The sequence below is a fragment of the Alteribacter keqinensis genome, assembly GCF_003710255.1.
In the GTDB taxonomy this organism is placed as follows: Bacteria; Bacillota; Bacilli; order Bacillales; family Salisediminibacteriaceae; genus Alteribacter; species Alteribacter keqinensis.
On record NZ_RHIB01000001.1, the window covers coordinates 403,699 to 519,041 of the forward strand.

Consider the following 115,343-nt stretch of genomic DNA (forward strand, 5'->3'; position numbering starts at 1 on the left):
AAATCATAAACAGGATGACTGCCCTTATCCGTTTAAGGATCTGGCAGGTGTAGGGGTTGCATTTAAAACTTCACAAGCTCTTATCGGCCGGTTTCCTGAAGAGTATCTGGATCTGTTTACCCTGGGAACCATTGCTGACCTTGTTCCCCTTGTTAATGAAAATCGTTTTCTTGTACAAAAAGGACTGAAAGCCGTTGCCAAAACAAATCGTCCGGGGCTGAGGGCATTGATGGAGCTTTCCGGCGTTGATACAAACGCAGTAACAGAAGAGCACGTAGGATTTGCCCTCGGACCGCGTCTGAATGCTGCAGGAAGACTGGATTCAGCAGATCCGGCCGTGTCTTTGCTTATTACTGAAAATCCGGAAGAAGCAGAGGAGATTGCTCACGAAGTTGATGCACTCAATAAAGACAGGCAGAAGATCGTCAATGACATTACGAAAGAAGCCATCGCCCAGGTGGAAAGCAAAGGGGCAGGCTCTGTCATCGTTGTTGGTCAGGAAGGCTGGAATGCAGGGGTTATCGGCATTGTAGCATCCAGACTTGTTGAAAAATATTACCGCCCTACGATCGTTTTGAGTCTGGACTCTGAAAAAGGGCTGGCGAAAGGGTCTGCCAGAAGTATCGAAGGTTTCGACATGTTCAAGAATCTTTCCCAGTGTCATGAGTGGCTTCCCCATTTCGGCGGTCATCCAATGGCAGCCGGGCTTACAATGGAGATTGAAAATATCGACAAGCTGAGAGCGAAGCTGGGCAGACTGGCTGATGAAGTCCTTACAGAAGGAGATTTCATCCCCACAAGGAAAATTGATATTGTTGCAGAACTAGGTGAAATAACGGTAGACGCCATCAGGGACCTCCATAAGCTGTCACCCTTCGGAGTCGGACATCCGTCGCCAAAAGTAATGATAGCCAATACTCAGCTAGACCAATATAAAAAGATTGGCTCAAACAAAGATCACCTCAAAGTGACGTTTGAAAATAACGGAACCAAGCTGGACGGCATTGGATTTAGAATTGGCGACCTGTATGAACATATTACACCGCTCGATAGGGTATCCGTTGTTGGTTACGTATCCATTAATGAGTGGAACGGACACGTAAAGCCCCAGTTGATTATTGAAGATATTAAAGTAGAAGACTGGCAGTTATTTGACCTGAGAGGGAAGCATGTGAACTGGTCTTCCTTTATTGAACAGACTGCCGGGGAACGCCTTGTATATGTAAAGTTCAGAGAAGAAACGACATTACCAAATGAATTGAAAAATCATGGTGTGGCTGTTTATGATCTGTCCAGAGGAGATCAGGAAAAACCGGACCTGTCAGAGGCCTTTGTGATTTTTGGTGACATTCCATGTAGTGAAACAGATATTCCTGCTGTTCTGGAAAGTGGAGTACCCAGCCGGATTTATGCTGTATTTGCCCAGGAGGATGACACGTTTTTCCAGACTATCCCCACAAGGGACCATTTCAAATGGTACTATGCATTTTTGACAAAGCGCGGATCCTTTAACCTCGAAAAGCAGGCTCAGGACCTTGCGAAACATAAAGGGTGGACAAAGGATACGGTCGTTTTCATGAGTAAGGTGTTTTTTGAATTGGATTTTGTTACAATGGACAATGGGTTTGTAACGCTTCAGAGTAAGCCATCAAAAAAATCCCTTGCAGATTCACGGCTTTACCAGCAACAAGTGAAGCAGGGAGAACTGGAAAATCAGCTCGTTTATTCATCCTACCGTGCGTTGAAGCAATGGTTCGAACCGTTTATTCAAAAAAATGTAACAGAAATTAATGTTTAGGTGTTCATGAGATTACAGGAGGACAAAGAGATGGATTTCAAAAAGTATATTACGGTTGTTGAGAATTTCCCGAAAGAAGGAATTCGCTTTAAAGATATCACTACGTTGATGGAAAATGGAGAGGCATACAAAAAAGCCATCGACGAAATGGCTGAGTTTGCTAAAGAAAAAGACATCGACGTTGTTGTCGGACCGGAAGCACGGGGGTTTGTAGTCGGCTGTCCGATTGCTTATTCCATGGGTGCAGGCTTCGCTCCTGTACGAAAAGCCGGTAAACTGCCGCGTGAAGTACTGGAAGTTGATTACGGCCTTGAGTACGGCAAAGACAGCCTGAACATTCATAAAGACGCAATTAAACCTGGACAAAAAGTTCTTATCGCTGACGACCTTCTCGCAACAGGGGGTACCATTGAAGCTACAATCAAGATGGTGGAAGAGCTTGGCGGCGTTGTAGCAGGTATTGTTTTCATGATCGAACTTTCCTACCTTGATGGCCGTGACAAACTGAAAAACTACAATGTGTACTCATTAGTTCAATACTAAAGGGCAAACATAAAGAGGCCGGCTCATAAGATTGTATTCCATCTTATGAGCCGGCCTCTGAAGGAATCAGCACTTAATCTAAGCTACTCTGCAAATGCATAGCGCAGTTGCTCCAACCGTATCCTTGTAAATTCAAGGGGATAAGAAGAGCTGGTTACCCAGGCTGAAGCCCTGTTTAAATCTGGATTCACCCTATGTTCCTAATTATTTTCACATATTTACTAAAAAAAAATTACACTTTCTTATATACTATGTTAAGATAATGGCAATTCATTATTACAGTAAAAAACTTTGAATAGATTACAGGGGAAGACGTCTCGGTTAATAAACCAATTCTTACTTCTGCTGATAACTCGGCATTAGCCGGGTTTTCTTTCATTTTTTTATTCGACAAAATTCTCATATCCTTCTGCTTTGATATGGAAGAAATCTTTAGATGTAAGGTGATTTCATGACAAGTGAACAAGTGCTTCAAATAGCAAGTGAATATTTATCCGAGCAGGATGTGACTTTTTTACGCAATGCCTACCTCATGGCAGAAAGGTCACATAAAGACCAGTTCCGTAAATCCGGTGAGCCCTATATTGCTCATCCTGTTCAGGTTGCCGGAATTCTCGCAGATCTTGGAATGGACCCGAACACGATCGCAGCAGCATTCCTTCACGATGTAGTGGAGGATACGGATGTGCCTCTCGAAGAAATCGCCAGGGAATTCGGCGATGAAGTTGCCATGCTCGTGGATGGTGTAACGAAGCTCGGTAAAATTAAATACAAATCAAAAGAAGAGCAGCAGGCTGAAAATCACCGGAAGATGTTTGTCGCCATGGCAAAAGACATCCGTGTGATTTTAATCAAGCTTGCTGACCGTCTTCACAATATGCGTACTTTGAAGCATTTGCCACCGGAAAAACAGCGCCGGATCGCCAATGAAACACTTGAGATCTTTGCACCACTCGCTCACCGTCTCGGTATCTCTGCTATTAAGTGGGAGCTTGAAGATACAGCTCTGCGATATTTGAATCCGCAGCAGTATTACCGGATTGTCAACCTTATGAAAAAAAAGCGCGCCGAGCGTGAAACGTATATCGACGAGGTGAAAAATAAAATTGTCGAGCGTCTCGGGAACGTAGGTGTGAAAGCAGAGATTAACGGGCGGGCAAAGCATATTTACAGTATTTATCGTAAAATGGCGCTCCAGAACAAGCAGTTTAATGAAATTTATGACTTGCTTGCCGTTCGTATTATTGTAAAAAATATTAAAGACTGCTATGCGGTACTCGGCATTATTCATACACACTGGAAGCCGATGCCGGGGCGGTTTAAAGATTATATTGCCATGCCTAAAGCAAACATGTATCAATCTCTTCACACAACAGTGATCGGACCGAAAGGGGATCCCCTTGAAGTTCAGATCCGTTCGGAAGATATGCATAAAGTAGCTGAATACGGTGTGGCTGCGCACTGGGCATATAAAGAAAAGAAAAACGTGGATGATAACAATGAATCTCTTGAAACGAAACTATCGTGGTTCAGAGAGATTATTGAATGGCAGAATGACACAAACGATGCTCAGGAATTTATGGAGTCCCTTAAGATTGATCTATTTTCTGATATGGTCTTCGTATTTACACCAAAAGGGGATGTCATTGAGCTTCCAAAGGGTTCGGTTCCACTTGATTTCGCCTTCCGGATTCATACAGAGATTGGAAACCGGTGTATAGGTGCGAAAGTGAATGGAAAGATGGTCCCTCTTGATCATGAGTTAAAAACAGGAGACATTGTTGATATTCTCACGTCCAAGCATTCCTATGGTCCGAGTCAGGACTGGCTTAAACTGACGCAGAGTTCCCATGCGAAAAATAAAATCAGACAGTGGTTTAAAAAAGAACGCAGGGAAGAGAACGTGGAAAAGGGCCGGGATCTGATCGAGCGTGAGATCGACCGGAAAGGGTACGAGCAGAAGGAAGTGCTCACCACTGAAAACCTTAGCCGCGTTGCAAATAAGTTTAACTTTACTTCTGACGAGGATATGTATGCGGCAGTTGGGTATAACGGCATTACTGCAGCGCAGATTGTTACGCGTCTGACGGATAATATCCGTAAACAGCAGGAAGAAGAAGCAGAGAATCAGACAATTACAGAGGCGGTTGAAGACCTTAAGTCTTACTCAACGCCGAAAAAAGGAAGCGTTGGTGTCAGAGTGAAAGGCATTGACAACCTTCTGATTCGTTTATCCCGCTGCTGTAACCCTGTACCTGGTGACGATATCATCGGTTATATTACGAAAGGGCGCGGTGTAAGTATCCACCGGAGCGACTGCCCGAATATCGATAACAGCGAAGCAAAAACAAGACTCCTTCCGGTAGAGTGGGAAGGGGATCAGCAGAAAACGAAGAACTACAATGTGGATATTGAAATTTCAGGATTTGACCGCCGGGGCCTTCTTAACGAAGTTCTCCAGGCAGTGGCTGAAACGAAAACCAATATAAATGCAGTTTCAGGGAAGTCAGATAAAAATAAAATGGCAACGATTGACATGACAATCTCAATTCAAAATGTTGCCCACCTTCAAAAGGTAGTGGATCGTATTAAACAAATCCCGGATATCTACGCTGTTCGCCGGGTAATGCATTAAACCGCAGGTGTTCTGACTTTGTTCAGGACACCTGTGCTTACATGAAGGTACTGAAAAAGTACGGTCTTTTACTTTTTCAGTGGCTTCCTACATAAGGAGTGAAAAAATGCGTATCGTAGTCCAGCGCTCTAAAGAGGGCCGTGTCGTCGTGGATGGTGAGGTTACAGGTAAGATTGACAAAGGTCTTATGCTGTTAGTTGGTGTTACTCACGAGGATACGGAGGAAGATGTTATTTTTTGTGCAGACAAAGTAAGTCATCTGCGCATTTTTGAAGATGAAAAAGGCAAAATGAACAACAGTGTCATAGATGCCGGAGGAGAGATTTTGAGTGTTTCCCAATTTACTTTGTATGGGGACTGCCGGAAAGGACGCCGTCCGAACTTTATGGGAGCAGCGAAGCCCGACCAGGCAAACGAACTTTATGAAGCTTTCAACAACCGGTTAAAAAATAACGGCCTTCACGTTGAAACAGGCGTTTTTGGGGCTATGATGGATGTTTCGTTCACGAATGACGGTCCGGTTACATTAATCATCGACAGTAAAGAATAGCTGTTTTTTTTGGGTTTGCTGAAAAAGATAATGAAGCCGAAGTGCCCGAAACTTCTGTGTCGTGGGGGCCAGGCAAAACCACTCAGGACGCAGTCCGAGGAGGCTTGCCCGCACCGCCAAGGAAAGCAAAGGGTACGCAGGCTTCATTTTCAATCTATGCGAAAACAGCGTTACGAAAAGAATAGCCCTCGTCTAAATGTGCTCTCTTTTGGACATGCTAAAAGAAAGCAGAAGACGGACGGAGGCTGACAGATGAGAAACGGACACAGTGAACGGGAGAAACAGCACCAGACAAGACAATACATGAACGTGGATCTGCACAGGTTTGCAGAGCACGGAGAGGAACAGACAAACTTTGAGCTGGCATGTGAGTTTGGCCTTTCCCTTCACGACGTAAAAACATTGAAAAAGAAAATGGGTAGAAATTAAATTAATGAAGATGTTCTTGACAAGACCTTTTTCTCTTCGTATGATAGATTCATCCTAAATTCAATACACAACTACAACCGACGACAGAGCAAAGTAGTTGAGAATCCCTTTGTTTCAGAGAAAAAGTGCCACAGGCTGAAAGCACTTTTCAAAGACCTCAATGAACGAACACTCTGTAGGTGTTTTTTTGAACGGATCATGAGATCCCATTAGAAGAAGCCGCCAAGAATGGCGTTATCAATGAAAGCGGAGTTTGCTTTTGACTTTCCATCAGGACTAAGCAAATCTCAACTAGGGTGGTACCACGGGAATAAACTCTCGTCCCTGTTTCAGACAGGGATGGGAGTTTTTTGTGTTTTTAAAAGTTGCATGGGACCGGTTTTCGGTTTTCCAGGCACCTTTGTATTTCTGGTTAAACGCCTTTCCCCAATCTGGTGAGCTGTCTGATACATAGAAAAAACAAGGAGGAAACAAAGATGAATTTTAAAATCCCTCGCGGAACCCAGGATATTTTACCTGAATCATCAGCATTGTGGCAGTATGTGGAGCAAAAAGCCCACGATTTGTGCCGCCGCTATAACTATAAAGAAATCCGTACCCCGATGTTTGAACAGACTGAACTGTTCCAGCGGGGTGTTGGTGATACAACAGATATCGTACAAAAAGAAATGTACACCTTTGAAGACAGAGGCGGCCGAAGCCTCACCCTGAGACCGGAGGGAACGGCGTCTACCGTTCGTTCATACGTTGAAAACAAAATGTTCGGTTGGGCTGGTCAGCCTGTGAAACTCTACTATATCGGACCGATGTTCCGTTATGAACGACCGCAGTCCGGACGTATGAGACAATTTGTACAGTTCGGCGTAGAGGCCATGGGAAGTGACGATCCGGCAATCGATGCAGAAGTAATCGCACTTGCCATGAGCTTTTACCAGGAACTTGGCCTTAAAGGATTGAAGCTGGTGATCAACAGCCTCGGTGATAAAGAGAGCCGTAACAATCACCGCAATGCGTTGATTGAGCACTTTAAGCCCAGAATAAGTGAATTCTGCGGTGATTGCCAGCAGCGTCTGGAGAAGAATCCTCTCCGAATTCTCGATTGTAAAAAAGATCGTGATCACGAGCTGATGAATTCGGCACCGTCCATACTTGAGTATTTAAACGACGAATCAAAAGCGTACTTCGAAAACGTTCAAACGTACCTTTCATCCATGAACATCCCATTTGAAGTTGACCCTGGTCTGGTTCGAGGATTGGACTATTACAACAACACTGCATTTGAAATTATGATTGACGGTGAAGGGTTCGGAGCAATTACGACTCTTACAGGCGGTGGTCGTTATAACGGTCTTGTCGAAGAAATCGGAGGCCCGGAAACACCGGGTATCGGATTTGCTCTAAGCCTGGAACGTTTATTAATGGCTTTGGAAACACAAGGGATCGCCCTTCCAGTGGAAAGCTCGATCGATGCTTACCTGATTACGATGGGAGACGAAGCGAAGAGGAAAGCCCCGGGTCTTTTACACAAACTGAGAAGTGAAGGCATCGTAGTTGATACGGACTATATGGGCAAAAAAATGAAGGCGCAATTTAAAGCCGCAGACCGGCAAAATGCTTCCTTCACACTTATTTTAGGGGATGAAGAACTCGCACAGCAAACCATCGTACTGAAAGATCTCAACACCGGTGAACAGGAAAATCTGTCTTTAGATAAAGCAATATTGAAGATCACTGAAAGCAAGAGAGGGGAAGAATAACATGGCTAAACGAACACATATATGCTCAGAAATGCTGGAAAATTTAATAGGTGAACGGGTCCGCCTGAAAGGGTGGGTAAAAAGACGTCGTGACCTCGGACAGGTCATCTTCGTTGATTTACGTGACCGTTCAGGATTTGTACAGATCGTATTTAACGGAGAAAAAAATCCCGAAGCTTTCGCAGCAGGAGAAAAAGTCCGTAACGAATATGTAATTGAAGTAGAAGGGGAAGTTATTGGCCGGGATGCTGAAAACGTAAATGAAAAGATCGAAACCGGCGCCGTTGAAGTTATGGTTGACCGCATAGAAGTATTAAACGCAGCAAAAGGTCTTCCCTTTGTCATTGAAGATAAAGTAGACGTATCAGAGGACGTACGTCTTAAATATCGTTACCTCGACCTCCGTCGTCCAAAGATGCAGGAGACGATGTACCTTCGTCACAAAACGACGAAGTTTATCCGTGACTTCCTCGATGAAGAGGCCTTTATGGAAATTGAAACACCAATGCTTACGAAAAGTACGCCTGAAGGTGCCCGTGATTATCTCGTTCCTTCCCGTGTGCATCATGGTGAATTCTACGCTCTTCCCCAATCTCCACAGCTGTTTAAGCAGATGCTGATGGTTTCCGGGTTTGAGCGCTACTACCAAGTGGCACGTTGTTTCCGTGACGAGGACTTAAGAGCGGACCGTCAGCCGGAGTTTACTCAAGTGGATATTGAAGCTTCCTTCATGGAGAAAGAAGACCTGCTTGAGATGATGGAGGACATGATGGTTTCCCTTCTTGAAAAGGTAAAAGGCGTTAAAGTCGACCGTCCTTTCCAAAGACTTACTTATCAAGACGCAATGAACCGATACGGATCAGACAAACCGGACACCCGCTTTGGTATGGAACTTGTTGACGTATCTGAAGTTGGGAAGAACAGCGGATTTAAAGTCTTTGCGTCCACAGTTGAAAAAGGCGGGGCTGTTAAAGGGATTTGCGTAAAAGGTGTGGCTGACCAGTACTCAAGAAAAGACCTGGATGGCCTCGGTTCGTTCGTTGAAATTTACGGGGCAAAGGGACTTGCCTGGCTCAAAGTTGAAGCAGACGGTGAATTAAAAGGACCGATTGCCAAGTTCTTTGAAGCTTCTGAACGTGAAGCGATAATCAGTTCTTTTGAAGCAGAAGAAGGAGACGTTCTGTTCTTTGTTGCAGACAAAGTGAGAGTAACATGGGACAGCTTAGGCGCCCTTCGTCAGAAGTTTGCAAGAGACCATGACCTTATCGATCAGTCAAAATTTAACTTCCTGTGGGTAACCGAATTCCCCCTTCTTTCTTACGATGAGGATGAAGACCGCTATGTGGCTGAGCACCACCCCTTCACACGTCCGGTAAAAGAAGACGAGGAGAAGCTTGTAAGTGAGCCGGAAAATGTCCGTGCTGAAGCCTATGACCTTGTATTAAACGGATATGAACTTGGTGGAGGATCCCAGCGTATTTACGAGCGTCACCTTCAGGAGAAAATGTTCAGTGCACTCGGTTTCTCTGAAGAAGAAGCGAAAAGCCAGTTCGGTTTCCTTCTCGATGCATTTGAATACGGTACGCCTCCACACGGGGGAATCGCCCTTGGCCTTGACCGGCTCGTTATGATTCTTGCAGGCCGTTCAAACCTTAGAGAAACAATTGCTTTCCCTAAGACCGCAAGTGCGAGCTGTCTTTTAACGAAGGCGCCAGCCAGTGTGAGTGATGCACAGCTTGATGAGCTGAACCTCTCTGTTAAGCCAAAGCCGGAAAAAGACAAAGAATAATAACGGAACATTTATAAGCAAGAGGGCGAAACGTAAGGCAGGTACCTTACGCTTCGCCCTTTTTTAAATACTCTCGTTATACTTTCTTTAGCTGTTTTCGTCCAAACCGTTGCTATTCGCACTTCTTCTAGAGTACAGAAATAAAGATGAAGCCTGCGTGCTCTTCGCTTTCCGTGGCGGTACCGGCAAGCCTCCTCAAGCTAAAGCTCTACGGGGTCTTGCCTGGCCCCCGCGGCCACAGGAGTCTCAGGCACTTCGGCTTCAATACTTTTTTAGCTAGAGCAACAATCCTTATGAAAACAGACGTTCATGAACATTAATTCTCACCATGGCGTTTGCAAACTTGTTTGCGGTATTATTCGGCTGTGGTCTCTATATCTTCTGATTCTTACAGCGCATCGTGCGGAGTTGAACGTAATACGCGACACTCCTGCAAAAGTGCGAGAAAGGCGATACCCCGCAGGGGAAAAGCCCCGAGAAGGCTCGGCGCGAGTCGCGGAAAGGGAGCGTATTCCGTTCAACGAAGCTGCCGAAATAAAAGGAGGGGTTTAGCACCCTGCCTAACAGGGGGATCCTAAATTTTTTTAGAACATAAAAACAGATCACACTGCGACTATAGTCCTGAAATAAAAAAAGTCAGAAAAAAGTGTTTATTCATGATCTGAGAGGGTACTACATATAATAAGACAAAGGTTGAATCTCTCACATACGAGGTTTAATCATAAGGGTCCTAGATTGACCGTGGTAACTCAACGTTTTGAGCCAACACAAGAACATAGGGAGCTTTACTCGTTCTTGCGTGGAGTGCAGGCCTTGCAGTACATAGAGGAAGCGTGAAGCGAAAGACAAAGCACCCACCTGCTATTGCAGGTTCAAAACAAGAGTAGAAAAAACGGCTATACCGGGATCCTTATCCACTTGAATTCTCTCCCGTTAATATTAGCGGGATTTTAACTGCAAAAAAACTGCCCTGTTGTAAGGGCAGTTTTTTTATTTTGCAATTTTCTCGAGATTTCCGTTTTTATCCATCTTAAATGCAGGAGCTGCGCGATCTTCGCTTACTTCCTCCTCAAGAAGAGCCATCCGTCTGGCACGGTTCATAATCTGTATAATGGATTGATAATCCTCTTCGACCACTTTATGCTCTTCTTCCAGTTCTTTTAAACGATCCTCCAGCTCGGCTACTTTACGGTTAAGAAAGTCATTTTCCCTTACAAGTCTGTCGTTTTCCACTTTGGCAGTAGCAGACATGTAGTTGTTTTGTGCCATGCGCTCAAGGAACTCGATTACGTCAGTGAGAGTCATTTCCCGTTTACGGTGTGTAACCGGCGGAAGAGTCACTTCAACCAATTCAGCTTCCTCTGCCACCTGATAGGTTTCTTCGGGGCGGTAGGTTTTTTCGATAGCTGAAGGTTCACTAACTGAAGGGGTTGTAACAGGCTTGGCATCGTGAGCCAAACGGCGTTTACGTTCTTTCCGGTGTTTTTTTGCTAGTTTGATTGCGTCGTCGTATTTATTACGCACAACAGCGTTCCAGCGGAAGCCACAGGCAGCTGATGTTCTGTTAAGGGCATCCCCTACTTCATCAAATGCGTTAAGCTGGGTGCTTCCTTCACGGATATGTCTTAATACAGTTTCAGCCAGCAGCAGATCATCTTCTTTTGACCATGCATCTTGTCTTAATTTCATGATTGCACAATCCTTTCTTTGGTTAAGATTCACGATTTACTACTAACATGGTCATATAAAAGAGTAAATATACCAGACTCACTAAAAATTACTAGCTTCTTCCAATATGGTAGCTTTCACCTTCTAGTGAACAGCAAACAGGGCGGCCAACAAGGAAACATCTTCCCTGTGGGCCGCCCTGTTAAGAAACTGGCGATCTTTAAACACTTTTATTTCTTATTCTGTTTACGGTCTTCAAAGTAATCCAGACGTTTTTGTACCGTTTTTTCATACCCGTTGGTAGAAGGTGTGTAAAATATCCTGTTCTTAAGATGGTCGGGGAGGTACTGCTGCGGTACATAATGATTTTCGTAATTGTGAGGGTATTTGTATCCTTCACCGTGTCCGAGCTTTGAAGCTCCTTTGTAATGAGCATCACGAAGATGAACAGGAACATCACCGCGTTTTTCTTTTTCCACAGCCTGAAGAGCACTGTCGATGCCGCTTATGACGGCATTGCTTTTAGGGGCGGTGGCCAGATACAGCGTAGCTTCTGCTAATGGAATCCGTGCTTCAGGCAATCCGACAAACTCGACAGCATGTGCCGCCGCCTGTGCGATCAGAAGGGCGTTCGGGTCCGCAAGTCCCACGTCTTCAGCAGCGTGAACATAAAGACGTCTTGCAATAAACTTCGCATCTTCTCCTGCATAAATCATTTTGGCAAGCCAGTATAATGCGGCATCAGGATCAGAACCTCTGATGCTTTTTATAAAAGCAGATATTGTATCGTAATGATTGTCCCCTTGTTTATCATAGTGAACGACTCTCTTTTGTATAGATGCTTCAGCTGTATTAAGGTCAATCCGGATGATCCCGTCTTCATGGGGATCTGTTGTGAGGACGGCCAGTTCAAGAGCGTTGAGTGCCGTGCGGGCATCTCCGTTGGCTACGTCAATTAAATGATCGCGGGCATTTTGGTCGAGAGTGATTTGATATTCTCCAAATCCCCGCTCCTTGTCACCCAGCGCATGATCGATCACATTCCCGATTTCGGCATCCTCCAGAGAAGATAATCTGAAAAGACGAGACCTGGATATAAGGGCGGGGTTAACTTCAAACATAGGGTTTTCCGTAGTAGCCCCGATTAAAATGACCGTCCCGTCTTCAACAAATGGAAGAAGGGCATCCTGCTGTCCTTTATTAAACCTGTGGATTTCATCAATAAACAGAATGGTTTTCGTTTCTTCATATTTGAGACGCTCTTTTGCCCGTTCAACAATTGCCCTCACATCTTTAATTCCGGCTGAAACGGCGTTCAACTGTTCAAAACGGGCAGATGTGGAATTGGCGATGACCCTTGCCAATGTTGTCTTCCCTGTTCCCGGGGGACCGTGAAAGATCATCGCTGTCAGACGGTCGGCCTGAATGGCACGGCGGAGTAAAGTGCCTTCTCCGATAATGTCTTTTTGGCCGATGACTTCATCAATGGTTCTGGGCCTCATCCGGGAAGCGAGAGGGCCTTTCGGTTTACTGTTTTCAGGGTAGTCGAACAAGTCCATGATTTTTCCCCCTGTATCTAGGATTTAATGATTGCAATTATCTTCAAACACCGTTAAAATGCTAGTGGCTGTAAAGGGTATTCAGGCCTTTTGCAAGTACGTTTATACAACAGTCTGATCATACCACGGATGCCTTTTATTGAACATTTATGTGCTATAATATAGGAAAGATAAATGATAATACAAGTAAACCTGTCTGAAAAGAATGGATAGTGTTTCTTTTTATCAGGCGGGAGGAGCAGAATATGAAGACATCTGTACCGGACCAGAAGTTTTTCAGGTGGTCCGTCTATATTATCGGGTTGATCATTATGAGCCTGGGCATATCGTTAACAATTCTTGCAGATCTGGGAAGTGCACCGTGGGATGTACTTCATATCGGACTGACCAATCAATTTGGCCTTACAATTGGTACTTGGACAATAATTATGGGTTTTATTACGCTTATTACGGCAACCATGTTAACAAAAGAATGGCCGAAAGCAGGAGCCTATTTGAATATGATCCTTGTCGGGGTCTTTGTAGATATTCACCTGTTCATCCTGACTACACCTGGTACCCTTATTGGGCAGGGATTCATGCTTGTTGCAGGAATTCTTATTATGGGATTTGGGATTGGTCTTTATATCAGCCCGCGCTGCGGTGCAGGTCCGCGAGACAGTTTTATGCTTGCTGTGTCTGAGAAAACAGGAATGACGGCCTCGCGTATCAGAGGCTTAATGGAGATCGTTGTATTAGCTTTTGGCTGGTATCTCGGAGGCCCTGTTTTTATCGGAACAATTATATTCAGTTTAACAATCGGACCGGTTACGGGACACTGCCTGGTTTTGTGTCAGACCTGGATGGACCGGAGAATGGAAAGAGGGATTAGCGTTGAAAATATCCACTAAAGGAAGATATGGACTCACTATTATGATGGCTTTGGCAAAAAAATACGGTGAAGGTCCGATTTCACTAAAATCGATTGCAAAGGACCATAAATTATCCGAACACTATCTGGAACAGCTCATAGCACCTCTTCGAAATGCCCAGCTCGTTAAGAGTGTGCGGGGGGCATATGGGGGATACATGCTGGCAAAAGAACCACAGGACATTACAGCCGGTGATATTATCCGGGTTCTGGAAGGGCCGATCAGCCCGGTTGAAGTTGTCGACGATGAAGAACCGGCAAAGCGGGACCTTTGGATAAAGATCCGGGACGCTGTAAAAGATGTTTTGGACAATACGACTCTCCACGACCTTGCCACATATGAAGATCAGGGAGATCAGGAATACTATATGTTTTACATTTAGAGACTTTTCTGCAGTAACTGTCAGAAGGAATAGTGAAATGTACGGCTAAAGTGAGGCCTGTTTTTAGCCCTCACTTTTGTTATGAGTAAAGGGACGATTTATCGGCTCGAGAGGTGATTAAAATTGAAGAGAATTTATTTGGACCATGCAGCAACATCCCCGGTAGCACCTGCAGTTGTTGAAGAAATGATGCCTTATTACAAGGAAGCATTCGGTAACCCGTCAAGTATCCATCATTTCGGCAGAGAGGCACGACGGGGGCTGGACAGTGCAAGGGAAAGTATTTCTTCCGCAATCAATGCCCGGTTCGATGAGATAATATTTACGAGCGGCGGCACAGAATCGGATAACCTTGCTGTTATCGGTTATGCGACAGCCCATAAGGAAAAGGGCCGTCATCTGATTACAACTGAAATCGAACATCACGGGATTCTGCATGCTTTTGAGTACCTGGAAACACAGGGGTTTGAGGTTACTTACCTGGCCGTGGATGAGTCAGGAAGGATTACTGTTGAGCAGGTAAAGCAGGCACTCAGAGAAGACACCATTTTCGTTTCTGTTATGTTTGGAAATAACGAAGTAGGAACAGTCCAGCCAATTTTCGGGATTGGGCGTCTGCTGACAGATCATACGGCTGTTTTCCATACAGATGCGGTCCAGGCTTTTGGAATGGAAGAAATCGATGTAAGGAAGCTGAACGTCGATATGATGAGTGTGTCGGCTCATAAAATTAACGGACCAAAAGGAATCGGTTTTTTGTATTTAAAAGCAGGACTGTCTGTGAGCCCGGCTCTTTACGGCGGGGAACAGGAGCGTAAACGCCGTGCCGGGACGGAAAACGTGGCGGCTGTTGCAGGGATGAAGAAAGCCGTACAGCTGACATTGGACAAACGGATTCAAAAACGTGAAACGTACGAAAAATACCGGGATATAATTTTAAATACTTTTGAAGAGCAAGATCTTACTTTCTATGTTAACGGCAGCAGTGATGACCGTATGCCTCATATTTTAAACGTGAGCTTCCCGGGAGCAAATGTTGAATCAATGCTCACAAATCTTGATATAGCAGGGGTGGCTGTATCAAGCGGCTCTGCCTGTACAGCTGGATCGGTTCAGCCTTCCCATGTACTTTCAGCAATGTTCCCTGATGATCCGGAACGAAGTCAGTCGGCCATCCGTTTCAGCTTTGGTGAAGGATTAACAGAAGAAGATGTTTTGTATGCTGCAAAACAGACAGCAAATACAGTAAAGCGTTTAGTAAAACAACAGGAGGTGGCACACGATGGCACAAGTAAAAAAAGCACCTGAAGATACCAGGGTAATTGTAGGAATGTCCGGCGGAGTAGATTCCTCTGTAGCGGCTTATTTATTGAAAGAGCAGGGCTATGATGTAATCGGCATTTTTATGAAAAACTGGGACGACACTGATGAAAATGGCGTGTGTACCGCAACTGAAGATTACGAAGATGTTATCCGCGTCTGTAATCAGCTTGAAATTCCATATTATGCTGTAAACTTCGAGAAGGAATATTGGGACAAGGTCTTCACATACTTCCTTGAAGAATACAAAGCGGGACGCACCCCAAACCCGGATGTGATGTGCAACAAGGAAATTAAGTTTAAGGCTTTCCTGGATCATGCCTTATCACTGGGAGCTGATTATCTGGCAACAGGACATTATGCCAGAATCGGAAGAGAAGACGGTAAAGTCCAGCTTCTCCGCGGCATAGACGATAACAAAGATCAGACGTACTTTTTGAATGCTTTAAGCCAGGACCAGCTTCAGCATGTAATGTTTCCGGTAGGGGAAATTGAAAAGCCCAGAGTCCGTGAAATTGCAAAAGAAGCGAACCTCGCCACAGCTTCAAAGAAAGACAGCACAGGTATTTGTTTTATTGGCGAGCGCAATTTCAAGGAATTTCTCAGTGAGTTTTTGCCTGCCCAGCCAGGTGAAATGCAGACCATAGACGGGGAAGTAAAAGGGACCCATGATGGTTTAATGTATTATACTCTCGGTCAGCGTCACGGCCTTGGTATCGGCGGAGCCGGAGAACCGTGGTTTGTAGTAGGAAAAGACTTGGAGAGAAACGTCCTCCTGGTAGGACAGGGATATGATCACCCTAACCTGTATTCAGATGGGTTAAAGGCCATTAAAATCAACTGGATTGAGCCTGTAGAAGGGAAGACGTTAAGCTGTACAGCGAAATTCAGATACAGACAAGCGGACCAGGAAGTAACGATCGAACTGACCGGCAGCACAGAAGCAACTGTGACGTTTAAAGAACCACAGCGGGCGATTACACCTGGACAGGCTGTCGTTTTCTATGATGGGGACGTATGCCTGGGCGGTGGAACGATAGACGAAGTCATTACAAAGTAATCATTCAACAAGGGGAGAGGCAACAATGACAGACAAAAATCAGCAGGCTGTAAAGGAAATGCAGGAAGGAGATCTTGAGGCTGCAGCGAAACTATTAAACGAAGCGATAGAGGAGCATCCTGAAGATCCGGTTGCATATACGAACTTCGGAAATCTTCTGGCTGCAGTTAAAGAGGATGAGAAAGCCCTTCGATTTTTTGAAAAAGCGATTTCCATCGATGAAAATGCAGCAGCGGCCCATTACGGCAAAGGGAATATCTTTTTTAACCAGGATAACTTCGAAAAAGCAATTGAGGCTTACCAGAAGACATTGGAGCATGGCCTTTTGGAGTCCGATGTTTATTATATGCTCGGTCTCAGCTATTACCAGATGAACGATTTATCACATGCTCTGCCAAGTCTGCAGCGGGCGATTGAATTAAACCCGAAGGATATTGATGCTAACTTTCATTATGCTCTTACGCTTGCCCAGCTGGAACTTGTGGATCAGGCGGTTGAAGCTTTTAATGATGTCCTTCTTTTGGACCCTGAGCACGCTGACAGCTGCTTCAACCTGGGTGTTGCTTATGCGTATAAAGACGAAGCGGAGAAAGCTCTTAAGATGTTCGAACGGGCTATAGCCATCCAGCCGGATCATGTGCTGAGCCACAATGGTAAAAAGCAAATTGAAGCTCAGCTTAATGGAAATTAAGCTGATTAAGGGTGAAAGATCAAGACCAGAAGCGATAGAAGCTCCGGAAAGCAGGTCTGCTTATGATGAGCGAATCAACTGAAGCAAATTATGCAAAAGGGGAACTTCTTCATTTGATTTATCACAATGAAGAAAGTCTGTATACAGTTGCAAAAATAAAGGTCACAGACTCGAGTCTGGATCTTCCGGACCGTGAACTTACGGTGGTGGGGATTCTCCCTAAACTCGATTATGATGTGACCTATCTTTTTCATGGAGAAATAAAAGACCATCCGCGTTTCGGAAAGCAGTTTAAAGCTGATCAGTTCCGTAAAGAAGTCCCACAGACGAAACAGGGAATTATTCATTACTTATCAAGTGACCGGTTCCCCGGTATAGGCGCCAAAACCGCTGAAAATATCGTTGAAACACTTGGGGATCAGGCCATTACGGCCATTCTTGAGGATAAAACCCGCCTTTACCAGGTGGAGGGACTGAAAAAGGACAAGGCTGATAAGATCTACGGTACTCTCCTTGAGGAGCAAGGCGTAGAGCAGGTCCTGTTAACGTTATATGATTACGGCTTCGGACTGCAGCTCGCCATGAAAGTGTATCAGGCATATAAACTTGATGCCATGCGAATCATTGAAGAGAACCCTTATAAAATGATTGAAGACGTGGAAGGAATCGGATTCGCCAAAGCTGATGCCATCGGCTACAAGCGTGGCCTCAGAGGAAACCATCCAGATCGTATCAAAGCTGCCGTCATTTATGTACTTACAGAACAGACGATGAATGAAGGTCATGTTTACACGCCCGTCAAGGCTGTTCTGACCGGGGCTCAAAGGCTTCTCAGTGAGAGAGAACGTGTGGATGAAGAAGATATTGCCCAGGCGGTTATTGAGATGGGTGAAGAAGGCAAAGTGATGGTAGAAAAAGAACGGATGTACCTTCTTACCCTGTACTTTGCTGAAAAGGGGATTGTCTCCAATCTGCACCGGCTGATCAGCCGTGGAAAATCAGTAGAGGATTTCCCGGAATCCGAGTTTTTAAAAGCTCTAGGCAGAGTAGAAGAAGAACTGGGAATCGAATATGCAGTTACTCAGAAGGAAGCCATCCAGACGGCTCTTACCTCTCCCGTAATGGTTCTGACCGGGGGACCAGGAACAGGAAAAACGACAGTGATAAACGGTCTCGTTGAAGTTTACGGAAAATTAAAGGGTGTTTCGGTAAATCCTGATGACTATAAAAAAGACGATCAGTTCCCGGTTATTCTCGCCGCCCCAACAGGGCGTGCGGCTAAAAGGATGACCGAGTCTACAGGTCTTCCTGCCTCAACGATTCACAGGCTTCTTGGCTTTAAAGGAAATCAGGACGACTTTGAATATGGTGATCATCATCAGCTTGAAGGAAGCCTGATTATTTTGGATGAAATGTCCATGGTGGACACCTGGCTTTGCAATCAGCTGCTAAAAGCGATTCCTGACGACATGCAGGTTCTGTTTGTAGGAGATGAAGATCAGCTGCCCTCGGTAGGGCCGGGTCAGGTTCTGAGTGACATCCTGTCAACGGAACTGTTGCCGTCTGCTCAGCTGACGGCCATCTTCAGACAGGCTGAAGGCTCCAGCATCATTACTTTTTCCCATGCTATAAAAGAAGGGAAGAACCTTGCAGAGGTAGACCGTAAAAGCAGCGATCTGCGGTTTATTCCATGTGCGATGTCACAGACAGCCGATGCGGTTAAACAAATCTGTGAAAGAGCAATAGTGAGAGGCTACACCCCGAAAGACATTCAGGTCCTGGCTCCTATGTATCGTGGGGACGCAGGTGTTACAGCTTTGAATGAAATGCTTCAGGAGCTGTTTAATCCAAAAAAAGAAGGCAGGCGGGAAGTGGCCTACGGAGATGTAATCTACCGGCATGGCGATATGGTTCTTCAGCTCGTTAACAATCCCGAAGAGAACGTATATAACGGGGACAGAGGTGAGATAGTTGCGATTTTCACACCAAAAGAAACGGAGCAGAACCAGACGATGATCGTTATTTCATTTGATGGAATCGAAGTCGCTTATTCAAAGTCGGACTTAAATCAGATCACCCACGCATACTGCTGCTCCATTCACAAATCACAGGGAAGCGAATTCCCTATTGTTGTTATGCCAATTGTGCGGAGCTATGCGAGAATGCTCCGTAAAAATCTGATTTACACCGGTGTGACAAGGGCGAGGGACTTTTTGTTAATGTGCGGGGAATGGCAGGCCCTTAAGAATGCTGTTGGACGTGAAGAAGGGACAGGGCGGAACACGACCCTTCGTGAAAAGCTGAAAGCGGCATTTATGGAAGTGACTCACCAGCATGATAAAACGGGTGTTACCAAAGACTAAGGAGTGTTCAAGGAGTGTGATGCACTTTGCGAACATTTCAAAAGGTCAAGGGAACACCCGTTTTTTTACTGGCTGATGGATCGAATATTGGTAAAGTGAGCGATCTCTTTGTTGATGACAGCGGCAGTGTGACCGGCTTTTGGGTAGCGGGGAGGAAATGGTGGCAAAGACGTAAATTCCTGCGTTTGGATACCATTGAAAAAACAGAGACTGCAGCGATTTATATAAAAAGTGATGCAGATCTGTCGTTTGCACCTGAAGCGCTTTTCCGCTTTCATGACGGGAAAAATCATCTTTTTGGAAAGCCCTTGTTAACGGAAGACGGGGCCGTAACCGGGCTTCTGGAAGATGTATATTTTCTTGACGATCTGGGCACGATTGTAGGGTATGAAGTGACCAATGGTTTTATTTCGGACTTTACTGAAGGCAGGCATGTTGTAAAAACTGACTGTCCTCTCAGAGTCGAAAAGGACCAGCTGGTGCTGCGGACTCACAGTTAATGCTTGGAGGAGAGCGAAATGCGTTGCCCAAACTGCAAAGGCAAAGATATTGGAAAAATCGGTTCAAATCAATTTTACTGCTGGAACTGTTTTATTGAACTCACCTTGTCAAACGGACGATTATCATTACACCAAGTAGAAGCAGACGGGAGTTTAAGTTCTCTTGATGACCTGTTTGCAGAAGAGGAACGTCGTGTCGAAACAGACTTCTGACTGGTGGTGACAGACGAATGAGGTATTTATCTTTAATGGCCATCGGTGCCGGTGCTGCTGCCTATGCCATGAGCATGGACAAAAAGACCCGGAGACGATGGAAAAAACGGATGGGGAACGTAAACTTCCTGGAGGAGTTTGACCTGGATGACTACATCCCAAGCAAACGCCAGATGAAACGTTACCAGCGACGTTTAAAGAAAGCAATTTCGTAAAACAAGAACCGGCAGACTTTCCTGCCGGTTTTTCAAATTGTCGGGGGTCTGTCCCCGCATAATTTTGTGCGGGACAGACCCCCGACAATTTTGTGACTAAAAGGATGGATTTGGATGCACCCTAAATGGATGAGGGGGTGTATGCGATGCACGAGAGGTATGTGAGAAGACTCGTTAAGCTTGGGGCTGTAGTTTTGTTTTTAGTCATCATTGCAGTTCTTTATATGATGGTTGTTGAGCTTAAGGAGCTCTGGATAAAAGTCGGGCGAATTTTTCTCCCATTTCTCCTTGCTGTTTTTATCGCATATTTACTTCACCCGGCTGTGGTGTGGCTTGATCAGAGGAACGTTCGCCGTCCCTATTCGATTCTTCTCATCTTCGGGTTATTTTTAGCTGTATTTGTCACTGCCGTCGTTAAAGCAACACCGTATTTTATTCAGGAAGGCAGGGACTTTCTCGATCAGCTTCCGGGGCTCGCAAATACATACCGGGGGTTTATGTCTGATTTTCATGAGCAGACGGAATGGCTCCCTGACAGCTTTCAGGTTAAAGCAGAAGCGTGGCTTCAAAAGGGGGAAGCCTTTACTGCGGATGCTCTTCTCGGGCTGGTCGATTTCCTGAGAACCGCCCTTGATTTTCTGTTTTTGTTTATCGTTATTCCGTTTATCGTCTTTTACCTTTTAAAAGACATTAAACTGATTCATAAAGTAGTCTGGTATTTTACACCGAGACGTTTTCGGAGTGAAGGGAAACAGCTTCTTGCAGACGTAGATGAGTCTCTCGGAAATTACATCCGCGGCCAATTGCTTGTCTGTTTTGGAGTAGGTCTGGTTGCTTTTATCGGTTTTTGGATCATCGGACTGCCTTATGCATCCTTAATTGCCCTGTTTATTGCCGTTACGAATATCATTCCGTACTTCGGGCCGGTTATCGGTGCAGTTCCTGTTTTGCTAATTGCTCTCACAGAGAGCATAAACCTGGTGGTTTTCGCTCTGGCAATTATCATCATCGTTCAGTTAGTTGAAGGAAATATCCTTGCCCCGCTTATTGTAGGGAAGTCTCTTCATATGCACCCGGTGTTGATTATTTTTGCCCTCGTAGTAGGCGGTGAGCTTGCAGGAATCATCGGTCTTATCGTAGCTGTTCCGTTACTGGCTGTGCTGAAAGTATTTATTATTCATATTCGTAAGCTGTTACGAGAAAAAAAAGAAGTGATCGAACGCCAGGAATATTGACAAAGCCTTAACCGATTTCTATAATGACAGGTAGACAAGTGATTCCACATGAAAAATTGTTGAAGGAACGGAATCGTTACAGCCCATCACAAAGAGAGGTACCTCCCAGGCTGAAAGAGGACCACGATGAAGAGTAACGGTCGGCTACTCCGGAGAGCAGGTTAATCCCTGCCGGCTGACACACTGTTATTGTGTTGCGAGGTGACAGACAACAAGTCTGTAACCAGGGTGGTACCGCGTGAGAACTCTCTCGTCCCTGATTTTCAGGGGCGGGAGTTTTTTGTGTTTTTAAGAATCTTTTTTTTAAAATGTTGATTGCAGCGAATGCACGACACTCCAGCGAAAACGGAGAGCGAAGGAGCGTCAGCATTACATGATCCAAGTCAGATAAGACCAAGTGATTAATATGAAGGAGGAAATAAACATGAAACGATTAACATCTGCAGAAGTAAGACAGAAGTATCTTGACTTTTTTAAGGAAAAAGGACATGACGTGGAGCCGAGTGCCTCCCTTGTTCCTCACGAAGATCCATCACTTCTTTGGATTAACAGTGGTGTTGCAACACTGAAGAAGTACTTTGACGGCCGGGTGATTCCGCAAAACCCGCGGATCGTGAACGCACAAAAGTCTATTCGTACAAACGACATTGAGAACGTAGGAAAGACAGCCCGCCACCACACTTTTTTTGAAATGCTGGGTAACTTCTCGATCGGCGATTACTTTAAAAAGGAATCCATCCATTGGGCTTGGGAATTCCTTACGGATGAGAAGTGGATCGGATTTGATCCCGAGAAGCTTGCCGTGACCATTTATCCTGACGACGATGAAGCCTTCCAAATCTGGCACGAAGAAGTAGGACTGCCAAAAGAGCGGATCATACGTCTTGAGGAAAACTTCTGGGACATCGGTGAAGGGCCTTGTGGACCAAACACTGAGATCTTCTATGATCGCGGTGAAACTTATGGCAATGACATGGACGATCCGGAAATGTTTCCTGGAGGCGAGAACGAGCGTTACCTCGAAATCTGGAACCTTGTTTTTTCCCAGTTCAATCATAATCAAGATGGAAGCTATACGCCTCTTCCGAAGAAGAATATTGATACGGGTATGGGTCTTGAGCGAATGGTAAGCGTGATTCAGGACGCCCGTACGAACTTTGATACGGACTTGTTTATGCCGATTATCGAATCAACAGAAGCGATTGCAGATACAAAATACGGCAGCGCTTCAGAAACAGATACGGCATTTAAAGTAGTAGCAGACCACATCCGTACCGTTACATTCGCTGTATCTGACGGCGCGTTACCGTCCAACGAAGGCCGCGGCTACGTTCTACGCCGACTTTTACGCCGTGCGGTACGCTATGCAAAGCAGATCGGAATTGAACGTCCGTTTATGTATGAACTCGTGCCGGTAGTCGGTGAAATTATGGAGCCGTTCTACCCGGAAGTGAAACAAAAAGAAGCGTTCATTCAAAAGGTCGTTAAAAACGAAGAAGAGCGTTTCCACGAGACACTTCATGACGGGCTTGCAATGCTTAATAAAGTCATGGATCAGGCTAAAGATAATGGTGTTTCCGAAATTTCAGGTGAAGATGTTTTCCGTCTTTACGATACGTACGGCTTCCCTGTGGACCTCACAGAAGAGTATGTGACAGATGCGGGCTTTACGGTTGATACTGAAGGCTTTGAAGCTGAGATGAAAAAGCAGCGTGACCGTGCCCGTGCAGCAAGACAATCTTCAGGGTCCATGCAGACTCAGGATGAAGTACTCGGCAACATCAAAGAGCCAAGCGAATTCATCGGCTATGATGTCCTTGACATTCCGTCCGTCGTAAAAGTGATTGTCAAAGACAAGCAGCTTGCTGAAACAGTAAAGGCCGGTGAACAGGCACAAATTATCGTGGACCGCACACCGTTTTACGCAGAAAGCGGCGGGCAAATTGCCGATAAAGGAACATTCGAGACTGAGGGTGTTAAAGTGAACGTACTGGACGTTCAAAAAGCTCCAAACGGCCAAAACCTTCACTCGGTTGAAGTAGTAGAAGGGACTCTTGAGCTCGATATGGGACTGAACGCCAAGGTCGATCAGACAAACCGCATCGGTGTTATTAAAAACCATACAGCTACACACCTTCTCCATCAGGCACTTAAAGATGTCCTTGGTGAACACGTAAACCAGGCAGGTTCCCTAGTTGAAGAAGGACGACTCCGTTTTGATTTCTCCCATTTTGGTCAGATTCAGGAAGGAGAAATGAAGGAGATCGAAGAAATTGTCAATGAAAAAGTATGGAATGCCCTGTCGGTGCACACGATGTATAAGAGCTTAGCCGAAGCAAAGGAAATGGGTGCCATGGCTTTATTCGGCGAAAAATACGGAGACGAAGTACGCGTCGTTAAAGTTGGAGACTACAGCCTGGAGCTCTGCGGAGGATGTCACGTAAACAATACAGCTGAAATTGGTTTGTTTAAAATTGTTTCTGAAGCAGGAATCGGAGCGGGTGTCCGTCGAATCGAAGCAGTAACCGGGAAGAATGCCTACATTCACATGAATGGTCAGGTTAATGTATTGACAGAAGCAGCTGTAAGCCTTAAGTCGAATCTTCAGGACGTTCCAAAGCGTATCGAACAGCTGCAAAAACAGTTGAAAGAAAAGCAAAAAGAAAACGAATCCCTTTCAGCCAAGCTCGGAAACATGGAAGCAAGCAGTGTACTGGACGATATTCAGACTGTGGACGGGGTTAAAGTATTAAGTGTAAAAGTAAACGCATCTGACATGAATGGTCTTCGCCAGATGGCAGATTCTTTGAAAGACAAGCTTGGATCGGGTATCCTCGTGTTAGGAACGAACCAAGGTGAAAAAGTAAGCATTGTAGCCTCTGTTTCACAAGATCTGATCAAAGAAGGGTATCACGCAGGCAATATCGTCAAGGAAGTGGCTGCGCGCTGCGGAGGCGGAGGCGGTGGCCGTCCTGATATGGCCCAGGCCGGCGGTAAAGATCCTTCCAAGCTTGAAGGAGCTCTGCAGGCAGTACCGGAGCTTGTAAAAAGAAATTCCTTATCGTGATTGTTTCGTGTACAATGAAATTAGGTAAATTCTCCACTTTAAGTGGGAGAGACTGGAGAGGTGTTTGTGATGAGTTCAATGGATAATACAATGAAGTTTAACTTTCACGATGACTCAATGGATGCTGACGTAAAAGAAGTTCTGCTTACGGTTTATGCGTCCTTGGAAGAGAAAGGGTACAATCCCATCAATCAGATTGTAGGATACATGTTATCCGGTGATCCGGCTTATATTCCCCGGCATAACGATGCCAGATCATTAATTCGTAAAATTGAGCGGGATGAATTAATCGAGGAATTGGTGAAATCCTATTTATCACAGCACAAAGAGGAGAAGTAATGAAATCGTTAGGACTTGATGTAGGTACGAAAACCATCGGTGTAGCAGTCAGCGATGCGTTTGGCTGGACAGCTCAAGGGGTAGAGACCATCAGGTGGAAAAAAGGTGATGAAGAATCGGCCATTAAACGGATCGAACATTTTATTGCTGAATACGACGTATCTACCATTGTAGTAGGTTTACCAAAGAACATGAACGGAACCGTCGGTGAACGGGGAGAAGCGTGCCTTGAGTTCGCTGATCAATTAAAGGAACGAACCGGACTTGAGGTTACAATGTGGGACGAGCGTCTGTCCACAGTAGCTGCTGAGCGTATGCTCGTCTCAGCGGATGTGAGCCGGAAAAAGAGAAAAAACGTAATCGACAAAATGGCAGCCGTGATGATCCTGCAAGGGTATCTCGACCGCCAGCAGTCGGCAAAGTAAACTCAAGCGCACAAGTTGTGCCTAAAAATGAGAAGAATTGAGGGTTTTACATGAGCGAATTTCGTATGCAAAAACCAGAAGAACAAGAACAAATCGTAATCCCGGATGAAACAGGGGAAGAGCATTTGTTTGAAGTGCTGTTCAGCTTTGATGTAGACAGCACAGGCAACTCCTACATCGTCCTTGCCCCGGCGGGCGCTTACGAGACAGACGACGAAGAAATCGAGGTTCATGCGTTCAAATACGAAGAGCCGGAAGGCGAAGACATCGCTCTTTTCCCAATTGAATCAGAAGAAGAGTGGGCAATGGTTGAAGAACTGTTGAACACATTCACAGCTGAAGAAGACGAAGTGGAATAATCATAAAACCGCCCCAGCAGGGCGGTTTTTTAATTTGAATACTATGTTTGCTGCTGTCATACAGCCAGACCACCGAGTCGGACGAATAGATCTGTCGAATATAAGCTGGTGAAAATAAGAATCAAATACGGTTATGCAGGACCTCCCATTCTTATTTATAAATTCAGTCCTAGGGATATTTGATTTCATCCGGGACAGCGCGGCTGTTTTTACACTTAGGCTCTGAATTTTTACGTTTAGGATTTGAATTTCAACGTTTAGCCACATACACAACTCAATCCGTCAAAATAACACCTCAAACGGATTTACTTTCTCCATGACTCCATGACCCGGTCCTTCCCGCTCCATGCTGCAACCGACCAAAGCCATAGTGAACAGATAAAATACCGCAAAAGCATCGATAATTTGTCGGATTATAGTATAATAGAGAACGTATGGAAGGGGGAAAAAGATCTTGTCCGATAAGAAAGACCAACACAATCATGAAGAAAATCAAATAAGCGGCAAATTAATTGAAAAACAAAAAGAAGCGAGTTTGGTGCGAAAGATTGTGCTGATCTGCTTTGTTGTAATTTTACTATCCGTAGTAGGTGCAGCAGCGGGTACATATGTTTACATTACAAATGCAATTGGACCGGTGGATGAAGAAGCTGAGGAAGCAACCTCAGTTGAAATTCCAATCGGCTCTTCGACTTCCGGTATCGGAAACATCCTGGAAAGCGAAGGACTTATCAGTAACGCAACCATATTCCGCTATTATGTCCGTTATAAAAATGAAGGCGGATTTCAGGCGGGAGAATATGAGCTGTCTCCGTCCATGGATATGGATGAAATTATTGCGGCATTAAAAGAAGGCCGGGTATATCAGGACTATGAGTTCAGCTTTACAATTCCTGAAGGCCGCTGGCTGGAGACAATTATCAACCACATTGCCGAAAACACAGAGCATGAGTACGATGAGTTTATGGAGCTCCTCTCTGATGAAGATTACCTGAGGGAACTCATTGATGAGTATGCCATGCTGGACGAAGAGATTTTGGAAGACGAAGACATCCGTCATCCGCTTGAAGGGTACTTATTCCCGGCACGGTATGACTTTACAGAAGAAAACCCTGAAATGGAAGAAATCCTTACAACCATGCTGGACAGAACCCAGGGAATTCTGGCTAACATGGCTGATGAAATTGAAGCAAGTGAATACACTGTTCATGAAATATTGTCGATGGCTTCCATCATCGAAGCAGAATCGATTGGCGATGAGGAACGTGAGACCATTTCAGGTGTTATTCATAACCGCCTTGAAGATGACATGCCATTGCAGATGGATCCTACGATCGCGTATGCCCAAAATAAGCATATATCACGTACAACCAGGGATGATACACAAACAGATCACCCATACAATACGTATGTGAACAGAGGGCTTACTCCGGGGCCGATTAACAACCCGGGCCAGAACTCGATTATCGCTGCCCTTAATCCTGAAGATCACGACTATCTATACTTCTATCATTCAGAAGACGGACAGTCTTTCTTCTCTGAAACGTATTCAGATCATCAGGATGTTTTAAGGGAGCACCGTGACAACAATTAAAATGACTTCAGAAAGGGAATGCCCCGTGCATTTCCTTTATTTTTATGTTAAAATAAGTCGGTGTTTATAACTGAATGCGCATAATTTATAATCGAAGGCACCCAAAAAAGGAGGCCCTTTTTTTATGAACGATCAAGAGAAAACAGAACACTATATAGAAGCTTTACTCCCGGAAAGAACCGGGATTTTATCTGAAATGGAATCTCTGGCCCGTGAAGAACGGGTGCCGATTATGGAACAGACAGGACTCGAAGCGATGCTTTTGATGATGAGTCTTCACAAGCCTAAGCAGATTTTGGAAATTGGAACGGCAATTGGCTATTCTTCTCTCAGAATGGCAGACCGTCTTAAGGATTCGACAGTCGTAACAATTGAACGGGACGCGGATCGTATCCGTCAGGCAAGAGCGTTTCACGAGAGAGCGAATGCACAGGACCGGATCACGATTATTGAAGGAGATGCTCTGGAAACAGCGGACCAGGTTTCTCAGCTTGGACCGTTCGATGCACTGTTTATCGATGCGGCTAAAGGGCAATATGAACGTTTTTTTGAGCTTTATGAGCCGATGGTTAACGAGGGAGGAGTTATTTTCTCCGATAATATCCTTTTTAAGGGGCTTGTACCGGGTACAAGAACACCTGAGAAAAAGCGTATGGAGCAGATGGTAAAACGTCTGCAGCAGTATAATGAAGCCCGCATGGCAGACGGCCGTTTTCAAAGCATGATCTATCCTATCGGAGACGGATTGATGGTAAGTATAAAAGAACCCCGTAACAACGGATAAGAAAGGCTGGTGCAGATATGACAAAAAAACCGGAGCTTCTTATAACACCTGCTCGTGTTGAAGATATTTCTCCTTTAATGGAAGCTGGAGCGGATGCATTTTTGATTGGTGAAGAACGTTTTGGCCTACGGCTTGCCGGTGAATTTGGCAAAGAAGCAGTAGAAAAAGCTGTCGAAGTTGCTCACGCAGGAGGAGCTAAAGTATACGTAGCTGTGAATGCTCTGTTTCACAATGAGATGCTGCCTCTGCTCCCGGAATACCTTACCTTTTTAAACGAAGCCGGCGTGGATGCTGTCGTTTTTGGAGATCCGGGTGTACTGATGGTTGCCAGGGAATCAGCACCTGATATGCCTTTGTTCTGGAGTACGGAAACAACCGGGACAAACTGGTATTCTGCCAATTACTGGGGGAGAAAAGGTGCCCGCCGTGCTGTGCTCGCTCGGGAACTGAACCTTGATTCTGTGGTGGAAATTAAGGAAAATGCAGAGGTTGAGATTGAAGTTCAAGTGCACGGGATGAGCTGTATGTTCCAGTCTAAACGCACATTGATTGGAAACTATATGGACTTCCAGGGGAAGGATCTGAAGGTGGAAGGAAAGAGTAAAGACCGCAGTCTTTTCCTGTTCGATCCTGAGCGTGATTACAAATATCCCGTCTGGGAAGACAAGAATGGAACTCACATTATGAGCCCGAAAGATATGTGTATGATTGATGAACTGGACGAATTGGTGGATGCAGGGATTGACAGCTTTAAGATTGAAGGCATCCTGAAAAGTTCGGAGTACCTTGTGAAAGTCACAAAGCTTTACAGGGAAGCAATCGACCTGTATGCGACGGATGCTGATGCTTACTTTGATAAAAAAGAAGACTTTCTATTACGTGCTAAAGAAGTTCAACCTGAGAACAGGGATCTGGATACTGGTTTCTTCTTTAAGGAAACCGTGTATTAAGGGGGAAAAAGTATGGCCGAGATATCAGTTAAAACAGCGGATGGTAAGCGTGTCATTACAAAAAAGCCGGAACTTCTTGCACCGGCAGGAAATCTTGAAAAATTAAAAATTGCTGTTGAATATGGTGCGGACGCAGTCTTTATCGGCGGACAGGATTTTGGCCTCCGTTCCAATGCAGGTAACTTTTCCATTGATGAAATGGCAGAAGGAGTTGCCTATGCAGACAAATTCAACGCCAGAATTTATGTAACGACAAATATATTTGCACACAACGAAAACATGGACGGGCTTGAGGGCTACTTGAAGGAACTGGAGCGTGTAGGTATCAGCGGTATTATTGTCGCCGATCCTCTAATCATCGAAACGTGCAAGCAGGCTGCTCCGACACTGGAGATTCACCTGTCTACCCAACAGTCACTCACAAACTGGCAGGCAGTTAATTTCTGGAAAGAGGAAGGGCTTGAACGTGTCGTTCTTGCCCGTGAGGTGGGTCTGGAAGAAATGCTGGAGATGAAGCGAAACGTGGATATCGAAATTGAAACGTTTATTCACGGAGCTATGTGTATCGCATATTCCGGACGCTGCGTGCTGAGTAACCATATGACAGCCCGGGACTCCAATCGTGGCGGATGTTGTCAGTCCTGCCGCTGGGATTACTTCCTTTATGAAGGGGACGCTGAATCTGCAGATCAAACTGCCCTGTTTAATGATGGAGATGCTCCATTTGCCATGAGCCCGAAGGATTTAAACCTGATAGAAGCCATTCCGAAGCTCGTTGAAGCAGGTATTGACAGTCTGAAAATAGAAGGCCGTATGAAATCGATTCATTATGTAGCAACAGTAGTCAGTGTATATCGGAAGGTCATCGATGCGTACTGCGCTGACCCTGATAACTTTTATATCAAAAAAGAATGGCTTACTGAACTTGCAAAATGTGCAAACCGGCCTGCTGCACCGGCATTTTTTGAAAATACGCCGGGGTACGAAGAGCAGCTGTTCACAAATCATAAAAAACAGGCTTCACATGACTTTACAGGGCTTGTTCTTGACTATGATGAAGAAACCCAAATGGTGACACTGCAGCAACGGAACTATTTTGAGCCCGGTGATGAAATAGAGTTTTTCGGACCGCAGATAGAGAACTTCATCCAGAAGGTAGGTACCGTCTGGAATGATAAAGGAAAAGAGTTAGATGCAGCAAGACATCCGCTGCAGGTTGTGCGCTTTAAAGTTGATCGACCTCTTTATCCTAATAATATGATGAGAAAGGGAGTATTATAATGGATAAAAAGCCGATCATCATCGGTGTAGCAGGGGGTTCCGGCTCCGGTAAAACAACGGTGGCAAACGAGGTTTACCGTCAGTTTATGAACCAGTCCATCGTTATGATTGAACAGGATGCATACTATAAAAATCAGGACCACCTGCCGATGGAAGAGCGATTGCAGACCAACTACGATCATCCTCTCGCTTTTGATAATGATCTGCTCCTTGAGCATCTGAAGCAGCTGAAAAACTCAGAGCCTGTGAATAAGCCTGTTTATGATTACAAAAATCATACAAGAAGTGAAGAGGTTATTCCTGTTGAACCGAGAGATGTTATCATTCTTGAAGGTATTTTAATTTTGGAAGATGAGCGCCTCCGTGATATGATGGATATCAAACTATTTGTCGACACAGATTCTGATATCCGGATTATCCGCCGTATGATGCGCGACATCAATGAGCGTGGCCGAACGATTGACAGTGTCATTGATCAGTACACGAGTGTAGTCAGACCTATGCATCTGCAATTTATTGAACCTACGAAACGCTATGCAGATGTGATCGTGCCAGAAGGTGGCCAGAACCGGGTAGCCATTGATTTGATGGTCACAAAAATTAAAACCATCCTTGAAGAAAAAGCTATTTTATAATAGGATTAGAAAATAAGGAATCATTTGGCAAGCGACTAAAAGTTCAGTGTCCGGGTACTGACCATGTTCCGGGCACTGGGCGTTTCTTTATATGGCAGAGGGACGGGCTTTTCGTATAATATTTGCGTTTTGGCTTCAATACCTATATATTAATACGTATTCATAATGAATGAGTGGCGGATCGTTACCTGATTATGTAATCATATTTTCACATTTAGTTCATATGACTTAGTTACAATCCTTTGTCCTTTAACGGATCGCCCATTGATCATGATTAACCAGCCTTAAACAAATGAAAGCGTTCGCTAAATGAGTAAATTGTTTGGAGGAGTGAAAGACATGGCAGAAGAAAAACACTATATGACTCACGAAGGTAAAGAAAAGTTAGAAAAAGAAGTAGAGTACTTGAAAACAGAGCGGCGTAAAGAGGTCGTTGAACGTATAAAAGTAGCTCGCGACTTTGGAGATCTCTCTGAGAACTCCGAGTATGATTCTGCAAAAGAAGAACAGGCCTTTGTAGAAGGCCGGATCAATCAACTTGAAAAAATGATCCGAAACGCTGAGATCATTGAAGCAGATGCTTCTGACTCCAGTGTCGTATCCCTCGGTAAATCCGTGAAGTTCAAAGAGCTTCCTGACGGAGAAGAAGAAAGCTATCAGATCGTCGGCCGTGCCGAGGCTGACCCGATGGAGGGGAAAATCTCAAACGACTCACCTATGGCACAGAGCCTTCTCGGTAAAACGATTGGCGAAAAAGTCAGCGTACAGACTCCGGGCGGAGAAATGGAAGTTGAGATCCTCGAAGTAAACTAATTTAGAATACGCAGTCAGCGTGTAATAACGCTGACTGTGTTTTTTTAAGGATGTTTTTTGCAAGAAGATGAGAGTGCAGAGCGAATAAGGGTAGCGAAAAAGTCTCGGCTGTTGCATTCAGCATTATGTAAAACTCTATTAGAACCGCCAAAGAGTAGAATTGCACCTCGAAATATTAGAGCAAATGGGCTATAATATCCATGTGTAATTTGAGCGTATGTGAATAAGGAGGTCTTGTAATTGGCTCAATACGGGAATTATGGTGGCCCAAACAGGGCAGATATGAAGAAAAAGCAACGTATTAACCGTTTGTTAAACGTAGCAATAGGCGTCGTAGTTATCACGATCTTTGTTGTGGCAGGGATGACCATTTTTGGCGGAGGATCATCTCCGGCAACGACGGAGGAACAACAAGAGCAAGAAGATCAGACCACAGGTGAATCAGACAACGGTGATCTCAACATTGAATCAGAAGAAGATGCCGAGCAGGATGGAACAGAAGAGGAAGCTGAAGAAGGCAGTGACAGTGAGTTTGATGAGAGTGCCGATTCTTCCGACCTTGACGAAGCAGGCAATGAAGATGGTGACTCCAATGAAGCAGATGAAGAATCATCATCAGAAGAAGAATCATCATCAGAAGAGGGTACAGAAGACGAAGGAACTGAAGAAGATACGTCTTCTGACGATGGAGAATTTCGTCCGGTAGGAACTTCGCAGAGTGAACCGTTTGCGATGACAAGTGAACATTACAGCCGTGACCACGTAAACTGGGGCGAGATGATGCAGGCTGTTGAACAGGCTACAGGATTAAATGAAGGAAGCGACGGTGTCACCCTCTGGCGTATCCAGAACGGTGGAGACCCTCAGAGCGCAGTAGCCGTAATCAGCGAATCATCTGAAGCAAACACCCCGTTTGAAGTCCGGATAGAATGGGTAGAGAATGAAGGATGGAAGCCTGTATCTGTGGATCAGCTATCGTCGAATCCTTATAATTAATAACTCAATGGTAACGCCCGCTATGTCTTTCATAGCGGGCGTTCACACTAGTAATCATTTTTAATTTTGAGCTTTAAAGTGGACAACTGCGGTGTAAACTAAGTAGCCCTTAGGATGAGTTGATACCTGATGTGATACGTGATGCACACTGAGCATAATTGCCTGGTTGTCCTCTATTTTCTGCTGGATTTGTTTTTCGAGTGCTTTTAAGCTGCCCGCTTCAAAAAATTCAATTTTGTCTTTGAACGCTTCTGTATGTAAGAACATGTTCCACACCCCTGCTAATTTTCTACATACTAAGCATACTAAACGTTGCAGTCAAACAACAAGAGAACGGCCAAAAAGTAAAAGAATAATTTCGATACATCTTAGAGATTGGAATCACTAGTAGTCGAGGGAGGGGACAGCCATGTCACCGGAAATGATTGGTCTTAGTTTTATCTTATTAGGTTTGTTTATTGTTATTGGAAAGTGGATCCGCGTTTTTTCACCACTTTTGCAGAAGCTGTTCTTGCCAACATCCATTATTGCAGGATTACTGGCATTAGTATTAGGGCCGGAGATTTTAGGGCGGATTGTGGCTTTGTTTACGTCAGATGATTATATACTTACAAACGGATTTGTACCGCCTGAAGTGGTGGAAGTCTGGTCCGAACTGCCCGGACTGTTTATTAATATCGTTTTTGCGTCATTATTTCTGGGTAAGACACTGCCCAGCCTGAGGAAGGTATGGATCATCGGGGGTCCGCAGGTCGTTATGGGTCAGATGGTTTCCTGGGGACAGTATGTTGTCGGTTTGCTCTTAGCTGTTTTCCTGCTGGCGCCGGTATTCGGCGTAAACCCGATGGCAGGTGCCCTCATTGAAATCAGTTTCGTCGGTGGTCACGGTACCGCCGCCGGTCTGTCTGGTACATTTGCAGATCTTGGATTTGAAGAGGGTGCTGACCTGGCAATCGGTCTTGCCACAATCGGTATTTTAACCGGTGTGGTTGTCGGTATTATCCTGATTAACTGGGGAGCAAGAAAAGGATACGCCAAGGAAGTAGGCGGTCAGCAGGGATTGTCCAGTAACGGACGTAACGGAATCGTTGAACTTGAAAACCGCGACAGCGCAGGAGAGCTGACGACCCGTCCGGAATCAATTGAACCTTTGTCTCTGCACATTGCTTATGTGGGAATTGCAATCTTTATTGGTTTTATTCTTCTTGAAGGATTAATCCTGCTGGAAGCATTCACTTGGGGACCTTGGACAGACACGTACCTGATGATTTATGTTCCACTCTTCCCCCTTGCCATGGTCGGGGGGATTATTACACAGCTTATTTCGGATAAATACGATAAATTCCGTCTGATTGACCGTAAGATGATTAACAGGATATCAGGATTTTCACTTGATGTGTTAATTGTGAGTGCCCTTGCAACGGTTTCTCTTACAGTCATCGGGGACAACCTGGCTGCCTTTGTCACACTTGCTGTTGCAGGTGTTGTATGGAACGTATTTGCTTTTGTTGTACTTGCACCAAAAATGATCCCTCAATATTGGTTTGAACGAGGTATTGGTGACTTTGGACAGGCAACAGGTATTACAGCCACTGGGTTACTTTTAATGAAAGTGGCAGACCCGGATAACAAAACCCCGGCCCTTGAAGGTTTTGGGTACAAACAGATAATGTTCGAGCCGTTTGTAGGAGGGGGACTCTTTACCGCCGCATCGCTGCCGCTGATATTCCAGTTCGGTCCGGTTGCAGTATTAATCTTTGCTACCATTATTACGATTGGCTGGCTCTTATTCGGTTTGTTATACTTCGGAAGAAAATAGTATCTTGTTCTTGCACCACTCCTGTACTATGATAAAAGTTGTGAATAAGTGAAGGGCTGCGGCCTGGATAAAAGGAAGGGAATGCCTTATGATAGTTGGAATAATCGGTGCAATGGAAGAAGAGGTTGAACTTCTGAAGAAAAAGATGAATATCAGAGAAGAACAAGTGATTGCAGGCTGTGAGTTTTACTTTGGGAAATTACAGGGTGTTGAAGTGGTTGTTTCTAAATCTGGAATCGGCAAAGTCAATGCTGCGATTTGTACAACACTTATGAATCAGCTTTATCATCCCGATGCCATTATTAATACCGGTTCTGCCGGAGGCTTTCATAAAGAGCTTGCTGTGGGAGATGTGGTCATTTCTACAGAAGTCCGTTATAACGACGTAGATGCTACTGTGTTTGGCTACGAGTTTGGCCAGGTACCGAGAATGCCAGCGTTCTATGAGCCGAATGAGGAGTTAAAGACGATTGCTGAGAAATGTGCCGGAGAAGTAGGGGTTCGCTCTGTTCCAGGATTAATCATATCAGGGGATTCATTTATGAGTGATCATGTGCGTGTAGAAAATATCCGCTCGCGGTTCAACGACCCGTATTGTTCGGAAATGGAAGCAGGGGCTATTGCGCAGGTGTGTCACCAGTTCCAATGCCCGTTTGTCATCATTCGTTCTCTGTCTGACATTGCAGGGAAAGATGCGAAAGTATCCTATGATGAATTTTTGGAAACAGCATCTGTAAACTCTGCGAGAATGGTCATTGCTATGCTAGAAGAAATCAGACAACAGCGGTAAAAAACCGGCATATTTGGTGGGAATTGTTAACCAGATCCCGCACACCTTCATGATATAATAGAATTGCTTTGCAAGAGAGAGTTACTCTATTCGTGAGGTGATGCTCCATGTCACAACAGCAGGTTGAAACATTGAAAGCCAAGGTTACGGATTATAAACGATACGCCTTTGTGATGCTGGCGTTAAGTATATTTATGTTTGTCGGTATTCTTATTCCCAATGAAGCGCTGGCGGCAGAACACCAGCCCATTCTGATGGGAATGAACGTTGCAGCCCTTCTTGCAGCCGTTGTGTTTCATAGAATTGCAATGGGTACAAAGAAGAAGCTCCATGAAGATGAATAGGAAAGTGATAAAAGGACGTCCATTTCGGGCGTTCTTTTTTTTAGAAGGCTCTGTTAACCTCACGTGTAGATTTACTCTCATTGCAGTGAAGGCGCAGGTGAGCCTCCTGAAGGGTTTACCTGCTTCTTCCTCTACCAGTAACGCTATCTTTTGCTTTTTAAGGACACTGTATTCCGTTCAACGAAGCTGAATTTCAATAAAGGCTAGTAACACGCTTCCTAATTGTTTTTCAAAGGAGCCTTAAAGAATCGCTATATCTGCCAAATGTTTATTTTTACTGGACAAAACCCGTCTGTACTGCTCATTGAAGAAGACATGATATAATCAAACTTAAAAAAGAATAGTCTGTCGGAGGGGTATTATGGGGAGCAGTAAAAGAAGGCCTCTTATTTTGGCGTGCGTCATGCTTGCGATGTTCATGAGTGCAGTTGAAGCCACGATCGTTTCAACAGCAATGCCAAGTATAGTCGCTGATCTTGGCGGTTTTTCGTTATTCAGCTGGATTTTTTCTACATATTTACTGATGCAGGTCGTGACAATTCCAATCTACGGAAAACTCTCAGATATGTTCGGAAGAAAAATCGTTTTCGCCACCGGTGTAAGCTTTTTTCTCATCGGGTCGGTTATGTGTGGGTTTGCTCCTTCCATTGAATGGCTTATTGCAAGCCGGGTGATACAGGGAATCGGAGCTGGGGCTGTACAGCCGATTGCAACGACAATTGTAGGGGATATATATACAAAAGAAGAACGGGCAAAAATCCAGGGTTATTTAGCAAGTGTGTGGGGAATTTCTGCCGTTATGGGACCTGTCCTCGGGGGACTGATTCTTCAGTTTGCCCACTGGCAGTGGGTGTTTTGGATTAACATTCCAATCGGTATTATCTCTGTTACTGGAATTATCTTTTTCCTGAAAGAGAAAGTAAAGAAGGAGAAAAAACAGATCGACTATGCGGGAACAGGATACCTTCTTGTAGGGATCACAGCACTTATGCTCGTCTTTATCCAAAGCGGCACAGCCTGGGCGTGGGCTTCTCCTCAGACTGGAGGCCTGTTGGGGGTGTTCGTTTTTAGTCTCCTGATGTTTATCCGTCAGGAAAAGCGGGCCAAGGATCCGGTTATGACTCTTTCAATCTGGAATGACCGGTTAATTGCGACGGCGAATGTGGCTTCTCTTACTCTCGGTGCCGTTTTGATCGGTGTGTCGAGCTACCTTCCGACCTATGTGCAGATTGTACTGGGAGAGTCGGCAATGACAGCAGGATTTACGCTCACTATGATGAGTGTTGGGTGGCCGATATCGTCAACACTCGCAGGGCGGCTGCTTGTGCCCCTTGGCTCGAGAAAAACAGCCATGCTCGGCGCGTGCAGTCTATTGATCGGTGCGACAATGTTTCTTCTTCTGTCCTATGTTCAGCAACCACTCTGGGCAGGGGCAGCTTCGTTTTTTATCGGAGGAGGGATGGGATTTACTACAACAACATTTATTGTGTCAATCCAGAGTCAGGTTGATTGGAACGTGAGAGGAACAGCGACAGCTTCAAACATGTTCATGCGGATCCTTGGAAGTGCCCTTGGTGTTGCTATGCTCGGAGGTCTCTTAAACAACCGGCTTGCAGGTTATCTTAAGGAGGAAGGCGCCGGAATTGACCTTCCCCAGACTCTTGATGCAGCTAATCTCCTTTTAGATCCTGTAGAACGGCGACGGTTTTCTGAAGAGGAATTAAACGTCCTCTCCGACGGGATTGCCTTTGCGTTGAACAGTGTGTATCTCGGGGTGTTTATCATGGCCTTAATCAGTATCGGGCTGATTGTTTCTCTGCCGAAAAAGGACAAAGGGAGCAATTAGGGTAAGAAATGAAGAACATGTTTTAAAATCCGGGCAGTGAGCCCCCAGATGATCCGCCCCTCATATTCATAAAAATGCTCGTGAACAACGCCGGTCCGCCAGTTGTAGTTTTCTCCTCCTGGTATGAGGTGATAGGGAAACGTTTCTTCCGGCTGTACTTCCAGATAAATGTTGTATGTTTTCACTTCCATGTCCTTTAGAGCCTGCACTGGCACCGTAAAGACTTCCTCGACTTCAGTGCGGTTGATGTTCATCTCTGCTTGAGGGTGGATTTCACCTATGAATGGAAAAATGTTAAACCGGTAAGGGGTGATCATATAATCAAGGGGACCGTAGACGACTACATCTTCATAAGTGACCCCAATCTCTTCTACCAACTCCCGGACGGCAGCATCTTCTGCACTTTTATCATCCGGGTCTACTTTCCCCCCGGGGAAGCAGATTTCTCCCGGCTGTTTGATATTTTTTCCCCGTACCTGAAACAACAGGTGAGGCTCGTCATTTTTATAGATGATCGGTACAAATAATGCAAATGAGCGGTAATGCTCCTGGTCAAGAAGACCGGGCTTTCTGTCACGAAAGAATGCGCTGATATTAGTGCTTGTAGGTTTCATACATGTCGGACTCCTTTATGTTCAGCTTTAGTAACAGGCAGGTGGATAGAATGATGGTGCCGAAATAACAACAGGTTAAATTTCGTATATATACGTTCATTTTATCAAAAGGGGGGCTTTAAAGAGAAGTCCCGAGGTCTTCTCCTTCGGGGTATAAAGGACAAAGGGATGCTCCTTTAACAGCCGCTATATTTTTAATTGTAATTAAAATTGAAGCAAATTATAATGATAATTAGAAAATGGAGGAGGCGAAACCGATGAAACTTACAGTAAACAAACCGATTTTTGCAGAATCAGCAAGCACACTCGTTAATCTGGCGTCCCAGTATCCGTCAACCATCCTTATTAAAAAAGACCACTGGGTGGTCGATGCAAAGAGTCTGCTGGGCGTACTGGCACTTTCGCTTCAGCCGGATCAGACAGTGGAAGTAGACGTGCAGGGCGAGGATGAAGCTGCTTTTACTGAAGAACTGCTGGGAACCGGATACTTTTCTCAAGCTTAAGACAAAGAGCGCTGCACTGCAGCGCTCTTTGCTGTTTTTTTATAAATACTGGTTAAACCAATTTTCAAGCTCTTTTAAACGGGCGTAGCGAAGCTTTGGCGGACCGCTCCTTGACAACTCGTGGTTTGCATTCGGGAAGCGGACGAGGCGTGTCTCCTTTTTCTGGTGCTTTAAAGCAACAAAAAGCTGCTCAGCCTGTTCTACAGGACAGCGGAAATCACGTTCCCCGTGGAGAATGAGAAGAGGTGTGTTAATATCCTTCACGTATTTCAGCGGCGAGTGATCCCACATTTTATCAGGATCCGTGAAGAGATCAGCACCAATCTCCCACTCTGTAAAGAAATAGCCGATGTCACTAACGCCGTAGAAACTAATCCAGTTGGAAATGGAGCGGAGAGTCGCTGCGGCTTTAAAGCGGTCTGTGTGGGAGACAATCCAGTTTGTCATAAACCCGCCGTAACTCCCGCCGGTTACCCCGAGCCGGTCTTCCTCAATATAGTCAAATTGCTCCACAGCCTGATCCACTGCACTCATAAGGTCTGTATAGTCTTTTCCGCCGTAATCACCGCGGCAGGCATCTACGAATGCCTGTCCGTAACCGTGGCCGCCTCTTGGGTTTGTATAAAGAACAACATATCCTTTAGCTGCAAGGAACTGCATCTCATGGAAAAATGAATTGGCATACATGGCGTGAGGTCCGCCGTGAATTTCAAGGATTGCCGGATATTTTTTACCTTCTTCAAATCCGTACGGTTTCATTACCCATCCGTGAATGTTCCAGCCGTCATCTGCTTTAAAGTTCACTTCCTCAGGAGCTGAAATATGGACTTCATCAAGGAAAGTCCGGTTTACATCGGTCAGCTGTGTCTGCTCTCCAGAGGAGAGGTCAACTAAAAACGCATCTCCTGGATTCACAGAAGTGCTGATGGCAAGAACAGCTTTCTGGTGTTGTGGTGAAATATCATACCCGTATATATGATGATGCCCTGTCACGAGCTCTGAAACTTCTTTGTCCAGTGTGACACTGTACAGGTTCGTACTTCCGTATACACTCGCTGTAACATACAGCTTCTGGTTTCCAAGATCCCACACCGGGCCGGGGCTCGGGTGGCCGGAGCGGAGATCACCGATAGCGGTATCCCCAAGGTTTACATCCCAGTCCTTTGTCAGACAGGTTGATTCACCGGTAGACATGTCCATTACCCAAAGCTTCATATGTGTGGCACCTGAATACTCTTTCCGGTGGCCGTAATAGGCAATTTTAGCCCCATCATGACTGAAAACCGGGAACGTATAAATCCCTTCTCCATCGGTGAGGAGGGTTTCTTCTTTTGACTCTACATCCAGAACATACAAGTCTGAAATGATGTGGTAATCCTGATCCTCTTTTTTGTTGGCAAAAAACGTCACCTTTGTGCCGTCTGGTGACCAAGAGCCGGGCTCGTGATTATAATCTCCCTCAGTAAGGAGAATGGCTTCGTCAGATTCAAGGCTGTAGCAGGCAAGCTGCTTGGTTTTGCTGTCCAGAAAACCACTTGCATCGGATTTATACTTGAGCCGGGTCACAACAAGAGGCTCATTTTCTTTATCCTCAGGCTTTTCTTCAGGTCTTGAGAGAAGGTCTTCCCCGGGTTCAAGGGTAGTTGTAAAGAGAATGCGCTGACTGTCCGGTGACCAAGAAGGCTGCATTGCCCCGTTTTTCAGGGTAGTAAGCTGTTTGGCTTCCCCGCCGTGTGTAGAGAGCAGAAAAAGCTGGGGCTTTTCAGCGCGGTTGGATAGAAAAACAATCCACTTTCCGTCCGGAGAGAAGCGGGGATAGCTGACCCGCTCTTCTCCAAATGTCCACTGTACAGCTTGTTTTTCGCCCGTTTTCTGAACAAAAAGTTGAGAGACGTATTTGTCTTTTTCACTGATTGTCTGTTTTATGTACGCAATTGCTTCACCATCAGGAGAAAGCTGAGGTTCATTTAATGTTGTTATTTTTTTTAAGTCTTCAATCTCGATGGGCCGTTTCATTATCAAATCTCCTTTTTATCCGAATGTTTTAAGTATAATGGACGTTGTCTGAACCTTCAATCAATTCGCACTGTGAAATACTGTTTGAAAGCGCATGCATCCTATGCTAAAATCGTATACGTAAACGTTTACGTTCGTTTCCGGAGGTGACCAGGGTGGCTGTAACAATTAAAGACGTGGCAAAAAGATCAGGTGTCTCCATCGCTACTGTATCGCGGATTATCAATAATCAGACCGGATATTCAAGGGAGACAAAAGACAAAGTCTTGAAGGCCGTCAAGGAACTTGGCTACAGTCCCAATGCTTTGGCCCGTGGTCTCGTAGGCCGGCCCACAAGAACGATCGGCGTACTCCTTCCGAACGTGTCAAGCCTCTTTGCCGGCAAGCTTCTTGAAGGTATTGAGGCAGCTGCAAAAGAGCGTGGGTACAGCGTTGTTGTCTGTAATACCGGTACCGCCGGCAAGCGGACAATCGACTATTTGCATGTTTTGAAAGAAAAACGTGTGGAAGGAATTATCTACGGCAGCGGGGAGCTTACAGACGATCAAAATAAGGCTCTTCACGAACTCGGTATTCCTGTCGTAATGGCAGCCACAAAACCGGAAGATGAGCGTTTTCCATATGTAAAAGTGAATGACGAAAAAGCAGCGTATGACGCCGCAAGGTACCTTCTTACTAAAGGTCACACAAAAATCGCCTTTATCGGAGGAGATCTGGATGACCCGATTGCCGGTAAGCCCCGCTACAGGGGGTTTTTGAAAGCACTGGAGGAAAGGAACCTGATTCCTGATAAGGCTCTTATCAAGCTGGGAGACTTCAGTTTTAACTCGGGGAAAGAAAGAATGCTGGACCTGCTCCGGGGTCCGGCCTCGTTTACCGCTGTTTTTGCAACAAGTGATGAAATGGCGGTAGGTGTTCTTCATGCAGCATATGAATCCGGAATTTCAGTACCGGGTGATGTTTCAGTTATGGGCTATGACAATACACTTGCAGCTGAGATGGCCATACCGCCGTTGACTACAGTGGCCCAGCCTTTGTATGAGATGGGGGCTCGCGCGTTTCTGGCACTGGTTGAAAACCGGCAGGGCGAAAGTCATATGAACCATGCCATTATAGAAAGAAAAACAGTCAGAAAGTTTAATGAGGAGGAACTGTAAATGACAAAACAGTGGTGGAAAGAAAGTGTTGTGTATCAGATTTATCCAAGAAGCTTTAATGACAGTAACGGAGACGGGATCGGTGATTTAAAAGGAATTACGGAAAAGCTTGATTACTTAAATGAACTTGGCGCAGATGTCCTCTGGCTTTCACCTGTCTATGACAGTCCGAACGATGACAACGGGTATGACATTCGCAACTACAAGGCTATTATGGACGAGTTTGGTACGATGGAAGACTGGGAGGAACTCCTGGCAGAAATCCATAACCGGGGCATGCGTCTCATTATGGACCTGGTTGTCAATCACTCTTCCGATGAGCACGCATGGTTTGCAGAATCGAGGAAATCAAAAGACAATCCGTACCGTGATTACTACATCTGGCGTCCTGGTAAAGAAGACGGCTCTGAGCCAAACAACTGGGAATCTGCCTTCAGTGGTTCTGCCTGGAAGTATGAGGAAGCTACAGATGAATATTATCTTCACCTTTTTTCAAAAAAACAGCCTGACCTGAACTGGGAAAACCCGACCCTTCGTGAAGAAGTATATGAAATGATGCGCTGGTGGCTCGATAAAGGGATCGACGGCTTCCGTATGGATGTTGTAAACTTCATCTCCAAAGTAGAAGGACTTCCGGATGGAAAGCCTCAGGAAGGAAAAAAGTATGCATCAGGCGGAGAGTACTTTATGAATGGCCCGCGTATTCATGAATTTCTCCATGAAATGAATCAAAAAGCAATGAAAGGCTATGATGCCATGACGGTGGGAGAAATGCCTGGCGTCACTCCGGAAATTGCCCGTAAGTATACAGACGAGGAGCGGGAAGAAGTGAACATGGTGTTCCAATTTGAGCACGTAGACCTTGATTCCGGTCCGGGTGGGAAATGGGACCTTCGTCCGTTAAAACTCAGTGACTTAAAAGAAAACCTCACCAAATGGCAGAAAGCCCTTGAAGAAAAAGGCTGGAACAGCTTGTATATGAACAACCATGATCAGCCCCGCATGGTCTCCCGTTTTGGTAATGATAAAGAGTACCGTGTGGAGTCTGCTAAAATGCTGGCCACTCTTCTTCACATGATGAAGGGAACGCCATTTATTTTTCAGGGGGAAGAGCTGGGCATGACGAACGTACAGTTTGATTCGATTGAAGAATATGAAGACATCGAAACGTTGAATATGTATAAAGAAAAACGTGAAGAAGGCGTTTCCCACCAGGACATTATGAAATCGATTTACGTAAAAGGCCGTGACAATGCCCGCACACCGGTTCAGTGGAACGACGGGCTAAATGCCGGGTTTACAACCGGTACACCTTGGCTGAAGGTGAATCCGAACTATACTGAAATCAATGCAGAGCAGGCTGTTAACGACCCGGATTCAACTTTTCATTATTACAAAAAGCTGATTAATCTCCGCCATACGAATGAGATTATTGTTTACGGGGGTTATGACCTTCTGGCTGAAAAGGACGATAGTGTCTTCGCTTACGAACGTACGCTGGATGGGGAAAAGCTCCTCGTCGTCTGCAATTTCTACGGTGAAGAAACGAGCTTTGAGGTACCATCTCATTATGCCGGAAAAGAAGGTACGCTTCTGATCAGTAACTATGATAACGAAGCTGTGCGTGAGCTTCCTGAGTCCATCGGGCTTCGTCCGTTTGAAGCTGCAGTCTATAAAGTTTAAATTCAGAGAGGGATTCTCTTAAATCAAAAAGCAGATTGGCAAAGGCTTCAAGGCTGATCCAAAAGGTAGAAACGTCCTTTCGGGTCAGCCTCTTTCTGTGCCGTTTTACAATAGGGCCTTCAGGGTAAAGTGATAGCATCATCCAAAACACAAGGAGTGCTGCCAATGCTTTTGTCTTACAGGAGAATGATGAAACCATTCAATGTAATTGGAACGGAGGGTGAAATCGGATCTGTAAGTGATCTGTATTTTGACGATCTGAGATGGACGGTACGCTATATTGTTGCAGATACCGGGGGTTTGTTTGATGGAAAAGAACTGTTCATTTCACCCGCCAGTATACAGGGTTACTCCATTGAGGAAGAGAGACTCCATGTGTCCATATCCGAGAAAGAAGCCAAAGATAGTCCGTCTCCCGGAAATGAGCCCGTATCCAGAAAGTTTGAACGTGAATTTGCCCGGTTTTATAACCTGAACCCGTACTGGATGGGAGGCGGCCTCTGGGGCGCAGGCATGATGCCCCGGGATTTAACGAGCGAAGGGTACGAAGGAGTACAGGAGATTCACGAAAGTGATTCCCACGTACTGAGTGTAAAAGATGTGGAAGGAAAAGAGCTTGCCACCGCCGCTGAGAGCTTCGGAAAAGTGAAGGATCTGATTGTAGATGATAAGTCGTATACGATCAGATACATTGTTGCAGATACGAAAAGGTGGCTTCCTGGAGGGAAGGAAGTACTCATCTCCACTGATTGGATCGATGATGTTGACTGGGCCGAAAATTTTGTGCGTGTTAACGTAACAAAAGAGCAGATTGAAAATGCTCCTGAATATGTAAAAGAAAAATCAATTGACAGGGAGCTCGAGACTACATTGTTCAAGCACTACGGCAAACCGAAATACTGGGATTAATGAACAACAGGACGGGACGCGTTCCCGGCCTGTTTTTTTACGAAAAATTAAGGATATGGGTAGACAAATACACATCCATTTCTTTATAATGTGGTCAGTGCTCAAAAAGTTTCCTTAAGGAAACTTTTTGAGTCAGGTAAAAAATAATAACCTACAGGAAAAATAGTTTTAATACGGCACGTTCAGTAATAGGTATACATATAGTGCTTTGTAAAGGTGAAGGGAGCGGGAAAAAGGATGACACATTTTGTGAAAAAAATAACGGGAGCTGCAATGCTTGTACTCGGAACGCTTGCAGTAGCAGCCTGTGGTGCGGAAGAATACGCTGTAGAAAGAGAAGGGCTTGAAATTACCACAAGCTTCTCCGTCTTAAACAATATTATTGAAGAGGTAATCGGTGACCGGGGCTCGGTAGAGTACATTGTACCGATCGGCGAAGAGCCTCACGAATATGAGCCCGTGCCAAGCGATTTTCGTAAAGTAAGCGATTCAGATGTGTTTTACGTAAACGGTCTTGGTCTTGAAGGGTGGCTCGGACGGATTGTGTCCAATGTATCGGATACAGAAATGGTTGAACTGGCTGACGGAGTGGACATTATAAATCTGAACAACAGTGAGGAAGAGGATCCCCACGCCTGGCTGAGTCCCAAAAACGGAATTATCTATGTTGAAAATCTGGTGGAGGACCTGATCGAACGTGACCCTGAAGGGGAAGACATTTATCGTGAAAATGCTGAAAGCTACATTCAGGAGCTTGAAGATTTAGACGCATGGATTCAGGAAGAGGTTGAAGAACTGCCGGAAGACAAACGGGTAATCGTTGTAAGTGAAAATGCCTTCAAGTATTTCGGTGAAGACTACGGCTTTGAAACAGTAGGAATATGGGAAATGAATTCACACGAAGAAGGTACCACATCACAAATCAACCGGGTAATTGACCTTGTACAGGACAGGGAAATTCCATCCGTTTTCGTAGAGAGTACGGTTGACCAGCGATACATGGAGACTGTGTCCAATAATGCCGATGTACCGATTGCAGGTGAAGTGTTTACAGACGCCCTTGGCCAGGAAGGCTCGGGTGCAGAAACGTATATCGATATGCTGCGACACAACGCAAAGACGTTCGTGGAAGGGTTAAAAGAATAAAAACAGAGGTAAAACAGGCGGATAAACTCGCCTGTTTTTTCTATGTATTATTTACCTTTTCGGAAATAATGCTTATACTTTTATAGGGTGAAGTATTGAATATAGAAAGGAAGAAAGAAAAATGGATGTAAGAATGGCTGATTTACCAGGCATCGGGAAAAAGATGTCCTTTATTACTGCAGAAAAAAGCATGATTGTACTTATTGTTCATCATACCGGGAAAAGAGAGCTGTATTTCTTTGACGATGCTGACAACGATGAAGCTGATTTTTCCATAGATTTAACAGCAGATGAAACCAGAGAGTTGGGAGCCCAGCTGTTGGGTGCAGTGTTCCAGCCCGTTGACTCCGATAAGATCAATCTGTTAAAAAGCCAGATTGTAACGGAATGGATTAAGCTGAGTGATCAATCAGGTTTTGCCGGCAAGTCGATTGCAGAAAATGAAATACGTAAAAAGACAGGTGTATCTATTGTAGGTATCTTCAGGGAAGAGGAGGTCATTGCAAGCCCCGACGTCACTGAAGTTCTTCGTCCTGGAGATACACTCATGTCGATAGGCAAACAAGAAGAGATTGCTGTCTTTGAAAAACTTTGCAAAGGGGAGGCAGCGATTTAATTGGATATTCAATTTCCAGCGATGTTTGCCGCAGGGATCATTTTCTTAGTGATGTTTTTTGCAGGCATGCTAGGATCAAAGTATAAAATACCAGGCGTCATTGTTTTTATTGTACTCGGACTTGCCATGAGTCCTTTTTTAGGTGATTCAGAGCTTCTTCATTTTGTGGGTGAAATAGGAATCGTCTTATTATTCTTTATGCTGGGAATGGAGTTTCCCCTCAAGCAGCTTCTTAAAGTAGCAAAAAAAGTAACGCCTGCTGGTAGCCTTGATGTTGTCCTGAACATTGGCGTAACCTTTTTGATATGCTGGCTGTTCGGACTTGGATTGATTGAAGCGTTGTTAATTGGAGGAGTCGTCTATGCGACCAGCTCTTCCATTACGGCGAAGCTTCTTGAATCCAACAAGCGGATGGCTAACCCGGAGTCGGAATTTATCCTCGGACTTTTAATCTTTGAAGACTTGGTTGCGCCCGTACTCGTAGCCATTTTAGTAGGGCTTACGGTTGGAGCGGGCCTTTCAGGCGGAGACTTTGCAGTACTCATGTTTAAAGTAATTGCCTTAACTATCGGTGCTATTCTGATTGGTCAATTTATCTTTACGAAACTCAGAAACTTCTTTGAACGCCACTTGAGTACAGATGTATTTATTATGTTTGTTGTGGGTCTCGCTCTTGCTTATGGAGGACTTGCTCTTTACCTTGATTTGTCTGAAGTGCTCGGTGCATTTTTGGCAGGGATCATGATTGCTGAAGTAAGGAAAACAGAGCAGTTGGAGCATCTTATTGTGCCTGTGCGTGACATTACACTGCCTCTTTTCTTTTTATGGTTTGGGACAACCATTCAGTTTGGAGAAGGGGTACCAATGATACCGCTTCTACTCACACTTGTAGTCTGGGGAATCGTGGCGAAGCTCATTGTAGGCATTGTTGGCGGACGTATGTACGGGCTCAGTAACAAAGTCGCCTTGCGTGCAGCCTTATCCCTCACCCAGAGGGGGGAATTCTCGATCATTATCGCCGCTCTTGCAACTGCAGAGTTAATGGTATTCAGCAGTGTGTTTATTCTGGCCACTGCCATCATCGGGATCGTCTTTTTCCAATTTGCACCACAGGTGGCAAACCGTTTTTATCCGTCTAAAAAACCACAAAAAGTCAGGCTGCCCGGTTGATACAGAAAGATGGTGACTCATTGGTCGCCATCTTTTTTGGTTTTAAAATAAACTTTTATCCAACCTATTTACAGTCATTTTATATGAGTTGCAATTATTTAAAGTCTGTTATTAAGCTCAGGAAGCAGCATCCTCCTTTCGTCAAAAACGAACAAAACATTATCAACCTTTCGACTTATGTTTCCCCTCCAACAGTCAAAACTTTTCATGTACACGCACGCGGGCTCTTTTTTGGGCATATAGATGAAGATAAGATGCCCAAAAGGAGGTTTATCGATGTCAGGATTTTTAGCGGCCATCACATACCTCGTAAAAGAACTGTTCGTATTTGTTTCTTTTGTAAAAAACAATGCGTTTCCCCAGCCGTTGAAGGAAGAAGACGAACGAAGATACTTAAAGCTCATGAAAGAGGACGGAGATGCAGACGCCCGGAACAAACTCATTGAGCACAACCTCAGGCTCGTTGCCCACATCGTTAAAAAGTTTGAGAACACGCGTGAAGACACCGAAGATCTCATCTCCATCGGTACCATCGGATTAATCAAAGCCATTGAAAGCTATTCATCCGGCAAAGGAACAAAGCTGGCCACCTATGCAGCACGGTGTATTGAGAATGAAACTCTAATGTCAAAGGAGCGCATGGGACAATTCCCTTCCTACATAGGTTAGATCAAGGGAGGGAAAGTCCGTGAACATACGCATCATAGAAGGGGACCTTTCGAAAAAAGCTCGTTCAGATGTTTATCACTATTTGAGAGATCTTTACAGGAGGGAGCAACCAGAACATCATGATCGGAATTTACGCCCGAGTATCGACAGAGGAGCAGGCAAGGAGCGGCTACAGCCTGGAGGAGCAGCTGAGAGCATGTCGGGAGAAAGCACAGACTAACGAGGTGTTGGAATATGTAGATCGAGGACTCTCTGGAGAGTTCTTGGACCGACCAGCCTTAAACAAACTCAGACAAGACCTGCGGGAAGGGATACTAAGCAAAGTGATTTGCTTAGATCCCGACCGATTATCAAGGAAGCTCATGAATCAGCTTATTGTTTCAGAGGAGATCGAGAAGAAAGTACAGTTGGTCTTTGTTAATGGAGAGTATCAACGTACACCTGAAGGCATGTTGTTTTATCAACTTAGAGGAGCAATTGCTGAATTTGAGAAAAAGAAGATTACGGAGAGGATGAGTAGAGGCCGAATGCAAAAAGCTCGGCAAGGAAAAGTATTACGTGACTATCAAATATACGGCTACGACTATGATAAAGATAAAGAACAACTAATAATAAATACTTACGAAGCGAATGTTATTCGCACCATATTTGAATTATTTACCTCACCTAATAATGATATTAAAGGAATAAATGGAATAGCTAAATACTTAACCAATCAGGGAATCCCTACTAAAAGAAACGCAAAGCAATGGCATAGACAAGTAGTAAGACAAATACTAATGAATCGAGCTTATATTGGAGAGTTTTATCAAAACAGATGGAATACGGAAGGAATGCTAGCTAATAAATATGCCTCAGGAGATGACAAAGTTAAGATGACAGCGAGACCTGAAGAAGAATGGATCCAAGTCCCTTGCCCTTCTATTATCGATGAAGAGAAGTTTGAACACGCACTGGCGTTGTTAAAAGAATCTAGACGGAGGTGGAGTGGTACAAAGAAAAATGAATATCTATTAAGTGGTTTAGTCCGTTGTGCTGAGTGTGGGAATACGATGACAGGTAGGAGAGCGAAGAGTTGGGGGGACATTGTTTACGAGTATACTGATATAAAAAACACCGCTGGTGCTAAAAAAAGAGGATGTGGTAATAGGATAAAATGTAAAAACTTAGACAAGGCGGTATGGAATAAAGTGAGGGAATGGTTAAATAACCCTAAAGAGATAGAGAAAGTTATTGAAGAGGGTAATGATAAGGTATACGCATACGAAAAAAAAGAACTAGAACGTATCAACCTTGAATTATATCGAAACAAAAGGGGGAGGGAAAGATTAATAAATGTTCTATCAGAAGAGGATTCAATCGATGTTATTGATATTCGATCAAAATTAAAACAGATGAAAAACAAAGAGCATGAATTACTAGCTATGAAACAAAAATTATTAGATTTACTTCAATGTCAAAATAAAGATACTTATAATAAAAACTTATTTTATAAAGCTTCTTCTTTTTATTTATCTCTATGTTTCAATGATATTGATACCAATGTAAAAAAGGAAATTATACGAAGTGTGGTTAAAGAAGTTAAGGTTAATGAAAAATTTGATATTCAAATAGTATTGTTCTAAAAGAATCTAAAAAATCAATCGGTTGATGATTCAACCGATTGATTTGGGTTGGATAGATTTATTATCTAACTTAATTAACTTATAATCTATCTCATTTGTTGCTACTTCCAAATCGTCCAATGAAATTGATGAAGTGACTAAAGCCTGTCCATCTTTAATTATTTTTTTTATTTCAGCTAAAAAGATAGAGAAGTGTTCTTTGGAAACTTCCTGTTGGCGAGGCTCGTCAAAAAAGAGTAGGTGCGGGTGATTCCCATTAAACGATTTACTGGTTCTGTATACCGCAAGTGTGTAAGCCCAAATTGCTCTAATATGGTCACTAGCTGCAGAATCAAACCTTAGATCCAAACCTTCAATCATGGGTAAATAAGTATCTTCTGAAATTTGAATGTCGCTAATATCAGCACTAGAGAAACCAAATTTTCTTAAATATGACTGGAAATGTCTTCTTAGGTTATTAAGTTTATCTTTATCAGATTTAGAAAAATGATCAGTTGGAAGTTCTGATTCATCTTGTAATATTTCTTTCCATTGATCAGAAAGTGAAAAAAGGTTTATGATGATATTGTTGAATTTACTTTGAATTTTTGTTAGGTCTTCAATCTTGTTTTGAATAACTAATTTTCTTTTGATTTGATATTCTGAAGGAAGGTCTTCATTAGCGATCATTTCTTTTTTTAAAAACCTAATTATATTTTGCTTTTCAAATAAGGATTTTTCTAAATAGGACGCTTGTGCTTTCATTTTTTCTATCATAAGTTCACTTTGAACAATAGATAAGTTTATCATTTTTTTTTGGTTTTCAAGAAATTTAATATTATCTTCAACGTTCATTGGAGTTTGTTCTAACTCTTGAGATAGCAAGGAATCTTTTATCCCCTGATGACAAGTAGGACATATGTTATTGTTTATTGAAAAATTCATTTTAGAGCCAAACTTTTTTAGCTTGAGCACATCTTTGTTATTTTGTAGGTCCTCCTTAACAGTTAAAAGTTGACCTTTTAAGGTCTCCATCACATCTTTCTCAACTCTAATTTCTTTTCTTATCTTACTCACTTGGACGTTCATAATGTTCACTTCATCAATACTTTTACTTAGTTTTGTTTTTTTCTTATCTAAATCACTGCCAGATAAACTACCATTTTGCTTAATTTCTAATTTGTTAAATTGATCTTCTAATTTCTCAATTTCCTGATCAATTGGAATAGACTCGCTATCATCTTGTTTAATAAATAAAGAGAATTCATCATGTTTTTTCGATAAAACATCTGGATTTTTAGGTATACTATTTCCAAAGCTTCCACTAGAGTTAGATGCTAAATTAGTTAGATCAGAGTATGTTAATCTCCATTTCTCTTTAATTACTTGTTTTCTTAAACGAATTTCCTCACTTGCTTTTTCATTCTTAAGAAGGTCCAATTCTAGAATAAATTCTATTACACGCTTACTTACATTTTTAATTCCATAATATTTAGGTATAGTGCTCAGAAAGTTTGACCACCCGCGAGTCTGCTCAATAAAGAATACAGGAAATAAGGTTTGTATGTATAATTTTCGGTCATAACCTTTATAATAAGGAACAGAAGGAAGAGTAAGGTTCAAAAAGTTCTCAAGAAAATTGTGAAATCCTAATCGATTTGCAGCTGATCCAGGATCATGGATATACATATCTTGCTCTTCAAAATTTCTACTATCCTGTTTAGTTATTTTTCCTCCAAAGCTTACTTTTATCAGTCGGGGATCATTATTGCCTATTATATCCCGTTTAATAGTAATAGTTTTATTTGAATTGTTTTCAATTTCTAAAAGGACATGTGATTTTATTACTTTAAACTCAGTTTCCTTATATTCGATGGCACGCCTAAGGGCTGGTTTCATAGTTTTATGACCTTTACCACCGAGTAACTCTTCACAACCAAGAGAATAAAGAATTAAATTTAAAATACTAGATTTTCCTGAACTATTTTCACCCCTAATTATATTTAAATCTTTTTCAAAATCCAGTCTCTTATAAAAAGTATGTTCATTAGTGAATACTTCAATCACCATGCTTTTAATTATCAACTACAGCATCCCCTTTTTAAGTAACTCCTCGACTTTTCTTTCGGAGATTTTTTTTTGAAACCGATCTAAAAAGTCTTTGTGATCTTTTAAGATTTCAATATCTTTATTCAAATATAATAAAAACTCTTCTCCTTTATTCGCAAGTGAATATTTCCCATTTGAAAAGATAATTAATCTTTCACCCACTGCGTAATTTAATGCCCTATTTAATGAGGGCTCAGTCCGCCAAAATAATAGATTATAGCTATCTAAATTATCAGCATTAATATTACGGAAGTCCTCTATATTCGTAAGTAACCAAGAAAAGAAATGTAATCTGGTTAGAGATGACGTGTTACTTCTACAACAGTACTTAAGGATTAAAAGTAACTGTGCTATTTTAAAGATAGGTCTATAATTGGGGGAAATACTAATTGGTTTTTTAGTAAATGAATAAGGAATCTCTTCAGGTTCTACCATTATAATCCTCCTTAATTATAGAAATCTAACGGACAGCGCATGAGCCAATCCGATATAGTGTACCTTGACAACTTTTGAATCATAACCCTATCCATTGGAGAAGCAAATTCACTTAAGAGCAATTCAGTTAGTTCACTTTTAATGTCGAGGAAATATTTTCTGTTGTCCTCAGAATAAATCCCCTGCTCTTGAACATATAATTCAAAATCATCTATTACGGCAATAAATTTTTCATATAAATGTGGAGAGATTCTCTCAAATTCTGAAATTATTGAAACACCAGTTAAGTAAGATTTAATATATAAGTCAATTTGTTGAGTAAGAGCTTTGTCTATTTTATTTGGATCTTTGAAGTGCAAAGTCTTTTCTACTTTAGATTTGAGATTTTGGATTTCTTCTATATCAGGATAACTTTTAGTAGTTAAGTCTTCAGTTAGTTCAGTCTCTTTTATGTTGATTTTGGACTTAGTGATTTCTAAGATTATTGATATTTCTGCACTAAAGAAGTCTATGTCCTTTACAAAGATATCAAACTCTTTATCTAAATAATCTAAGTTTAATTCTCTAAATTCTTTACACTTCTGAGCTGCATATTTTAATATTTTCTTATCTCTATATTCGGGAGTTAAAAGGATCCATTTCTTTATAGTTATTCCTTTAAGGTGTTTTTTTATATCCTTTTCGTATTTCACTAATTTATTTAAATCTTTATTAATTTTATTTCTTTGTTTAGTATAAAGGTCATCGGTAGTAGTGTTGTCATCGGGGCAATAACACTGAAAAACAGTACCATCTCTTGTATATCCTTCTATACCCATGTCTCCCTCAGTGGCAGGAACATGTTGATAATCATCATGTTTCATATTTAATCCTTTTTTACAAAAACTTTCCCAAGAATCCCCATCGAAGTCACCGTAAGTAGTAGAAAACATTTTAATCCCCCATAAGAAACCTTTTAAATAACTGCCTATACAAACATAATAACAATATTTTTCATTTAAAACCATAATATGACACAATATTATGTATATTTATAATTATAAACGAGTGTTTACATAGGTGAATATTATTCGGCGAATCGGTGATATTATGTTTGTGATCGAACAAACTGAATAGCTATTTGGAGGTTATTAATTACGTATTCAGCTGCGTTTGGTTGGTCTTGGTGTAATTGCTTTACTTCCCCTACCAGCCTCCCTAACTTTAGGTCAAATGGTGAAGATGGATCGAACAGAGCGTCGTGTTGGAATAACCCTAACTTTTCATCTAGAACTTTTAATGTATCTATGTTGATGGTACTGGTTTTTCCTGTAAGGTACCCAGCTGAAACCCCTATTTCTTTTGCGAATTCATTAAGACCGTATCCGTTGTCTTTTCTTAGAGTCCGTATCTTATCTCCAAAATCCATCCTTATTCTAGCCTCCTGTAATAAGTCACTTTCAGTTTACTTCGTTTTTTACATTCCTTTTACCTTCTAAATACCTTAACCTCATTTGTTTTGGCTGTAAGTTAAGCAATTAAAAACCTGATCCAACAAAAAACATACATATGGAGGAAAGACATGAATAATAAAAAAAAGAGGACAAATTCCTCAGTCTCTATTAAAGAGATAAAGTTTGTACAGAATCGAGAGCTATTTGATCATGTAGTGAACCGATGCTTCATCAAAATCGAAGAAGATTTCTTCCGAGACATCAATGACATACACCAGGAGTGATTCTGTGGGAAAAACCGTCATTTACATTCGTCAATCTTTAGGTAATGATAAGCAAAAACTCTCTTCTGACACGCAATTGAAATTCTGTAGTGACTTAGCTAAAGAAAAGGGCTTTCTAGTTTGGAAAGTTTACAGCGATTACAATGTTTCGGGAAGAACTACCGAGATTAAGGAAAGGTTGCAACTTTACGAGCTCCTTCAAGAAATTAAACTGGGGAAAATCGGACGAGTGATTACTTACAAACGTGACCGCCTTTCAAGAAATGCCCATCAATACTCGGAGATTATGAATGACTATATTAATAAATACAATGTGGAAGTTTTGTTTGCAGCAAGTAATGAACCGCCAGCGTTCAAGGGAAATGTTGGGGAGTTCTTGGAATTAATATTAGGTGGTGTTTCTCAATACGAAGGTGACAATATTAACAAAAAGTTACTTGATTCTCGCAAAGCAAAGTTAAGAACTGGTCAAGAAAAAAACGTGCTGTATTGGGCAGGAGGAACAGCACCCTTTGGCTTTAAGGTTAAGGAAGGTGTATTGGTACCATGTCCACAAAACCAAAAAACTGTGGAGAAAGCATTTAGAATCTTTGAAGAAAACCTTTTCGAAGACGGCTCTTTAATTCATTCCATTTCTCAAGTTGCAAAATCACTAAACATTGCAGATTCTACATTGAAGCGGATCATACGGTCTGAATTTCACATGGGTAAAGTGAAACAGGTAGTAGATGGTGAAGAATTCATTAGTGAGCTTGAAAAGCCAGCTGTTGGAATAGAGTCATGGCAGTTGGCAAACCAAAATCTAACTTTATATGAGAAGAAACAATTCGAAAAATCGCCATTGCCAACTTTATATCTTCTATATTTCATTCAATGCGGTTATTGTGAAACCAAGATGTACAATCCTGAACGCTCTGTCTTTTACAGATGTTCAAACCATAAAAAGTTACATTTTTGTAATGCACATGAATTAGAGTTAGAAGTCTTTTCTGCATTGAAGAAGCACATCACTGAGCAATTAAAGATATACCAAGAGCGCATACAAGAAGCTGTAATAAATAAATTTAAGGCTGAAGTCTTACGAAGAGTAGATGAAGTGAAACAATCAATAACTAATGCGGATAGTGAAATAAAAAGGCTAGGAGAACAGTCGCTCGCCCATTCATCGAATAAGATAACTCAAAAATTACAGAAAACATTTAGTAAACTAAGGGATTTAGAATCATCGCTTTCTGATTTAGACAGGAAAAAGCTCGAAATTGAAGGGTGGGACAAATTGAGTCCAACATTAAATGTAGAAGATGCTTACTCTTTTGACCCCGTCATGGAAGCTTACTTAAGTTGGATAAAGATCATCTATTGGACCAAAGAAGGGTTGCAATATGAATTCCACTTTCTGGGAGATGAATGATTTTGGAGCAAGAGCTTTTGCAGAAACTAACAGGTAAAAGAGGTGTGTTTTACGGAAGACATTCAACTGACAAACAAGATATAGCCTGGCAAATACAGTTGGTTGATAATTTCTTCGAGGAAGTTTTACATTCAAAGCCTATTGCTTATTATTCCGACGAAGCTGTCTCGGCTAGGAAAACAAAGTACAAGGACAGGGCTAAGTTGCAGCATTTAATCAAGGATTCTTCCCGTGGAGTTTTCGATTTTGTTGTGATTTCAAGCTATGATCGAATTGCCAGGAACCCTATTGACCACTTAAAGCTCAGGGAGGCCTTAACTGAGAAGGGTATACCTGTCATAATCGCTACTACAAGAACTGAATATGGAAAAGAAGACTTCTTAACCCGACTATTGTTTGACGGTATTTCCAAATATGAAGCAGATCAAACAGCTCAAAGAACGAGTGACAACATAAACACATTAGTATTCCAAGGGAAGTGGAAAGGAGGACGGACTCCTTTCGGCTATGTATACCATCGGGCTTCGAACACCCTGAAACCAGATCCAATAAGGCGCGAAAAAGTTAAAGAAATCTTTTCGATGTATGAGAAAGGTCTAGGCTTTAAAGAAATTGCGAATGTTCTAAACGATGAAGAAAAGCTTGCTAAACCCTCTTGGTATAAAGAGAAGGTTAAAGGAATTATTACAAACCCTATCTATGCAGGAGTATTGACTTTGTATCGAAGAGAAGGGAATTCTGGATATAGAATTAGAGATCGTTCAGAATGGGTTGAACACGAAGCTAAATGTATCACTTCTCCGATCATCTCGAAGCAGCAATGGGAGAATTGCTGGAAAATTTATTCAGAAAAAACAAAGATATACGGAAAGAAAAAGGAAAATCAAGCTGCTGGGGGTACAACAAAACTTGATACACCATTTTTCCTGAAGAAGATATTGTATTGCACATGTGGCAAGATGATGAGATGGAGGAATTACACCAATCAAAAGAAGGTATACCAGGCCTACATTTGTGATGATTGTGACTACAGAGTACCTTGTGATCTTCTTCATAAGAAATTTGAACAGGAGTGGAATTACAGGGTTACGGATTCCTTGTTACAACTGATGAATGGGAAACGTAAAAAACTTGCAGAGAAAGAGCTATTAATATTGGAGGAGAGCATAAAAGATTGTGACGTAATGAAATTAGATCTAAAAAATGAACAAAATAACTTTATCGATAGGAAAAAAGCGTTGTTACGTAACAGTGGCGATAGCGATGAAGCATTTGTTTATGCATTAGATCTTCTTATTAAGGATCGGGAAAAAAGAATTAGTGAAATAAATGACCAAAAGGACCTTTTGGAAATAAAAAAAAGTAAGGTGTCGGAATTTCTTGAAGCTTCTCCAGTGAATATTTCTTTGAATTTCAATGATTTTAGTCCCAGGGATAAAAACGAATTAATCAGACATTATGTTTTGAGTTGTAAGGTCAGCAGAGAAAGGGATCTTGAAATTACGTTTGTGAACCTGGAATAAATTCTTATCGCGTGGTTGATACCCAGCCACGTTTTTTGCGTTTTCTATGGACAAGCATTCTAACCAAATTCTCTATATAAGTTTTTTCCACTCTTATCTTGAACCAAGGTAAAATTAAATTAATCAATTGTTTGTGTTGCTAAGCCCTCATTCTTGCTTCATTGTGTTTGTGTGCAGCAAATGATTACGCGGCAAACACACAAGGAATGCATTTTTTAAAAACAATTTGTGCATTTGCGCGCGGTAAAAAATGTTTTAGTCTCTTTCCGAAAAGGTCTCATTAGAAGCTTAATTGTACAACCATTTTTTTGTTCCATCATTAATGGCATTAATTTACCTTCATCTTTATACACAGTAGATCCACACGTAAAAGCGGACAAGTTGTCTAAGGAACCGCTATAAATCACCGTGTAAATAAGAAATGGTAGTTTGTCCTTTTTAGAGTATGCAATAGGGTAACAGTAGGGATCCCAAATGTACCCTGTTGCATATTAGACACATCAATTGTCCCTCCGCTATTACGAGCCTTATGAACTATGTGAATAGTCTGTCTTATTGCTTTTGGACAACCAATATGCAATAGGGCTAAGTTCTTTTAAAGTTCACTTTTAACATTCACTTTTTAACATTACCCTTTTAATGTTAAAAGTTGAACATTAAAAGTAGCTAGTCCAAAATGTTGCAGCAACAAAATCAATGAACATAATAAGTTAGGAGAAAATCGGTAATATGCAGGCGATCAACACTGCGGTGAACCAGCACTAGCATAGTCACTTGTATTCCACCATATAAGTAAAGGTGGAGGTGATTGTTATAAAAAGATATACAGTTCGTGAAGCAACAGAAATCTTAGCGAAGTATTATATCTATGTTACACCTGAAAAGCTCACTAGAATGATACGCGATGAGGAGATTTATGGTTTTAGAACAGAAAATCGTAAAGACGGGTACCGTATTTTTGAAGATGATTTATATGATTATGTTGATAATCTTCGGCCAGGACTAAGGACCATATTCGAGGTGTACGAAAAATCAAAGGATGTTAACTTGCAGGGCAATAATTCAAATGGTGTTAAGCAAAGTTCGGATCGGGAATTAATCAGTGTTTTTATTGAATTAAAAAAAGCTTTGCAAGAACAACCTCAAATGATCTCAGAAGCAATCACTAGCTCGTTAAATAAGACTTTAGAATTACAAATAACATCGAACAAGGCGGAAGAAAAGAAAAATAAATCACGAAACAACCTTGTTACTAAGTACCCCAAAAAAGATTTCATTGGAGAATGCAAAAAAAAACTAGGCAATGATGAGTATGATTATGAAAATTGGTATGAGCAGCTACTTGGTGAGAAAAAGTTAGCCCAAAAATTTCTCGATAAAGAAAGTTTTAAAATGATAATTAATAATGTTGAACACGAAATATTACCTCAGAATATTACAAGTATTAAACAGTTGGTGGTTGCAATTGAGAAATCAATTTTGGATAATCAACGTGTGAAGTTATTTGAAGAGTAATTTCGTATGTTGGAAGTATCAGGGAGGGAAATTGCTTGAGCTCAACATTTGAAGTGAGTATACTTTCTCAGTTGAATCAGATAAAAAAAGAGATAGAGTGTCTAAATTATAATGTTGAAAGATTGTGTACAACTCTGGAAAATAACAGCAAAGTTATACTAAAGGAAGAATTAGTGACACACCTCAAAACAATCTCTTGTCAGTTAGAAACTTTAGAGTGGATACAATTGGATTCAAAGTGAAACAAATATAAAATAATAACGCCAGCGGTTAGCTGGCGTTTTATTTTATCTAATGCCAAATAATTTATCTTGAACGTTCCTAACTATGTCTCTGACTTGAAATGGATTTAGATTAAAGTGTTCTGCAGCCTTTTCAATAGGTGTTTTCTCTTCACTTTTTCTCAAGTATTCAGCTAAATCAGAGGATTCCTTTGCAGTTTTAACATCAATACTAACTACATATTCATAAACTTCTCTTTCTTGGTTAGGAAGTTTTCTTATGTAATTCTGTCTCTCTAACTCATACACAAGATCTTCAAAGTCTGGTTCTTCATTAACTCTACTCACTTTATTTCCTCCTCTTGAAAAGTAACAGACAACTACTTCCTTTATTTGGTTTAACACTTGAATTTATTATATACATAGTCTTCTTATTTTTGTAGGGAAATCTTGTAATATCTAGTAACACTATGAGAGCTTTGTTATGATAATAACTAGGTTGAAAGTTATATAGGAGGAATATTAATAAATGAAAAAGTTATCATTACAGCAATTAGAAGCTCATTTATGGGAATCGGCGAATATTTTACGGGGAAGCATTGATTCTTCAGATTATAAGAATTACATATTTGGACTACTTTTCTTAAAACGATTAAACGACGTTTTTGTTGAAACGGCAGAAACGATTGAAGAGGAAGAGAACGATGATTACGGCTGGTATGACCGTGACGAACACCAATTCTTTGTTCCAGAGCGTGCACGTTGGAAGAACATTCAGGCTGCAACGCAGGACATTGGTGATTATATCAATAAAGCCTTTGAAGCATTAGAAGAAGAAAACCCTTCTCTTCAAGGGGTTTTGGCGAATATAGACTTTAACGATAAAGGAAAGCTGCCTGATCGCCTTTTATTAAAGCTGGTGTTGCATTTCTCCGCAATCGATCTGAGAAACGAAAACCTTTCTGAACCTGATATGCTTGGACGAGCATATGAGTACTTGATTAAACAGTTTGCTGATGATGCAGGTAAAAAAGGTGGGGAGTTTTACACTCCGAGTAAAGTCGTAGAACTATTGGTTAAATTGCTTAAACCTGAAGAAGGTATGCGCGTTTGTGATCCAACTGTTGGATCAGGCGGTATGCTCATTCAATCGGTTGATTACATTAAGTCTCAAAACGGGAACCCGAGAAACCTAACCCTTCATGGGCAGGAGAGAAATTTAAACACGTGGGCTATTTGTAAAATGAACCTCCTCCTCCATGGCATGAGTGATCATCGTTTGGAAAAAGGAGACACAATACGCGATCCTAAGTTACTTGAAGACGGGGAACTTATTCTTTACGATCGTGTCATTGCCAACCCACCATTCAGCCTTAGTAATTGGGGACGAGAGGAAGCAGAGGGCGACGAGTTTGGCCGTTTTCGTTTTGGCGTTCCTCCGAAAGATAAAGGAGATTTGGCCTTTGTTCAGCACATGGTCGCTACACTCAATCACAAAGGTAAAGCTGGTGTGGTGATGCCTCATGGGGTTCTCTTCCGTGGGGGAGCTGAAGGCAAGATCCGTCAAGGGCTTCTTGATAACGATTTAGTCGAAGCGGTGATCGGCCTCCCATCCAACTTGTTCTACGGTACGGGGATACCTGCGTGTATCCTGATTCTAAACCGTGATAAGGAAGACTCGAACAAGGAAAAAGTCTTCTTTATCCACGCAGCGGACTACTTTCAGGCAGGGAAGAACCAAAACACCCTAAGAGACGAAGATCTGGATAAGGTCGTATCAGCTTACGAAAAACGTGAAGATGCCGAGAACTATTCACGAGCTGTGAGTTTGGACGAAATCCAAGACAACGACCATAACCTCAATATCGCCCGTTACATCGATACAACGGAAGAAGAGAAGAAGATCGATGTACAAGAAGCGCTAGCGGACCTTAGGAAGTTGGAAGAAGAGCGAAATGAAGTTGAAAATAAGATGTACTGGTATTTGAAGGAGTTGGGCTATCGTGAATGAATCTGCAAAGATAAAAAAAGCTAAAGCTTTTATTGGTAGCTTCCCTGAAGATTGGAATGTATATTCTTTAGATGAACTGCTAGAAACAATTAGAAACGGTACTTCAGAAAGGCAAAATCAAAACAATAGAGGCTTACCAGTTACCAGAATAGAGACAATAGCCAATGGCAGTATCAACTTTAAAAAAGTAGGTTACATTGATTCAGAAAAAGACTTGTCGAATTATAAATTAAGAATAGGGGATATACTTTTTAGTAACATAAATAGCGTAAAACATATTGGTAAAGTTGCTAAGTTTAATGGTGAAAGAAATTTGTACCATGGTATGAACCTACTATTACTAAGACCGAACGAATTGGTGAATCCAGATTACCTATTTAAAATTATGAGCTCAAGCACTGTAAAAAAATACTATGAATCTAATGCAAAGCAAGCCGTCAATCAAGCTAGTGTAAATCAATCCGATGTAATGAGTTTTATTAATGCATATCCTCCCCTAAAAGAACAACAAAAAATCGCAGCCATACTCACCTCCGTTGATGAAGCCATAGAAAAAACCGAAGCGATCATCGAGCAAACGGAAAAGGTAAAAAAGGGGCTCATGCAACAGCTTCTTACTAAGGGGATTGGGCATACAAAATTTAAGAAAACAGAAATAGGAGAAATTCCTGAAAAATGGGAGATTAAACAACTTAAAGACCTATCACATAAAATTCAAGATGGGACTCATTTTTCACCCAAAACTAAAGAAAAAGGTTCTCTTTATATAACTTCTAAGAATATAAGGCCTTTTAGGTTTGATTTGACGGATGTCAAATATATATCTTTAGAGGATCATAAAAAAATCTATAAACGTTGTGACGTTAAAGAGGGTGACGTTCTCCTTGTAAAAGATGGAGTGAATACTGGAAACACAGTTGTAAATACGATTAAGGAAGAGGTTAGTTTATTATCAAGTGTTTGTTTAATTAGATGCAATGAACAGATGAGCAACCTGTTTTTATGCCAATACTTAAACTCGAGTATCTTGAGACAGTTAATTCTAAAACAGCTTACTGGAAACGCAATCAAAAGGCTAACCTTAACAACAATTAATGCTTTAAGGGTTCCTGTACCCCCTAGAGAAGAACAAGATAAAATCAATAATAAGCTATCTTCTTTGGATAGTAAGGTGGAATTAGAAAAGAAGCAGCTCTATAAACTGAGAGTGATAAAGCGAGGTCTTATGCAGGTTCTCCTAACAGGAAAGGTCCGTGTAAAAGTCGACGGGGAGGTGCCGTCGTGACTCCCATATCCGATTGGAACGAAAAAGAGCTGGTCGAAAACCGTCTGATACAACAAATCCAAGAAATGGGCTATCAGGTTTCTGATGGCCCTTCTTTGGACAGTGAACGAGAGACCACCAGTGATGTGGTTCTTCGTGATCGTCTCAGAGATGCGATCACTCGTTTGAACCCATGGCTCAGTGATGACAATGTACATAAAGTGATGCGCTCGGTTCTTCATATCGAGGCCACAAGCCTGATGGAAGCAAACCAATCGTTTCACACCTTACTAATCAATTACATGTCAGTCCAACAAGACCTCGGAAAAGGAAAAAAGAATCAAACCGTGAAGCTCATCGACTTTGATAACCCTTCTAACAACGAATTCTTGGTTGTGGATCAGTTTAGTATAAAAGATGCCAAAGGGACCATTCGTCCCGACCTGATTCTTTTTGTGAACGGGATTCCTCTTGTTGTAATTGAATGTAAAAGTCCTTTGCTCAATGCAAACGAACAGATTGGCCAAGGTGTGAAGCAGTTGACCCGTTACCAAATTGAACAAGAGCGTCTGTTTCATTACAACCAGTTTATGGTTGTGACCAGCAATGATCGTGCAAGAGCTGGTACGATTGGGGCTCAGGCTAAACACTATGGGTTATGGAAAGACCCCTATCCCCTTACTGTGGCTGAGATTGGTAATGATCCGACCGCCCAGGACGTTTTGACAGCGGGGATGTTATCAAAAGAGAATCTACTCGATTTGATCCAAAACTTTATTGTGTACGAGCCAGAAGGCGGGAGAACCATCAAAAAACTTGCCCGTTACCAACAATTCCGTGCTGTAAGAAAAACCGTTGATCGAATTGTCCACGCCAAAACTCCTGAGGATCGTGGCGGAGTTGTCTGGCACACTCAAGGAAGTGGGAAATCGCTCACCATGCTTTACCTTGCAGTAAAACTGAGAAGGCTGAAGCAACTAGAAAACCCTACCATTGTGCTCGTGACCGACCGTAAAGATTTAGATAATCAACTATCAGCCACATTTAGACGCTGTGGTTTTCCTAATCCCCAGCAGGCAAAAAGTGTCCCCCAGCTAAAGGAGCTTCTCTCTCAAGGACCTGGGGCAACAATCACAACCCTTGTTCAGAAATTTCAGGAAGATAAAGAAGCAGTATCTTACCCTGAATTGTCAACATCAAAAAATGTGTTTGTAATGGTTGATGAATCACACCGAAGTCAATATAAGGGACTAGCTATGAACATGCGCACAGCCCTCCCAAATGCCTGCTATCTAGGATTTACGGGTACCCCGATTGATAAAGAAGATAAGAGTACCACAGCCACATTCGGCACTTACATTGACAAATACACAATCGACCAGGCTGTGGATGACGGGGCGACCGTACCGATCTTTTACGAAGCACGCTTAACAGAACTTCATGTCCAGGGTGAGACCTTGGATGAACTTTTTGATAGGAAATTTCGAGAGTATGATCAAGAAACGCGTGAAGAGATTAAAAAGAAGTATGCAAACGAACAGGCCATTATCGCTTCTCCTAAACGTGTGGAACGGATTGCTTTAGATATGATTAATCATTATGAAACACACATTGCTCCAAACGGATTTAAAGCTCAGGTAGTGGCTATTTCCCGTGAAGCTGCGGTGATGTATAAAGAAAAGTTGGATGAACTAAGTGATTATGAATCCGTTGTTGTGATTTCAGGCGGTCACAATGATGAAGAGAAAATGAAAAACTTTCACCTAAAACCTGAGGATGAAAAGAAATACATTGAACGTTTCAAAAAGCCATTAACTGAGGATAAACTGGCATTTATTATTGTGTGTGATAAGCTACTTACAGGGTTTGATGCCCCTATTGAACAAGTCATGTACTTGGATAAACCATTGAAAGAACATACGCTCCTTCAAGCAATCGCGAGAACGAATCGTACCTACAATAAAAAGGACTATGGTCTGATTGTTGATTACTACGGCGTCTCAAGCTTTCTTGAACAGGCACTTGATATCTTTACGAAGTCAGATGTTCAAGGGGCTCTACGCCCCATAGACAGCGAACTACCAAGGCTTGAAACGCGTCACCGTGCAGCGATGCGGTACTTTGATTATGTGAATAAAAGTAACTCCGACGCTTGTATTCAGGTTCTGGAACCAGAAGACGTTCGACACGAGTTTGAAACGGCATTTAAACGCTTCGCAGAAAGCATGGATATGGTGATGCCGAACCACAAAGCCAATCCATATGTAGATGATCTGAAGTTTCTGGGAAAGATTCGGCAAATGGCAAAATCACGCTTCCGTGAAGAAGGTCTCGACATTTCCGACTGTGGTGAAAAAGTGAGGCAGCTTATCGCAGATCATCTTCAGGCTTCTTCTGTCGAGGTCATACACGAACCGATTGATATACTTTCAAGCAAATTTGAGCAACAGATCAATGAAGCGAAGACCATTGAAGCCAAAGCTTCCCAAATGGAGCACGCGATTCGACATGAAATTAAGGTGAAGATGGATGAAAACCCAGTTTACTATGCTTCCCTTAAAGAGCGTTTAGAGGAACTCATCAATGCCCGCAAAAACAAGCAGATGGACATTCTTGAGTATTACGAAGCTCTGCGAGAAAAGATCGACGGCATGCGCAATGTTACAAAACAAGGCGAAGAGCATGGCTTTACGAGAGAGCAGTATCCTTTTTATCAAATGCTTGAGGAACAGTTGGCTGGTGAGGAAGCGGAAGAGGTTAAAGATCTAACATTTATTGTCACAGGTCTTATCCAGTCAAAAGCAGTTGTAGAATGGACTCAAAAGGATGACGTTAAGCGTGAAATGAGACGAGAAGTAAAAAAGAAGCTGCGTAAGCGAGTAGATAATAACAAGCTTGAGTATCTGACTCAGCAACTAATGGACCTTGCTGCAGTTCACTATAAGAAATAGATTTATTGAGGAGTAAACGGATGAAGGTTAAAAGAAATTATAGTAAAGATGGTCAGACTTTTGAAGAATTATTCAAACACCTTGTAGAAACAAAAGTGGACGATTTTATAAATTATCAGATACAGTACAAAAAGGAGCAAGAAAAGAATAAGTAACTCATAACTAAAGCCCTCATGCAATTTTGAGGGCTTTTAGTATTCGATAGTCAAGGTTGGGCCATTGATACGCAGCCACTCTTTACGCTCTTCATAGTCAGGTAAAACGGACCTCACAAGTTGCCAAAACTCTTTCGAATGGTTGGGGTGTTTAATGTGGGCTAATTCGTGTACCAATAGGTAATCAACGATTGCCATCGGAGCCATAATAATCCTCCAATTAAGATAGATATCACCTTTTGGAGTACATGTTCCCCAGCGCATTTTCTGTTCCTTCAGTCGAATCTTTGAAGGAAATACATCCATTTTTTTAGTGTATATTTCCGCACGTTCTTTTATCTTCTTATCACCATGTGTAAAGTACCATTTTTTAAAAGCGTTGTAGAGATCACACTTTTTTTCCTCTTTAGATATGTTGGTAGGAATGATAGAAATAAAACGTCCATTACGAAACTTAAGTTTAACGTGTTCTGTTTCTCCTGCAATTACCTTTAAACTATAATTCCTTCCTAGGTAAGATAACTTTTCCCCACTTACAAACTCCTTTGGGGCTGGTTTCCTCTCTATATCTTTGAAAGCCTTCCATTTCTCTAATATCCATGGAGCTTTTTTATAAAGGAGTTCGTTTAGCTGTTCTTGATTCATTTCAGGTGGAGCGGTTACTTTAATTCCATCTAACCATTCAACAGATATATTAACTTCATTGCTTTTTGTTTTGGGTTCAAGGTTATAATCAAATGTAGTTGTTCCGTATGTAAACGATGGCATCCTGGTCCCTCTATTCTAAAGATGATGTGTTCATTTTACAGAGTTCTGTGAATTTGTTCAATAAAACTATGCATTGAAGAATTTTGTAGAAAACCCATTGTGTTCGACAAAATATGACTGATATTTACATTGGTTTGTATTACCATTATGAGAGAGGTTAGTATTAGGAGGATTGTCATGAGTGAAAATCTCTTTTCATTTATGAAAGATGAGCATAAAGAATTAAGTGAATTAGGAAATTACATAGATACAAGGTTATTTTTTGAACCTGAATCAATTCTTATTAAGGCACGAGTATACACTGAGGTGCTAGCTAAGATTACTATGGCTAAGGAAGGTATTCCAGAAGTATATGACCTTAAGCATTACCAACGCATTCAAAAATTAGATGGTGCAGGAATCTTCACTAAAGATATCTTAGAAAGGTTTGAATGGATTAGAAAGCGGGGGAATAAGGCTGCACATAACGCTGGATGTGGAACCTTTGAGGATGCTTTAAATGCCCACAGACTAATTTTTGATTTGTCGGTATGGTTTAAGGAAGTATATGATTTAGACTTTAATCCGCCAAAATACAGAATACCACAGCCTGCTATTGGTGGATCACCTATAAATACAAAAGAGCTAAATAGCATTATAAGTCAGTCAGTTGAAAGTACAATTAAAAAGTCTTTTGAAGACAAATTAAAACTAATTGAGGAAGCCTTACATTTAATAAAAACTGAAACGGCTTCCGCTACTGAACCGTTAATAAGAGAAGAATTTAAGCTTATTACTCACTTAGAGAAATCAGGTTACGAAGTGATTGATAATCGAGAAAAAGGTGGCACCGTCTGGGTAATTGGAGGGTGGGAATTAGAAGATCATTTTTTTAGTTTAGAAGAGCGTGGTATTTATTTTCGGTATTTAGAAAATGGTGGTCGAGCGTCGAAAGGAATACCTGCTTGGTACTTGAGAAATAAAGATTATCTTGATTAGTTTTTAGCGTAATAGAGGGAGGGATAGAGATGGATTACTTTAATCCTAAGAAAATTAATTTAAAAGATCATCCTACACTTAGTGAGAGATGGGTTCAAGATCGAATATCAGAGAACCCTACTATTTTGGGATTAGGAGATATTGTCCTTAAAGATAAAGAGAGAATTCAACCGAAAGCAGGAAGGTTAGATTTATTATTACAAGATCCAGAAACAAATCGAAGGTATGAAGTTGAAGTTCAGTTGGGGAAAACGGATGAAAAGCATATAATACGCACTATCGAGTATTGGGATATAGAGAGAAAGCGATATCCTCAATATGAACATTGCGCTGTCATCATAGCCGAAGACATAACCAGTCGATTCTTAAATGTTATAAACTTATTTAACGGGAACATCCCATTAATAGCAATTCAAATGACTGCTGTAGAAGTTGATAACAAAGTGGGATTATTCTTTACTACAGTGTTAGATGAGACGCCATTAGGTTTAGTAGAGGAAGATGAGGAAGTACAAGAGCTAACGGACCGTAAATATTGGGAACAGCGAGGAACAAAGGAAACAGTTTCTATTGCCGATGAATTGTTGCGTGTTTTACATGAAAGTGATCCAAATCTCAATCTCAAGTACAACAAAATGTACATTGGACTAGAGAAGTCAGGAAATCCGAATAACTTTGTTATTTTCAAACCCCGAAAAAACAGTATCACTATTGAAGTCCGTTTACCTAAAACAGAAGAGTTAGATCGTCAATTTGAAGAAAGTGAAGTTGATATTTTGGAATATTCTAAGCGTTATGGTAGATATAGGATTAGGCTTGTTAAAAAAGATATTAAGGTGCACGGTGATTTGATAAATCATATTCTTAAAAAAGCTTATGAGACTAGTATTATCTAATAAAAGGACGGTTATTAACTATGTTAAATGATAACTTAATTTACTTTCCTCAGATCTCATTAAAAAAATCGCCTTGGTTATATAGAATGCTTTTGTATTGTGACAGTATAACGGTTATTGCACCTAACACGTTTAATGAAAATCCAGAGTTATATGGCCCATTCACGCAAACTTTAATTATTGAAGAAATTGTCAAGGTAGTTAATCCAGAATACACACATATGTACAATTCAAATGTTTATCATTCGTTTTACAAAAATCTAAATAAGCATTACTTAAAAGGTAATAATGGTTCTCTTAGTGGCTACCAATACAGTAAAGTTCATATTAATAAAATGGGATTTGAATTAAAACAATATTTATTAAGAAATAAATTAGCTATTAAAACCAATGATGTGGATTGGATAAACGTAAGGCAAGATATTGCAAGAGACTTTATGAATTATTTAGCTTGTTATATAGGGAATCTAGAATCAATGACACCTGTTACAGACTCAGTATCTAATATAAGCCCTCATTATAGTAAATTTAAAATTCCTGCCTATTCGAATGATAGTTTAAATAGATCAGTAAAAGAGCAAGAACTTGCTACCCTGTCTTCAATATTATTAGAAAGATTAATTCCAATCCCTCATGAAATAAATGATGTATCAAAGTTAATTGATTTCAAGGCTAATCATAAGAATGAGCTTGAAAATTTTAAAAGAATTATAAATCAAACTAGCCTTCACCTAGTTAACTATCAAGAGAATACAAAGAGAGATGCAATAAAGCACCATATTGATCTTCTAAATGATCAAAAAGCAGCATTAAAGAGTCAAATGGATAGATATTTTGATAAGACAGACTTTTCTCCATTACTTTTTACAATACCACTCACCATCCATGAAATTTCAACCATAAGTGATGGTGTTTTAGCTGGAAATCTTGCTTCTTCTTTAATTGTTGGGAAATCAATCTTTGATGTCTATGATAGGAGAAGGCATAGGGTGAATAGTTTGATGAGAAATCCTTTTGCTTATATATTATCCATTGAAAAGCATTTTAATTGCTGAGGTAAATTCAAGGTTAAATTAGACTTGGAATCTTAATTAGATAGATTTGCATTTTTAATAAAAGGGGATTTAAATGTTAAATAAAAATGCTTTACAAGTAACAGAAAATGCTTATTTTTACAAGAAAATAAGAAAGTTTACTAAAGCTAAGATAAAAGAAGTTTTTGATGAAATTAGCAAATACAAAGTGGGTTACTATAAGTTAAACATAGTGAAGGATAAAATTACTGTAAATGGAACAGAAGTTGTTTTTTCAGGCTGTGTATTTAAATATAATAGATCCCCTGATTTTCTTAAAGCTGAACAATCTTTGAGCAATGTGGAGACTAAGTATGCATACTTTTTACTTGTTGAATACGATGGTTATGTAGCGTTCAGTAAATTAAACGTAAGCGGAATCGATAAGTTATTCGAAGACTATATAGAAAAGGTTGGGTATGAAACCATGTCGCGCATGTTTTTATCAGAAAATACTAGATTCAAGAAATTCTCTGTGAATAATATGGATATTTCTGATAAGGCAATAAGAAAAAAGATGTATGAAGCTGCCAACTTGAAAGAGTCGCTTTCCACTTTAAGTGCAAACAAGTACTTTGTTAGGGACATGAGAATTGTACAAGATAATAGTGATGTATCGCTTGCACTAAATACTTCTCGGGTTGGTTTTTTTAGTAAAAGGAAAGACATTGACGAATTTTCAGAATGGGTTGTATCAATAATTAATAAGATAAAACATTATAGACCTTCAATTACTTATTTGGATAGTTTCGCATCACCTATAAACACTGAAATTAAAAAACTTAACCCTCGAAATATACTTTTTATGATAAATGATTTGTTTGAAGAGGAGAGTCAGTTTTACTTAAAACTAGATAATGGGAGAACAAGGAATATTAATGTAAATTTAATGGAAAAAATAGAGAGGTCATTTGAGCTGACAAAAATAAATACCAGTGCTGTGAAGGTTAATACAAATATTGATAACTCACTTAAATTAATTAAAAATAAAAAGTCTTTTAGTATAAGATCGAATAAGTTAAGGAAAATACATTTTAAGTTAAATGATGGGGTTGAACACAATCTACTTAATTATCTTAACGAAAATCAAAACTTCTTAGTCTTGTTTGACGATATAAATATTGTTTATTGGGCGAATACCTTGTTTAAAGATAATGCCCTGTTAAGCAATATTGAAAATTTCTTAGATGTATTTTTAGAATTTCCTGAACTTAAAGATATTACATCTGAGAAAGGTCCCACAGATAATACTACTTTGAAAGCATTCGAACGTAATTCACTATTTAATTTTATCGAGTTGAAGCTAGCTAACAATAGTAATTTTATATTTTGTGATGATCTTGGGGATGAGTGGGCAGATTACATCAGTCTAGATGATAATAAAATATGTTTTTATCATGCAAAATACCATGAACCATCTTTGTCAGCGTCTGCATTTCATGAAGTTGTTTCCCAAGCGCAAAAAAATCTAGGAAATATATATGTGACAGAAGATTCGCTCAATAGGAAAAGAGATTCTTGGGGAAATCCATATGGAAAAACAGAAATTAAAAGATTAATTAAAGGTACTAATATAGAAGAAGGTATAGAAGCGTATAAATCTACATTAAAAGCTCCAAATTCTTTCAAGGAAATCGTTTTAGTAATTAACTTTATATCTAAGAAACAACTACAAGAGGAACTGGTCAAGCTAAAAGACGGACAAAGTACAAAATACCAAGTAGTTCAAATTTTTTGGTTAATTTCTTCATTAGTTTCCTTATGCAAAGAAGCAGGTCTTAATGTTTACATAACTTGCTTACCATAACTTACTATAAACTTCTCATTCCATCAAAAAGTACCATACTTTCAAAGTTTTTGAAAGTGAAATAGGAATTCCTATTAGGGTTTCAATTGATTTGAATATAAACGAAATCAAAAAGACAAAAATTATTACTGGAAATAAAACTTAATAGATAATGTATAGTTGATACAGTAACATTATTATAATGAACAGACTTTCGATGCCCCACCTTTGACTTTAGAACAGAAATACTCATGCACCTGCGCGCACTGAAGAAGGTTAAGAAAGACGTCTCGCTGCAGGACCCGATCGGAACGGATAAAGAAGGCAATGAAATCACCCTCATTGATGTCCTTCAGGCAGAGACAGTGGACGTCGTGGACGCGATACAGTTAAGCATGGAGAAAAAACAGATTTACGAATTCATACACGTCCTTGACGAGCGGGAAAAAGAAGTGATTGTAGGCCGGTTCGGGCTAGATTTAAAGAAAGAAAAGACCCAGCGTGAAATTGCCCGTGATTTAGGTATATCCAGAAGCTATGTCTCAAGGATTGAGAAGCGCGCCCTCATGAAGCTGTTTCATGAATTTTACCGCCATCAGAAGAATGCATTGAAACAAGAGCCGAATAACTGACAAAACACCACCTGATGAGGGTGGTGTTTTGTTTACTATGACTAGGTCCATGTCCCGTATTCCTGATCATTTCTGTGGCTTAATTCAGGAGGAGAGACATATATATCCTAAAGAACAGGCAAACAAGGATGGAGGATGCGGATGAACAATTTACTGATGAAAAGAGAATTGTCAGGAGAGCAGCTGTCAATCATCGCAAATGAGTTTGACAAGAAGAAAAAGAGCAAAGGTGTTCTCTATGTACTCTGGCTGTTTTTCGGCAGTATTGGTGTACACCGGTTTTATTTAGGAGATATCGGCTACGGTATTGGAATGATTGCGGTATGGATTGTAAGCTGGTTCTTAGCTTTCGTGCCGATACTTATATGGGTACTGGTTGATGTCTTTCTTATCGGGAAGCGCCTCGAGAAGATAAATGACCAGCTGGAGTTTTCCATTATTGAAAATGTAAAAAGCTATCAGAATTAAAAAAAGCTGACTGGCTATATATAATAAGAAGGTTTCACAACAACCTGTTGGAAACCTTCTTTTATTTTACTTTTGTCCTTTTTCGCATGGTGAAACAAACCATTTGAAAGGCTTCAGAAAGCCGGTCGATAGGAGCATTGTCGATGATGGTTCTGGATAAAGATGAGGACCGTTTACGTTTACGCAGAGAAAAGGAATCAATCACACCTATGTCATCACAGGTAAACAGGATGCTGTAAACGTATTTATCGGGTTGAAGGGGATCGATGAAGATGTGACAGTCCCTGGGTTTGAGTCGTTTCTTTGCAATGGGATAAGCTCGCAGAACGACACGTCTGTTTTTTGTAATGCGAAGGAAATTTTGCAGGTTTTGAAAGAACAACTCGCCATCGTCAGGAAGAAGACGCCAGGTAAATGACTGCCCCATATAGGTTACGGAAACCTGGCATGGGTCTTCGGTTTTTGAAACCGAAAAAGTGGCGGGGATCAGAGCTGCATTGATGGTAAGTTTTTTTAAGGTAGTCTGTGATTTTGTATAGTCACGGCGGAACAGCCACCTGTATACAAGGATAAAAAATGTCTTCAACATCAGCACCTCCATTATATGTATATGCTGAAAATGTGAAGAAAGGAATGTAAAAATCCACAGCATACAATAGAGGATATGGTACTATCTTAGTATAGGTGGTCGATTTTACCGGAAAGGTGTGGTTTGAAATTGGCATTTACTTCGACTGTCGCTTTGCTTTTTTTCGTTAATCCTTTTTTTGCATTTGTGATGGGGTTTATTGCATGTATGTCGGGGAAAAAAGCTGCAGGAAATCCTGTTGTTGTATTTTTGTGCGTTTTCATCATGAGCATCCTGGTGATGACTACGGTTCAACGGATGACTATGGCACCTGAGCTGTACGGGTATGCTGCGTTTAACTCGTTTATTGGCTTGGCCGGGTTTGCCCTCGGACTTGTGGCAAAAAAACTGTGCATACGGAAGATTAAAAGGAATGACGGCCGTTCATATGGCACTTGTCATTCCTTTTTCATGTCAGTTAATGATCCCGTGAGAAATGATTTCTACTGTCACATTCGGTTTGATAGTAATGTCCGGATAGACCTCATTCCAATCATTTTCTCTCCAAAATTGATTGTGGAAAGCAATGACGCGTCTCCCGATTCCGAGAGCATCGCAATTTGCTTCCTGAAGCGTTTCGAAGATCTGTTCAGCCTCTGCTGTGAATGCTCTCCCAAGCCTTTCATTCAGCATTGCCACATTTGCAGGGTCGTGAAGTTCGTCTTTTGGATATTCGATAACCTTTACTTTCATTGTAAGGTTTACCTCAGCAGTGACAGATTTCGCAGCATGATTGACATCTACTTTTAAGTTGCGGTCTGCCTCTCTTACAAGGAGTGTGATAAACTCTTCTGTCTCTGCATTTTCCTCAGATACTTTCTCGGTCAGAAAGGTATTCCTGCCACGAACGTTTTTCATTAAATTTAACAGAACCGAGTCTTCCGGTGAAAGTGTCCCTGTCATCTTTTCACCGTTAAACAGAGCATTTCCAACGAGAGAACTTTCATCTTCCTCATTTAACTCCATTAATGGAATTACCATGTCCTGCCCCGGATCAAACATGATAGGACAAATCAGCTGAACATTAAGGTTTTCCACAATTGAATTCTCTTCCGCTGTTTCAAGAAGGTCGGCAATAAATTCACTTGTCCTGGGTTTATCAGGCAGATCCTTACTTATTATGTCTTGAGCCATCCCGTTAAAGATGGCTATTTTGGCTCCGAGAGATCCGCGGGGATCCCGGTACATAACATCAATAGGATTGTATAGAGACTCCTCAGCCAAATCGCGGCCTATAACAATCACTCTCAACCTTGCAATGTCAATACGCTCTGAAACTTTATTATCCAGAGCCATTCTGGCTTCACGTACCGTATGTCCTAGTCCGCTGACGACTTCTGTCCGTTCGGGGGCTTCACGTTTACTGGGAACAGGTGAGGTGAGCGTCGATTGGTACAAACCATCTTCCATAAGATCAAGTCCGGCGCTCTTGGCAATCGTAATGTCACGCAGCTGCCTGGAATCCCAGCACCCCGAGAGCAGGATCAGACAAAGGATACACAGACTAAACTGACGGACTGTTTTCATGCTGAGACGCTCCTTTCCCTGGTGGTTTACGTATGAACGACAAAAGATATAAAAACAGGGGGATTATGAGCGTCATGAGGATGCTGAAATAGTCTACACCTTCTGAAAGCTTATGGACAGTCAGCTCGTTTGACGGTCCGATAGATACGAGAAATACCCCTATTGCAACGACAGTAACGAGTTTTTTACGGGGCACACCTTTGATAAGCTGAGTTGCAGATAAGGAAGCCAAGTACATATAGCTCATTAACGATGTAGTCACACTTACAATCCAAATCGCAGTAAAGATCAAATCAAGCCTGTCAATGATTTGCGTACTGAACGTTTTTAACATATATAAAATAGGCTGGGGAACAAGTTCAATTTCAGGCGGGCTGAAAAACATAAATGTAATGAGTACGGTAATACCGTACAGGCACGTCGTAAATCCATTTGCAAAGCTTGCTGTAATGAGAATTTCTTTTTTCTTTTTCACATCAACATATGGAAAGATGTAAAGGAAGACACCAAAGCCGAGCATCGCTTGCATCGAGGCAAGCACGCCTTTACTGATGGCCTTAACCCCGCTCGCACCAACAGGAAGGATGTACAAAGGATTTAAATTTGGTATTGCAAATAACAGAGCTCCGATGACCAGGATGAAAAGACTGCTTACAAAAACATAGAATCTGACAACGATGTGCAGTTTTTCCCGTGTTAAGTACCAAGCAGCAGATACTAGCAGAAAAATGATAACCCAGCCCGGTGTCTGGGGGAAAAGCCAAATTTCAATGATGTGGGCATACACTACGAGAATTAGAATACACACCGTTACAAAATAAAGAGTATAGAGTAGATTAATGATATGCCCCACAAACTTTCCTGCAATGAGGGGTACTGCCTGAAAAAACATATGCTCCGGATTCCGGTTGGCAAGGGCATACAGAAGAAAGATAATAAGCTGAATGAAAAACCCTCCAAGGAATACGCTGATCCAGCCGTCCCATTCTGCTTCCTGAAAAACAGCAAATGCCATTGAAAGTATGCCTACTCCGACTTGTGTCTGTACGATAAAGAAGAACAGTTGTGGTTTTGTTATAAGCAGTTTATCATTCATGATGAGTATACTCCTTATGATGAGGAAGAATGGTTGTTCTTGCCTTCCTTTTGTTCATTCTTCACCTCTACAGTGTGAGGCAGCCGGACAAACCGGTTCATTAAGCCCTTCCAGTCAAAAGGCGCGAACGGATAAAAAAAAGGTTTTCCTATACTTGTGAGCTTACAAAGGTGAATCAGGTAAACTGTCAGACAGAATACGATGCCCACGAATCCTAACAAAGAAGCCATGATCATGATCGGATACCGCAGGAGCCGCATAGCCATACTCATTTCGTGAACAGGAACGACAAAAGACGAGATCGCCGTCAAGGCAACGACGATGATCATAATGCTTGAAATGAAGCCGGCGTTTACCACGGCATCACCAATAACGAGACCCCCTACAATACCTATGGTCTGACCGATCGGCGTCGGCAGCCGGATACCGGCCTCCCGGATAAGCTCAAGGGTAAGCTCCATGAAGAGGGCTTCAACCAGCGGAGGGTAGGGTATATGTTCAACCGCGTCTTTTATGACAAAGGTCATTCCAAAAGGGATGATTTCGTAATGATAGGTAATGATCGCAATATAAATCCCTGGAAGAGTCACGGCAAGCAAAAAACTGATGACACGGATAAGACGGTAAAAGTTCCCTGCCACCCACCGGCTGTTGTAATCATCCGTTGACTGGAAGAAAGAGAAAAATGTGACTGGCAGCACCAGAGCAGTAGGGTCGCCATCAGTGAGAATAATAACCCTCCCGTCAATCAGGTTTAATGCTGTACGGTCGGCCCGTTCTGTCGTAATGAACTGGGGGAATAGGGAATAAATGTTATCCTCCATATACTCTTCAATGATTCCTGAATTCATCAGCTTGTCTACTTTAATCTTTTTAAGCCTTCTGTGAATTTCTTCAACTACAATAGGATCTGCCCGACCATCCATGTAGATGACAGCCGATTTTGTTTTTGAAACTTCTCCCAGGGTGGTATATTTGACCACAAGTGACGGATGACTGATTAAATTACGGACGAGCTGGAGGTTTACACTGAGATTTTCCACAAATCCGCTGTGGCTTCCCCGGATAACCTGTTCGTTATCCGGCTCTCCCACATCCCGGTGAATAACGCTCGTTGTACTTAATAAATAGCAGTAGTCGGTATTTTCAATGAGCACAAGACTTTTTCCCGACAAGATCTCGCTGATCGCATCGCTTAAATGAACGAGCCTGGCTGAATCCATATCACTGAGAGTACGGTGCAGATTCTCGTCACTCCGGATTTTTCTCAGCTTCGAATAAAAATACTCATGCATATCTTTCGTGTCTGACAGGGGCTCAAGGTACAAGAAATAAACCGTCTTGTTATGACCGGTGGTGACTTTCTTTTCCACCAGATCCTCTGTGTAATGAAGGGTACTTTTGACATAAACCCGGTTTGTATCAATCTCAAAGGACACCGGGAAGGTTGGTGTTTCCGGCGGTTCAAGAATTTTTGTGTCCGCTTTTTGTTTTTTTTGATTTTCAAAAGCCTTGAAAAATGATTTCATAAACGGCACGGGAACACCACTCCTATCTTTTGGTAATATGCTTAATGTCTCTCAATTCTGGTGGATCATACACGCCATTTCGGAATTTATGGAACGAGGAGGTAGTTGTGGTAAAATTGGAATGATACGATTTATTAGGAGGCTGTTACGATGCGATTTATCAGCAATCAAAACATTACTGATCCAAGGTTAAACCTTGCGATTGAGGAATACGCCCTCAAGCACCTGGACAAAGAGCATACATATCTGTTGTTTTACGTTAACGAACCATCCATCATTATCGGCAAAAACCAGAACACGATCGAAGAAATAAATAAAGACTATGTTGAAAAGAACGGCATTCACGTCGTCCGCAGGCTGTCAGGCGGAGGGGCTGTATACCACGACCTCGGCAACCTGAACTTCAGCTTTATCACAAAAGACGACGGAGAAAGCTTTCACAACTTCCAGAAGTTCACGCAGCCGGTTGTGGATGCCCTCCAGAAAATCGGCGTTGACGCCAAACTCACTGGCCGTAACGATTTGCAGGTTGGGGAGCGTAAAATTTCAGGTAACGCCCAGTATACAACAAAGGGCCGTATGTTCAGCCACGGCACGCTCCTTCTTGATTCCGAGATGGAGAACGTAGTGGATGCATTGAATGTGAATGAAGAGAAGATCCGATCCAAAGGAATCAAATCCATTCGCAGCCGTGTCGCCAACATCAATGAATTTGTGGACAAGCCATTATCCATGGAAGAATTCAAGGCATTGTTGTTACGCTATATCTTTGACGGGGCCGAGGAGATTCCTGAATATAAGCTTACAGAGGAAGACTGGAAGGGAATTGAAAAAATATCCGCTGAGCGCTACAGCAACTGGGACTGGAACTACGGCCGCTCACCAAAATTTGACCTTAAACGCTCCAAGCGGTTCGCCGCAGGAACTGTTGATATCCGGTTGAATGTTAACAAAGGAACCATCACTGACTGTAAGATCTTCGGTGATTTCTTCGGCATCGGGGAAGTCACAGACGTGGAAAAAGAATTAATCGGCTGCCGCTACGAGCGGGAAGAACTGGACAAAGCACTGGACAAGCTGCAAGTGAAGCACTATTTCGGTGCTATTACAAAGGAAGAAATTGTGGAGCTGGTTTATTAAGTATTTGTGCCCCCCTCGCATGTTGGTGCGAGGGGGATTTAGCAGGAAAAGAAGTGAAAGTTGGCGAGGTGACAGATGGAGGTTACAAGCAAAGCGCGGGAGGAGACTCTCGAGCAGAAAAGATGTCAGCCGCGAAAGAGAGGCAGCAGAAAGTCGATGAACAAATGAAGGGACTCGATGAAGAACCCGCCGAAGTCGATGAAAAAATTGGACAAGTCGATGAACAACCTTTACAGAACGGGAATTCTTTAACTGTCCATAATTATATTAGAAAAAAGGAGGGAAATTTCGTTAGATGTAGAAGTATAGAATTCACAATATTAGAAAGGAGTAGTGTATTGAAAATTAAACCCCTCATACCCTCTATTAGACTACGGCAACTTGAAGCCCTCCTCTGGCGGCTGCCACCTCACCACCCTAAAAAGGACCTGATCCTGGAAGAATACCTAACTTGTCAATCCGGATATGCAGGTGAAAAAACGTTGAAGTATTATTTGCGTCCTTTCCTCTATCAAAAAGATCTGCATTTCTTTCACAATTTAAGACTGAGTCAGTTTGGTTATTTTTTTGAGATCGATCTCTTAATTATTAGTAAAGGGCAAATCATCTTTATTGAAAACAAAAACACCAAAGGGAAGCATACTTTTAAGAGTAACCAATTCCTCCGTGAAGAGGAGAAGATCAATGGAAAATCTGCACCTGATGTTTTTAAAGAGCCTCTGCTCCAGGTTAAAAGTCAGCAAAGAGATTTTATGAGCTGGCTAGGTAGTAAGAATCTCCAAATACCACCTCTCCGAAAAATCCACTTTGTTACATTAACTCACAAACAAGCCTATATTAATCCGGATTCAAGTGTCGCTGAAATTGCCAATAAAATATTCAGAGTAGAATGTTTGCCTTTTATACTCCAAAAAAACCTTGAATGCTCGGGGCCTTCTCCTTTGTCTGACCACCAAATTAAACGTCTGATTAAACTTATTATGAGCAACCATGAATCTCTTAAGCTCAATCTAAAAACGTATAATATCCTGCCAACTCAGTTACTAAAGGGAATTAGGTGTTTGAAGTGTTCCGCAATTCCAATGGTTAGAGAAAAACTCACTTGGATTTGCCGTAAGTGCAGTTTTAGAAGTACCAACCCTATTGCAGCCTCTCTGGAGGACTATGCTTTGCTGGTCAGGGAGAACATTACTTGTAATCAGATTCAGGATTTCTTATTAATGAGCAGCCCTCAATCAGCCTACAGGTGTATAAGAAAGCTGGAATTGGAAAAAAAGAATGCTCTTAAGAATAGGATGTATTCGTTAAAGAAGTTTATTGTTAAATAGGGAAGATTCGATGGTCAACTTTGGGAAGTCGATGAAGAACCAGCTGAAGTCGATGAACAAACGAAGGAACTCGGTAACAAAAAAAACAGCCCCCCCCACCCGGAGAGCCTGTCTCTTTTACACTAAAAATCATCCCGAAGTCATCCCAAGGCCACCACAAAATCATCCCAGGATAACCCCAAGATTCCCCTGAATTAACTGCAATGCACCCTTACTCGGCTTCAATCGCAGCAGTCAGGGCTACGTCTACCATTTCGTTGAATGTTTCCTGGCGTTCCTGGGAGCTTGTTTCTTCACCTGTGACGAGGTGGTCACTCACCGTCAGGACACTCAACGCGTTCACGCCAAACCGGGCTGCGATCGTGTAAAGTGCGGAAGATTCCATCTCTACTGCAAGAACCTGGTGATCAGCGAGCTTTTGCACCTGGTCTTTGTAATCGTTATAGAACACGTCTGAAGTAAAGACATTACCGACACGTACGTTCAGGCCGCTTGCAACGGCGCCGTCATAGGCACTTTTTAAAAGACCGAAGTCGGCTGTTGGAGCGAAGTCAATTCCCCCGAAGTAGCGCTGGTTTACACCTGAATCGGAAGAAGCACTCATGGCAAGAATGACGTCACGAACTTTGACATCTTTTTGGAATGCACCGCACGTACCGACGCGGATCAGGTTTTTAACTCCGTAGCTGTTGATCAATTCGTGAACGTAGATGGAGATGGAAGGGACACCCATTCCTGTTCCCTGAACAGAGATGCGCTTTCCTTTATAGGTACCCGTGTAACCCAGCATACCGCGGACTTCGTTGTAGCAGGTGACATTTTCAAGGAAGTTTTCTGCAATGTATTTCGCTCTCAGCGGGTCGCCCGGAAGCAGAATGGATTCTGCGATTTCGCCTTCTTTTGCACCAATATGTACACTCATAGTAATAAGCCTCCTAAAATAAAATACCAAATCATTCATAGCATATCGGAAGTAAACGGACAAAGTCAACTTTCACAAGTTTTAGAAATAAGATACAGAGGTCTATAGGACTGAAAATGTTTTTATAAGGTTACTAATACAGGTAAAAATACTTATGATATAGTAAGATAAATGTCATATTATTGAAGTTTATGTAAGAGAGGTGTAGAAGTGGTGGAAACGATACAGCTTAATGCCAGTAAAAAAACAGTTACCGGGCGTATCTTAGCCAAAGAAATCATTTCTCCTAATGGGTATTTTCTTCTCAGAAAAGGGATGGCCCTGTCGAAATGGCACCTTGAGATCCTGCTTAATCACGATATAAGAGAGATTGAGGTTGAAAAGCTCTCTTCCCCTGATCTGGTAGATCAGTTCCGCACTTTTCCCGGGGAAAAAGAAGAAGTAATGCGTCTTTATGCTGATAACGTTGCTGAAGTAAAGCGGCTGTTTGAGGCCGCGGTGACAAGAGAAACTCCGAGTGTTCAGGATTTTATGAAACCGTTTACAGGTTTGCTTCATAAAGTACTGACAAGAACAAATATCTTTCTTGAGCTATACCATATTAAAGGCCACGATGAGTATACATACCGCCACAGTATCAATGTCGGGCTTCTTGCAGCTACGATCAGCAAAATGCTCGGTCAGACTGATGAGGAGGTTCTCGAACTTGGTAAAGCCGGCTTTTTCCACGATATCGGAAAGATGCAATTATCAAAGTATCTGTTGAATAAAGAAGGTAAGCTTACTGAACGGGAGTATGAAGAAATAAAGAAGCACCCTGTATACGGGAAAGAACTTCTTGAGAGAATAGACGGCGTCAGTTATACGATTGTTCAGGGAGCGCTCCTGCATCATGAAAGGCTTGATGGGTCCGGGTATCCCTTTGGTCTAAGAGGCGGGGAGACGCCTTTTTTTGCCCAGATATTAGCTGTGGCGGATATTTATGATGCCATTTCCTCAGACCGGGTTTACCGGGAAAAGTTTTCTCCATTCCGGGCGCTTGAAGAGCTTGTGAATGAAGTTTATAAAAACAAGCTTAATGGTCAGATCGTATTTCCATTTGTGCAGCATGTGATTAATGGATATATGAACTGCAGGGTGCTGCTGGAAAGCGGGGAGGAGGGGACGATTGTCCACCTGCCAATCGAAGAGATAACGCGGCCTCTGATAGCGGTAGGTGAGGGATACCTGGATCTTAGAAAAAACCGTAGCCTCAAGATAAAGGATGTACAGCTCGACCAACAAAATCCTGTGGAAATATAATATATGCAAAATGAAAAGAGGAACCTTCAGGTAAAGACCTGCGGGTTCCTCTTTTTATCGATACGGTGTTCAATACCAAAATCAATTTTATTTTCAAACCACAAGTGGTCAGTTTATTTCTCCTCGTTACCAAGCACGCGGTTTACACGCTTGCGGAGCATCTTCATACCGCCGCCGCCGGCCTGGAAGTGGCGTAGCTTGCCTTCTGCATCGAAAACATAGTAGGCAGGCACGTATTGGTTTTCAAAAGCATCTGTAAGCTTGTGCTCGTTGTCCACGAAAATTGGCTGAGAGATGTCGTGGCTAAGTGCCATGGCTTTGATGACACTCATGTCCAAATCTTTTTCAGAACGCGGCATGTGTACAGCTACGACGTTCAGCTCGTCTTCAAATTCGTCACGAAATTCATTTACATCCGGCATTGCTTCTTTACAAAGTCCGCAGCTGACAGACCAAAAGTGGAACAGGGTTGGTTTGTCTCCTACAAGGTCTTCTTTTGTTAATTCATCGTTTAACCATTCAGTAGCACCGGTTAGCTCCGGCATTTCAGATCTTAGTTTCATTGTAAAATCACTCCTGTTTTAGCGTAGTTGTTATATGTTTATAGGAGAGGTGACCCAAAAGGCAGGTTAATGCCTTTTGGGTCATCCCCGAAGCAATGAGTGAAGCCGCTGTCTATCAGCTTTTCGCCTTTTAAGACACCCTCATTAATACGATTTACAGGGTAGCCTGTCCAGGCTTCCAGTTTGCAGGGCAGAGTCCGCCGGTTTGAAGAGCCTGAAGGACACGCAGTGTTTCGTCTACGTCCCGGCCGATGTTGTTGTGATTTACAACAGAGTACATTAGCTCTCCTTCAGGGCTGATGATGAAGAGACCGCGAAGAGCTACACCTTCATCTTCAAGAAGAACACCATAATCACGTGCAACACGATGGTTCGTATCGGCTGCAAGTGAGTGCTCCAGTTTACCGAGTCCGTTGTCGTCACGGTCTGTGTTGATCCAGGCAAGGTGAGTGTGAATAGTGTCGGTAGAAACACCGATTACCTCTGCATCAAGATCGTCGAATTCGTCCTGCCGGTCACTCAGTGACGTAATTTCTGTCGGGCACACGAAAGTGAAGTCCATTGGATAGAAGTAAAGAACAGTCCACTTGTCGTTTTTCATATTTTCTTCGAGGGAAACTTTCCCGAAATCTTTATTTGGAAGTACTGCGTCCATTTCGAAGCGAGGTGCTTGTTTTGCTACCATGCGCTTGTCAGTCATAATAAATCGCTCCTTTAATTAGAATAATTATTGTTTAATACAAATTATATTTTAACAAAAATCCGATCGTTGTCAACAAATTAATTATAATTATTTTAAATAAATAATTACACTCGTCTGGACAACTGTTTCCTATTATAACGCACCAAAAATGAGTTACAAGAAATATGCTCACCCGAACACAAACAGGTGAGCATGATTATTTTCTCAGTATATACGTTTATTTCTCATCCGCGCTGTCTGAAAAAACATGACGGGCATATTCAAGCAGTTCTTCTTTACTGAGAGAAGGATTTTCGATTTTACTTGCTTCAAGCTGAAGAAGCCATGTTTTAAAATGGGGACCCGGTTTAAACCCTAAATCAATCAGATCAGTTCCTGAGATGGTATGGGTAACACTGTCTCTTTTTATAAGGTATTCGGTTCCCTGTTCAACGATAAAGGAGTCGTGGTGGCAAAGTGACAGACAGACAGTTATCGCCTCAAGACTAACTTCAGAGCAGACAGCATGCCAGTCGTAGAGAGAATGGAACTTAAAATCGTATGTCTGGTAAAAGCGGTATACTTCTGAAAGGAGTTTTTCATCCTGTTTATTTTTCGCAAAACCAAGACATTCTTCGAAGGCTTCCCGGGAAAGGTCTGTCATTAGAAGAAGAACACCGAGCCAGTGCGAAGGGTGAAGCTTATCTCTGGTCAGGCGGTCTCTTATCTCATTAAAACACTGGAGACGCTTTAAGACAGTCACGGTGTCTTCATGTGTGTTCAAAAGGTGGGACAGAAGGTCAAGTTCTGATGCTCTTTTGACAAAACGGATTAGGTCTTCTTCGGTAATAACCTTTTTTACTTCATTGGCCAGTCTCGGCTTTGATACAGATGAAAGCATTTTTTTATGGGTTTTTGCGAATTCTTCGGTTTCATTATCCATTTTAAATAAGAAACGGTTCTCAAATCTGAGAGCACGTAAAATCCTTGTAGGATCTTCGAGGAAGCTCAAATTATATAATACTCTGATCTGCCCGTTCCGGATGTCCTCGTAGCCGTGGAAAAAATCAAGAAGAGTACCGAAATCGCCGGAGGATAGGGACATTGCCAGAGCGTTAATTGTAAAATCACGTCTGTAAAGGTCTTCTTTAATATTGGACAGTTCAACATTGGGAAGAGCTGCCGGGAAGTCATAGTACTCTGTCCGGGCACTTGTAAGGTCAATTTTCAGACCGTCATGATGACTCCATGTTGCCGTCTTAAAGGTTTCATGCGAGCGTATGGAACCTCCGTATTCACCTGTAAGAGCCTCGCCGAGGACAATGGCATTGCCTTCGACCACTATATCAATGTCTTCGTTTGGCCGCTCGAGGAGAAGGTCTCTTACGATGCCTCCGATCAAGTAGGCTTTCATCCCCAGCTTATCTGCCTGTTCACCAATAATTCTAACAAGGTTAAATAAGTCTTTATTGAAATGGCTGGCAAGAACATCCGTAAGATCGATCTTTTTGTTTACCGTAAACTCATCAGCTGTATTATTTAAAGGTTTTGTGTTTTTATTGTGGATCGTTCTAATTACATCGGTTCTTGATACAATGCCTGCCACTTCACCGTTTTCCAGGACAGGCAGTCTTCCGACGTTTTTATCTATCATGATGGACTGGATATCAGAAACAGACGTATCAGAGGTAATGGAAACCGGATTATTGCTCATATAGCCTTTCACAGGAGCGTGGCCTAACCCGTGATGGAGTGCTTTGTCTGCATCCCTTCTTGAAATAATGCCAACAAGCTTTTCTTTATCCACGACAGGAAAACCAGTATGGCCGTACCGGAAAAGCATTTTTGACACATCTTCAACGCTTGTATCCGGAGCAACAACCCTTACCGGGCTGCTCATGATCTCTTTAGCTGTCTGGGTCGAAGAAATTAAGGAAGATAGCTGTAATTCAAGTTCTTCAGCAAGCATCACCGGGTCGGTGTCTTTTCGCATGGCTGAGGCAGCCTTTTGATGGCCCCCCCCTCCCAAGGCTTCAATGACCGGTAAAACACTGATTCTGTCTGATGCCGCTCTGGCTGTAATAAACGTTTTATCCTCCATTTTCACAAGTGCAAAGAGGGCATCAGCACCGGTAAGTGACATCAGCTTACTCGCAATTCCTGCGAGGTTCCCCGTATAGTGATTCTGTTTATGGCAGGTAATAAGGACACTTGTCCCATCGAGCTCCTTTCGCTTGCTTTTATTCAGAAGTGTTCTGAAGAGATGCTGCTCTCCTTCACTGAGAGGCGTATCTCTGAATTTTTCTGCCACATCCAGGCTCGCCCCTGATTTCAGCATGTGGTAACCAGCCAGGAGATCTTCAGGTTTAGTCGAGTTATATGTAAAGTTTCCTGTATCTGCATATAGGCCCAGGGTAAAGAGTGTCGCTTCAAAAGCACTGACCGGTAAGCTTCTTTCCTGAATTTGTTCAAGGAGAATAGTGACACAGGCACCGTAGGGTAGGTACGTGCCGGGATATTGATGAGTACTGGCTTCGTGATGATCAAAACAGATTACATTAATATTTTCCGGTAGTTTTTTTGCAATTCTTCCTGTTCGTTCAAGTGTGGAGATGTCCACAAGAATGACGTCTGTAACTGTACCCCAGTTCACGCGGTTTTCATGGGTAAATGAAAAGGTGTCTTTATAAATAGCTAAAAAGTGTTCAACTGATTCCTGCAGTTTTTCAGGGAGAACGGTATGGGCTTCGGGGTATAGTTTGCCCGCGGCAACCATGGATGCAAGGCCGTCAAAATCAAGGTTGGTATGAGATAAAATAACTTGCATGGGAACCCCCTTTACAGATGGTATTTGAGGAAGGAGGGATAGCGCAGTCACTCCCATGAGCCTCGAATTTTAAAAGTGAAAGTATAATCCTATTCCTTTCCATTTTACTCTTTCATTATAAAAGGCGGCAAGGCTGAAGAAATAAAAAAACAATGGCCTCAGCCGGCTGCACACCCTGAATAGAAGGGAGGGCAGAGGCTTCGTTCATTGTTTTTACAGACCGGAACGACCCGGACAGAATGTATTACATTTTACGAACACGGAAAGTACTGATCATTAAGATAGACAGTGCCAGTGTAATCCACATAAAGGCCGGCGCTGCGATCGTGTCATTCAGTAAGTGGCTGACAGTCAGAATACAGCCGGCAGCTGTAATCGGCAGCCCTACAAAGAAACCTTCCTGTTCTGTTACGTTGAATCTGGCAAGACGAATGGCACCGCAGGCAATAAAAATGATGGTAAATACCATACCAGCTGTCGAAAACTGGTATAATACAGATTGATAAACTAATAACGCAGGTGCTACGCCAAATGATATAATATCACATAATGAATCCAATTGTTTTCCCATGTCTGACTCTATATTTAACTTGCGGGCCACTTTTCCATCAAGCCGGTCAAAAATGGCAGCGAGGCAGATAAACGCAACGCTTATGCCATATTGGCCCTGAAGTACAGCCAGCATCGCAAAGCCACCGAGACCCAAGTTCAAAATCGTCAGCAGATTGGCCGTCTGACTGCGGAACTTCCGATACGTATTGTCAACAAGGTGTTGTAACAACGTCAACGACATCACCCCTTTTTTCGGTTTTATCGGTTGGCTTTCTTATATTCAGTCATTTGAAAGCGAACTCTGATTAAATATTTATTTTACCATAACTTTGACTGAGAAACTACTAATATATGTCACGATTTAAAACATATATGAATGTCGATTTTGGAGGAATCTGTTTTGAAGAAAAAAATTTACCGATCATTAATGGAATTAACGAAAAGCCCGGTACAGTCCTGGGGCATCAGAAAATTTACAACCTCAAGGGTGAGTAAGCCTCTCATCCGTTCTTTTGCGAATGTGTATAAAATTGATTTGAATGAATCAGAGAAAAAAGTAACCGAATTTGATACACTCCAGTCTCTGTTCATCAGGGAACTGAAACCCGGGATCAGGCAGGTAGCATCAGGTGATGAAACCATCGTCAGCCCGGTAGATGGTACTTTATCAGAAACCGGCCTCATTTCAGAGGATGCCACATTTACGATTAAGGGGCAGACATATGATGTAAATGAGCTCGTAGGTTTGGAAGACACGGGTAAACGGTACCTAGGTGGAAGGTATATGCTTTTTTATTTGAGTCCTACTGATTATCACCGGATCCACAGTCCCGTTGAAGGGGAAATTGTTAAAACGTGGGCATTGGGTACCCACTCATCACCAGTTAACCCACTGGGGCTTTCACTTGGGGACAGAGTGCTGGCTAAGAACTACAGACTTCTTACCGAAGTGAGTACAGAAGATGACCACCGGGTATGCGTCGTGAAAATCGGGGCATTAAATGTAAATAGTATTCACCCGGGGAAAGCGATGGCAAACGGCACCGTTTCAAAAGGAGAAGAAATGGCTTATTTCTCATTCGGTTCAAGTGTGATGCTTCTCTTTGAAAAGGGCATGGTGGAAAAAGAGATCCTCAATGGAAAAGTAAAATACGGCGAGGCCATAGCAACGATTACTAAGTAAATGATTGTGATGAAGAGGGAGACTCATAAATTATGATTCTTCCTCTTTTTTATAACGTTTTTTTCCAATAGAATGCATGCTTGAATTCTGTATATTGAGTTATCTTGTTTCATCAGCAGTGGCCATAAACAGCTGATCATGAGACCCGGAATCCTTGGGGAAATAAAAAAACCGGCACTGAAGTATATGCCTTAAGCAGCTACTCCAATGCCGGAACCAAGCATTATTGACTTTTTTCATGTTGTTTATACTTCTTTAAGTCTCTTCCAAGGTCGTCCTGAGTGCTCTGATCCCACATCTTAACTTTAACGTTATAAGCTGATTTGGCAATCATAAATCCCGCTACAGGAGCCGTCAGGAAGACGAAGAGAATGGTGAGAAGGAATTTCCCTACGAAAAGTCCCTGGACAATCAAAAAGTAAAGAAAAATCCCGATCATAATACTGATTACACCCAGAGTAGCACTCTTGGTTGCTGCATGGAGCCTGCCGTAAACATCGGGGAAGCGGATGATGCCGATCGACCCTATAACACTTAAGCCGGCACCGATAATCAGGAAAATACTAACGATCACCTCGGTCAATGACGACACCCCCTTCAATAAATTTGGCAAACGCTATAGAACCGACAAAGGCAAGAATGGCTATTACCAGGATAACTTCTGAATAAGCGATTGTATTCTGAATCAGCATAATGATCCCGATAAAGCCGATCAGGTTAATACCGATTGTATCCAATGCCACCACACGGTCTGAAAGGGTTGGGCCGATAATGACCCTGATAAACAAGACGGCGATGGAAAGTGCCATTAATACGAGGCATACATTTGCAATAGTATACAGCATTAGTGGGTCACCTCCATAATCGCTTTTTCGAACGAAGAGTGAATCTCTTCAATCGCTGCTTCCTTATCCGGTACATGAATGGAATGAATGTAAAGGATCTTTCCATCCGGAGAGAAGTTCATTGACAGTGTACCGGGTGTAAGGGAGATTAACGTTGCAAGAAGGGTAACCTCCCAGTCGGTCTTCAGCTTCGTTGGAACCGCGATAATCCCCGGCTCAATATCCAGCTTCGGACTTAAAACAATTTTAATCACATCGATGTTGGACAATATCAGTTTGTAAATAAACAAGAACAAAAGCTTGAAGATCGCAATTACGCGGCTGAAGTAAAATCTGAACTTCAGGAAGCGCCTTAAGAAAAACAGAATCAGAAGACCGACGATATATCCAATTCCGAATTCTAAAAGAGAGGCTTCGTTTCGTAAAAGCATCCAAATAAACGCGATTGCGATATTAATTAATATTTGATAAGCCATTTTACCTACTCCTTAAGAACAGAATTAATATACTCTGACGGCTCCAAGAGCTGATTAGCTACTTCCATTGAAAATGCGAAAATGGGCTCTGCTCCGATACCGAGAATGATCGTCAATGCAACCAGTGGCAGAATAGGTGCCAAGAGAGGCATGATTGGTTTATTCTTATCCTTCTCCTCAAGGGATTCTTCGCCCCAGAATACATAAATGAAGATCTTCATCATGGAGAACAAAGTCAGTAATCCGACAATCAGACTGATAAATACGATAAAGTAACGCTCCTGTTCAATACCGTTCAGAATGAGGGCGAATTTACTGAAAAACCCGCTTAAAGGCGGAATCCCTGCAAGTGAGATCGCTGACACCAGGAACAGCCAGCCCAGAACAGGATAAGACTTTAAGAGCCCGCTCATCTTCTTTAAATCAGTAGTACCGGTTATCTTTTCAGTTGCTCCACAGAACAGGAACAAGGCTGATTTTACGATAATGTGGTGGGCAATATAGTAGATCGCCCCGGCAATGGCCAGCTGAGAGTAAAGCCCCAGTCCGAGAGCCATGTAACCAACCTGACTGATAATGTGAAAGGACAGAATGCGTTTAAAGTCAAACTGAGCAACCGCCCCGAGGACTCCGAAGAACATCGTACCTCCGGCCAGAATTAAAATCAGGTTGTGTGTAAAGCCTGGATCGTGAACAAAGATCAATGTAAATGTACGGATGATGGCATAAATACCAACCTTCGTAAGCAGTCCTCCAAACAATGCTGCAATAGCTGAAGGCGGTCCGAAATAGGAATTTGGCAGCCAGAAGTACAGTGGAAACAAGGCTCCCTTCATTCCGAAAACGACAAGGAAGAGGACAGCTATGGCGTTTAGAACCCCTGTCTGTTCAATTTCGGCTACTCTCACAGCGATATCCGCCATATTGAGAGTGCCGGTTATTCCGTAAATATAAGCAATACCGACAATAAAGAAGATGGAAGCAAATACGTTAATGACAACGTATTTAAAAGACTCCCTCAGCTGATACTTCGTTCCCCCGTGAACAATGAGAATGTAGGAAGCAATCAGCATAACTTCAAAAAATACAAACAGGTTAAATAAGTCACCAGTCAGGAATGCACCGTGTACACCTGCAAGCAGGTACATGTAAAACGGGTAAAAATAAAATTTTTCACGTTCTTTGGAGATCGTCTGGAAGGCGAAGAATAAACAGACAACGCCAACGATGCTCGAAAGGATAACCATGAGACTTGCAAATAAGTCTGCGACAAGTACGATTCCAAACGGAGGAGCCCAGCCGCCAAGTTCAACTGTCTGAATGCCATCCACATACACAACGTACGTAATGTAAAAAGAGAAGCCTAGCATAACCAGGGCTGTTACGGCACTGATCCACCGCTGTACTGTCGGGTAGGACTTAAACAGGATGAGTATGGTCCCTATGAGGAAAGGTGCCAGAACTGGTACAAGTAATAAATTATTCATCTGCATGACCCCTTAATTTATCCAGTTTATCAGTTTCATGTGCTTTGTATGTTTTGTAACCAAGTACAAGAAGAAATGCTGTTACACCAAAACTGATTACAATAGCAGTTAGAATGAGCGCTTGTGGCAGGGGGTCCGCATAAACGCTTGCTTCTTCTCCAAGTAGAGGCGGTGCCCCTTCATTAAAGCCTGACAAAGTCAGTAAGAGAAGGTGGGCACCATGGGAAAGCATGATAATCCCGAAGATAACTCTTAACAGACTGTTTGTCAGAATGAGATACGTACTGACGGAGAAGATGATGCCGATAAGAAGAATCATGAGTAGTTCCATTATGCTTCATCCCCCGCAATCGTTAATATTGTGAGAAGTGCAACGCCAACAACAACAAGAAAAATAGCAACGGCAAAAGGTGTGGTTGTTGTAAGAGCAACTTCGCCGAACGGCCAGATGTTGAAGTAATCAAAATACATCGTAAAGAACGGGTCACCGAACAGCATTGAATTCAGTCCGGTGCCAAGTCCGATAAGCAGGCCGATGGCAATGACTTTTTCAAAATCAATCGGCAGGACGGTCTGGATTTTATTCAGATCAAAACTCAAGTAGAGAAGGAGGAGTCCGCAGGCAAACATGAGACCTCCGATAAAGCCACCTCCAGGTGTATAGTGTCCTGCAAAAAACAGATACACCGAAAACGAGAGAATAATCAAGGCTACGATTCGTGTAATGGTATGAAGCATTAAATAGTTTGTCTTCACACGTCTTCGCCTCCTTTAAAGCGCATTTTAATAAGGGCAACGACGCCAAGTGCCGCAATCCCGAGAACGAGCACTTCCAAAATAGTATCCAGAGCCCGGAAGTCATCGAGAATCATATTAACCATGTTTTTCCCGCCGGTAAGTTCGTACGTGTTTTCGATAAAGTACTCAGAGATACTTTCAAATTGTGCTGTGTCTGACAGTGCCAGAGTACTGATCCCGATAAGAGACACAATCAAACCGACAGAAATGGAGATCACAAGATTTAGCCATCTGAAACGAGGCTTGAAATCCTCTTTTTTGAGCTCCGGCAGGAAATAGAAACAGAGCAGTAAAAGAACAACCATCACTGTTTCAACAAGAAGCTGTGTAAGAGCAAGGTCGGGTGCCCTGAATACTACAAACAACAGAGCAACGAGGAATCCGACTACACCGAGAACGATAATCGCTGACACCCGGTGGTGAATAAACGGAAGACTCAGGGATACAATGGCTGTCAGAGCCACGATAATGGCTGCAAACACCGGAATGGAAGCCATGCTGTCAGGATCCACTGCAAACGTAAAGGCATCAAACCAGTACATCGTTACAGTAAGTGCCCCAACCATAAACACGATCATATACGCAAAGTAATCGCGTAAAAGGCCTGTCATCTGAACATTTGTAACTCCCTGGGCACCGGTAATCAGCCCGTCTAGCCCCCGGTCATAAACCTGGTTAAACGGATCTCTCTCACGCAGGAAGAAGTACGTTTCCTGCCATCTGCCAAGGTTCATGTAAATCAATGAACCAAACACGATAACACCGAGAGTCATAAACAACTCTGTATTCAGTCCGTGCCAGTGATAAAGGTTCACATCAAACTGGAAGCCCGGGAGGATTGAGTTCATCACCGGCTCAATCAGAGTATAGGAAACAATATTAGGAAACAGCCCGATAATCACTACGAGTGAGATTAAAATGATTGGAGAGATAAGCATTCCGATTGGTGCTTCGTGTGCTTCTTTCTCCAGTTTTTCCGGCTGGTAGTTACCGAAGAATGTCTTAAACAGCATTATCAGACAGTACAGGAATGTAAAGATACTCGCGATCCAGGCAAACACCGGAAAAATCAGACCGAATGTCTGCATGTTGAATACTTCAAGCCCTGTCGCATCAAGAACTCCTGTAAAGAACATTTCTTTACTGAGGAACCCGTTGAACGGCGGGAGTCCTGCCATAGATGCGAGTCCGATCAGACTGATTGTGAATGTAATCGGCATAAGCGCCATCAGTCCCCCGAGCTTACGGATATCCCGCGTCCCGGTTTCATGATCAATAATTCCGACAGCCATAAAAAGACCGCCTTTAAATGTTGCGTGATTAATTAAATGGAAGACAGCAGCCATGGTGGCAACAGTATAAACCTGACCTTCCTCTGCAACATCAAAGTACAGAGCTGCTGACCCAAGCCCCAAGAGTGACATAATCAAACCGAGCTGACTGATTGTTGAAAAGGCGAGTATCCCTTTCAAGTCCTTTTGTCGTACAGCAGAAATTGATCCCCAGGTTAGTGTAATGAGCCCGGCAAGGGATACGACCCAGAACCAGATGCTTGTCCCGCCGAATACAGGTGTGAATCTGGCCACAAGATAAATTCCCGCTTTAACCATCGTTGCTGAGTGCAGGTAAGCACTGACTGGTGTTGGTGCTTCCATTGCATCAGGCAGCCAGATGTGAAACGGAAATTGAGCAGATTTTGTAAACGCACCAAGAAGGACAAGGAGAACAGTTGGTACAAGTAATGGACTTTCAATAACCACCTGGCTTTGCTCAATGATTCCCTGAATACTGAAAGTTCCGGTAATCACGTACAAAAGTGAGAAACCGGCAAGCATTGCAAAACCACCCGTTACTGTAATTAGCATGGATTTCTGAGCTCCGTAACGGGATTTCTCTTTATGGAACCAGTAAGCGATCAGTAAAGATGATGCTAAGCTTGTAAGCTCCCAGAAGACGTAAATGACAATGAGGTTGTCAGATAAAACAACACCGAGCATTGCCCCCATAAACATAAGAAGATAAACATAAAAGTTGTTTAAGGGCTCGTCTTTTTTATTTGCAATGTAGAAAATGGAATAAAGAACAACCAGTGCCCCGATCCCTGTAATAAGCAGGGCGAACAGGAGACTGAGTCCATCGAGATAAATGGTGAAATTTATACCGAGTGACGGTACCCAGGGTACAGTTTCCATTATCGGTTCGAATCCCAGACCTGGTCCGGCAGAAACAAACTGGATCAGGTACACAAACAGGAGAACCGGTAATGGAAGGATGAACCACCCTGTATGTACGTTTCGGAACCATTTATAAAGAAAAGGAATAAATAGAGCTAAAATAAATGGTGACAAAACAAGTAAATGCAATAATGACAAGTGAGTTACCTCCTCTATTTCTTTGTTAGGGCTTGTATTTTCTGCTCTGTCCTCAAACGTAAGTAAGATTATAATATAAAACCAGTTGCCTTGCATCCTTCGTAGACCCGGACTTTTTGTGAATTTTCCTGATTCTTAAATAGGAAGAAACACATCTTTCAAGGCGAATATTTTTTCTTTTTTGAAACTTTCGGAAACGACAGAACGTGCTTTGCTTTCAGGTTATTTTGCGCTAAACAGCCGGGGTGTATTAGCCATGGCAGGAAAATTCGACTTCTTTTTTACCGGATTCCCTTTTTTGAAAGAGTCTTAAACCTGTCAAACCTAAGAGTGACTTGGTTTTAGAGTATAAAAGGGCAAAAAAAATACCACCCTAATAAGTAGAATAGGAGTGGTGATTTGTGAAGAAAAAAGTCGGTTTTTCACTAGGAATCTTTACAATTTTATGTTTAGCCATAGTACCGTTTCACCTGGAAGCAACCAAAACAATTGTGGATCGCCAAGCCCCCCTGTACGACAGGGATACAATTGAAGGCTACCAGCTTGATGAGGAGCGCCTGCATGAATTAAAGTTTCATCCGAGAGAATATATCAGAATTCAGCGACGGTCTGAATAGAAACGCTTAATGTAATTTCTTTAGGTGCGCAGATCGATCTGCAATCGATCTGCGCTCAAGCTCCTGAGTAATAAGAAATATGAAATCATCGTTTAATTCAAGTTCACACGCCTTTTGGTATGTTTCCAGCAATAAATCATCATTGAGATGTCGCATTGCCCCATGCCGCCTCATGGCAGCTTCACCTCCTCAATTCTTTGACTACTCCTCAATTTAAGTCTGTTCCGGGTTCACTGAACTGCAGCAGTTTTAACTGACCGGTAAGTATTCCCGTGTAAAAACCGGTATACTCGTTTATTTGTTTTGATATTATCAGAAAACTTTCTGTGGAACAACCGTTCGTGTTATCCACACCAAGGGGTGGATAACTTGTGGATATCCTGTTTATAACAATGTAAATATGTGACTGCAGAACGTTGGAAAATGTGAATAGGTTTTTCCACAGTCTTTCGATTATGGGAAAAAATGTCGAAAAGTATTTGTTCTTTTTTTATTTTTATTAATTTCTTGTGATATTCGACATTAAATCTTTCTAAACATTGAAATATAGCTCAGAATAAGGGTATTATGAAGGGTAGCGAAAATATGAGGTGTGCAGACACACAAATATGATATGGAGGGCTTTCATTGTTCAAGCGATTCGTACCTGATCAATACGTACCTTCGATTTTTGAGATTTCCGTGAGTGAATTGAAAGAACGAGGGATTAAGGGAATTATAACTGACCTGGATAATACGCTTGTCGAGTGGGACAGGCCTGATGCAACAGAAGAATTAATAGCATGGTTCAAAGATGTGAAAGCGCAGGGCATTGATATTGTAGTTGTCTCAAACAACACAGAAAAACGTGTCAGGCACTTTTCCGATCCCCACGAACTCACGTTTATTCATAGTGCAAAAAAACCAATGACCCGTGCGTTTAAAACGGCCTGTAACATTATGAATATTGAAAAACATGAAGCGGTTGTAGTTGGAGACCAGTTGCTTACAGACATACTGGGGGGGAACAGAGGAGGCTTTCATACGATCCTCGTGGTACCAGTTGCCCAGACAGATGGTGTAATTACCAGGTTTAACCGCCGTATGGAACGATTAGTATTTCAATGGATGAAACGAAAGGGGCTTATCGAGTGGGAGAAAGACAAGAAAACCAACCAGTAATCTGTGCAGGGTGCGGGGTGAAGATTCAAACAACCGATAAAAGGGAGTTGGGTTATACACCGCCCCAGGCGCTTGAGAAAGATGTTGTCATCTGTCAGAGGTGCTTCAGGCTTAAGCACTATAATGAAGTACAGGATGTATCACTGAACGATGATGACTTCTTAAGAATCCTTACAGAACTGGGATCGAAGGATGCGTTGATTGTTAAAGTAACAGACATTTTTGATTTCCACGGCAGCTGGCTGCCGGGACTTCACCGTTTTGTAAATAACAACCCGGTCCTGTTAGTGGGAAACAAATCAGACGTACTTCCAAAATCGATTAAGCACAGCAAAATTGTACAGTGGATGAAACATGCTGCAAAAGAAAATGGCCTAAAGCCAGTGGATGTCCACCTTATGAGCGCAGCAAAAGGGGACGGCGTTATGGAAACGGCTGACCTCATTGAGAAGTACCGTAAAGGCCGGGACGTGTATATTGTCGGATGTACAAATGTGGGGAAATCCACTTTTATCAACAGGTTAATAAAAGAGTTCGGAGGGGACGAGGAATTCCTGATTACAACTTCAAATGTTCCGGGAACCACACTGGACATGATTGACATTCCTCTTGATGACGGTTCCTCTCTTTATGATACACCGGGGATTATTAATCATCACCAGATGGCCCACCTTGTAGATAAAGAAGAACTTAAAATCATTACACCTCGTAAGGAAATTAAAACGAAGGTGTATCAGCTTAAGGAAGGTCAGACATTGTTCTTTGGCGGTCTTTCCCGTCTCGATTTTTTCAAAGGTGACCCGCAGTCATTTGTTGTACACATGTCCAACGAACTGAATATTCACCGGACAAAAACGGAAAAAGCAGATGAATTGTATAAAAATCACCTCGGTTCATTATTAACCCCTCCGGGAGAGGGAAGTACAGAGAATTTTCCCCCTCTTGAAAAGCATGAATTTAAACTTCCTTATGAGAAAACAGATATTGTATTCTCAGGCCTTGGATGGGTAACCGTTCACGGAAAAGGTACGATTGTCCGGGCCTATGTGCCAAAAGGCGTCCAAACAGGGACCCGCCCATCTTTTTAATGATTTTCAAGGAGTCGATACTATGAACTTAAGAATGGGTGTGTTTGGCCACCCTATCGGGCATTCCATGTCACCTGCCATGCACAATGCCGCTTTGGCTGAAGTTGGTCTCCAAGGCAGTTATGGGGCATATGACATTCACCCCGAGGATCTTGAAGAAGCTGTGAGGAGTCTTAGGGAAGACCAATTCAGGGGTGTAAACGTTACGCTGCCTCATAAAGTAAATGTAATGCCTTTTTTGGATGAAATTTCGAGTGACGCCAGGACAATTGGGGCAGTTAATACGATCGTTCAGGAAAATGGAAGGCTCATTGGATACAATACAGATGGTCAGGGCTATCTTGACTCTCTGCTGACAGAGTCCGGAGAAGAACTAAAGAATAAAAAGGTATTGATCATCGGTGCAGGGGGAGCTGCCCGGGCTGTTGCGGTTTCACTTTTAAAATACGGAGTTCAGGTTCTGGCGATCACGAACAGAACCATGAGCAAGGCAAAAGAAATTGCACGTATTTGTGAGCCTGTAGGTCCGGTATCTGTTTTACCTTCAACAATTGCACAGGCAAACCTTACAGGTTTTGATGTGATCATTAACACCACTTCCATAGGGATGGCACCGGATATTGACCGGATGCCTTTTTCCCTTGAAACATTAAAGCGCGATTCGATCGTTTCGGATCTTATATATACGCCATTGAAGACAAGATGGCTTCAAGTGGCGGAAAACAAAGGGGCCAAGACCATTAATGGTCTTGGGATGTTTATTAACCAGGGAGCTATTGCTTTTGAGTTATGGACAGGCAGGAAAGCTCCCCGTGAAAAAATGAAACAAACGGTATTAGACGCACTGAAAAAGCAGGAGGCACCAAAATGAAAACACTAACAGGAAAACAAAAACGATTTTTAAGGTCAAAAGCGCACCACTTAAAACCGATTTTTCAAGTCGGCAAAAGCGGAGTTAACGATAATTTAATCATCCAGGTATCTGAGGCACTGGAGGCCCGTGAGCTGATTAAAGTAAGTATCCTCCAAAACTGTGATGAAGATAAGAATGAGGTTGCAAAAGCGCTAGGCAAAGGTGCAAAAGCGCATGTCGTACAAGTAATTGGAAGTACGATTGTATTGTATAAAGAGTCTCAGAATCAAAAAACAATTGAACTTCCTTAGTACAACCCGGGAGTGATTGATATGGATAAAAGAATCGGTCTGATGGGAGGTACTTTTGATCCTCCTCATATCGGTCATGCTATACTTGCGGAAACGGCACGGATTTCGCTTAAGCTTGATGAAGTGTGGTGGCTGCCGAATCAGGTTCCCCCGCACAAAGAAAAGAAAAGTGTGACATCAGACGAAGAGCGGATTAACATGGTCGAAATGATCTGTGAAAAGCACGTCCCTTTTGTCTGCAACCTTATTGAATTCAAACGTAAAGGTCCTTCCTATACTGCAGATACGCTAAAGCTTCTGAAGGACCAGCATCCGACCCATGATTTTTACTTTATTATTGGCGGAGACAGCGTGGATGCTCTCCATACATGGAGGGATATTGAAACGATCGGGGAGCTTGTCACCTTTGCCTGGATGAAACGGCCGGGTTACCGGGGTGAGCCGCAAATTGATGTGCCGATGACTTTTATAGAAGGCCCCTCTCTTGACATATCATCTACAGCCATTAGGCAAGCTGTAAAAGCCGGGACGTTAAACTCATTTTTATTAACTGAAAATGTGGCATCATATATTAAGGAGAACAATTTATATGAATGAACAACGTGCATTTGAGGCTGTAAAAAAACAGCTCAAGCCGGCAAGGTATGAGCATACGTTAAGAGTTGTCGAAACGGCAGAGGAACTGGCGGGGAAATACCATGCCCGGTTGGAGAAAGTCCGTCTCGCAGCTATCTTGCATGATTATGCTAAATACCGCCCAGCAAGTGAAATGAAGGACGTCATCAGATCCGCGGACTGGCTTTCGGATGAGTGGTGCAGCTATGGTGAAGCCATTCTTCATGCTCCTGCCGGGGCAGCCCTTGTCCGTTCAGAGCTTGGCATAACAGACGAGGACGTCATTCGTGCGATTGTTTACCATACCACAGGGCGGGCAGGGATGACGCTGATTGAGAAAATAGTCTTTTTAGCAGACTATATTGAACCGGGCAGAAAATCTCCCGGTATCGAAAGTGTCCGGCAGGCGGCAGACGATTCGCTGGATAGAGGCTGTTTACTCGCCCTGGCCAATACGATTGGTTTTTTAACGAGTAAAAAACAGCCGGTCTTTCCGGACACTTTCCACGCTTATAACGAATTAGTAAAGCTGACAATGAGAGGATTGAAATCATAAATGAACGCAAAAGAATTATTGGATATAGTGGTTAATGCCGCAGACGATAAAAGGGCCGAGGACATTATTGCACTCGACATGGAGGGCGTTTCCCTCATGGCGGATTACTTTGTCATTTGTCATGGTAATTCCCCAAAGCAGGTTGAGGCGATCGCACATGAAGTGAAGGCCAAAGCTCAGGAAGCAGAGATAGATGTAAAAAGGCTTGAAGGAACGGATGAAGCGCGCTGGATCCTTATTGATCTTAATGATGTCATTGTCCACGTATTTCATAAAGAAGACCGCAATTACTACAACCTTGAAAAGCTTTGGGCTGATGCGAAGTACGTCAATATTGATGCTGTTTTAAAGCCTTAAGGCGGGAAAGGACAGGTTATGACTTACCAGCATTTTGCCTATATTTACGACCAGCTTATGTCTGATGCTCCCTACGATGAGTGGATGACTTTTGCGAAGGATAGAATTCCGGAAGGTTCAGCGATTCTCGATGTCGCTTGCGGTACGGCGACATTTACGCTCAAAATGGCTTCTGAGGGTTACAAGATGACAGGGGTGGATCTGTCAGAGGAAATGCTGTCTGTCGCAAAACAAAAAGCGGACGCTTCAGAGGAGAACATTACGTTTATTAAACAGAATATGCAGAAGCTGACGGGGTTTCACGAGATGGACGCCGTAACCGTTTTTTGTGATGGGATGAACTACCTTATGGATGAGGATGAAATCCGCTCAGCATTTTTATCGATCCATGAAGTACTGAAAGAAGATGGTATCCTTCTGTTTGATGTACATTCATCATATAAGATGGAATCAGCTTTTGATCATCAGGTGTATGCGGAAAACGACGATGACGCCTCGTATATCTGGTTTGCTTCCCCTGGTGAATATGAAAACAGTGTCATTCATGATCTGACGTTTTTTATAAAAAAACAGGATGGCTCATATGATCGAGTCGATGAATCCCATACACAGCGGACATTTGATTCATCTGTCTATGCTTCTCTTTTGGACGAATGCGGATTTGATATTGTTGAAATCTCATCCGAGTTTGGAAGCAAGGCTCCGATTCATCAGACTGACCGGATTTTTTTTCACGTAAAAAAAAGAAGGAAATAAGCGTTTGGTGTCGAATTAACAAAGGAGCAAAGGGTCATGAACCCTTTTGCTCCTTTTCCAGCTGTTTTTGTATAAAATACTTATCTTCATCAAACTTCTCATGAGTCTTTACGAATAATTTATGAAACATATCTCCCGTTTCTTCGTTTAATACCTTCAATCCTTCTCCTGTTACACCACCGGGAACAGTTACCCTTTTTTGTAATGTTGAAAGTGTGAATAATTTCTCCTGAAGCAGAGCCCCATACCCGATAAGCATATTCTCGGCAATATAGGTCGCTTCTTCTTTTGTAATGTTTGTTTCTGCAACTGCCGCTTCAATGAGCTTTTCTACTAAAAAGCTGATAAAAGCAGGACCGCAGCTTGCAATATCAGAAGATACCCGCGTAATGGACTCGTCGATCTCCAACGGGGATGAAAAGCAGGATAAAAACTCTCTTAATGATTTCTTCTGGTCTTCCTGTGAAGACGTTCCATAAGTGATCAGTGATGGTCCGCATCCTGCGCGGTTTACAATGCTTGGAATGAATCGCACCACTGTACGGCAGTTTACGATCCCTTCCAGCTGATCAAGAGAGAGAGGACTGGTTATTGAAATCAATGTTTTTTCAGGCGTGAGATATTCTTTATATTCATTCAAAATTGGTATCATCTGCAAAGGCTTGACGCATAAGAATATCCAGTCACACTTTTTTATCAGCAATGGTAAACTGGCTGAAACTGAGATGCCTTTATACTGTTCTGCGATGGCACAGGCTTTCTCAATCGTGCGATTATGAATGGTCAATTGAGTGGGTAACGCTGCTTTTGATTCCAAGATTGCTTCAATGAGAATGCGCCCCATGCTGCCGGTCCCGATAAACCCAATTTTCCTCAATCGAAGCCCCTCCTTTTCACACGTATTTTCCATTCATTGTATGACCCTTCAATGTTAATTATGAACATTACTTAGGAACGGCCAGGTGATAATATGACGGTTTTGCAAAAGTACAGACAATACCTTCCTTATGCGGTTGGAGGACTTGCCGTATTTATTTTTATTCTTTATCACGCTATTCCTCAGGAGTCACAGACAGCCCTGTCAGAAGATAAAGAGCTGGAGTTCACTTCTCCTGAGACAGAAGAAAATGAAATCGTAATCTCATCAGAAGTGTATGTAGATGTAAAAGGTGCTGTATTCAAACCGGGTGTATATATGCTGGAAGAAGGAATGCGGGTAAAGGATGCTTTGTTGAAAGCCGGGGGCGTGCGGCCGGAGGCGGATCAAAACCGTGTGAATCTTGCTTTAATGCTTCAGGATGAAATGGTCATTTACGTCCCGGAAGAAGGTGAGGAAGGACAGGGGGATTTTGGAGGTTCCGCATCTCAGGAAAGCGATCAGGTGAATCTTAATACAGCTGATCTAAGTGAGCTTGAATCTCTGCCGGGGATCGGACCTTCCAAAGCCCAGGCTATTATCGCCCACAGGGAAGATCATGGTTCGTTTCAAAACATAGAAGATCTTACCAATGTAACAGGAATTGGAGAAAAGACGCTTGAAAATCTGAAACCTTATCTCAGAGTAAATTAGAAAGTAAAAACTTGAAAAGAACCGCATGCATGTTCAATAGTTTAAAAAGGCGATTGACGCATACGGGAGCTCTTGTCTACACTTAATAAAGAATTAATCATCATGTAATTTAGGAGGGACTCACGATGGATAGGATATCCTGGCATCAATATTTCATGGCTCAAAGCCATTTACTTGCCCTCAGGTCTACTTGCACCCGTCTTATGGTTGGAGCAACAATCGTCCGGGACAAGCGGATTATTGCAGGGGGTTACAACGGCTCTATATCCGGAGGAAAGCACTGTGCTGATGAAGGCTGTTACGTTATCGATAATCACTGTGTGCGCACGATACATGCAGAAATGAACGCTTTACTTCAATGTTCCAAATTCGGCGTTCCAACTTCCGGAGCCGAGATTTACGTGACCCATTTTCCTTGCCTGAACTGCTGTAAAGCGATCATACAGGCTGGAATTGTAAAAGTATACTATGCAAAAGCATATAAGAACCACCCGTATGCCGAAGAACTTTTTGAGCAGGCAGGGGTAATTGTTGAACAGGTGGAACTGGAAGAAATGATTCTTGATACTCAGAATCACGAAAAGCTCGCCTTTACTGCAGACTTACTCGGCATGCTCGAGTCCTCAGGCTTGGAAGAAGAAAAAATAAAGGAATTAAGAGAGAAAGCAAACGAACTGTACACTTCCTCAAGCTGATACCTCTACTGCCTCCGGTCCGGCCGGAGGCACTTTTTATCCCCTTAAAGCTACTTATATGAAAGCAGGTTCCCCAATGACAAATAAAAGTTATCTCTATGCTTTTTCGGTCTTAACGGCCGTTCTGTGGTCTCTAGAAGGAGCGGGCTTCTGGACGGTTACACAGACTGGTTTTTTCACGCTGCTTCTATATCTTCATAAAGTAACCCTTAAAAGGGCGTTCATTTTCGTTTTCGTTATGGTATGCGTGTTTTTATGGTGTGAGATTACTGCTTCTCCTGTGTCATCATTAAACGGCAACAGTGAGGTGCTGGAAGGAAAAGTGGTGACCGATCCTGTTCTGATAAGGGATCAGTACCGTTTTCAATTGAAAACGATCTCGGGGGAAAGGGTGATGGTCTATGTGGAGACACCTGTACCGGGTCTTCATCATGGTAGCGCCTGTGCAATGAAAGGAACGTATAAAAAGCCTGGTCCGGTTTATCACACCTATGGATTTGATTACGCTCTTTATTTAGAAAGACAGGGTGTTTTCTGGACATTTTATACAGACACTTCCGATCAAATCGTATGTGAAGCAAGAACAAGTGTTAAACAGAGCCTGCTTCACTACCGAAATAAAGGGATAGAAGGGATAAGGGAGTTGGGGGTGAAGAAGGGGGACCCTCATACAGCAGCCGTAATGCAGGCTCTCGTGTTCGGTGAGCGTGGAGACCTGCCGGAAGATCACCGTGCTGCCTATCAGGTGATCGGAGTGAGCCACCTACTTGCTGTATCCGGTCTTCATGTGGGCCTTGTCGTTTTAATGATACTCTTCCTTTTGAAGCGCTCAGGCTTCACGAAGGAGACTGCGACAAACACTGTATTTATCCTGTTGCCTGTCTATATTATTATTGCAGGAGGAGCCCCTTCGGTAGTCAGGGCTTCGCTTATGGTCATGTTTGCAATTGCCGCCTTAAAGATGTCCGGAAAGGTGAAGCCTTCAGACAGTATCGTCGGTGTGTTTATCGTTCTTCTCTTGTTTGACCCCTCGTACATTTACCAACTGGGTTTTCAGTTATCTTTTCTTACAAGTTTTGTTTTGATAACTTCAGGAAAAATTCTTGAACAGGGAGAGACGGGAATCTCGATCCTGTTTCGTGTGACTCTCCTTGCCCAGGTGGTATCTCTTCCGATTATCCTCAATCAATTTTACCAATTTTCCCTGTTGAGCCTTCCGTTTAACCTCCTGTTCATTCCATTCATATCCATTTTTGTTTTACCTGTTTCTATTGCTGCTGTACTCTTTTTGCCAGTATTTCCTTTATTGTCTGAACTGTTGTTTAATGTTATTTCTAATCCTCTGGGGTGGCTTCATAATCTTATGTTCTTTCTAAATGATCTTACCCTTTTCCGCTTACATACCGGCAAGATTTCTTCTGAATTTATGGCGGTTCTGATGGCCGTTACTGTGCTTCTCTTTCGAGCGTGGGAAAGACGGGCTTTAATTCAGCTTATTTTTCTCACATTGTGTTTTTGCGGGCTGATAGGGTTTAAAATGCTGGCTCCTTATTATACTAAATACGGGACTGTGACGATGCTTGATGTGGGACAGGGAGATGCAATCCTTATTGAACTCCCAAGAAGAGAGAAGGTGTATTTAATTGATACTGGAGGGGTTGTTACGTGGGGAGATGAGAAGGAATTTCAGGGGCCGGGTCAAAGGGTCATTCTTCCCCACCTTGCTGCAAAAGGGATTACACAAATCGATAAGCTGATCCTTACACACGGTCATACCGACCATATTGGGGAAACGTGTGTTCTTTCCCATAACATTAAGATAAATCGGGTGCTGTATCCTTCCGGTGAAATGCTCTCGGATTTGGAAAAGGAAGTGCAAGCCTGTCTTCATTATAAAGGGATTCCCATTGTTGAAGCGAAAGAGGGGGTGTGGTGGGAGGCTGGGGAAAATCGCTTTAGGGTGATTTCTCCTTCAGGCTCAGAAGCATCAGAAAATAATCGTTCCATTGTCCTGCTGGCACGAATGGGTAAGGAGGATTGGTTATTTACAGGAGATATTGAAGAAGAAGCGGAGAGTCGGATAGTAAGAGACTATCCGGGCCTTAAAGCGGATGTCCTTAAAGTGCCTCACCATGGAAGCTCGAGCTCGTCAACTTCTGAATTTGTGGAGCTGGTCAACCCGGCAATCGGGATAATTCCGGTAGGACGAAACAACAGATTTCAACACCCTGGCAGTGAAGTAGTTGAACGCTTCAGGGAGATGGGGACTGACATCTACCGTACGGACATTCACGGGGATGTTACCATCAGGTTTCACCAGTCAGGCGGTGGGGTTGAAGTGATCACCGTTGTTACTGAATGAAAGAAATGCAGTTGACGCAAAGGTCATTGCTTTTTGCAAACTAAAGCCGGCATGCCCCTATGACATCTGGGGCATGCCGGCTGCTATATTTTATCGAAAATTAAACGTTGTTTCGTATGAATTGTTGCTCTTCGTACTTCCTTGAGAGTACAGAAAAAAAAGCTGAAGACTACGTGCTCTTCGCTTTCAATAGCGGTGCCGGCAAGCCTTGAAATAAGTTACCCCTGCTTTTTCCTCTGCCAGCAGCGCTACACAGCTTTCTGTGTCGATGCAACTCGAAGCTGGTTCCTGATGCATACGCTCGTCACTGCCACAGTACTTCAGCTTCATTTCCTTCTTCAGCAAAAGCAACATTTTTGAAAAACAGACATTAATGCTAATTTATTCCTGCCATGACGTATGAAAATAAACATGGGGGTTTTTAACAAGGTTATCTTTATCCTCATGTTCTCAACGCATTAGGCGGAGCTGAACGGAATACGCGAGACAGGCGAGACCCCGCAAGGGCAAAGCCCTGAGGAGGCTCGGATCAAGTCCGTGGAAAGGGAGGGTATTTTGTTTAACGAAACTAAATTTCAATTCTTTTTAAAGGTAGCTAAATAAAAACACAACGCTTTAAAGGCGTTGTGCGCAGGTTGTTTATATGTAGTTCTTACCAGATCAGGTCAATCGCCTGGGCAATGACGAAAATGATCGCAAAAAATAAAAAGGACACGACAAATGCGACACCGCTGTCAATCGCATCATTTCGTTTTGTTTGCACATTCTTTTCAAACTCATTCATCTGAATCCCTCCCGTTTCAAGTCTTAGTATACGTTACCAGGTTGAAAAAATCCAGAAAAAAATCCGGAAAAAAGCGTATTCATAAGTGGTACTTTCCTAATTTATTGTAAAGAGTTGTCACCTATATCACCATCAAGCATAGGATATCATAATTAACACGGAAATGAAAAGGGATTATCGTCACTGTTCTTCATCCGCGGGGAAGCGTAGTGGCGTTTATCATAAATGAGGCTGTCTGGCGGGTAGTTGCTACCTGCTCAGGGAGCCTCTCTTCAATGTTTTCTCGTCTTACCGGGTATGGTAAAATGGAGCGTATGAGTATGAGAGGGGCGGTAAATGTGTCGTATTTTGACATGATGAAGCATATAAAACGCGAGGAGCTGAGTGGTCTTTACTTGTTGTATGGAAGTGAATCCTTCATGGTCTCTGACACACTGCAGAAGCTTACCGGATCAGCTTTAAGTGAAGAAGAGATTGAATTTAACCTCTCACAGTTTGATATGAAGGATACTCCTGTGGAGCTTGCTATTGAAGAAGCGTATACGTTTCCTTTTATGGGTTCAAAGCGCGTGGTTATCTTAAAAGAAGCCTATTTTTTTACCGGTATGAAAGTTACGGCAAAAGCAGAGCACGACTTGAAGAAGCTTGAAGCCTACATACAAAATCCTGCACCTGAAACGGTGTTTATCGCAGTTGTACCTTCGGAAAAACTTGATGAACGCAAAAAAATAACAAAGCTCTTTAAAAAGCACGGAAGAGTGATGGAAGGCAAGCCTTTTGAGGAAAAGGAACTTTTCTCCTGGCTGGATGAAAAAGCAAAAGAGCAAAATGTCACGATTGACCGTGAAGCAAAAGGGCAGTTGCTCATGCTCACTGCTTCCAACCTGATGCTGATCAGTTCTGAGCTGAGAAAGATGGCCATTTATACAGGGGAAGGAAATACGATTACAAAAGAAGTTGTGGATGAACTTGTTGCACGATCACTTGAGCAGAACATCTTCTCTCTTGTGGACGGGGTAGTGAAGCAGAACCTTGACGGGGCTTGGAGGATCTTTGATGATTTGCTTAAGCAGAAGGAAGAACCGATCAAAATTTTGAGTCTGCTTGCAAGACAGTTCCGGATTCTTTACCAAGTGAAGCAGTTATCCGAGCAAGGGTATTCCCAAAAACAGATGGCTTCACAGCTTAAACTTCATCCGTATGCGGTCAAACTCGCTGCGGGTCAGGCACAGCGTTTTGAAGACAGGCACCTCCTTACAATCCTTGATCAGCTTGCGGAGACAGATTTTAAAATTAAAACAGGGCAGCTGGATAAAAAACTTGCTGTGGAATTGTTTTTGGCAAAACAAAAGCAGCCGGCATACTAAAAAACCCGGAGGAAATCCTCCGGGTTTTTTAGTGGAAAATAAAATGGCATCCTGCAGGTGTGAGGGTGCCAGATTATCGTTTCAGTTCCATTATTACGCTTGTACACCGTTAAGTTGTCTTTGCAGACGGGACTTTTGACGGTTAGCTGCATTTTTATGGATAAGACCTTTATCAGAAGCTTTATCTAACTTTTTGGTTGCCACCAAGAATGATTTTTTTGCAGCTTCTACATCTTTAGCTTCAACTTGTTTTTCAAATGATTTCACAGATGTACGTAGATCAGATTTGAATGCAGCGTTTTGCGCACGACGCTTTTCGTTCGTTTTACCGCGCTTAATAGCAGATTTAATATTTGCCATGCCTTTCACCTCCTTGATGCAACCGTATCACGTTTTTAATCGTTTTCGGTTTGTGTGCAACACTAAGGATTGTACCAAATGGTTTTTTAAAAATCAACATAAGAATGAAAGGAAGACAGATTGTTTATGCTAAACATATCCAAATTTGTGAGTAGAGGTGACTGACATGAAAGAACAAGAACTTGACTTAAGCCAATATACAGTAAGAACGGACCTTGCAGTGGAGGCTCACGAAATCGTCCGTGAAGAAGAGCAGGGTGGTCAGCCTGACCAGGAAAGCCAGCAGCAAATCGAAGGGGTCATTATTAAAGAGCGTGAGGAACAAGGAATTTCTATTACCCGTGTAGACATCGATGAGTCCGGTGCTGAACGCATGGGGAAAAAACCAGGAAAATACTTAACTCTTCAGGTCCAGGGCATCCGTGCAAAAGACAGTGAGCTCCAGGATAAGGTGGAGGAAGTTTTCGCACAGGAATTCAGTCATTTCCTTGAGGAACTTGGTATTGACAGAGACGCGAGCTGTCTCGTTGTGGGGCTGGGTAACTGGAATGTGACTCCTGATGCCCTCGGACCTCTTGTTGTTGAGAATTTGTTGATCACAAAGCATTTATTCGAACTTCAGCCTGAGCAGGTCGAGGATGGTTTCAGACCCGTAAGTGCGATCACTCCAGGGGTTATGGGGTTAACGGGAATTGAAACAAGTGACATCATTTACGGAGTCATTGAAAAATCAAAGCCTGATTTTGTAATCGCGGTGGACGCTCTTGCTTCGAGGTCGATCGAACGTGTGAATACGACGATTCAAATTTCTGATTCAGGGATTCACCCGGGATCGGGTGTAGGAAATAAGCGAAAAGCCATCTCAAAGGAAGCTCTCGGAATCCCCGTCATCGCCGTTGGTATTCCTACTGTTGTGGATGCTGTTTCCATTACAAGTGACACCATTGATTATGTATTGAAGCACTTTGGACGTGAAGTCAGGGAAAAAGACGACCCGAAGCGTTCTCTCGCTCCGGCAGGAATGTCTTTTGGTGAGAAGCGTGTCCTTACAGATGACGATCTTCCCGGTGAACAAGAACGCCAGCAGTATATGGGCATCGTAGGAACGCTTGAAGAGCACGAAAAGCGTAAACTGATCCAGGAAGTACTCGCTCCTCTCGGCCACAACCTGATGGTCACACCAAAGGAAGTAGACGAGTTTATCGAAGACATGGGTAACGTTCTTGCTTTAGGGTTGAACGCAGCCCTTCACGGGGGAGTTAACCAGGGCAACGTTGGCGCATATACGAAGTAATAGAGGCTTTGCGAAAAAGAGGATCTCAAGCGGTTATCGAGGCTGCCCCAAAAGGTTAAAACCGACCTTTTGGGGCAGCCTCTTTTTGTGCTGGTTCTACTTGGAGCCTGTCCTGCATACGTTAGGGTAAGAGCTCGGACAGGAAAGGGTGGTTTCATTGAGAAAACGTCCATACAGACGGCCGAACTCAGCGTCGTGGAATCGGACAAGCACATTAAGACAGTATTTTTTCACCTCGGTTACCGGGGTTTTATCCATTTTTATTGTAACAGCCATTATCACTGCATTCGGGCCGGGATACAGCCTGACCTCAGCATCGTTAAAAGGGTTCAGTGAACACCTTTCAGACGAAGTACTTATTCATTTGATGGGAACGGAAAACACGTACTTTACCCAGGAACTACCGGAAGAGAGTAAGCCGCCGCAGGTAACATCGATTGTTTTTGAACTTGCGACAAGTATTGATCCGAATGACCCGAGAAGCCTTCTGGGAAGAGAGCTTCCGGGGATTAATTTCTTTGGGGGTGATATCCTTGTAGCCGGGCAGGGATCGGACTTTACGAACCTTCCGATGGAATCATCGCCTCCTCCGGAAGTGATAGCCAAGGAGCGGGAAGCTGCCACAGAGCGTCTGGAAGAAATGGATCAGATGCGTGAAGCCATTGCCGAACTTACAGCTGGCAATGAACCGCCTAAGACGGTTCATATTATGCATTCCCACAACCGTGAATCGTTTCTGCCGGAACTGAAGGGAGAAGACAACGCCAATGGCGCGTTTCACGACAGTGTAAATATTACTCTTGCAGGTGAAAGGCTGGGTCAGGAACTGGCGAAACGGGGGATTGGATCGGAAGTTGATACTTCAGACGTTTACACGAAGCTTGGAGATAGAGGCTGGCAGTACAGCAGGTCTTATGATATGTCCCGTGAAATACTGGAGAGCGCTATGGCAGAAAATGAAGAACTTGAATTCTTCTTTGATCTTCATCGTGACAGTATGCCAAGAGATGTTACTACCGTTAAGATCAACGGAATTGAATACGCAAAAACCGTTTTTGTTGTCGGTACAAAGCATAATAATTATGAGAAGAACCGGGACCTTGCCGAAAAGCTGCACGCAAAATTGGAAGAGGCGTTTCCAGGTTTAAGCCGGGGGGTTTATTCACCACTGTCAGTGGGGACGAATGGAATTTACAATCAGGATCTTTCTGAGAATGCGCTTGTCGTTGAATTTGGCGGAGTGGATAATTCACTTGATGAAGTGTACCGCTCAGTTGAAGCATTTGCTGAGATTTTCGCAGAGTATTTTTTTGAGCAGGATGGGACAGAAGAAGAATAATTGCGTTTATCAATTAGTTGAGGAGGAGAAAAGGAATGGGACCGTTTTTACTTAGGTGCTTTTTTATCACCACCGTATTTTTTGGAGGGTTTGTTTTCGGAATCGTTTACGTGAATCATTTAAGCGGATCATTCGGGACCCTGGAGCCCTCTTCTCTTCAGCTTTCTGCAGCAGAAGAACCTCAGCTGGTTCAGATAGAGGACGGCGATCATCTCGTCATCTATGAAGAAGGTGACGAAGGGATAAAAGAAGAGCTGGTAACAACTGCGGATGTCTACCGGGAACTGGCTGAAAAGCAGAGCGGATCAAAAGAGAGAGGATCAGTCAACCTGTTCTCAGAAGTAGGTCTCAGACTTGCGGATACATTTGAGGCTATTTTCAAAGGAATATATGGCGGGTTAGGATAGGGGAACGCTGCTTATGGCAGCGTTTTTTGCTGATCAAAAAGGAATGATCCCGATGAAATGATCAAAAACCCCGATTAACAGCTCCTCGCGGGCAATCCTCCCAATTGACAGACCACTCAGTATAAAAAAATCTTTCCTTCTGGACAAACCAGACACCTCTTTAAATTGTACACGCATATAATACAGGGGATTGTCTGGATTGAATTTATGTTTGTGACTGCTGTTCTTTATTGCTATAATAAACGTTAGTCTGATTATAGTATGGATAAATGTGGCTTTATACAGCTCATATCATGAATAAAACAGGAATACGAACAAGTGACAAGCCATTTTTCTTTATTTTAGTAGGAGTGAAGACGTGATGAACAACGAACAACGCATTCAGCGTAGAGAAAAAATCCGTAATTTCTCGATTATTGCTCATATCGACCACGGAAAGTCTACGCTTGCTGACCGAATTCTTGAAAAAACGAGTGCCCTTACCCAGCGCGAAATGAAGGATCAGATGCTCGATGCCATGGACCTTGAGCGGGAACGGGGAATTACAATTAAATTAAATGCCGTTCAATTGAAATATAAAGCCAACGATGGTGAGGAATATATTTTTCACTTGATCGATACACCGGGACACGTCGATTTTACATATGAAGTTTCCCGAAGTCTTGCAGCCTGTGAAGGAGCTCTTCTTATCGTTGATGCAGCCCAGGGGATTGAAGCTCAGACCCTGGCAAACGTATACCTGGCCCTTGATAACGATTTGGAGATAATTCCTGTAGTTAACAAGATTGACCTTCCGAGTGCGGAACCTGAGCGGGTCATGCAGGAAGTGGAAGACATTATCGGACTTCCAAAAGATGATGCAATTATGGCTTCAGCCAAGAATGGCATTGGTATTGATGAGATTCTTGAAGCAATCGTTGATAAAGTACCGGCGCCACCGGGAGATCCGGCAGCTCCGCTTAAAGCGATGATTTTTGACAGTCTCTACGACCCATACCGGGGAATTATTGTATATATCCGTATCGTTGAAGGTACCGTTAAGCCTGGAGATAAAATCCGGATGATGGCAACGGAAAAAGAATTCGAAGTACAGGAGCTTGGTGTATTTACTCCGAAACCAACTGTACAGGATGAACTTACTGTAGGAGACGTAGGCTACCTCGTTGCCTCTATTAAGAACGTGAGCGACAGCCGTGTGGGGGATACGGTTACACATGCAGACCGCCCCGCTTCTGAAATGCTGCCTGGATACCGAAAGCTGAATCCGATGGTATTCTGCGGTCTTTATCCGGTTGATTCGAATGACTACAATGATTTACGAGAAGCTCTTGAAAAACTTGAGCTTAACGATGCTTCTCTTCAATATGAAGCAGAAACATCCCAGGCCCTTGGTTTTGGCTTCCGCTGTGGTTTCCTTGGTCTTCTTCATATGGAGATTATTCAGGAGCGTATTGAGCGGGAATTTAACATCGATCTTATTACAACAGCACCAAGTGTTATCTATAAAGTCCACACGACAGACGGAGAGCTTAAGGAAATTGATAACCCGTCCAAAATGCCGGATGCGCAGAAAGTGGATCACGTTGAAGAGCCATATGTTAAAGCCGAAGTGATGGTTCCAAACGACTATGTCGGAGCGGTAATGGAACTTTGTCAGAAAAAACGCGGGGACTATCAGGACATGAAGTACCTTGATCAAAACCGTGTTGTGATTACGTATGAGATTCCCCTATCTGAAATTGTGTATGATTTCTTTGATACATTGAAGTCCAGTACAAAAGGATATGCATCCTTTGATTATGAATTGATCGGGTATAAAGAGAGCCGTCTTGTGAAGATGGATATTCTTCTTAACGGCGAGCAGATCGATGCCTTGTCGGTCATCGTCCACCGTGACAGTGCATACCAGCGCGGAAAAGTGATTGTAGAAAAATTAAAGTCGCTTATCCCGAGACAGCAGTTTGAGGTTCCGATTCAGGCAAGTATCGGTCAGAAGATTATTGCCCGGTCAACCATTAAAGCGATGCGTAAAAACGTACTCGCTAAATGTTACGGCGGGGATATTTCCCGTAAGCGTAAGCTTCTTGAGAAGCAAAAAGAAGGTAAACGCCGTATGAAGAGCGTAGGAAATGTTGAAGTGCCGCAGGAAGCATTTATGAGTGTACTCAGCATGGACGAAAGTGATAAGAAGTAATAATCAAAAGCCGCAGGGGATGCCTGCGGTTTTTACTGTAAAAGCGGGGTGGGACCATTGAAACCAAAAGCGGTATATGTTCATGTGCCATTTTGTGAACAGATCTGTCATTACTGTGATTTTAATAAGTTTTTCCTGAAAAACCAGCCTGTAACGGAGTATCTGATGGATTGTGACACAGAGATGGAGCGGACTGTGGAAGCGTTCCCTTATGATAATATCCAGAGCGTATACGTAGGAGGAGGCACACCGACCTCTCTGTCCACAAATCAATTACAGACATTACTCCGGTCTGTCAGGACGCATTTTAACATTAAGGAACCTGAGTCTATCGAATTTACGGTTGAAGTGAATCCGGGGAGTGCTGATGAAGAGAAGTTGACCATGATGCTCCGGGAAGGGGCAAACAGGTTAAGCATCGGAGTGCAGACGTTTGATGCAGGCCTTCTTGAAAAAATCGGACGGGATCATAAACCTGATGATGTTCAGGAGACAATTGACAGAAGCCGGAGAGCTGGCTTTGAAAACATTTCGATCGATCTGATGTTCGGCCTGCCGGGACAGACCATTGAACAGTTTGAGGAAACACTCGAACGGGCGTTGGCATTGAATATCGAACACGTAAGTGCTTATTCTCTCAAAGTAGAGGCAAAAACCGTTTTTTATCAGTTGATGAAAAAAGGAAAGCTGCCACTTCCGACTGAGGACACGGAGGCGGATATGTATGAACGATTGATTGAGAAGCTTACTGGTGGCGGTTTTACTATGTACGAAATCAGTAACTTCGCAAAACCCGGCAGGGAGAGCAGACACAACCTTACCTATTGGGAAAATGAACAGTATTACGGCATTGGTGCAGGAGCCCACAGCTACATTAACGGGGTAAGAAGGCGGAATCATGGCCCGCTGCCAAAATATATGAACGCAATTCAAGAAGGGCAACTGCCTTATTTGGAAGAGCACACTGTCCCCGTTAAGGAACAAATGGAAGAAGAAATGTTTATGGGGCTCAGAAAACGGATAGGTGTTTCTATGGCCCGGTTTGAGGAAAAGTACGGATGCACGATGGAAAGTGTGTTTGGAGGGACGATTGACCAGCTGAAAAAAAGAGAGCTGGTCACAATCAATCAAGGCAGAATTCAGCTCACTGAGAAAGGCCGTTTTTTAGGAAATGAAGTATTTGAACAATTCCTGCTGCAAAGGTAATCCCTCTATAGCCAAAGTGGTGTTAAAGGGCAGCGCTGTGGTTTTGTTTGCAGCGAAGGCGCGACCCTCCGGGAAATACATGATATAAGGACAAAGCTCTGAGGAGGCTCGGCGCGAGTCCACGGAAAAGGGAGCGTGTTCCGTTCAACGGAGATGCTGAAATACAAGAAAGCATTTTGTGCCCCCCAACCTGATTTTTCAGGTTAGCACAGCTAAAAGTACCTGCTTTTATCTTGACAACAAGAAATGAAGTTTGGTACTTTATATTATAGATTTAGCACTCGGTGGATGGGAGTGCTAACAGGGAGGGTTGTTCATGCTCACAGAGAGACAATTGCTTATTTTAAAGGCGATTATTGATGATTATGTATGTCATGCAGAACCGGTGGGGTCCCGCAGTGTATCTAAACGGGAGGATATGAACTTCAGCCCTGCTACAATCCGGAATGAAATGGCCGACCTGGAGGAGCTTGGTTTTCTTGAAAAGCCGCACAGTTCTGCAGGACGGATTCCCTCTCAAAAAGGATACCGGTATTTTGTGGATCACATGCTGTCGCCGACAATGCTTACTAAGAATGAAGTGGCAGACATCCGTTTAATGTACGAAGAGCAGTTTGTTGAAGTTGAAAAACTGATTCAGCAAAGTGCTAAAATCCTGTCGAGTCTGACGAGTTATACTTCTATTGTTCTTGGTCCTGAATTGTTTGAGTCAACCCTTAAGCAGATTCAGCTTGTACCCATTTCAAAGGAGAGTGCTGTTGCGATAATTGTGACGGACACGGGGCATGTAGAAAATCAGACTGTCTCCATTCCCGCTGGTTTTGATGTGCGGGAGATCGAAAAGATCGTAAATATTTTAAATGAACGCCTCAAGGGTGTTCCTTTGATTCACCTAAGGCACAAGCTCACAACAGAAATCAGAGATGTCCTTGCAAAATATGTGGATCAATACGACCATTCAATGGAAATGCTCAATCAGATGTTCAGGCAGTCCAATAATGAAAAAGTCTTTTATGCGGGTAAAACCAACATTCTTACCCAGCCTGAGTTTAATGATGTTAGCAGGGTGCGTGATCTCTTTAACATCTTTGAAGAAGATCAGCTTGTTTCCAGGCTGTTCCGTGCAGAACAGCACGGAATAAAGATTAAGATTGGTGAAGAAAACGAGTTTGCTCCTTTTGATGATTGCTCAATCATTACGGCTACGTATTCGATTGACGGAAAACATCTTGGTACAGTTGGTGTGCTGGGGCCTACGAGAATGGAATATCAGCGTGTTGTAGGTGTGCTTGATTTCTTTTCAAAAGATTTGACACAAGTCCTTACAAAACGGTATCAAAACAACAATTAACGGAAATATTGACAAATGTATGAATCGGTATTATTCTCGCATATTGGAAGAGTAAAATAGTCTCTTTCGCTGGTCTTATGCTGGTGAAGGAGGCTGTTCCATGAATAGAAGTAGTTTGTTAGGGAGGTGAACGTAGTGGAACAAGAAAAGAAGGCACGTACAATTGAAGAGGAAGAAATCAAACAGGCAGAAAGCGGAGATGAAGCCGAAGCACAAGAAGAAGTGATTGAAGAGGCAGAAGCTGAGCTTGTTGATGAAGACACGGAAGAGGCTGATCAGGTAAAAGAGCTGGAAGTAAAAGTTGAAGAGCTCAATCAGCGCCTCATTCGTAATCAAGCCGATTATGATAACTTCCGCCGCCGCACACGAAAAGAAAAAGAGGCGGATGCAAAATATAGAGCGCAATCCCTTGCTGAAAAGCTGATCCCGGCTCTTGATAACTTTGAAAGAGCAATGATGGTTCAAGTAGATTCAGAAGACGGAAAGAGCCTGCTCCAGGGGATGGAAATGGTTTACCGCCAAATGAAAGAAGCTCTTGAATCTGAAGGTATTGCTGCAATTGAAACAGTAGGTACGCCTTTTGATCCTCATTACCACCAGGCTGTAGCCCAGGCGGCGACTGATGAATATGACTCAAATGTTGTTGTTGAGGAAATGCAAAAAGGGTATATGCTTAAAGACCGTGTCATCAGACCGGCAATGGTAAAAGTAAATGCGTAGGACTACATACGTTTAATAATAGGAGGAATAACAATGAGTAAAGTAATTGGTATTGACTTAGGTACAACAAACTCTTGTGTTGCTGTAATGGAAGGTGGAGAAGCAACGGTCATCCCGAACGCAGAAGGAAGCCGTACAACACCCTCTGTTGTTTCTTTTAAAGACGGCGAGCGTCAAGTTGGTGAAGTAGCAAAGCGCCAGATGATTACGAACCCGAACACTATCGTTTCCATCAAGCGTCACATGGGAACGGACTATAAAGTAGAAGCAGAAGGAAAAGAGTATTCTCCACAGGAAATTTCTGCGATCATTCTACAAAAGCTTAAAGAAGATGCAGAAGCTTACCTGGGTGAAAAAGTAACAAAAGCGGTTATCACAGTACCTGCTTACTTTAACGATTCCCAGCGTCAGGCTACAAAGGATGCAGGTAAAATTGCAGGTCTTGAAGTTGAGCGTATCGTAA

109 protein-coding genes, 1 other RNA gene, 2 pseudogenes and 1 other annotated feature (2 of these 113 only partly in view) are annotated in these 115,343 nt (G+C 42.6%); of the genes and pseudogenes, 81 read left to right on the plus strand and 31 right to left on the minus strand.

Features of this window, described 5'->3' with window-relative positions:
• The 8 genes from recJ to ssrS form a co-directional block, all read left to right on the plus strand.
• Positions 1 to 1,798, plus strand: the 3' portion of a protein-coding gene (gene recJ, locus EBO34_RS01955; protein ID WP_122896276.1) for a single-stranded-DNA-specific exonuclease RecJ. 548 nt of this gene lie to the left of the window's left edge; only the last 1,798 of its 2,346 coding nucleotides appear in the window; its start codon lies beyond the left edge, outside the window; it ends in the stop codon at positions 1,796 to 1,798.
• A 30-nt stretch (positions 1,799 to 1,828) separates the two neighbouring features.
• On the plus strand, positions 1,829 to 2,341 hold the full coding sequence (locus EBO34_RS01960; protein WP_122896277.1) for an adenine phosphoribosyltransferase: 513 nt from the start codon (positions 1,829 to 1,831) through the stop codon (positions 2,339 to 2,341).
• Positions 2,342 to 2,792: 451 nt separating this feature from the next.
• Positions 2,793 to 4,976, plus strand: coding sequence for a RelA/SpoT family protein (locus tag EBO34_RS01965; RefSeq protein ID WP_122896278.1), 2,184 nt, complete (start codon positions 2,793 to 2,795; stop codon positions 4,974 to 4,976).
• A gap of 106 nt (positions 4,977 to 5,082) precedes the next feature.
• The gene (gene dtd, locus EBO34_RS01970) at positions 5,083 to 5,526 is read left to right on the plus strand and encodes a D-aminoacyl-tRNA deacylase (RefSeq protein ID WP_122896279.1); all 444 of its coding nucleotides are present in this window, start codon (positions 5,083 to 5,085) and stop codon (positions 5,524 to 5,526) included.
• Positions 5,527 to 5,778: 252 nt separating this feature from the next.
• Positions 5,779 to 5,955 carry a hypothetical protein gene (locus tag EBO34_RS20535; RefSeq protein ID WP_183163672.1) on the plus strand — a complete coding sequence of 59 codons (177 nt, stop codon included), beginning with the start codon at positions 5,779 to 5,781 and terminating at the stop codon, positions 5,953 to 5,955.
• Positions 5,956 to 6,026: 71 nt separating this feature from the next.
• Positions 6,027 to 6,284 (plus strand) — a binding site (T-box leader).
• A gap of 147 nt (positions 6,285 to 6,431) precedes the next feature.
• Entirely contained in the window at positions 6,432 to 7,712 is a 1,281-nt protein-coding gene (gene hisS, locus EBO34_RS01975; RefSeq protein WP_122896280.1) for a histidine--tRNA ligase, read from the plus strand.
• A gap of 1 nt (position 7,713) precedes the next feature.
• Complete coding sequence (gene aspS, locus EBO34_RS01980) at positions 7,714 to 9,501, plus strand: aspartate--tRNA ligase (RefSeq protein ID WP_122896281.1); 1,788 nt, start codon at positions 7,714 to 7,716, stop codon at positions 9,499 to 9,501.
• Between the two features lie 724 nt (positions 9,502 to 10,225).
• A non-coding RNA gene (ssrS, locus tag EBO34_RS01985) (6S RNA) lies at positions 10,226 to 10,413 on the plus strand.
• 78 nt (positions 10,414 to 10,491) lie between these two features.
• Here the strand turns inward: ssrS and EBO34_RS01990 are convergent.
• Both EBO34_RS01990 and EBO34_RS01995 read right to left on the minus strand, forming a co-directional pair.
• Positions 10,492 to 11,190 (minus strand): RsfA family transcriptional regulator, encoded by a 699-nt coding sequence (locus EBO34_RS01990; RefSeq protein ID WP_122896282.1) that lies wholly within the window; start codon positions 11,188 to 11,190, stop codon positions 10,492 to 10,494.
• Positions 11,191 to 11,399: 209 nt separating this feature from the next.
• Positions 11,400 to 12,728: an AAA family ATPase gene (locus EBO34_RS01995; protein WP_122896283.1), complete on the minus strand. Its 1,329-nt coding sequence runs from the start codon at positions 12,726 to 12,728 to the stop codon at positions 11,400 to 11,402.
• Between the two features lie 245 nt (positions 12,729 to 12,973).
• On the opposite strand from EBO34_RS01995, the gene EBO34_RS02000 reads away from it, so the two are divergent.
• The 21 genes from EBO34_RS02000 to EBO34_RS02100 all read left to right on the plus strand — a co-directional run bounded on the left by EBO34_RS02000 (position 12,974) and on the right by EBO34_RS02100 (position 32,861).
• On the plus strand, positions 12,974 to 13,618 hold the full coding sequence (locus EBO34_RS02000; RefSeq protein ID WP_122896284.1) for a YczE/YyaS/YitT family protein: 645 nt from the start codon (positions 12,974 to 12,976) through the stop codon (positions 13,616 to 13,618).
• Positions 13,602 to 14,021, plus strand: coding sequence for a cysteine metabolism transcriptional regulator CymR (gene cymR, locus EBO34_RS02005; RefSeq protein ID WP_122896285.1), 420 nt, complete (start codon positions 13,602 to 13,604; stop codon positions 14,019 to 14,021). The genes EBO34_RS02000 and cymR overlap by 17 nt, the downstream gene beginning before the upstream one ends.
• 123 nt (positions 14,022 to 14,144) lie before the next feature.
• On the plus strand, positions 14,145 to 15,329 hold the full coding sequence (locus EBO34_RS02010; protein ID WP_122896286.1) for a cysteine desulfurase family protein: 1,185 nt from the start codon (positions 14,145 to 14,147) through the stop codon (positions 15,327 to 15,329).
• Positions 15,304 to 16,401, plus strand: a complete 1,098-nt coding sequence (gene mnmA, locus EBO34_RS02015; protein ID WP_122896287.1) for a tRNA 2-thiouridine(34) synthase MnmA — start codon at positions 15,304 to 15,306, stop codon at positions 16,399 to 16,401. Before EBO34_RS02010 ends, mnmA begins: the two co-directional genes overlap by 26 nt.
• 25 nt (positions 16,402 to 16,426) lie before the next feature.
• Positions 16,427 to 17,092 (plus strand): tetratricopeptide repeat protein, encoded by a 666-nt coding sequence (locus EBO34_RS02020; protein WP_122896288.1) that lies wholly within the window; start codon positions 16,427 to 16,429, stop codon positions 17,090 to 17,092.
• 62 nt (positions 17,093 to 17,154) lie between these two features.
• Positions 17,155 to 19,455: an SF1B family DNA helicase RecD2 gene (recD2, locus tag EBO34_RS02025; RefSeq protein WP_249413974.1), complete on the plus strand. Its 2,301-nt coding sequence runs from the start codon at positions 17,155 to 17,157 to the stop codon at positions 19,453 to 19,455.
• A gap of 26 nt (positions 19,456 to 19,481) precedes the next feature.
• The gene (locus tag EBO34_RS02030; RefSeq protein WP_122896289.1) at positions 19,482 to 19,955 is read left to right on the plus strand and encodes a PRC-barrel domain-containing protein; all 474 of its coding nucleotides are present in this window, start codon (positions 19,482 to 19,484) and stop codon (positions 19,953 to 19,955) included.
• An 18-nt stretch (positions 19,956 to 19,973) separates the two neighbouring features.
• Positions 19,974 to 20,168, plus strand: coding sequence for a hypothetical protein (locus tag EBO34_RS02035; RefSeq protein WP_122896290.1), 195 nt, complete (start codon positions 19,974 to 19,976; stop codon positions 20,166 to 20,168).
• A gap of 17 nt (positions 20,169 to 20,185) precedes the next feature.
• Complete coding sequence (locus EBO34_RS02040) at positions 20,186 to 20,383, plus strand: hypothetical protein (protein ID WP_142996763.1); 198 nt, start codon at positions 20,186 to 20,188, stop codon at positions 20,381 to 20,383.
• 146 nt (positions 20,384 to 20,529) lie between these two features.
• Positions 20,530 to 21,618 carry an AI-2E family transporter gene (locus EBO34_RS02045; protein ID WP_183163673.1) on the plus strand — a complete coding sequence of 363 codons (1,089 nt, stop codon included), beginning with the start codon at positions 20,530 to 20,532 and terminating at the stop codon, positions 21,616 to 21,618.
• Between the two features lie 424 nt (positions 21,619 to 22,042).
• The gene (gene alaS / locus EBO34_RS02050) at positions 22,043 to 24,685 is read left to right on the plus strand and encodes an alanine--tRNA ligase (protein ID WP_122896293.1); all 2,643 of its coding nucleotides are present in this window, start codon (positions 22,043 to 22,045) and stop codon (positions 24,683 to 24,685) included.
• Positions 24,686 to 24,754: 69 nt separating this feature from the next.
• Positions 24,755 to 25,024 (plus strand): IreB family regulatory phosphoprotein, encoded by a 270-nt coding sequence (locus tag EBO34_RS02055; protein ID WP_122896294.1) that lies wholly within the window; start codon positions 24,755 to 24,757, stop codon positions 25,022 to 25,024.
• Positions 25,024 to 25,449, plus strand: coding sequence for a Holliday junction resolvase RuvX (gene ruvX / locus EBO34_RS02060; protein ID WP_122896295.1), 426 nt, complete (start codon positions 25,024 to 25,026; stop codon positions 25,447 to 25,449). Before EBO34_RS02055 ends, ruvX begins: the two co-directional genes overlap by 1 nt.
• Positions 25,450 to 25,499: 50 nt before the next feature.
• On the plus strand, positions 25,500 to 25,808 hold the full coding sequence (locus tag EBO34_RS02065; protein ID WP_122896296.1) for a DUF1292 domain-containing protein: 309 nt from the start codon (positions 25,500 to 25,502) through the stop codon (positions 25,806 to 25,808).
• Between the two features lie 454 nt (positions 25,809 to 26,262).
• Complete coding sequence (gene mltG / locus EBO34_RS02070; RefSeq protein ID WP_122896297.1) at positions 26,263 to 27,402, plus strand: endolytic transglycosylase MltG; 1,140 nt, start codon at positions 26,263 to 26,265, stop codon at positions 27,400 to 27,402.
• A 124-nt stretch (positions 27,403 to 27,526) separates the two neighbouring features.
• Positions 27,527 to 28,186, plus strand: coding sequence for an O-methyltransferase (locus EBO34_RS02075; protein WP_122896298.1), 660 nt, complete (start codon positions 27,527 to 27,529; stop codon positions 28,184 to 28,186).
• Between the two features lie 17 nt (positions 28,187 to 28,203).
• Entirely contained in the window at positions 28,204 to 29,136 is a 933-nt protein-coding gene (locus tag EBO34_RS02080; RefSeq protein WP_122896299.1) for a peptidase U32 family protein, read from the plus strand.
• A gap of 12 nt (positions 29,137 to 29,148) precedes the next feature.
• Positions 29,149 to 30,417: a peptidase U32 family protein gene (locus tag EBO34_RS02085; protein ID WP_122896300.1), complete on the plus strand. Its 1,269-nt coding sequence runs from the start codon at positions 29,149 to 29,151 to the stop codon at positions 30,415 to 30,417.
• Positions 30,417 to 31,052 (plus strand): uridine kinase, encoded by a 636-nt coding sequence (gene udk, locus EBO34_RS02090; protein ID WP_122896301.1) that lies wholly within the window; start codon positions 30,417 to 30,419, stop codon positions 31,050 to 31,052. Before EBO34_RS02085 ends, udk begins: the two co-directional genes overlap by 1 nt.
• 339 nt (positions 31,053 to 31,391) lie before the next feature.
• Positions 31,392 to 31,865, plus strand: a complete 474-nt coding sequence (gene greA, locus EBO34_RS02095) for a transcription elongation factor GreA (protein WP_122896302.1) — start codon at positions 31,392 to 31,394, stop codon at positions 31,863 to 31,865.
• A gap of 240 nt (positions 31,866 to 32,105) precedes the next feature.
• Positions 32,106 to 32,861 (plus strand): YrrS family protein, encoded by a 756-nt coding sequence (locus EBO34_RS02100; RefSeq protein ID WP_122896303.1) that lies wholly within the window; start codon positions 32,106 to 32,108, stop codon positions 32,859 to 32,861.
• 60 nt (positions 32,862 to 32,921) lie between these two features.
• Here the strand turns inward: EBO34_RS02100 and EBO34_RS02105 are convergent, their stop codons facing one another.
• Positions 32,922 to 33,128 carry a DUF2536 family protein gene (locus EBO34_RS02105; protein ID WP_122896304.1) on the minus strand — a complete coding sequence of 69 codons (207 nt, stop codon included), beginning with the start codon at positions 33,126 to 33,128 and terminating at the stop codon, positions 32,922 to 32,924.
• Between the two features lie 142 nt (positions 33,129 to 33,270).
• Between EBO34_RS02105 and EBO34_RS02110 the strand changes: the two genes are divergently transcribed.
• The 4 genes from EBO34_RS02110 (at position 33,271) to EBO34_RS02125 (ending at position 37,660) form a co-directional block, all read left to right on the plus strand.
• The gene (locus EBO34_RS02110) at positions 33,271 to 34,680 is read left to right on the plus strand and encodes a sodium/glutamate symporter (protein WP_122896305.1); all 1,410 of its coding nucleotides are present in this window, start codon (positions 33,271 to 33,273) and stop codon (positions 34,678 to 34,680) included.
• A gap of 88 nt (positions 34,681 to 34,768) precedes the next feature.
• Positions 34,769 to 35,470 carry a 5'-methylthioadenosine/S-adenosylhomocysteine nucleosidase gene (gene mtnN, locus EBO34_RS02115; protein ID WP_122896306.1) on the plus strand — a complete coding sequence of 234 codons (702 nt, stop codon included), beginning with the start codon at positions 34,769 to 34,771 and terminating at the stop codon, positions 35,468 to 35,470.
• Between the two features lie 107 nt (positions 35,471 to 35,577).
• Entirely contained in the window at positions 35,578 to 35,814 is a 237-nt protein-coding gene (locus tag EBO34_RS02120; RefSeq protein ID WP_122896307.1) for a YrhC family protein, read from the plus strand.
• 361 nt (positions 35,815 to 36,175) lie between these two features.
• Complete coding sequence (locus EBO34_RS02125) at positions 36,176 to 37,660, plus strand: MDR family MFS transporter (protein ID WP_122896308.1); 1,485 nt, start codon at positions 36,176 to 36,178, stop codon at positions 37,658 to 37,660.
• On the opposite strand, the gene EBO34_RS02130 is transcribed toward EBO34_RS02125, so the two are convergent.
• Entirely contained in the window at positions 37,657 to 38,274 is a 618-nt protein-coding gene (locus EBO34_RS02130) for an NUDIX hydrolase (RefSeq protein ID WP_122896309.1), read from the minus strand. The genes EBO34_RS02125 and EBO34_RS02130 overlap by 4 nt on opposite strands.
• 257 nt (positions 38,275 to 38,531) lie before the next feature.
• Between EBO34_RS02130 and EBO34_RS02135 the strand changes: the two genes are divergently transcribed.
• Positions 38,532 to 38,777, plus strand: a complete 246-nt coding sequence (locus tag EBO34_RS02135) for an HPr family phosphocarrier protein (protein ID WP_122896310.1) — start codon at positions 38,532 to 38,534, stop codon at positions 38,775 to 38,777.
• A 39-nt stretch (positions 38,778 to 38,816) separates the two neighbouring features.
• Here the strand turns inward: EBO34_RS02135 and EBO34_RS02140 are convergent, their stop codons facing one another.
• Complete coding sequence (locus EBO34_RS02140) at positions 38,817 to 40,793, minus strand: alpha/beta hydrolase family protein (protein ID WP_122896311.1); 1,977 nt, start codon at positions 40,791 to 40,793, stop codon at positions 38,817 to 38,819.
• 155 nt (positions 40,794 to 40,948) lie between these two features.
• Between EBO34_RS02140 and EBO34_RS02145 the strand changes: the two genes are divergently transcribed.
• The 9 genes and pseudogenes from EBO34_RS02145 to EBO34_RS02180 all read left to right on the plus strand — a co-directional run bounded on the left by EBO34_RS02145 (position 40,949) and on the right by EBO34_RS02180 (position 49,768).
• Positions 40,949 to 41,950, plus strand: coding sequence for a LacI family DNA-binding transcriptional regulator (locus EBO34_RS02145; RefSeq protein ID WP_122896312.1), 1,002 nt, complete (start codon positions 40,949 to 40,951; stop codon positions 41,948 to 41,950).
• Entirely contained in the window at positions 41,951 to 43,633 is a 1,683-nt protein-coding gene (locus EBO34_RS02150; RefSeq protein WP_122896313.1) for a glycoside hydrolase family 13 protein, read from the plus strand.
• A gap of 165 nt (positions 43,634 to 43,798) precedes the next feature.
• Positions 43,799 to 44,542 carry a PRC-barrel domain-containing protein gene (locus EBO34_RS02155; protein WP_122896314.1) on the plus strand — a complete coding sequence of 248 codons (744 nt, stop codon included), beginning with the start codon at positions 43,799 to 43,801 and terminating at the stop codon, positions 44,540 to 44,542.
• Between the two features lie 249 nt (positions 44,543 to 44,791).
• The gene (locus EBO34_RS02160) at positions 44,792 to 45,688 is read left to right on the plus strand and encodes a metal ABC transporter solute-binding protein, Zn/Mn family (RefSeq protein WP_249413975.1); all 897 of its coding nucleotides are present in this window, start codon (positions 44,792 to 44,794) and stop codon (positions 45,686 to 45,688) included.
• A gap of 121 nt (positions 45,689 to 45,809) precedes the next feature.
• Positions 45,810 to 46,304 carry a cation:proton antiporter regulatory subunit gene (locus EBO34_RS02165; protein ID WP_122896316.1) on the plus strand — a complete coding sequence of 165 codons (495 nt, stop codon included), beginning with the start codon at positions 45,810 to 45,812 and terminating at the stop codon, positions 46,302 to 46,304.
• A complete protein-coding gene (locus EBO34_RS02170; protein ID WP_249413976.1) occupies positions 46,305 to 47,474 on the plus strand; it encodes a cation:proton antiporter in 1,170 nt (389 codons plus the stop codon).
• Positions 47,475 to 47,750: 276 nt separating this feature from the next.
• Positions 47,751 to 48,101: pseudogene (locus EBO34_RS02175) on the plus strand (sigma-70 family RNA polymerase sigma factor); the annotation flags it as partial.
• Positions 48,102 to 48,162: 61 nt separating this feature from the next.
• Positions 48,163 to 48,363, plus strand: coding sequence for a hypothetical protein (locus EBO34_RS20890; RefSeq protein ID WP_249413977.1), 201 nt, complete (start codon positions 48,163 to 48,165; stop codon positions 48,361 to 48,363).
• Positions 48,320 to 49,768 (plus strand): recombinase family protein, encoded by a 1,449-nt coding sequence (locus EBO34_RS02180; RefSeq protein WP_249414050.1) that lies wholly within the window; start codon positions 48,320 to 48,322, stop codon positions 49,766 to 49,768. The genes EBO34_RS20890 and EBO34_RS02180 overlap by 44 nt, the downstream gene beginning before the upstream one ends.
• A gap of 30 nt (positions 49,769 to 49,798) precedes the next feature.
• Here EBO34_RS02180 and EBO34_RS02185 read toward each other — a convergent pair whose 3' ends face one another.
• The 4 genes from EBO34_RS02185 to EBO34_RS02200 form a co-directional block, all read right to left on the minus strand.
• On the minus strand, positions 49,799 to 51,832 hold the full coding sequence (locus EBO34_RS02185; protein WP_122896319.1) for a hypothetical protein: 2,034 nt from the start codon (positions 51,830 to 51,832) through the stop codon (positions 49,799 to 49,801).
• Positions 51,833 to 52,291, minus strand: coding sequence for a hypothetical protein (locus tag EBO34_RS02190; RefSeq protein WP_122896320.1), 459 nt, complete (start codon positions 52,289 to 52,291; stop codon positions 51,833 to 51,835).
• A gap of 11 nt (positions 52,292 to 52,302) precedes the next feature.
• Positions 52,303 to 53,223, minus strand: a complete 921-nt coding sequence (locus EBO34_RS02195) for a hypothetical protein (protein ID WP_122896321.1) — start codon at positions 53,221 to 53,223, stop codon at positions 52,303 to 52,305.
• A 155-nt stretch (positions 53,224 to 53,378) separates the two neighbouring features.
• On the minus strand, positions 53,379 to 53,699 hold the full coding sequence (locus EBO34_RS02200) for a helix-turn-helix domain-containing protein (protein WP_122896322.1): 321 nt from the start codon (positions 53,697 to 53,699) through the stop codon (positions 53,379 to 53,381).
• Between the two features lie 313 nt (positions 53,700 to 54,012).
• Between EBO34_RS02200 and EBO34_RS02205 the strand changes: the two genes are divergently transcribed.
• From EBO34_RS02205 to EBO34_RS02215, 3 genes are all read left to right on the plus strand, one after another.
• Entirely contained in the window at positions 54,013 to 55,419 is a 1,407-nt protein-coding gene (locus EBO34_RS02205) for a recombinase family protein (protein WP_183163674.1), read from the plus strand.
• A 2-nt stretch (positions 55,420 to 55,421) separates the two neighbouring features.
• A complete protein-coding gene (locus tag EBO34_RS02210) occupies positions 55,422 to 56,942 on the plus strand; it encodes a recombinase family protein (RefSeq protein ID WP_183163675.1) in 1,521 nt (506 codons plus the stop codon).
• An 804-nt stretch (positions 56,943 to 57,746) separates the two neighbouring features.
• On the plus strand, positions 57,747 to 58,457 hold the full coding sequence (locus EBO34_RS02215) for a hypothetical protein (RefSeq protein WP_122896325.1): 711 nt from the start codon (positions 57,747 to 57,749) through the stop codon (positions 58,455 to 58,457).
• A gap of 287 nt (positions 58,458 to 58,744) precedes the next feature.
• Here EBO34_RS02215 and EBO34_RS02225 read toward each other — a convergent pair whose 3' ends face one another.
• Positions 58,745 to 59,026 (minus strand): hypothetical protein, encoded by a 282-nt coding sequence (locus EBO34_RS02225; RefSeq protein ID WP_122896327.1) that lies wholly within the window; start codon positions 59,024 to 59,026, stop codon positions 58,745 to 58,747.
• A gap of 181 nt (positions 59,027 to 59,207) precedes the next feature.
• Between EBO34_RS02225 and EBO34_RS02230 the strand changes: the two genes are divergently transcribed.
• Genes EBO34_RS02230 through EBO34_RS21025 form a run of 4 tightly spaced genes read left to right on the plus strand, consistent with a single transcriptional unit; the run spans position 59,208 to position 65,059 of the window.
• On the plus strand, positions 59,208 to 60,689 hold the full coding sequence (locus EBO34_RS02230; RefSeq protein WP_122896328.1) for a type I restriction-modification system subunit M: 1,482 nt from the start codon (positions 59,208 to 59,210) through the stop codon (positions 60,687 to 60,689).
• Positions 60,682 to 61,974, plus strand: coding sequence for a restriction endonuclease subunit S (locus tag EBO34_RS02235; RefSeq protein ID WP_122896329.1), 1,293 nt, complete (start codon positions 60,682 to 60,684; stop codon positions 61,972 to 61,974). The genes EBO34_RS02230 and EBO34_RS02235 overlap by 8 nt, the downstream gene beginning before the upstream one ends.
• A complete protein-coding gene (locus EBO34_RS02240) occupies positions 61,971 to 64,904 on the plus strand; it encodes a type I restriction endonuclease subunit R (protein ID WP_122896330.1) in 2,934 nt (977 codons plus the stop codon). The genes EBO34_RS02235 and EBO34_RS02240 overlap by 4 nt, the downstream gene beginning before the upstream one ends.
• 20 nt (positions 64,905 to 64,924) lie before the next feature.
• Positions 64,925 to 65,059: a hypothetical protein gene (locus EBO34_RS21025; RefSeq protein WP_283234574.1), complete on the plus strand. Its 135-nt coding sequence runs from the start codon at positions 64,925 to 64,927 to the stop codon at positions 65,057 to 65,059.
• 36 nt (positions 65,060 to 65,095) lie between these two features.
• Here EBO34_RS21025 and EBO34_RS02245 read toward each other — a convergent pair whose 3' ends face one another.
• Complete coding sequence (locus EBO34_RS02245; RefSeq protein ID WP_122896331.1) at positions 65,096 to 65,827, minus strand: M48 family metallopeptidase; 732 nt, start codon at positions 65,825 to 65,827, stop codon at positions 65,096 to 65,098.
• A 177-nt stretch (positions 65,828 to 66,004) separates the two neighbouring features.
• On the opposite strand from EBO34_RS02245, the gene EBO34_RS02250 reads away from it, so the two are divergent.
• From EBO34_RS02250 to EBO34_RS02275, 6 genes and pseudogenes are all read left to right on the plus strand, one after another.
• Complete coding sequence (locus EBO34_RS02250; protein ID WP_183163676.1) at positions 66,005 to 66,805, plus strand: DUF4145 domain-containing protein; 801 nt, start codon at positions 66,005 to 66,007, stop codon at positions 66,803 to 66,805.
• 29 nt (positions 66,806 to 66,834) lie between these two features.
• Positions 66,835 to 67,701: a DUF5655 domain-containing protein gene (locus tag EBO34_RS02255; RefSeq protein ID WP_122896333.1), complete on the plus strand. Its 867-nt coding sequence runs from the start codon at positions 66,835 to 66,837 to the stop codon at positions 67,699 to 67,701.
• A 20-nt stretch (positions 67,702 to 67,721) separates the two neighbouring features.
• On the plus strand, positions 67,722 to 68,756 hold the full coding sequence (locus tag EBO34_RS02260; RefSeq protein WP_122896334.1) for a DUF6236 family protein: 1,035 nt from the start codon (positions 67,722 to 67,724) through the stop codon (positions 68,754 to 68,756).
• 73 nt (positions 68,757 to 68,829) lie between these two features.
• Positions 68,830 to 70,581, plus strand: a complete 1,752-nt coding sequence (locus EBO34_RS02265) for a hypothetical protein (protein ID WP_122896335.1) — start codon at positions 68,830 to 68,832, stop codon at positions 70,579 to 70,581.
• A gap of 221 nt (positions 70,582 to 70,802) precedes the next feature.
• A pseudogene (locus EBO34_RS02270) lies at positions 70,803 to 71,192 on the plus strand (sigma-70 family RNA polymerase sigma factor); the annotation flags it as partial.
• Between the two features lie 141 nt (positions 71,193 to 71,333).
• Positions 71,334 to 71,660 (plus strand): TM2 domain-containing protein, encoded by a 327-nt coding sequence (locus EBO34_RS02275; RefSeq protein WP_122896337.1) that lies wholly within the window; start codon positions 71,334 to 71,336, stop codon positions 71,658 to 71,660.
• Between the two features lie 61 nt (positions 71,661 to 71,721).
• On the opposite strand, the gene EBO34_RS02280 is transcribed toward EBO34_RS02275, so the two are convergent.
• The 4 genes from EBO34_RS02280 to EBO34_RS02295 all read right to left on the minus strand — a co-directional run bounded on the left by EBO34_RS02280 (position 71,722) and on the right by EBO34_RS02295 (position 76,440).
• A complete protein-coding gene (locus tag EBO34_RS02280; RefSeq protein WP_122896338.1) occupies positions 71,722 to 72,249 on the minus strand; it encodes a hypothetical protein in 528 nt (175 codons plus the stop codon).
• A 453-nt stretch (positions 72,250 to 72,702) separates the two neighbouring features.
• Positions 72,703 to 73,815 (minus strand): Ger(x)C family spore germination protein, encoded by a 1,113-nt coding sequence (locus EBO34_RS02285; RefSeq protein ID WP_122896339.1) that lies wholly within the window; start codon positions 73,813 to 73,815, stop codon positions 72,703 to 72,705.
• A complete protein-coding gene (locus EBO34_RS02290) occupies positions 73,793 to 74,911 on the minus strand; it encodes a GerAB/ArcD/ProY family transporter (protein ID WP_122896340.1) in 1,119 nt (372 codons plus the stop codon). Before EBO34_RS02290 ends, EBO34_RS02285 begins: the two co-directional genes overlap by 23 nt.
• A gap of 14 nt (positions 74,912 to 74,925) precedes the next feature.
• On the minus strand, positions 74,926 to 76,440 hold the full coding sequence (locus EBO34_RS02295; RefSeq protein ID WP_249414051.1) for a spore germination protein: 1,515 nt from the start codon (positions 76,438 to 76,440) through the stop codon (positions 74,926 to 74,928).
• 150 nt (positions 76,441 to 76,590) lie between these two features.
• Between EBO34_RS02295 and lplA the strand changes: the two genes are divergently transcribed.
• Positions 76,591 to 77,580 (plus strand): lipoate--protein ligase, encoded by a 990-nt coding sequence (gene lplA, locus EBO34_RS02300; RefSeq protein WP_122896342.1) that lies wholly within the window; start codon positions 76,591 to 76,593, stop codon positions 77,578 to 77,580.
• 53 nt (positions 77,581 to 77,633) lie between these two features.
• Positions 77,634 to 78,908, plus strand: a complete 1,275-nt coding sequence (locus EBO34_RS02305) for a nuclease-related domain-containing protein (RefSeq protein WP_122896343.1) — start codon at positions 77,634 to 77,636, stop codon at positions 78,906 to 78,908.
• A gap of 211 nt (positions 78,909 to 79,119) precedes the next feature.
• Here the strand turns inward: EBO34_RS02305 and deoD are convergent, their stop codons facing one another.
• Positions 79,120 to 79,830: a purine-nucleoside phosphorylase gene (gene deoD / locus EBO34_RS02310; protein WP_122896344.1), complete on the minus strand. Its 711-nt coding sequence runs from the start codon at positions 79,828 to 79,830 to the stop codon at positions 79,120 to 79,122.
• A 213-nt stretch (positions 79,831 to 80,043) separates the two neighbouring features.
• On the opposite strand from deoD, the gene EBO34_RS02315 reads away from it, so the two are divergent.
• Positions 80,044 to 81,132, plus strand: a complete 1,089-nt coding sequence (locus EBO34_RS02315; protein WP_142996764.1) for an HD-GYP domain-containing protein — start codon at positions 80,044 to 80,046, stop codon at positions 81,130 to 81,132.
• Between the two features lie 113 nt (positions 81,133 to 81,245).
• Here the strand turns inward: EBO34_RS02315 and EBO34_RS02320 are convergent, their stop codons facing one another.
• The 4 genes from EBO34_RS02320 to pssA all read right to left on the minus strand — a co-directional run bounded on the left by EBO34_RS02320 (position 81,246) and on the right by pssA (position 85,991).
• Positions 81,246 to 81,695 carry a redoxin domain-containing protein gene (locus EBO34_RS02320; RefSeq protein ID WP_122896346.1) on the minus strand — a complete coding sequence of 150 codons (450 nt, stop codon included), beginning with the start codon at positions 81,693 to 81,695 and terminating at the stop codon, positions 81,246 to 81,248.
• 154 nt (positions 81,696 to 81,849) lie between these two features.
• Entirely contained in the window at positions 81,850 to 82,395 is a 546-nt protein-coding gene (locus EBO34_RS02325; RefSeq protein WP_122896347.1) for a peroxiredoxin, read from the minus strand.
• A 220-nt stretch (positions 82,396 to 82,615) separates the two neighbouring features.
• Positions 82,616 to 85,204 (minus strand): CBS domain-containing protein, encoded by a 2,589-nt coding sequence (locus EBO34_RS02330; protein WP_183163677.1) that lies wholly within the window; start codon positions 85,202 to 85,204, stop codon positions 82,616 to 82,618.
• A 244-nt stretch (positions 85,205 to 85,448) separates the two neighbouring features.
• A complete protein-coding gene (gene pssA, locus EBO34_RS02335) occupies positions 85,449 to 85,991 on the minus strand; it encodes a CDP-diacylglycerol--serine O-phosphatidyltransferase (RefSeq protein WP_122896349.1) in 543 nt (180 codons plus the stop codon).
• Between the two features lie 165 nt (positions 85,992 to 86,156).
• On the opposite strand from pssA, the gene EBO34_RS02340 reads away from it, so the two are divergent.
• Entirely contained in the window at positions 86,157 to 86,939 is a 783-nt protein-coding gene (locus tag EBO34_RS02340; protein WP_183163678.1) for a phosphatidylserine decarboxylase, read from the plus strand.
• Positions 86,940 to 87,162: 223 nt separating this feature from the next.
• Here EBO34_RS02340 and mnhG read toward each other — a convergent pair whose 3' ends face one another.
• The 7 genes from mnhG to EBO34_RS02375 are packed head-to-tail and all read right to left on the minus strand — an operon-like array spanning position 87,163 to position 92,917.
• A complete protein-coding gene (mnhG, locus tag EBO34_RS02345; RefSeq protein WP_122896351.1) occupies positions 87,163 to 87,522 on the minus strand; it encodes a monovalent cation/H(+) antiporter subunit G in 360 nt (119 codons plus the stop codon).
• The gene (locus EBO34_RS02350; protein ID WP_026689158.1) at positions 87,503 to 87,784 is read right to left on the minus strand and encodes a Na(+)/H(+) antiporter subunit F1; all 282 of its coding nucleotides are present in this window, start codon (positions 87,782 to 87,784) and stop codon (positions 87,503 to 87,505) included. The genes mnhG and EBO34_RS02350 overlap by 20 nt, the downstream gene beginning before the upstream one ends.
• A complete protein-coding gene (locus EBO34_RS02355) occupies positions 87,784 to 88,260 on the minus strand; it encodes a Na+/H+ antiporter subunit E (RefSeq protein ID WP_122896352.1) in 477 nt (158 codons plus the stop codon). The genes EBO34_RS02350 and EBO34_RS02355 overlap by 1 nt, the downstream gene beginning before the upstream one ends.
• 5 nt (positions 88,261 to 88,265) lie before the next feature.
• On the minus strand, positions 88,266 to 89,747 hold the full coding sequence (locus EBO34_RS02360; protein WP_122896353.1) for a Na+/H+ antiporter subunit D: 1,482 nt from the start codon (positions 89,745 to 89,747) through the stop codon (positions 88,266 to 88,268).
• Complete coding sequence (locus EBO34_RS02365) at positions 89,740 to 90,078, minus strand: Na(+)/H(+) antiporter subunit C (protein WP_122896354.1); 339 nt, start codon at positions 90,076 to 90,078, stop codon at positions 89,740 to 89,742. The genes EBO34_RS02360 and EBO34_RS02365 overlap by 8 nt, the downstream gene beginning before the upstream one ends.
• Entirely contained in the window at positions 90,078 to 90,503 is a 426-nt protein-coding gene (locus EBO34_RS02370) for a Na(+)/H(+) antiporter subunit B (RefSeq protein ID WP_122896355.1), read from the minus strand. Before EBO34_RS02370 ends, EBO34_RS02365 begins: the two co-directional genes overlap by 1 nt.
• Positions 90,500 to 92,917: a Na+/H+ antiporter subunit A gene (locus tag EBO34_RS02375; protein ID WP_122896356.1), complete on the minus strand. Its 2,418-nt coding sequence runs from the start codon at positions 92,915 to 92,917 to the stop codon at positions 90,500 to 90,502. Before EBO34_RS02375 ends, EBO34_RS02370 begins: the two co-directional genes overlap by 4 nt.
• 401 nt (positions 92,918 to 93,318) lie before the next feature.
• Between EBO34_RS02375 and EBO34_RS02380 the strand changes: the two genes are divergently transcribed.
• A complete protein-coding gene (locus tag EBO34_RS02380; RefSeq protein ID WP_122896357.1) occupies positions 93,319 to 93,534 on the plus strand; it encodes a hypothetical protein in 216 nt (71 codons plus the stop codon).
• 6 nt (positions 93,535 to 93,540) lie between these two features.
• Here EBO34_RS02380 and EBO34_RS02385 read toward each other — a convergent pair whose 3' ends face one another.
• Positions 93,541 to 93,708, minus strand: a complete 168-nt coding sequence (locus EBO34_RS02385) for a sporulation histidine kinase inhibitor Sda (protein ID WP_346725790.1) — start codon at positions 93,706 to 93,708, stop codon at positions 93,541 to 93,543.
• A gap of 453 nt (positions 93,709 to 94,161) precedes the next feature.
• Here EBO34_RS02385 and EBO34_RS02390 point away from each other — a divergent pair, with 453 nt between their 5' ends.
• From EBO34_RS02390 to EBO34_RS02425, 8 genes are read left to right on the plus strand one after another with little or no spacing between them, the layout of a single operon-like run.
• Positions 94,162 to 94,695: a YqeG family HAD IIIA-type phosphatase gene (locus tag EBO34_RS02390; protein ID WP_122896358.1), complete on the plus strand. Its 534-nt coding sequence runs from the start codon at positions 94,162 to 94,164 to the stop codon at positions 94,693 to 94,695.
• On the plus strand, positions 94,638 to 95,783 hold the full coding sequence (gene yqeH / locus EBO34_RS02395) for a ribosome biogenesis GTPase YqeH (protein WP_122896359.1): 1,146 nt from the start codon (positions 94,638 to 94,640) through the stop codon (positions 95,781 to 95,783). The genes EBO34_RS02390 and yqeH overlap by 58 nt, the downstream gene beginning before the upstream one ends.
• Positions 95,784 to 95,805: 22 nt before the next feature.
• Positions 95,806 to 96,654 (plus strand): shikimate dehydrogenase, encoded by an 849-nt coding sequence (gene aroE, locus EBO34_RS02400; protein WP_122896360.1) that lies wholly within the window; start codon positions 95,806 to 95,808, stop codon positions 96,652 to 96,654.
• Positions 96,651 to 96,947, plus strand: a complete 297-nt coding sequence (gene yhbY, locus EBO34_RS02405) for a ribosome assembly RNA-binding protein YhbY (protein ID WP_122896361.1) — start codon at positions 96,651 to 96,653, stop codon at positions 96,945 to 96,947. Before aroE ends, yhbY begins: the two co-directional genes overlap by 4 nt.
• Before the next feature lie 21 nt (positions 96,948 to 96,968).
• Positions 96,969 to 97,544, plus strand: coding sequence for a nicotinate-nucleotide adenylyltransferase (locus tag EBO34_RS02410; protein ID WP_122896362.1), 576 nt, complete (start codon positions 96,969 to 96,971; stop codon positions 97,542 to 97,544).
• On the plus strand, positions 97,537 to 98,118 hold the full coding sequence (gene yqeK, locus EBO34_RS02415; protein ID WP_122896363.1) for a bis(5'-nucleosyl)-tetraphosphatase (symmetrical) YqeK: 582 nt from the start codon (positions 97,537 to 97,539) through the stop codon (positions 98,116 to 98,118). Before EBO34_RS02410 ends, yqeK begins: the two co-directional genes overlap by 8 nt.
• Positions 98,119 to 98,475 carry a ribosome silencing factor gene (gene rsfS / locus EBO34_RS02420; protein ID WP_122896364.1) on the plus strand — a complete coding sequence of 119 codons (357 nt, stop codon included), beginning with the start codon at positions 98,119 to 98,121 and terminating at the stop codon, positions 98,473 to 98,475.
• A gap of 18 nt (positions 98,476 to 98,493) precedes the next feature.
• Entirely contained in the window at positions 98,494 to 99,231 is a 738-nt protein-coding gene (locus EBO34_RS02425) for a class I SAM-dependent DNA methyltransferase (RefSeq protein ID WP_122896365.1), read from the plus strand.
• Between the two features lie 34 nt (positions 99,232 to 99,265).
• Here the strand turns inward: EBO34_RS02425 and comER are convergent, their stop codons facing one another.
• A complete protein-coding gene (gene comER / locus EBO34_RS02430; protein WP_122896366.1) occupies positions 99,266 to 100,141 on the minus strand; it encodes a late competence protein ComER in 876 nt (291 codons plus the stop codon).
• A 60-nt stretch (positions 100,142 to 100,201) separates the two neighbouring features.
• Here comER and EBO34_RS02435 point away from each other — a divergent pair, with 60 nt between their 5' ends.
• The 3 genes from EBO34_RS02435 to EBO34_RS02445 all read left to right on the plus strand — a co-directional run bounded on the left by EBO34_RS02435 (position 100,202) and on the right by EBO34_RS02445 (position 103,858).
• A complete protein-coding gene (locus tag EBO34_RS02435; protein ID WP_122896367.1) occupies positions 100,202 to 100,801 on the plus strand; it encodes a helix-hairpin-helix domain-containing protein in 600 nt (199 codons plus the stop codon).
• Between the two features lie 125 nt (positions 100,802 to 100,926).
• Positions 100,927 to 101,496, plus strand: coding sequence for a ComE operon protein 2 (locus EBO34_RS02440; protein ID WP_122896368.1), 570 nt, complete (start codon positions 100,927 to 100,929; stop codon positions 101,494 to 101,496).
• Between the two features lie 76 nt (positions 101,497 to 101,572).
• Complete coding sequence (locus tag EBO34_RS02445) at positions 101,573 to 103,858, plus strand: DNA internalization-related competence protein ComEC/Rec2 (protein WP_183163679.1); 2,286 nt, start codon at positions 101,573 to 101,575, stop codon at positions 103,856 to 103,858.
• 652 nt (positions 103,859 to 104,510) lie between these two features.
• Here EBO34_RS02445 and EBO34_RS02450 read toward each other — a convergent pair.
• A complete protein-coding gene (locus EBO34_RS02450; RefSeq protein ID WP_026689178.1) occupies positions 104,511 to 104,642 on the minus strand; it encodes a YqzM family protein in 132 nt (43 codons plus the stop codon).
• Positions 104,643 to 104,917: 275 nt separating this feature from the next.
• Between EBO34_RS02450 and holA the strand changes: the two genes are divergently transcribed.
• Complete coding sequence (gene holA / locus EBO34_RS02455; RefSeq protein WP_249413979.1) at positions 104,918 to 106,009, plus strand: DNA polymerase III subunit delta; 1,092 nt, start codon at positions 104,918 to 104,920, stop codon at positions 106,007 to 106,009.
• A gap of 93 nt (positions 106,010 to 106,102) precedes the next feature.
• Here the strand turns inward: holA and rpsT are convergent, their stop codons facing one another.
• Complete coding sequence (gene rpsT, locus EBO34_RS02460) at positions 106,103 to 106,369, minus strand: 30S ribosomal protein S20 (protein ID WP_026689180.1); 267 nt, start codon at positions 106,367 to 106,369, stop codon at positions 106,103 to 106,105.
• A gap of 166 nt (positions 106,370 to 106,535) precedes the next feature.
• On the opposite strand from rpsT, the gene gpr reads away from it, so the two are divergent.
• The 8 genes from gpr to dnaK form a co-directional block, all read left to right on the plus strand.
• The gene (gene gpr, locus EBO34_RS02465; RefSeq protein WP_122896370.1) at positions 106,536 to 107,663 is read left to right on the plus strand and encodes a GPR endopeptidase; all 1,128 of its coding nucleotides are present in this window, start codon (positions 106,536 to 106,538) and stop codon (positions 107,661 to 107,663) included.
• A gap of 157 nt (positions 107,664 to 107,820) precedes the next feature.
• Positions 107,821 to 109,002: a stage II sporulation protein P gene (spoIIP, locus tag EBO34_RS02470; protein ID WP_122896371.1), complete on the plus strand. Its 1,182-nt coding sequence runs from the start codon at positions 107,821 to 107,823 to the stop codon at positions 109,000 to 109,002.
• Positions 109,003 to 109,037: 35 nt separating this feature from the next.
• The gene (locus tag EBO34_RS02475) at positions 109,038 to 109,409 is read left to right on the plus strand and encodes a hypothetical protein (RefSeq protein ID WP_122896372.1); all 372 of its coding nucleotides are present in this window, start codon (positions 109,038 to 109,040) and stop codon (positions 109,407 to 109,409) included.
• Between the two features lie 361 nt (positions 109,410 to 109,770).
• A complete protein-coding gene (gene lepA / locus EBO34_RS02480; protein WP_429699411.1) occupies positions 109,771 to 111,603 on the plus strand; it encodes a translation elongation factor 4 in 1,833 nt (610 codons plus the stop codon).
• Positions 111,604 to 111,660: 57 nt separating this feature from the next.
• Entirely contained in the window at positions 111,661 to 112,809 is a 1,149-nt protein-coding gene (gene hemW / locus EBO34_RS02485) for a radical SAM family heme chaperone HemW (protein ID WP_122896374.1), read from the plus strand.
• Between the two features lie 316 nt (positions 112,810 to 113,125).
• A complete protein-coding gene (hrcA, locus tag EBO34_RS02490) occupies positions 113,126 to 114,160 on the plus strand; it encodes a heat-inducible transcriptional repressor HrcA (RefSeq protein ID WP_122896375.1) in 1,035 nt (344 codons plus the stop codon).
• 135 nt (positions 114,161 to 114,295) lie between these two features.
• A complete protein-coding gene (gene grpE / locus EBO34_RS02495; protein WP_122896376.1) occupies positions 114,296 to 114,880 on the plus strand; it encodes a nucleotide exchange factor GrpE in 585 nt (194 codons plus the stop codon).
• Positions 114,881 to 114,913: 33 nt separating this feature from the next.
• Positions 114,914 to 115,343, plus strand: the 5' end (the start) of a protein-coding gene (gene dnaK / locus EBO34_RS02500; protein WP_122896377.1) for a molecular chaperone DnaK. The gene runs 1,421 nt beyond the window's last position; the window shows 430 of its 1,851 coding nt (coding positions 1–430); its start codon is at positions 114,914 to 114,916; its stop codon lies beyond the right edge, outside the window.

Excerpts from the sequence above, each read along its gene's own strand:
- EBO34_RS01960 (WP_122896277.1), top strand. The coding sequence starts at position 1,829 with ATGGATTTCAAAAAGTATATTACGGTTGTTGAGAATTTCCCGAAAGAA.
- EBO34_RS01965 (WP_122896278.1), top strand. The coding sequence starts at position 2,793 with ATGACAAGTGAACAAGTGCTTCAAATAGCAAGTGAATATTTATCCGAG.
- dtd (WP_122896279.1), top strand. The coding sequence starts at position 5,083 with ATGCGTATCGTAGTCCAGCGCTCTAAAGAGGGCCGTGTCGTCGTGGAT.
- EBO34_RS20535 (WP_183163672.1), top strand. The coding sequence starts at position 5,779 with ATGAGAAACGGACACAGTGAACGGGAGAAACAGCACCAGACAAGACAA.
- hisS (WP_122896280.1), top strand. The coding sequence starts at position 6,432 with ATGAATTTTAAAATCCCTCGCGGAACCCAGGATATTTTACCTGAATCA.
- aspS (WP_122896281.1), top strand. The coding sequence starts at position 7,714 with ATGGCTAAACGAACACATATATGCTCAGAAATGCTGGAAAATTTAATA.
- EBO34_RS01990 (WP_122896282.1), bottom strand. The coding sequence starts at position 11,190 with ATGAAATTAAGACAAGATGCATGGTCAAAAGAAGATGATCTGCTGCTG.
- EBO34_RS01995 (WP_122896283.1), bottom strand. The coding sequence starts at position 12,728 with ATGGACTTGTTCGACTACCCTGAAAACAGTAAACCGAAAGGCCCTCTC.
- EBO34_RS02000 (WP_122896284.1), top strand. The coding sequence starts at position 12,974 with ATGAAGACATCTGTACCGGACCAGAAGTTTTTCAGGTGGTCCGTCTAT.
- mnmA (WP_122896287.1), top strand. The coding sequence starts at position 15,304 with ATGGCACAAGTAAAAAAAGCACCTGAAGATACCAGGGTAATTGTAGGA.
- EBO34_RS02020 (WP_122896288.1), top strand. The coding sequence starts at position 16,427 with ATGACAGACAAAAATCAGCAGGCTGTAAAGGAAATGCAGGAAGGAGAT.
- recD2 (WP_249413974.1), top strand. The coding sequence starts at position 17,155 with ATGATGAGCGAATCAACTGAAGCAAATTATGCAAAAGGGGAACTTCTT.
- EBO34_RS02035 (WP_122896290.1), top strand. The coding sequence starts at position 19,974 with ATGCGTTGCCCAAACTGCAAAGGCAAAGATATTGGAAAAATCGGTTCA.
- EBO34_RS02040 (WP_142996763.1), top strand. The coding sequence starts at position 20,186 with ATGAGGTATTTATCTTTAATGGCCATCGGTGCCGGTGCTGCTGCCTAT.
- EBO34_RS02045 (WP_183163673.1), top strand. The coding sequence starts at position 20,530 with ATGCACGAGAGGTATGTGAGAAGACTCGTTAAGCTTGGGGCTGTAGTT.
- alaS (WP_122896293.1), top strand. The coding sequence starts at position 22,043 with ATGAAACGATTAACATCTGCAGAAGTAAGACAGAAGTATCTTGACTTT.
- EBO34_RS02055 (WP_122896294.1), top strand. The coding sequence starts at position 24,755 with ATGAGTTCAATGGATAATACAATGAAGTTTAACTTTCACGATGACTCA.
- ruvX (WP_122896295.1), top strand. The coding sequence starts at position 25,024 with ATGAAATCGTTAGGACTTGATGTAGGTACGAAAACCATCGGTGTAGCA.
- EBO34_RS02065 (WP_122896296.1), top strand. The coding sequence starts at position 25,500 with ATGAGCGAATTTCGTATGCAAAAACCAGAAGAACAAGAACAAATCGTA.
- EBO34_RS02075 (WP_122896298.1), top strand. The coding sequence starts at position 27,527 with ATGAACGATCAAGAGAAAACAGAACACTATATAGAAGCTTTACTCCCG.
- EBO34_RS02080 (WP_122896299.1), top strand. The coding sequence starts at position 28,204 with ATGACAAAAAAACCGGAGCTTCTTATAACACCTGCTCGTGTTGAAGAT.
- EBO34_RS02085 (WP_122896300.1), top strand. The coding sequence starts at position 29,149 with ATGGCCGAGATATCAGTTAAAACAGCGGATGGTAAGCGTGTCATTACA.
- udk (WP_122896301.1), top strand. The coding sequence starts at position 30,417 with ATGGATAAAAAGCCGATCATCATCGGTGTAGCAGGGGGTTCCGGCTCC.
- greA (WP_122896302.1), top strand. The coding sequence starts at position 31,392 with ATGGCAGAAGAAAAACACTATATGACTCACGAAGGTAAAGAAAAGTTA.
- EBO34_RS02105 (WP_122896304.1), bottom strand. The coding sequence starts at position 33,128 with ATGTTCTTACATACAGAAGCGTTCAAAGACAAAATTGAATTTTTTGAA.
- EBO34_RS02110 (WP_122896305.1), top strand. The coding sequence starts at position 33,271 with ATGTCACCGGAAATGATTGGTCTTAGTTTTATCTTATTAGGTTTGTTT.
- mtnN (WP_122896306.1), top strand. The coding sequence starts at position 34,769 with ATGATAGTTGGAATAATCGGTGCAATGGAAGAAGAGGTTGAACTTCTG.
- EBO34_RS02120 (WP_122896307.1), top strand. The coding sequence starts at position 35,578 with ATGTCACAACAGCAGGTTGAAACATTGAAAGCCAAGGTTACGGATTAT.
- EBO34_RS02125 (WP_122896308.1), top strand. The coding sequence starts at position 36,176 with ATGGGGAGCAGTAAAAGAAGGCCTCTTATTTTGGCGTGCGTCATGCTT.
- EBO34_RS02130 (WP_122896309.1), bottom strand. The coding sequence starts at position 38,274 with ATGAAACCTACAAGCACTAATATCAGCGCATTCTTTCGTGACAGAAAG.
- EBO34_RS02135 (WP_122896310.1), top strand. The coding sequence starts at position 38,532 with ATGAAACTTACAGTAAACAAACCGATTTTTGCAGAATCAGCAAGCACA.
- EBO34_RS02140 (WP_122896311.1), bottom strand. The coding sequence starts at position 40,793 with ATGAAACGGCCCATCGAGATTGAAGACTTAAAAAAAATAACAACATTA.
- EBO34_RS02150 (WP_122896313.1), top strand. The coding sequence starts at position 41,951 with ATGACAAAACAGTGGTGGAAAGAAAGTGTTGTGTATCAGATTTATCCA.
- EBO34_RS02155 (WP_122896314.1), top strand. The coding sequence starts at position 43,799 with ATGCTTTTGTCTTACAGGAGAATGATGAAACCATTCAATGTAATTGGA.
- EBO34_RS02165 (WP_122896316.1), top strand. The coding sequence starts at position 45,810 with ATGGATGTAAGAATGGCTGATTTACCAGGCATCGGGAAAAAGATGTCC.
- EBO34_RS02190 (WP_122896320.1), bottom strand. The coding sequence starts at position 52,291 with ATGGTAGAACCTGAAGAGATTCCTTATTCATTTACTAAAAAACCAATT.
- EBO34_RS02195 (WP_122896321.1), bottom strand. The coding sequence starts at position 53,223 with ATGTTTTCTACTACTTACGGTGACTTCGATGGGGATTCTTGGGAAAGT.
- EBO34_RS02200 (WP_122896322.1), bottom strand. The coding sequence starts at position 53,699 with ATGGATTTTGGAGATAAGATACGGACTCTAAGAAAAGACAACGGATAC.
- EBO34_RS02230 (WP_122896328.1), top strand. The coding sequence starts at position 59,208 with ATGAAAAAGTTATCATTACAGCAATTAGAAGCTCATTTATGGGAATCG.
- EBO34_RS21025 (WP_283234574.1), top strand. The coding sequence starts at position 64,925 with ATGAAGGTTAAAAGAAATTATAGTAAAGATGGTCAGACTTTTGAAGAA.
- EBO34_RS02245 (WP_122896331.1), bottom strand. The coding sequence starts at position 65,827 with ATGCCATCGTTTACATACGGAACAACTACATTTGATTATAACCTTGAA.
- EBO34_RS02250 (WP_183163676.1), top strand. The coding sequence starts at position 66,005 with ATGAGTGAAAATCTCTTTTCATTTATGAAAGATGAGCATAAAGAATTA.
- EBO34_RS02255 (WP_122896333.1), top strand. The coding sequence starts at position 66,835 with ATGGATTACTTTAATCCTAAGAAAATTAATTTAAAAGATCATCCTACA.
- EBO34_RS02260 (WP_122896334.1), top strand. The coding sequence starts at position 67,722 with ATGTTAAATGATAACTTAATTTACTTTCCTCAGATCTCATTAAAAAAA.
- EBO34_RS02265 (WP_122896335.1), top strand. The coding sequence starts at position 68,830 with ATGTTAAATAAAAATGCTTTACAAGTAACAGAAAATGCTTATTTTTAC.
- EBO34_RS02275 (WP_122896337.1), top strand. The coding sequence starts at position 71,334 with ATGAACAATTTACTGATGAAAAGAGAATTGTCAGGAGAGCAGCTGTCA.
- EBO34_RS02280 (WP_122896338.1), bottom strand. The coding sequence starts at position 72,249 with ATGTTGAAGACATTTTTTATCCTTGTATACAGGTGGCTGTTCCGCCGT.
- EBO34_RS02285 (WP_122896339.1), bottom strand. The coding sequence starts at position 73,815 with ATGAAAACAGTCCGTCAGTTTAGTCTGTGTATCCTTTGTCTGATCCTG.
- EBO34_RS02290 (WP_122896340.1), bottom strand. The coding sequence starts at position 74,911 with ATGAATGATAAACTGCTTATAACAAAACCACAACTGTTCTTCTTTATC.
- EBO34_RS02295 (WP_249414051.1), bottom strand. The coding sequence starts at position 76,440 with ATGAAATCATTTTTCAAGGCTTTTGAAAATCAAAAAAAACAAAAAGCG.
- lplA (WP_122896342.1), top strand. The coding sequence starts at position 76,591 with ATGCGATTTATCAGCAATCAAAACATTACTGATCCAAGGTTAAACCTT.
- deoD (WP_122896344.1), bottom strand. The coding sequence starts at position 79,830 with ATGAGTGTACATATTGGTGCAAAAGAAGGCGAAATCGCAGAATCCATT.
- EBO34_RS02320 (WP_122896346.1), bottom strand. The coding sequence starts at position 81,695 with ATGAAACTAAGATCTGAAATGCCGGAGCTAACCGGTGCTACTGAATGG.
- EBO34_RS02325 (WP_122896347.1), bottom strand. The coding sequence starts at position 82,395 with ATGACTGACAAGCGCATGGTAGCAAAACAAGCACCTCGCTTCGAAATG.
- EBO34_RS02330 (WP_183163677.1), bottom strand. The coding sequence starts at position 85,204 with ATGCAAGTTATTTTATCTCATACCAACCTTGATTTTGACGGCCTTGCA.
- EBO34_RS02350 (WP_026689158.1), bottom strand. The coding sequence starts at position 87,784 with ATGCTGTATACTATTGCAAATGTATGCCTCGTATTAATGGCACTTTCC.
- EBO34_RS02355 (WP_122896352.1), bottom strand. The coding sequence starts at position 88,260 with ATGGCTTATCAAATATTAATTAATATCGCAATCGCGTTTATTTGGATG.
- EBO34_RS02360 (WP_122896353.1), bottom strand. The coding sequence starts at position 89,747 with ATGAATAATTTATTACTTGTACCAGTTCTGGCACCTTTCCTCATAGGG.
- EBO34_RS02365 (WP_122896354.1), bottom strand. The coding sequence starts at position 90,078 with ATGGAACTACTCATGATTCTTCTTATCGGCATCATCTTCTCCGTCAGT.
- EBO34_RS02385 (WP_346725790.1), bottom strand. The coding sequence starts at position 93,708 with ATGAGGCGGCATGGGGCAATGCGACATCTCAATGATGATTTATTGCTG.
- yqeH (WP_122896359.1), top strand. The coding sequence starts at position 94,638 with ATGGATGAAACGAAAGGGGCTTATCGAGTGGGAGAAAGACAAGAAAAC.
- aroE (WP_122896360.1), top strand. The coding sequence starts at position 95,806 with ATGAACTTAAGAATGGGTGTGTTTGGCCACCCTATCGGGCATTCCATG.
- yhbY (WP_122896361.1), top strand. The coding sequence starts at position 96,651 with ATGAAAACACTAACAGGAAAACAAAAACGATTTTTAAGGTCAAAAGCG.
- EBO34_RS02410 (WP_122896362.1), top strand. The coding sequence starts at position 96,969 with ATGGATAAAAGAATCGGTCTGATGGGAGGTACTTTTGATCCTCCTCAT.
- yqeK (WP_122896363.1), top strand. The coding sequence starts at position 97,537 with ATGAATGAACAACGTGCATTTGAGGCTGTAAAAAAACAGCTCAAGCCG.
- rsfS (WP_122896364.1), top strand. The coding sequence starts at position 98,119 with ATGAACGCAAAAGAATTATTGGATATAGTGGTTAATGCCGCAGACGAT.
- EBO34_RS02425 (WP_122896365.1), top strand. The coding sequence starts at position 98,494 with ATGACTTACCAGCATTTTGCCTATATTTACGACCAGCTTATGTCTGAT.
- comER (WP_122896366.1), bottom strand. The coding sequence starts at position 100,141 with ATGGAAAATACGTGTGAAAAGGAGGGGCTTCGATTGAGGAAAATTGGG.
- EBO34_RS02435 (WP_122896367.1), top strand. The coding sequence starts at position 100,202 with ATGACGGTTTTGCAAAAGTACAGACAATACCTTCCTTATGCGGTTGGA.
- EBO34_RS02440 (WP_122896368.1), top strand. The coding sequence starts at position 100,927 with ATGGATAGGATATCCTGGCATCAATATTTCATGGCTCAAAGCCATTTA.
- EBO34_RS02445 (WP_183163679.1), top strand. The coding sequence starts at position 101,573 with ATGACAAATAAAAGTTATCTCTATGCTTTTTCGGTCTTAACGGCCGTT.
- EBO34_RS02450 (WP_026689178.1), bottom strand. The coding sequence starts at position 104,642 with ATGAATGAGTTTGAAAAGAATGTGCAAACAAAACGAAATGATGCGATT.
- holA (WP_249413979.1), top strand. The coding sequence starts at position 104,918 with ATGTTTTCTCGTCTTACCGGGTATGGTAAAATGGAGCGTATGAGTATG.
- rpsT (WP_026689180.1), bottom strand. The coding sequence starts at position 106,369 with ATGGCAAATATTAAATCTGCTATTAAGCGCGGTAAAACGAACGAAAAG.
- gpr (WP_122896370.1), top strand. The coding sequence starts at position 106,536 with ATGAAAGAACAAGAACTTGACTTAAGCCAATATACAGTAAGAACGGAC.
- EBO34_RS02475 (WP_122896372.1), top strand. The coding sequence starts at position 109,038 with ATGGGACCGTTTTTACTTAGGTGCTTTTTTATCACCACCGTATTTTTT.
- lepA (WP_429699411.1), top strand. The coding sequence starts at position 109,771 with ATGAACAACGAACAACGCATTCAGCGTAGAGAAAAAATCCGTAATTTC.
- hrcA (WP_122896375.1), top strand. The coding sequence starts at position 113,126 with ATGCTCACAGAGAGACAATTGCTTATTTTAAAGGCGATTATTGATGAT.